Source organism: Haloferax sp. KTX1 (genome assembly GCF_902410085.1).
Classification (GTDB): domain Archaea; phylum Halobacteriota; class Halobacteria; order Halobacteriales; family Haloferacaceae; genus Haloferax; species Haloferax massiliensis.
The window spans coordinates 57,672-172,717 of the sequence record NZ_CABPRH010000008.1 but is presented as its reverse complement, the minus strand read 5'-3'; the positions used below and the strand labels follow the sequence as shown (position 1 = coordinate 172,717).

The window sequence follows — 115,046 nt, the reverse complement described above, 5'->3', positions numbered from 1 at the left end:
GGCCGCTTACTGTTCGTGGCGCTCGCAATCGCCGGACTCGCGTTCGCCGCCCCCGCGGTCAGCGCACACGGCGACGGACCGACCGCAGACGACGCACCCCCGGCCGACGGAACCGCCGCCGACTGGGCGGCGTGGATGGAGTCGCAGATGACAGAGCACATGGGTCCCGATAGCGTCGAGTGGATGGAGTCGCACATGGGCGTGACCGTCGACGAGATGGCACAGGACATGGCTGACGGCGACTACGACGGGAGGATGCACGGATGGGGTGGCGGGATGTACGGCGGCGCGTACACCCCGGGTAGCGGAATGTACGGCAGCGGAACGTACGGACCGGGCCACTGCTGACGCTCCTCCCCGGCTGAATCGCCCCGATAGAACACCGAAACACGCGGATTCGAGACAATGGCACGACACACCACACACATCGGACGCACCGCTCGCCGACTCGCGGTTCTCGCGGTCCCGCTTCTGGTCGCGGCGACCGACACGGCCGCCGCAATGGGCGGCGGATACGGCGGCGGCATGATGGGCGGCGGTGGCATGAGGGGCGGTAGTTGGGGGCTCTTCGGCGGCGGGATGGGCCTCTGGGGACTCCTCTGGATGGGGCTACTGCTCGCGGTTCCACTGTACCTCGTCTTCGCCTTCGGACGGCGGGGACGCGGGACCGACAGCGAGACCGACGAACGGCCGCTGTCGGTCCTTCGAACCCGCTACGCGCGCGGCGAACTCTCCGACGACGAGTTCGAACGGCGGCGCGAACGGTTGAAGCGCTCCGAATAGAGTCGTGGAGTCTGGGGGGAAGACTCCCTCTCGGAGCGGTCAGCATGGGGGATACAGGCCGACGGACGCGACCGCACAAGCTGTCGGTAGGTCAACGGGTTTTTGAATTCGTCAACTGAGATGTGAAGTATGGTTTACGAGACTGGGAACCCGACGGTCGACGACGCGGTGCGGCGAGTGCTCGACGGAGAGGAACTCGACCGGACCGACGGCGTGGCGCTCATCGCGCAGCCGGTCGAGCCCCTCGCGGCGGGGGCCGACTACGTCCGCTCGGTCCGCTCCGACGGGACCGTGGACGCCTGTTCCATCGTCAACGCGAAGGCCGGCGATTGCGCCGAGGACTGCGGCTTCTGCGCGCAGTCGGCGCACTTCGACACCGGTGTCGAGACGCACGGGTTTCTCGGGCCGGAAGCGGTGTTGGACGCCGCGCGCCGTGCCGAGCGCGACGGCGCACAGCGATTCGGCATCGTCGTCGCCGAGAAGGGCGTCTCGAAGGAGCGCCGGCCCGACGAGTGGGCGGAGGTGCTGGCGGCGATTCGACTCGTCCGCGACGAGACGAGCGTCGAAATCGACGCCTCGCTCGGCCTGCTCACCGAGGAGGAGGCGCGAATCCTCGCCGACGAGGGCGTGAACCACTACAACCACAACATCGAGACCTCGCCGCGGTACTTCGACGAGGTGGTCGGAACCCACGACTTCGAGGACCGACTGGTGACGCTCCGACGAGCCAAAGACGCCGGGATGGACCTCTGTGCCGGCGTCGTCCTCGGGATGGGCGAGACGCCGGCGGACCGCGTCGACGCCGCTATCGAACTCCAGAGAATCGGGGTCGAATCGCTCCCGGTGAACGTGCTCAACCCCGTCTCCGGGACGCCGCTCGGCGACGCCGACCACGCGGACATCACGACGACGGAACTCGTCAAGGCCGTCGCAGTCTACCGACTGCTCCACCCCGACGCGCGCGTCCGGCTGACCGGCGGCCGGGAGGCGAACCTCGCGCCCGACGAGCAACACCTGCCGTTCGAAGCCGGCGCGGACGGCGTCCTCACCGGCGATTACCTGACGACCGACGGCCAGTCGCCGGCGGCGGACATCGAAGTGGTCGAGCGGGCGGGGCTCGAACCGAACCGCGCGGTCAACGACTTCGACGTGGACGCGGTCAAGCGCCGGGGGTCCGGAGACGACTGAGCGGTACGGCCGAATCGGACCATCGCCGGCGGACGCGCCGCTCACCCAAGGGGGCTGTGCCGAGACAGGAGCGAGATGACCCGCCGGTGGAGCGCTCGGTTTGACGCGACGACGTCCGTATTTTATACAGCAATCAGAGCAGTATAGGGCACACCATAGAACAACATATGTCTAATTATCTTGCTTATAATAGTAAAATTTAAACTATATGTTCGGATACGTCCCGGTACATGCCTGAAAATGGCCCTGACGGCGAGCGAGCCGAAACGACGAACCGAGCTAACGGGCGCACAACCGGTCGACGCGGATTCCTCGCGACGGCGGGGGCGGTCGGCGTCGCGGGACTTGCGGGCTGTTCCGGCGGGAGCGACTCGCCGACCGGAACCGAGGGCGGGAGCACCGAACAGTCCGGGACGACGGCCGGCGCGTCCGGCGCGCAGGACGTGACGGTCTCGTTTTGGCACATCTTCGGCGGCGAACTCGGCCAGACGCTGGGAGACATGGCCGCCGAGTTCTCACAGCAGGCCGACGGAATCACCATCGAGGCGGTCAACAACGGCGGCTACAGGCAGAACCTCAACCAGTCGCTACAGGCGTCGCGGGCGGGAGACCCGCCGGGTATCGTCCAGATATTCGAGGTCGGAACGCGACTCGCGCTCGACAGCGGCTCGTTCACGCCGGTCGAGGAGATTCTGCCGGAAGAGGAAATCGACTTCGACGACTTCCTGCCGTCGGTCTTGAACTACTACCGCATCGACGGGACGCTGAACTCGATGCCGTTCAACTCCTCGAACACCATCATGCTCTACAACAAAAGCGCGTTCGAGGAGGCCGGCCTCGACCCCGAGAGCCCGCCGCGGAGCCTCGCGGAGGTCCGGCAGGCCGCACAGACAATCGTCGACCAGACCGACATGGAGAGCGGAATCAGTTGGCCGAACCACACGTGGATGCAGATCGAACAGCAGTTCGCGAAGCAGGACCAGGTGCTCGTGAATCAGGAGAACGGCCGCGACGGTCGGCCCGACCGGACGTTCTTCAACTCCGAGGCGGGCCGTCGCGTCTACTCTTGGTGGAAGCAGATGGCCCAAGACGGTCTCTATCTCAACCCCGGCATCGAGGCGTGGGGCGAAGCGCGGCAGGCGTTCCTCACCGGGAAGGTACCGATGCTGTGGGACTCCACGTCCAACATCGTCTCGATGCAGTCCGGCGCGAAGGAGAACGGCTTCGAACTCGGCTCCGGCTACCTGCCGACGCCCGACGGCGCGAACACCGGCGTCGTCATCGGCGGGGGGTCGCTGTGGGTGCCCGACGCCCTCTCCGACGAGAAGAAGCGGGCCGCTGGTGAGTTCATCGCCTACGTCACCCAGACCGAACAGCAGGCGCGGTGGCACCGCAACAGCGGCTACTTCCCGGTCCGACAGAGCTCCATCGACCGGCTCACGGACGACGGGTGGTTCGAGAACAACCCCAACTTCAGCACGGCGTTCGACCAGCTACAGGACACCGAGGACACGCCCGCGACGCGCGGCGCGGTGATGGGCGTGTTCCCCAAGACACGGTCGATTAACGAGGAGATATCCGTCAGCATCATCAACGACCAACTCGGCGTCGAAGAGGGGCTGTCGCGGATGGACACGCAGGTCGGCGAAGCGCTCTCCGGGTACAACGGCAACTACGACGGGAGCCAGTAGGCTCTCCCCGCCACGTCAGTTACATGTCTACTGCCACAAAACCGTACGACTCGACGCTTCAGGCGGCGCTGTTGTTACTCCCGACAGCGGCGGTACTCGTCGCGTTCCTGTACTACCCCGCGCTCGAAACGTTCCGTCTCAGCCTCTACGAGACGCTGTTTCTCGGACAGCGACAGACGTGGACCGGGCTCGGGAACTTCGTCACCCTGCTCACCTCGGGCACCTACCAGTACAGCTTCTTCATCACGGTCGCGTTCGCGGCGCTCGTCGTCGTCGGGACGCTCGGCGTCTCGCTGTTGATCGGCTACATGATATTCTCCGTCGACGTCCGGACGTCCGTCTATCTCGTCGCCGCGATTTGGCCGTACGCGCTCCCGCCGGCGGTCGCCGCGGTTCTCCTGAACTTCATCCTCCATCCGAACCTCGGCATCTTCACCCACTACCTCGAACTCCTGACGCCGCTCACCTTGGACTGGTTCAACGACGGCCCGCAGGCGTTCGCCATCCTCGCGGTCGTCGCCGTCTGGAAACAGCTCGGCTACAACATCATCTTCATCGTCGCCGCGCTGAACAACATCCCCGAGATACTGACGGAGAACGCGCGCATCGACGGCGTCGGCCGGTTCAGAATGCTGTACAAGGTGTACGTGCCGATGATTTCGCCGACGATGACGTTCCTCGTCGTCATGAACACGATATACGCGTTCTTCTCGACGTTCCCGCTCGTGGACCTGATGACGAGCGGCGGGCCGAGCGACGCCACGAACTTCCTGATATTCAAGCTCTACCGCGACGCCTTCCAGTTCAACAGCCTCGGGCTGGCGTCCGCGCAGTCCGTGATTCTGTTCGTCGTCGTCTCGGTGCTGATGTACGTCCAGCTTCGGTTCGCGTCGGGCTACGGGCGGTACGGAGGATAACGAGATGGCCACAGAGACAGACACCACGACGTTCGACGCGAGACAGCTCGCGCACCGACTCCCCGACGACGCGCTGCTACACGGCGGCATCGTCTTCGCAATCCTCCTGATGGCGTCGCCGCTGTTGCTCGCGATTATCATGAGCACGCAGTCGACGACGGAGGTGTATCAGGTGACGAACCTCGGCCTCGGGTCGAGAGGCCTCTCGAACTACTCGGACGCGCTCGTGAACTACGACTTCAGCACGTACATGCTGAACTCGTTCGTGATGAGCGTCACCGTCGTCGTCGGGAAGGTCACGCTCTCGCTTTTCGCGGCGCTCGCGCTCGTCTACTACCGCTTCCCGTACGAGCGGGCGGTGTTCATGTTCATCCTGCTGACGCTGTTGTTGCCGGTGCCGGTTCGAATCGTCCCGCTGTTCCAGTTGATGGCCGACCTCGGGTGGACGAACTCCCTGTTGGCGTTGACCGGGCCGTACATCGCGAGCGCGACGGCCGTGTTCCTCTTTCGCCAGCAGTTCATGGGGATTCCGGCCTCGCTCGTCGAGGTCGCGCGCCTCGACGGCGTCGGCCCGCTCACCTTCCTGTTCAGGGTGCTCGTGCCGATGTCGAGGGGGATGATAGCCGGGGTGTGCGTTATCACGTTCATCTACACGTGGAACCAGTTCCTCTGGCCGCTGGTCGTCGTGACCGACAAGAGCAGTCAGGTCGTCCAAGTCGGGATTCGGTACCTCCAGGGCTCCGCGCAGGCGGGGCTGACGCAGTGGGGGCTCATCATGGCCGGCGCGGTCCTCGCGTTGCTCCCGCCGCTCGCGGTGCTCGTCGTGCTACACCGACCGCTCCTGCGAACGCTCACCATCCAACAGAAATAGCGAACTCACCATGTCAGACATCACGATTCAGAACCTACGGAAGACGTACGACGACGTGCGCGCCGTGAAGGGTATCGACCTCGACATCGACGACGGGGAGTTCCTCGTCGTCGTCGGCCCCTCGGGGTGCGGGAAATCCACGACGCTCCGAATGCTCGCCGGCCTCGAATCGGTGACGGACGGCTCCATCGCCATCGGCGACCGCGTCGTCAACGAGGTGCCGCCGAAGGACCGAAGCATCGCGATGGTGTTTCAGAACTACGCGCTGTACCCACACATGACGGCGGCGGAGAACATGAAATTCGGCATGAAGTCGGCCAGCGAGTTCTCCGCCGACGAAATCGAGCGCCGCGTCGAACAGGCAACCGAGACGCTCGGCATCGCGCATCTCCGCGACCGGAAGCCGAAGGAGCTCTCCGGCGGGGAGCGGCAGCGAGTCGCCATCGGCCGGGCGCTCGTCCGCGAGCCGGACGTGTTCCTGATGGACGAGCCGCTTTCGAACCTCGACGCGAAGCTCCGGGTGCAGATGCGCGCCGAGTTGCTCAAGCTCCACCGCGACCTCGATACGACGACCGTCTACGTCACCCACGACCAAACCGAGGCGATGACGCTCGGCGACAGAGTCGCCGTGCTCGAAGACGGGAAACTCCAGCAGGTCGCGCCGCCCCAAGAGCTGTACGACTACCCGACGAACCGGTTCGTCGCGGGCTTCGTCGGCGAGCCCGCGATGAACTTCGTTCCGGTGGCGATCCGTCGGCAACGCGGTGAACACGTCGCCGAAGCGCCGGGACTCTCGCTCACGCTCCCCGCCGGTTCCGGACTGGACGACGTGGACGACGGTCTCACGCTCGGCGTCAGACCCGAAGACGTGTCTCTCGTCTCGAACACCGCCGGGGCGTCGGAGTCGTTCACCGCCGAGGTGACGGTCACCGAACCGCTCGGAGAGCTCCTGCTCTTGCACTGTCGCCTCGGCGACGAGGAGATTCGGGTCAAGGTCGAGCCGCGAAGCCGAATCACGGCCGGCGACACCGTCGAACTCGCCGTCGATACGGACCGTCTGCACCTGTTCGATTCGAGCGGCGACGCCGTCTACCACTCGTCGGTTCCCGAGCGGGGGACCGAGAGCGTCGCGGCCGATTGACGAGGCGAGCGGCGAAGCGAGCGCAGGGCGCGCCGCTACCTCCCGTCGAACGATTCGGGTGACAGGTCGAGGCCCGCCCGCTCCGCATCGGTGAGTTCTTCGAGAACGCTCGTCCCGGAGCCGGGCTTCGAGTCCCACGACCAGTCCTCGTGGAGGCGGAGGCGGCCGTCGCCCAGTCGCTCGATGCGGTCCGTGGAGTGGCCGGTCGCGGTCGTCCCGTCTTCGGTGACGTGAGAGTACCGGAAGTCGAGCGTGTCGCCGAGGTGGCGGCCGACGAGGTGGCCCAACCTGACGGTTCCGCCGCGGTACGTCGCGTGAAGCAGGTCGTCGGACTGGTCGAACCAGAAGTAGGTGTCGCCGCCGACGTCGCCGCTCTCGGCGTTGGCGACCGATTTGAAGACTCGTCCGTCGAGCGACGGCGCGTGAGATTCGGGCATAGTCCGTGTGCGAGGCCGAACGATATGAGTGGTCCGCCGAGACGCGCGAGATACCCGCTTGTCTCCCGACCGACCGTCACGACCCGTCACGACGCCGTCGGTCAGTGGCTCCCCCGGTCCCCCGAGCCGCCGTCAGAGCCGGTTTCGACCGCGTCAGTCGCCTTATCGATGCCTCTCTTGGCCTTCTCCTCGCTCACTTTCGTCCGCTTTCCGACTTGTTTGGCGACTTCGTCTTCGCGTCCCTCTACGAGGCCGAGCAGCCGTCGAAGCTTGCTCATCACGCCCATAGCGTCGGCGGTAACGACTCCTCGGAAGAAAAGGTGGCGGCCATCGAACGAACACGGCGGATTCCGAGAGCACACGCCGGTGAAATGTAAATAATCAGATATACATTTGAAAGTGGTATTTCATGGGAGACCACTTCGAATCTCGATTCGTGGTTCGGGGGTACGAGGGAACGACCAAGAGAGCGAACGGGCCGCAGCGACGGTTAGTTCGACGTTTACGGGGTCTTTTCGGGGGTGAACCGCAACGACCCGAACCAGCGTTGGTCGGTACCGGAAGCCGAGTCGAAAATCGGAGCGAACGGGATATACTGTGCTCTTCACCGTTTCAGCGTTCAAATAGTGACGTTTCTGATATCGTCGAACGCGAGTCGAGAGATAGCCTCTCAGAAACGAATTGTTACTGGATTCCGATAGTACAGAATACTAGTCTTGTATTCGATAGTATTGATACGCCGGCCGTAATCGAGAGCGTTCGGTCACTGCGTCCGAACGCCCGTTCAGGCGGGTGGAGCGGTACGAGAATATATTACAGGCGTACGAGCGTAATTTGTTGATTCGTAGTAATAATCCAGCGGAGAGGGCGGCTGTAACTATCGTGGGTATATAACGTTCGGCGGTTCCGAACGCCCGAGGACGCTCGACCGCGGAGAGGGACGCGGGGCGATTCCACCCGAGTCACGCGAGCGCGAGTTCCAGTTCGAACTCGCTGACGATGTCCTTAACCGTGTGTGCGAGTTCGGCTTTCCTGTCCTCGCCGGTCACCGAGTGAGCCGGTCCCGTGACGCTGAAACCGCCGATAACGTCGCCGGAGCGCCGCGTCGCGGCGACGCCGATGGCGTAGAGTTCGTTGAAGTTCTCGGCGCGGTTGACGGCGTAGCCCTGCTCGCGGACGCGCTCCAGTTCCCCGAACAGCGCCTCGCGGTCGGTGGTGGTGTTTTCCGTCTCCCGCGGGAGGCCCCACCGGTCGATTATCTGTTCGATGCGCGGCTCCGGGAGTTCCGCGAGAATCGCCTTCCCGACGGCGGTGTTGTGCAGGAACAACCGGTTGCCGAGTTGCTCGTGGGACCACCCCATCTTACTCCCCGACGCGGTGTGCAGGAAGACGGCCTTCCCCCCCATCTCGACGGTGAAAATCGACCGGAGGCGGGTCTCTTCGAACAGTCGCTCGGTGAACTGTCGCGCGAGGACGAACGCCGGCTCCCGCGTCCGGACCTGGTTCCCCAATCGGAGCAGTTCCGGACCGATAAAGTAGAAATCGCCCTCCTTGATGACGAACTGTTCCTGCTTGAGCGTCGCGAGGTGACCGTGAATCGTGCTCTTGGGCTTGTCCATCCGCTCGGCGATTTCGGAGACTCTCGCGCCGTCTATCGCTTCGAGTTGCTTCAGAATCGCTATCGAAGTGGCGGTCGTCCGAAGCGTCGTGGGCGAGTCATCCGTTGGCATACCTCGATATCTTCGGCCACCTATTTAAAGTTCAGGAAGGCCGAACGGCCGGTCGACGACGCGGCGCGGCGCGGCCCGCCGGGCACGGCGTCGGCGAACGCGTTCACCCCTCGACTTCGACCCAGCCGCCGCGCTCTCCGGACTCGTAGGCCGCGTCGAGGACGCGCAGCAGTTGCACGGCGTCGTCGACCGTCGCCGGTACGTCGCCGGTCTCGTAGCCCGCGAAGTAGTCCTCGAAGTAGTCCTGTACGAAGTCGCCCCACGCCGGGAACCGGTCGTAGGTGAACTCGAACTCGACGGTCCGTTTCGGCGCGGCGGTCCAGTCGGGGTGCTCCGAGGTGATGTCGAGCGGGACCGTGGGTTCGTGCTGCAGCGAGTCGTGGTGCAGCGGCGTCAGCGCCTGCGCGTCGGTGCCGTAGATGCCGAGGTGCGTGTCCTTGCCGCGGTCGCTCAGGTAGTAGCCGGTGTGATACGTGCCGAGCGTCCCGCTTTCGGTCTCGAACTGGAGGACCGCCCCGGCCTCCACGTCCGCCTCGACCGCGTCGTGGAACCGGGCGTTCACCCGCGCGATGGGGTCGTCGAGAATCCACGGCATCACGTCGACCCAGTGCGGACCGATCCACTGGAGCGCGCCGCCGCGACTCGTCTCCCGGTCGTAGAGATAGTGGTCGGTGTCCCGGTAGGAGAGCTGGCTGGCGTTGAAGCGCCCGTCGAGCGTCCACACGTCGCCGAAGAAGCCCTCCGAAACCCGGTCGCGAAGCGTCATCGCGACGGGGTTGCGACGGTAGTACATCGTCGGCGAGACGGTCACGCCGAGTTCGTTGGCCCGCTCGGCGATGGCTTCGAGGTCGGCGGCGGTCCGGGCGATGGGTTTCTCGCTGATGACGTGGACGCCGTTTTCGACGGCGCTCTCGACGATTGCCGGCGTCTCGTCGCTCCGGTGGGTTATCCACGCCACGTCGACGTCGGCGTCGGAGACGAGTTTGTGAGGGTCCTCGTACACCGCCGCGCCGCCGACGAGGTCCGCCATGTCCTGTCCCTCGGTCGTGATTTCGTCGGGTCGGTCGTTCATCGCCGCGATATTCGCCACGTCGACCCGTCGTCCCGGTTCGCAGACCGCGGTAATCGTCGCGTCCAACTCGCTCGCGACGGCGAAGTAAGGGTCCCGGTGGTGGTGGTCGATACCGATGTATCCGATGTTCGCACCCATACACGTAGTTCACAGAAAATGATTTAAAAATATGTGGGTGCGGGCAAGATAGCCGGCGGCGGACGGTGCGTCGGCCTCGTGCGGTCAGCGCCGCGGCGTCTCGACCCGCCGGGACCACGACCGGAGCCACGGGCGGGTTCCGCCGTTGGGGACGTTCAGGTCGTGGCTGTTGACCGGGAGGTCCGGGTAGCCGCCGACCCGCTTTTGGCTGTCGACGAGATAGCTCGCGCCGAGTTCGACGTGTTCGAGGATGCGCTCGTCGGTCGCGGTCCGGTCGGCGGGTCGCGCGCCGACGTTTTCGAGGTTGTGTTCGAACGTCCGGTCCGACGGCATCGCGGCCAGTCCGTCGGGCCAAAGCGGCCGCTCGTCGACCACGGTCACGTCGTCGTCGACCATCGCCACGTCGTCGTCGTCGGTGACGTTGTCTTCGAGGTACGCCACGGCCGTGTCCACGCCGTCCTCGGCGAAGACGTTCGCCTTCTCCGAGTTGGGCTGGAGGTAGGCGTTGCCGACGATGCTCGCCTCGGTGTCGGGGTCCAACCACGTTCCGTCCTCGAAGTCGTACATCACGTTGTTGACGACGACGCTCTCGGTTCCCTCCTTGAGTCTGGGGTGGCGGTCGGTGTTGAACGCCCAGACGTTCCCCAGCATGGCGACGTTCTTCGCGTCGTTGCCGATGAGCGAGCCGTAGCCGTGCTCGCCCTTCGGGTGGACCGAGTCGTCGAGCGCCTCGGCGACGAGGCAGTTCGAGACGGTCGTGTCCGCGGTCTCGTAGCCGACCGAGAGACACTCGTCGACGCTCCACGAGGCGGAGACGTGGTCGATGACGTTGTTCTCCGTCTCGTCGGCCGTGTTGACCGTGTCGAGCGCCCAGTCCTCCGTCGGTTCATCGATGCCCGCGTCGCCGAGTCGGACCCGAACGTGCTGGAGGACGCAGTCGCTCGCCGCGACGTTCACGCGTCCTTTGACCAGCGTGACGCCCGGGGAGGGCGCGGTCTGCCCGGCGATGTAGCACTTGTCGTACGGAATCGGGAGGTCGCGCACGCCGAGGTCGACCGTGCCGCTGGTCTCGAAGACGACCAGTCGCTCGCCGTCGACGGTGACCGCCTTCTCCAGTTGGCGGCGCGTCGGCTCGGTTATCACGATGACCGGCGTGTCGTCGTCGAGCCACGGGGCCGCATCGGCGAACCCGTCACTCGGTCCGAACTGCGACGCGCTGTCCGGGCCGGCGTGGGCCGGGACCTCGCCGTTCGACGGGTTCGGCGTGCTGAACGTGGAGACCGCGCCCCGTGCAGTATCGCCGTCTGCCGTGTCGGCCACCGCGCGCACCTCGTAGTAGCGACGCCGCGTCAGGTCGTCGGCCTCGACGTTGAACGCGCCCGACGAGGTGAGTTCCGTCGCGTCCGTGGCCTTCCACGACGCGGTGGGAACCTCCCGATACTCGAAGTAACAGTCCGCGGAATCGGCACCGCCGAGGTCGCCGAGGTCGCCGGTGAGCGTCGCGGAATTCGGGGCGAGGCCGGTCACGTCGCCGGTCGAGACGAGCGGGACGCCCGTCGTGTTCTCCACGCTCCCCGCGGCGTCTACGTCGCCGATATCGCGGTTCCGGTCGGGGTCGACCCCCGAGAGGTTCTGGAACGTCGCCGTGGCGAGCGTCCCCGAGAGGTGGCTGGTGACGGCCAGTCCGACGTAGACGCTGTCGCCCAGCGAGATGTCGTCGGCCCCGAGCGTGTTAATCGACGTCCACGTCTCGCCGTCCGTGGAGCGGTACGTCTCTATCGTGTCGCCGTGTCGCGTGAGGCGGAGCCAGTCGGCCGATGTGCCGCCGACGCTATCCGTCTCAGCGCCGTCTTCGGGCCGATACTGCATCGACGCCTCGCCGTTGGGTCGTCGGCGGACCATGACGTTCTTCGAGTCGGGGTCGAGCGACTCGCGGACCATCGGACCCGCCTTCGTCCAGCTTTCAACGTTGTCGATGCCGGTGTTCTGGACGGCGACGTCGAAGTCGCCGCTCAACGCCGTGTAGTGGTAGTGGAACGCGTCGGCCGTCCCCCAGATGTCGTCGCCGCCGCCTCGCATCGTAATCACGGTCGCGGCCGCAGCGCCGCCACTGAACAGGCCAGTCGTCGCGCCGATACTTCCGGCTCCGAGCACGCGGAGGAACGTCCGCCTATCGGGTCTCATGAGTTCATCACTCGAACAGAGAACATATTCAACGATTGTTATAATTTACGGCGGCCTCGAACCCCGACGGCCGGAGTATATAAAGTTCGAAGAAAACGAACAGATTCCGTCGGCTCGGGGACGATATAACGAGGAGGAGCCAAATATATTACAGACATAAGTTTGTAATACTTCGCTCGTTACTTATAAAGTTCGGAATGTACGAATCCATGTGTGAATCGCGCGCGGCGCGGGCAGGGACCCGCTCTCACGCGGAGTGCAATAAGCCAGATTCACGGCGAAGAGCCGTTCGAGCGCGCGAATCTCCGTCCATTGGAACCCGATTCATGCAAAAGGTTATTACGCTCCGACAAGCAGGTTGGTGCAACGAGTTAGCCCATGCAAGAGCTAGGTATCATTATGAACGGCGTGACCGGTCGGATGGGAACGAATCAGCATCTCATCCGCTCTATCGTCGCGCTGCGCGAGGAGGGCGGCGTGGAACTTCCCAGCGGGGAACGGGTGATGCCGGACCCGATTCTCGTCGGCCGCAACGAACGCAAACTCCGCGAACTGAGCGAGGAACACGGCATCGACCGCTGGACCGTCGACCCCGACCTCGAAACGTGTCTCGACGGCGACGACGAGGTGTACTTCGACTCGCAGATAACCCCCCGGCGACCCGACAGCGTGATGAAAGCCATCGACGCCGGAAAGCACGTCTACTGCGAGAAACCGCTGGCGAGCGACCTCAGCGCCGCGCTCGACGTGGCCGGGATGGCCGAAGACAGCGAGGTGAAACACGGCATCGTTCAGGACAAACTCTGGCTCCCGGGGCTGTTGAAGCTCCAGCGGCTCATCGAACAGGACTTCTTCGGCGATATCCTCTCCGTGCGCGTCGAGTTCGGCTACTGGGTGTTCACCGGGCACGGACAGGAGGCACAGCGCCCCTCGTGGAACTACCGGGCCGAGGACGGCGGCGGCATCGTCGACGACATGTTCTCCCACTGGAGCTACGTGCTGGAGACCCTCTTCGGCGAGGTGGAGTCCGTCCGCTGTCTCCAGAAGACCCACATCGACGAGCGAATCGACGAGGACGGCGAACCCTACGAGGCGACCGCCGACGACGCCGCCTACGCCATCATGGAACTGGAAGACGACGTCGTCGCCCAGCTCAACTCCTCGTGGACCGTCCGCGTCAACCGCGACGACCTCCTCGAAATTCAGGTCGACGGGACCGACGGCAGCGCGGTCGCCGGCCTGCGCGACTGCAAGACGCAGGGCCACGCAAACACGCCGAAACCGGAGTGGAACCCGGACACGCCGAAGGAACACGACTTCTACGAGGACTGGACGGGCGTCCCGAACAACCGGGTGTTCGAGAACGCGTTCAAGCTCCAGTGGGAGAAGTTCATCCGCCACGTCGTCGCCGACGAGCCGTTCCCGTGGGACTTCACCGCCGGGGCGCGCGGCGTCCAACTCACCGAGGCGAGCTATCGGTCCTCCGAGGAGGGCCGCCGCGTCGTTCTCGACGACCTCGACGCGTAGAAAAGCCCCCCGACGAACAGTTTTATGTCGAACTCGGCCGTCGAGTGGCGCATGCACACAGATGGCGACGAGAACCCCACAGACTGGCTCTCCGTGCCGGAGGACGTCATCCTCGAAGCGTGCGGAAACCCCCCGCTCCCCGAGTTAGGCGTCATCGAACAGCTCTGGGAGACGGATCCGATTCCGGAAGCCGAGGTCCCGGAGGCGGCCGCGAGCGCCGTCGCCGCGCTGTCGTTCGCGGACGTTCCCGACGGTGGCGAGGTCGCGCTCGGCGTCGGGAGCCGCGGTATCGCGAACATACCCGAAATCGTCGCGGGCGTCGTCGACGCCGTCTCCGAGGCGGGCTACGAGCCGTTCGTCTTCCCCGCGATGGGGAGCCACGGCGGCGCGACCGGCGAGGGACAGCGGGAGATGCTGAACGAACTCGGCGTCACCGAGGAACGAATCGGCTGCGAGATTCGGTCCAGCATGGAGGTCGTGGAGGTCGGGCGCACGCCGGACCGCGACGTGCCCGTCGTCGCCGACGCCAACGCGGCGGGCGCGGACGCCATCGTCCCCATCAACCGCGTCAAGCCCCACACCGACTTCGACGGCGAGGTCGAAAGCGGGCTGTCGAAGATGCTCGTCATCGGCATGGGCAAACAGCGCGGCGCGCAGATCGCCCACAAGTGGGCCGTCGACTGGTCGTTCCGGCGGATGATTCCCGAGATAACCGAGCAACTCTTGGACTCGCTTCCCATCGTGGGCGGCGTCGCCATCGTGGAAGACCAGCACGACGACACCACGCTGGTCGAGGGCGTCCCGCCGTCAGGGTTCCTCGACCGCGAGCGCGAACTGCTCGAAACCGCGTACGAACTGATGCCGAAGCTCCCGTTCGAGGAGCTCGATCTGGTCGTGTTCGACCGACAGGGCAAGGAGATCAGCGGGCAGGGGATGGACACGAACGTCATCGGCCGCCGGCCGTTCTCCATCAACGAGCCCGCCCCCGAGAAGCCGAACGTCAAGCGCATCTACACCCGCGGACTGACCGAGAAGACCCACGGCAACGCGATGGGCGTCGGGTCGGCGGACGTGATTCACGAGGACATCGTCGCCGAGTTGGACGCGGGGACGACGCTCATCAACGCGCTCACCGCGAGCACCATCCGCGGCGTGAAGCTCCCGCCCGTCGTCGAGACCGACCGCGCGGGCGTGGTCGCGGCGCTGTCGACCATCGGCGTCGTCGACCCCGACACGGTCCGGGTCGTCCGCGCGGCGGACACCATGCACCTCCACCGGCTGTACGCCTCGCCGGCGCTCGTCGAGGAGGCCCGCGACCGCGACGACCTGCGCGTGGTCGAGGAGGCGTCGCCGATAGCGTTCGAAGACGGCCAGTTCGCCGCGCCGTCGCTCCGGGACTGAAGCGCGGAAGCGTCTTTTTCGAAAAATCGAGTGCGTCGGGCGTCGCCTACCGCTCGACCGGTTCCGGCCGCACCGAGACGACGGCTTCGGCCATGTCGCCGTAGTTGCCGGCGAGGAGTACCGAAGACTCGCCGTCGCCCTCGTCGCGGACGTGAGCGAACGGTTCGCCGTCCTCGGGGGCGACACAGCCGCCGATTCGGAGGGTTTCGACGCCGTCCGCCTCGACTGCCGGCCCCTCGTCGGACTCGGCTTCGAAGCCGTCGAGGACCACGGTCGAACTCGCTTCCGCGGTCAGCGGGGTCCCGCTTCCGTCGGGGACCGTCACGCGAACGTCTTCGAACGAGACGCTGCCGAGCGACTTACAGAAGACGCCGTGTCGCTGGTCGTAGCCCTTCGCCATCGCCGGCGAGAGGTCCGAGGCGTCGAACGGGCGGGTCGCGTCGATGTCCACGTCGGTAAAGGAGATTCCCTCGAAGCGCCGTTCGGGGAGGCCGGCGAGGAACGCCGCCGACTCGACCTCCTCGGCGGTGATGTGGTGGAAGTCGACGTTGCGGACGTTCGGCGTCGCCTCGGTGACGGGCTCGGGCTCGCTGTCGATGTCCGTCTGGTAGTAGCCGTTGATGACGAACGGGCAGGCGACGCGGCGCATGACGATGGTGTCGAACCGGAGGTCCTCGACCGTCCCGCCGCGGCCGCGCTTGGACTTGATGCGGATGCCGCGGTCGGTGTCGGTGAAGGTGCAGTTCGTGACCGTGACGTGCCGCACGTCGCCGGCCGTCTCGCTGCCGATGACGACGCCGCCGTGGCCGTGTTCGACCGTGCAGTTGGTCACGACGACGTTCTCGGTCGGGCGTCCGACCTCGCGGCCCTGCTCGTCCTTGCCGGACTTCAGGCAGATTGCGTCGTCGCCGGCGTCGATGTGGGTGTCGCTGACCCTGACAAAGCGCGAGGAGTCGATGTCGATGCCGTCGCCGTTCGGGGCGTCCGGCGGGTTCTGAATCGAGACGTCGTGAATCGTCACGTCGTCGGAATAGACCACGTGCGTGTTCCAGAACGGGGAGTTCCGAAGCGTCACGCCGGAGACGGTCACGTTCTCACAGCCGTCTATCTGGAGCAGCGGCGGGCGCACCGTGAACGTGCTCACCTCGTCCTGCTGGTTGCCGCGCCGAATCTCTTCGAGTCGCTCGGCGAGTTCGGAGGGGTACTGTTCGGGCGGTAACGACACGAACTCCCACCAGTAGGAGCCGCCGCCGTCGATGACGCCCTCGCCGGTGATGGTGACGTTGGAGGCGTCGGCCACGTGGAGACACGGGTGGAAGCCGTCTTGGTCCCACCCCTCCCAGCGGCTCTCGACCGTCGGGAACTCGGTGAAGTCCTCGACGAACCGGAGTTCCGCGCCGTTCGCCAGCCTGAGAGTCGTGTCGTCGCCGACGCGGAGCGGGGCGCTTCGGTACGTCCCCGGCGGGAGATACACCTCGCCGCCCTCGCCGGCGCAGTCGTCGAGCGCCGCCTGAATCGCCGCCGTGTCGAGCGAACCGTCGTCGTCGATACCGTAGTCGCGCACGTTCCGCTGTTCGAGAGTCACGCCTGAAGCATCCGCGAGCGCGTTGATAAACGTTGTGCCGGGGTATCACGGCGCAGCACGGCCTGTCCCCGCGGGGAGGGGTACGGCGAGTCGGCTCAGAGTCGGTCGCGCAGGAAGGGCCACGCGCCGGCCTCGAAGAAGCGGTGGCCGCCGTCGCCGACGAACAGGCTACACTCGCCTGCCGCGTCGGCGGCGCAGTACCGCCCGCGAATGCGGTCGAACGCCCGTCTCGTCCCGGCTATCGGGAATATGGGGTCGGCTTCCCCCGCGACGACGCGGAGCGGCCGCGGGGCGACGAGGCCGGCGACGTCCCACACCTCGCCGAGGCGTCGGAGACCGGGGACGTAGTTGCACAGACAGTGGTCGATGGGGACGATAGAGTCCTCGAACGGGCAGACCGACGCGCAGGCGACGACGGCCCCGACTCGCTCATCGAGCGCGCCCGCGAGGAGCGCGACGGTCCCGCCGCCGGAGTGGCCGCAGACGGCCAGTCGGTCCGCGTCGAGGTCGGGGCGGTCCGCGACGAAGTCGACCAGGCGGCCCACGTCCCAGACGCGCTCGCCGACGAGCGACCGGCCGACGAGTTGGGCGCGCTTCTGCCAGTACGCACACGCGCTGACGGCGTCGGACGCGTTCGGTTCGTCGGCCGCGTCGGGACGTAGTTCGCCGAAGGCGCGCATGTCGGGAGCGACGACGGCGAAGCCACGGCGGGCGGCCTGCCGCGCGATGTCCCGTCGGTCGTCGGCGATGTGACGGCGGGCCGCCTCGTCGTCGGCGACGCCGGCGGCGAGGTCCTTTCCGTGTTCGGTGTGGCCGTGCAGCGCGACGACGACGGGATACGGCGGGTCCACCGAGTCGGGGACGAGCAGGTAGAACGGGACGCGGAACCCCCGTTCCGTGCGGACGCTCCACGTCTGTCGCTCGTACCGCCGGCGTCGAACCGTCGCTCCCGGGCGCTCCCGTCGCCTCGGGTCGATGTCCTCGACGGTGCGGTCACGCATCGTCGGAAACCCGAGCACGTCGCGCAGTTCCCCGCGGAACGACGCCTGCCACGCCGCGAACGCCCGGCCGGGTTCGCCCGCAGACGCGGCCGAACCGTCGCCGCTGTCGCTCGCTCGGAGGACGCCGTCGAACCAGTCGTCGTAGTCGAAGCCAGTCATTCGGTGTCGGTCCGACGGACGCGACGGGGTCACAAGTGCGTGTCGACGCCGCGAATTAGCGGCTACGTCAGCCCGTTCAGCGACGCCGAGTGGTCGAGCGGCGAAATCACGGGCGACATGATAGACTACAGCCTCGATTGGCACCGCTACCCGAACCAACAACAGCGGACCAAGGCGATGCAGGAAGGCGTCATCGACGTGAGCTATCCGCCGGAGTCGCAGTCCGCCCGAGACCAACTCAAAGAAAACGGCTGGGGGCCGGCCGACAGCCTCTCCGAGGACCAGATCACGCCGCAGATGCGCAGCGGGGCGATGGGCGTCCTGCTCAACTGTCAGAGCGACATCACCGGCGACCCGCGCGTTCGGAAGGCGATTCACCACATCGTCCCCCGGAAGCCGCTCGTCGAGTGGGTTCCTGACTACGGCACCTACTGGGTCGAAGACCGCATTCCGTCCGGCATCGGGCAGGACAAGGAAGTGCCGTGGTTCGGCGGGAACTCCAACTGGCCGAGCGGGGACCTCGCGAGTCTCGAACGGTACGCACACACGGAGAGCGACACGGACGAACAGCGGGCGACCGAACTCCTCGAAGCCGCCGGCTTCACGAAGCCGGGCAACCGCTGGAAGGACCCCAACGGCGAGAACGTCACCCTTCGGTTCTACACGGCGACCTCCGACGAGGAGCCGATGGCCCTGCGGTTCGCCCAAATCGCGAAGACCTACCTGGACGACTTCGGTCTCCAAACCGAAGTGACCGCACAGGAGGCGACCATCCGCGCCGGGAAGACGCTGGAGTCAGGCGACTGGGAGCTGCTGTTCGACAACTGGGGCGGGGCGAAGTCCGGTCCGCCGTTCCTCGGCTTCTCGAACTCGTTCAGAGTGCAGGAGTCGCTGTCCGGACAGCCGCTTCCGACCAACGACAACTGGGCGATGGACCGCGTGGTCGAGGTTCCGTACCCCATCGGCGACCCGAGCGGCGACCTCCAAGAGGTCGACGTCATCGACAAACTCAACGAGCTTCGGACGCAGATGTCGGACGAAGAGCGCAGACAGAAAGTCGCCGAAGTCTCGTGGATATTCAACCAGTCCCTACCGATGATGCTCATCAACGAGGAGGGCGGCACCGGCGGCTACTGGCTGAATCACGACAACTGGGAGACGAAGCCGCCGAACAACAACCGGAACCCCGCGTACCGCTACGAAATCGTCGAGATCGGCCAGTACTCGTACTGTCAGTACATGGCCAAGATGGGAACCGAGTACTTCCACTCGGCCGGAGGACAGTAAGCGCCGAGAGCGCCGCCATCTGAACCAGAACCCGTCGTCTCACCGAGTCAGTCAGAACGTATCAGCCATGCGGTGAACTCATCGTCCGGAGGCCGAGATACTCGCCTCCGGGCGCGACGACGGCGAGGTCGGTTCGGTCGAGTGCGGTCGAAAGTAGCCCTATTCATAATGATTAAGTACGCTCATGAGAGCTAACAACTAGCAAGGATGGTCGAGAAAAATTACTACGTGCGCCGGATAGCGCAGGCCCTGATAACGGTCTGGGCGGCGATTACGTTCTCGTTCGCGACGGTTCGGCTCATACCCGGTGGGCCGATGGACTACATCGCCGCGCAGATCAGACAGCGGTCCGGAGGGGCGGTTTCGACGACCCGCCTCAACCAGATGGTCGAGATGTACTCGAACGTCAATCCGGACAAGCCGATGCTGCAGGCGTACGTCGAATACATCGTATCGGTCGCACAGTTTGACTTCGGACGGTCTATCTTCTACGCGCAGCCGGTCTGGGACGTGCTCGGACCGGCGATTCCGTGGACGATGTTCGTCTCCCTTTTCGCCCTCGTCATCGGCACCATCATGGTGTTCCTCATCGGCGGCTTCCTCGCCGTCCACGAGGGCGACAGTTGGGACGTCGTGGGGAGCTACTTCGTCATCTTCTCCGACGCGGTCCCGTACTACATCGTCGGACTCGTGTTGCTGTTCACGCTCGGGTTCGGCACCGAGTTCTTCCCCAACGGCGGGCGGTACGACAACGCGCTCACGCCCGGCTTCAACGTCGAGTTCATGGCCAGCGTGCTGCGACACGCGGCGCTGCCCATCATGTCGTTCGCGCTGACCTCGTGGGGCGGCCTCGAATTCCGGGCGCACTGTACCCGCATCATCGGCGAGGACTACGTCGACGTGGCGGAACTCAGGGGACTGCCCGACAGCAGGATTCAACTGCGCTACATCGGCTGGAACTCGATGCTCCCGATGTACACGGGTCTCATGGCCGGTCTCGCCAGCCTCTTCGGCGGATCGGTCATCATGGAGCAGATATTCCGCTACCGCGGCATGGGCTTTTACTTCTACGAGGCCACGATGGCGCGGGACTACACGACGGTCATGGCGGCGGTCATCCTCTTTACCCTCGTCACCGTCATCGGCCTGCTCATCGCCGACTTCACCTACGGCTTCATCGACCCCCGCGCCGGACACACCCAGCGCGAGTCCTACTCGCGGTCGTACCGCGAAACGCTCCAGCGGTTCGTCAACCGCCTGCGGGGCGGCGGCGCGGACGAGACCGAAACCATCGACGACCGCATCGAAGGGAACCGCATCTCGTCCAGCGGCGCGATGAGCTTCGACGTCGATAGCTCCGACTTCTCGCGCGGCGAGTACATCAGAGAGCGAATCGACCAGAGCCTCCTGACTCCGTTCCGCATCATCTGGACCTCGCCGCGAGCGCGGGTCGGTGCGATAATCCTCGGCATCTTCGGGTTCCTCGGGCTGTTCGGGCCGTACATCGTCCGGCCCGTCGAACCGTTTCAGGGAGACATTCTCCTGCAACCGCTGGAGAACATGGCCTACCCGCTCGGCACCGACGACATCGGCCGCGACCTCCTCGCACAGCAGGTGCTCGCGACCCGTCCGATGCTCATCATGATGCTGTCGGGAGCCATGCTCACGCTGGGACTCGCCATCTTCTTCGGCGTCACGTCCGGCTACCTCGGCGGCGTCATCGACAAGGTGCTCATGACGGTGACCGACGTGATGATGAACATCCCCGGGCTGGCGCTCGTCATCGTCCTCGCCGTGATTCTCGAACCGAAGAGCCCGGTGTTCGTCGGGTTCGTGCTGGCAATCGACAACTGGCCACGGTTGGCCCGACAGCTCCGCTCGCAGGTGCTCACCATCCGCGGTGAGTCCCACGTCGAGGCCTCGCGAGTGCTCGGACTCCCCACGTCGAGCATCCTCTCGAAGAACGTCATGTCCCGGCTCATGCCGATGCTGACGATGGGAACGGTCGGGTCGATGCGGAACATCCTGATGGAGTCCGTCGGCCTGTACTTCATCGGCGTGCTGCCGTTCACGACGAGCAACTGGGGCGTCATCCTCAACGTCGCCCGCACCGGCGGGGCGCTGTCGGGGATGGACCGCTTCCACTGGCTGCTCGCGCCGATACTGTTCATCGTCACGATGACGTACGGCCTCCAGCTGTTCGCGCAGGGGACGGACCGACTGTTCAACCCCCGTCTTCGCGCCCGCCACGCGGCCACCGTCTCGACCGACGACATGGAGGGCGGTCGCGGTGGCTCGGAGGGCGGCGACGGTGCCGCGTCCGCCGCGGACTGACTAACACGACCCGGTCGGTCGGTTTCGCGTCGCTGTTTTTTCGGTCGTTTCGCGCCGGGAGCATCCGTGTCACTCGGTCGCAGGGAAAAGGTTAACACACGCGCTGTCGACCTACGAAACGGACTTCAGCCATGAAAGTGGAGAAAGAAGGAAATACGACGCGGTACCTGCTCGGCCTCGTGATACTCGTGATCCTGCTCGTGGGGGTGTACTACGGGTTCACCATGATGTGATCAGACCAGTCGGTACACCCACAAAAGCACCCGAAACGCGACGGCGACGAACACCAGCAATCCGCCGATTATTCCGAACATTCCCGCCCAGACGCCGGTCTGGAGGGCGGCACCCGTGAGAATCAACAGCGCGCCGATGAGAATCACCCCCGTCGTGATACCGCCGAGTTTGGAGCGAACTGTCCACAGCACGTTCTGTTGCAGTTGGGCTTGCGCCATGTCAGCACGGTCATCACGGACGGACTTATAGTTTGCCGGTATCGGCGGTCGAGCCGACCCGAGCGGCCGAAATCGAGTCGTCCCGACCGCGCCGGCGGAAAGTGTTAAGTAGGATTGAACATGATAGTTCCCTACTACGGTCACATGTTGACGATAGGCACGCGTAACGGGTGGGGACGCTCGCCCGGCGCACGAACCGACGAGAGGGACTGACCATGGCGACGCAACACACCAAACAGAAGATGCCAGACGAGCCATCTGCCGAGCACAACGTCTTAGAGATAACGAACGCGAGCGTCGCGTTCGCGATGGAACGGGGGGACGCGCGGGTCCTCGACGACGTGTCGATAAACGTCCGCCGCGGCGAGGTGCTCGGCGTCGTCGGCGAGTCCGGGTCCGGCAAGTCGATGCTGGCCGACTCCATGCTCGACGCCATCGACTCCCCCGGGACGCTCACCGGCGACGTGGTGTTCAACCCGCCGGAGGGCGGCGAGCCGATCAGGGTCAACGAACTGAGCAAAGAGGAGCTTCGTCGGTTCCGCTGGGAACGGGTCTCGATGGTCGTTCAGGGGGCGCTCGACTCCTTTAACCCGACGCTCAGTATCGGCGACCACTTCGTCGAGACGCTCCGCGCGCACGACTACGATATCCAAGAGGGGATGGAGCGCGCCCGACAGCTCATCTCCGACGTGCACCTCGAACCCGACCGCGTCCTCGACGCGTACCCCCACGAGCTCTCGGGCGGGATGAAACAGCGCGCGCTCATCGCGCTGAGCCTCATCCTCGACCCCGACGTGCTCGTGATGGACGAGCCGACCGCCGCGCTCGACCTCCTGATGCAGCAGTCGATTCTGAAGCTCCTCTCGGAGCTGAAAGCCGAGTACGACCTCACCATCGTCATCGTGACGCACGACCTGAGTCACGTCGCGCGCATCTCCGACCGCCTCGCGGTGATGTACGCCTTCGAACTGCTGGAGCTCGGCCCGGTCGAAGACATCGTCATGGACCCCGCCCACCCCTACACGCGGGAGCTCCTCAACTCGATACCCGACATCGACGCCGACCTCGACGAGATGGCGTCCATCGAGGGGACGAGCCCGGACCCGCTGAACGTCCCGAAGGGCTGTTCGTACCACACCCGATGCCCGCTCGCCGACGAGCAGTGCCGGGCGACGAACCCTGACCTCATGGAGGTGTCCGACGACCACGGGGCCGCGTGCTTCTACACGGACGAGGCCCGCGAGACGATTCCCCTCAAGAAGGAGGTCTCGAAATGAGCGCCGACCCCCTGCTCCGCGTCGACGACCTGAGCGTCCACTTCGGCGGCAACGAGGGCATCCTCGACCGCTTCCTCGGCGACGACAAGGGCGTCGTCCGCGCCGTCGACGACGTCTCGCTCGACATCGGCGAGAACGACGTGGTCGCGCTCGTCGGCGAGTCCGGCTGTGGCAAGACGACGCTCGGAAAGGCCATGATCGGCCTCCAACGGCCCACCTCGGGGACGGTCAGCTTCCGCGGGCAGGACATCTGGAAGTCCGACCTCGAAGCCGGCGACATCCCGTACAAGGAGATTCGGAAGTCGCTCCAGATGGTCCACCAGGACGCGGGGAACTCGCTTGACCCCAACCGGACGATATTCAAGAACCTCAACCCGGCGCTGAAGAAGTGGCGGCCGGAGCTCAACCTCGTCGAACGGCGAGAGCTCGTCCACCAGATGCTCGACACGGTCGGCCTCACCCCCGCGGACGACTACGCCTCGCGGTACCCCCACCAACTGAGCGGCGGGGAGGCCCAGCGGACCGTCATCGTCCGGTCGATGCTCCTCGAACCGGACCTCATCCTCGCCGACGAGGCCGTGAGCGCCCTCGACGTGTCGCTGCGGGTGAACCTGATGGACCTGCTCCTCGAACTGCAGGAGATGTTCAGCACCTCGTTCGTCTTCATCTCGCACAACATGGCGAACGCCCGCTATCTCGCCGGGCGCGCCGACGGCCGCATCGCCGTCATGTACCTCGGCCGCATCGTCGAAATCGGCCCGGCGGACGAGATTATCAAGAACCCCCAGCACCCGTACACCAAGAGTCTCCTGTGGGCGACTTCCGGCCTCTCGGAGATAAACGACCCCATCGAGACGCCGCCGGTCAGGAAAATCGACATCCCGGACCCGGAGAACCCGCCGAGCGGCTGTCGGTTCCACACCCGCTGTCCCGAGGCGCGGGAGTACTGTACGTCGAACACGCCGGACCTCTCGGGCATGAGCGGCCCGTCGGACCGCCACGAGGCGGCCTGCTTCGACGCCCACGACAGAGTCGACTACCGGAACAGCGAACCGCTCAGCGACGACCTCGACATCGACGTCGCGGACGAAGCGGAGCAACCGGCCGACTGAAAGAAAAGCCTCGATTGGAACCACCGTCCGCGCCGCGTCGACACCGCCGCCGGCACTGACGCCCGTTTTCGCTCCCGCACTGACGCCCGTTTTCGCTCCCGCACTGACGCCCGTTTTCGCTCCCGCACCGATTCCCTATCCGCTCCCGAGTTCACTCCGCGTCGGCCGCCGGGCCGACGTCAGTCGGGAAGCCGTCGGGGACCGACGGGGGGCGCTCGCACTGCGCCGAGAGTTCGACGTACGCGCCCTCTTCGGCGGACTCGCGGATGCCGTCCATCGCTTCGAGGACGTGGAACCCGAGGTCGCCGCTGGTCCGGTGGTCCCAGTCGGAATCGAGCGAGTACGCGAGGTCGACGAGGCCGAGGCCGCGCTGTTGACCGGGGTGGTCGCGCTCGACGGGAATCTCGCGCCACTCGCCGTCGTCGTCGTCGCCGAGGTGGACGCGGGGCGTCCCGTCGAACCGGTTGGGGTCGGTGACGCTCAGCGTCCCCTCGGTGCCGTAAATCTCGAACCCCGGCAGTTCGGACTCCCACACGTCGAAACTCGTGAGGAGCGTCCCCGTCGCGCCGTTCTCGAAGGTCACGACGGCCGTCTCGTGGGTCGGCACCGACACCGGAATCCGCTCGCCGCGGCGCGGTTCGCTCGTTATCTCGCGCTCTGCGAACGGCGTGTTCGCGGTGCCGGCGACCGACCGAATCGGGCCGAGAAGCGTCACGAGCGACGTGAGGTAGTACGGCCCCATGTCGAAAAGCGGACCGCCGCCGTCCTCGTAAAAACCGTCGGGGTCCGGGTGCCAGTGTTCGTGGCCGTGGTTCGACCAGAACGCCGTCGCGCCGACGGGGTCGCCGATGCGGCCCTCGTCGATGAGGTCGCGGCAGGTCTGGATGCCGGTTCCGAGGACGGTGTCGGGCGCGACGCCGACGGTCAGTCCGCGCTCGGCGGCGGTCTCCAGAATCGCCTCGCCTTCGGCCTTCGTCGCCGCGAGCGGCTTTTCGGTGTAGGTGTGTTTGCCCGCCTGAAGGGCGGCGGACACGAGGTCACCGTGGGTTCCCGCCGGCGTGAGCACGACCGCCACGTCGATTTCAGGGTCCGCGAGCAGGTCCTCGGTCGGGAGGACGCGGGGGACGCCGTACTCGTCCGCCTTCGACTCCGCGCGGTCCGCGTCGAGGTCGGCGCAGGCGGCGATGTCGAGGGCGTCGAAGCGGTTCCCCGCCTCGAAGTAGACGTCGCTGATGGCTCCACAACCGATGATACCGAGAGTCACGCGCTCCATACCGGGGCGACGCGGGAGAGGCCCAAATAGCTGTTGACGGGCGCGGGCGCGAGGCAGTCGTCGGGCGAGTCAGCGCGCTCAGTCGTCCGTGTCGCCGAGATCGCCGAGATCGCCGAGCGACGACACCGACACCCACTCGCCGCGGCTGTCCGAGCGCTCGGCGGCGAAGACGATGTCCAGCCCCGCCCTCGCCTCGTCCGGCGGCACCATCGGCGGTCGTCCCTCGGAGACGGCCGCGACGAAGTCGCGTATCTGGGCGACGTGCGGGCCATCGGGGTGCGGGTCGGGGAGTTCGACGGGCTGTTTCTCCCCGCTCACTTCGAACAGTTCGACGCCCGTCTCGGTGACGCGAAGCGTTCCCTCCGTCCCGTTGAATTCGAGACTGATGGGCTGTTGGGGTCGCGTCGCCGTCGTCGCCGACACCTGCCCGACCGCGCCGTCCTCGAACCGAAGCGAGAGCGCGGCCGTATCGGGCGCGTCGACGTCGTGGGACAGCGCGTCGCCGGTGCCCGCGACCCGCGTCACGTCGCCCGCGACCCACTGGAGCAGGTCGATGCCGTGGAGCGCCTGCGTGAACAGGACGCCGCCGTCGAGATCGGCGCTCCCGTGCCACGACGAGTCGTCGTAGTACGAGCGGTCGCGGTGCCACTTCACCCGCACGTCGGCAAAGACGAGCCGTCCGAGCCGGCCGTCGCGGACCGCCTCGCGGGCGAACTGCATCGTGGGGAACAGCCGCCGCTGGAGGATACAGGCGAGGGTGACGCCGGCGTCGCGGCAGGCGTCGACCATGTCGTCGACGCGGGCGGCGGTGATTTCCAGCGGCTTCTCGCAGAGCACGTCGATGCCGTCTGCCGCGGCGTCGACGACGATGTCGCGGTGGGCCCCGTTGGGCGTGCAGACGCAGACGGCGTCGAGCGCGGCGTCGGCGAACAGGTCGGCGTGGCCGGTGTACGACGGACAGCCGTGCGCCTCGCCGAACGAACGAGCGGTCTCCGGGGTGTGGTCGGCACAGCCGACGAGTGTCGCGTCGTCGATGTCGGCGAGCGCTTCGGCGTGAGAGTGACCCATGCTCGAACAGCCGACGATGCCGACCCGAACCGGCGTCTCGGTCATCGGCGCTCACCGTCGGGCGAAGGGGTGACTGTAGTCGTCATCGACTCGAACGTCAGCGGGCGGTGTGATAAGCGTTTTCGAGCGGTGGTCCGGGTCGCGTAGTTGTGCGGTCGTGCGGCCTCAGTCGGGCGAGAAGTTCTCGGTGAGCGTCCGCCCGACCAGCCCGGCGGCGACGAACGCGAGGACGCTGGTGCAGACGAACGCCGTCGCGTAGTCGAAGCGGGTTGCGAGCGCGCCGACGACGAGCGGCCCGAGGACGCCGCCGAGGCCGCGGGCGGTCGAGCGGAGGCCCATTAGCTCGGATTCGCGGTCGACGGGGGCCACGTCGGCGACGAAGGCGATGGTGCCCACGGTGAGCATGGAGAACGTGACCGCGTGGACGACGAAGGCGGTGCTGCTGATACCGATGCGGGCGAGTCGCCCGTCGGGGACGAGCGCGAGCACGATGACGAGCGCCTGCACGCCGCTGCCGGCGAGGCCGCCGACGATGAGCTTCTTTCGGCCGACGGCGTCGCTCAGGCGACCGAAGCCGTACATCGAGACCACACGGACCGCGGGGCTGACCGCGAGGACGGCACCCATCACGACGTTCGACAGACCCACGTCGGCGACGAGGAACACCGGAACGACCGAGATGAACCCCTTCTCGGTCATGTTCCGGAGGACGAGACCGACGTACAGCCAGCCGAGACCGGTCCGCTCGAACAGTTCGCGCCGCGTGCCGCCGGGGAGGAGTCGGCCGCGGACCTCCCGCAGGAGTCGGCCCGCGGTCAGCGTCGCCTCCGAGGGCGGCGTCGGGTCGCTGATGCGGAGCGTGAGGAGCGTCGCCACGAGGCCGAGCCCGACGACGACGAGATAGAGGTCCGTCGGGACGAGCAGACCGACGAGGTAGCCGACGAACAGCCGACCGCTGATGGCCCCCGAGGAGCGGGCGCTACTGTAAAAGCCGATGGAGCGCCCGCGGCCGGACTCGCCGCCCGACTCGCTCACGATGGTGAGAATGACCGACTGAAAGCCGGCGGTGAACACCGCAAAGAGGCCTCGGCAGACGATTTGGAGCGGGACCGACGCGGTGAGGGTCAGCGGGACGATAGCGAGCGTCGAGAGGAACGCGGTCCCGACGAGTATCGCCCGGCGGCGGCCCGTGATGTCGGCGATTGCGCCCCAGACCGGGGCGAACACGAACAGTCCGAACGAGAACGCCGCGTACGCGAGGCTCACGGCGAACGGCGACCCCTGTTCGCCGATGTAGAGCGCCATCGCCGTGCCGAAGAGCGACCCGCACGCGACGCGCGAGAGGCCGATGAGCGCGAGCGCGCTTCGCTGCCCTCGACCCGCTGGTCGAGCCTGCTGATTGACTACCACTACGACCGGGTGTGACGCTACCATCCAATAAAGATTGGCGAGGCGGAAGGCCGCGGGCGGAACGCTCTTGGGGCGGGTCGAGTGAGTGAGTCGTATGCGAACCTACGAGGTCAGCCGCACCGACGCGGCCAGAGCGGTCCCGCTGACCGGCGCGGTCGACGGCACGGTGTGGGAGCGGGCGAACGTCGCCCGACTGGACGAGTACGCGTGGGGCGACGAACCCGGCCCGGAGACGACGGTCAGGGCGCTGTACGACCCGACGGCGCTCTACCTCCAGTTCCACGTCGAGGACGGCGAGATAACCGCCGACGTGACGGAGCTGAACGGGCCGACGTTCGAGGACAGTTCCGTCGAGTGCTTCGCCACGCCGGAACCACCAGACGACGGCTCGACGGGACGGTACGTCAACTTCGAGGCGAACTGTTGCGGCGCGTTCAAACTCGCGTGGCAGGAGCCGGACTGGCGCGAGCGCGACGTCGGCCGCGACCTCGTCTCGCCGGCCGACGCGGCGGCAGTCGAGGTGGAGACGTCGGTTCCCGGCCCCACGAAAGACGCGTCCCCCGACGACGACTCGTGGTGGCTCGCGGCGCGGCTCCCGGTTTCGACGCTCCGGTCGCTGACCGGCCTTTCGCTCGAACTCGACTCGGGGACGGTCTGGCGCGGGAACTTCTACCGGAGCGGCCTCCCGGACGCGCAGAAGGGGACGTGGAACCGAATCGAACTGCCGGAGCCGACGTACCACTCCCCCGAGTTCTTCGGGCGCATCGAGTTCGAGTGAGCGGTCGCCCCGGTCGGGTTCACCGAGTGGACGATGGTCGCACCGAAACGGCTTTTCGCGCGGGTCGTGAACGGCAGACCATGCAACAGCCGTCAGCGCTAGTCATCGGAGAGACGACCTTCTCGTTCCACGATTTCGAGGAGATGCGACCGCACATCGAGTCCGCCATCGGCGACGCCGCCGCGGTGACCGCGACGACCGACAGGGACGCCCTCGCCGACCTCGCGGGCTACGACCTCGTCGTGGACTACCTGACGGACGCCACCCTGCCCCCCGAGCAGTTGGACGGCCTCCTCGGCTTCGTCCGCGACGGCGGGGCGTACCTCGGTCTCCACTGCGCCGCCGACCTGACGAACGTCCACGACGGAAACGGCGGCCTCGACAAGCGCGACGAGCCGTTTCCCGATTTCCGCGACCTCCTCGGCGGCCACTTCCTCACCCATCCCGAGCAGTCCACCTTCGGCGTCGAAATCGTCGCGGACCACGACGTGACCGACGGCGTCGACGACTTCGAGGTGTTCGACGAACCGTATCAGGTCGACGTTGACGACGACGTGACCGTGCTCGCGCGCATGGCCCACCCCGACCTCGCCGACTACCCGGTCGCGTGGGCCCGCGAGTACGGCGCGGGCCGGGTCTGTTACGCCTCGCTCGGCCACACCGCGGAGGCACTCGAAAACGACGACTACCGCCGACTGCTCCGCAACGCCGTCGGCTGGCTGGTCCGCGACTGAGCGGGGCGGCCGCGGCGTCGACGGCGGCGTGTGAACGTTTATCCCGGTCGATTCCGAACGTCGGGTCATGAACCTTCGAGCCGCTGACCTGACCGTGTTCGTGTTCGTCCTCGGCGTCCTGCTCTCGGGAATGTGGCTGGCACAGCAGTTCGGCATGGAGTGGTCGCCGACGCTGTTGGCCATCGTCGCCGCCGTGTCGGCCGTCTGGACGGCGTACTACCGGTTCGGCGTGGAGCCGCGAATCGACGCGGGCAGAGGAGACGACGACAACCGACGGGAATCCGGCGGGGTCGGCGACGGCGCACGGGAGTGACCGACTGAGCCGCCCGGTGGACCTCCGGGGAACATTGTTTCCGGTTCGTCCCGCCGCGCTACCGCTCACCGAAGTACGGAATAATCTCGTTCTCGTAGTGCCGCATCGTCTCCTCGAAGTCGCCGACGGGGATGAGAACGAGGTTGTCGACGCCCGCCTCGCGGAACGCCTCGATTCGCTCGATGGCGCGCTCGGGGTCGCCGGCGACGCAGACCTCGTCGACGGCCTCGTCCGGGATGCGCTCGGCCGCCGCCGACAGTTGCCGCTCCTGTTCCTCGTCGAACGCCATCTGCCACATGATTGGCGTCGATTCCGCGACGTCCTCGTAGCCCATATCGGCGAGGAGCGGCGGCCGGAGCGCGAGGTTCACGCGGTTGCGCTCGATGCCGGCCGCGCGGGCCTCGTCGCCGTCGCCGGAGACCGTCGTCGGAACCATGACCGCGCGGTCGATGGCGTCGGGGTCGCGGCCGCGGTCCGCGGCCACGTCGAGGACTTTCCGAAGGTCCGCCGCGTACTCGTCGGGCGAGTAAATCCACGGGAACCAGCCGTCCGCGACCGCGCCGGTCAGCCCGCGCATGCTCTCGCCGTAGCCGCCGATCCAGAGCGGCGGTCGCGGCTCCTGTGCCGGGTTCAGTCCCATGTGCGCGTCGTCGAGGTCGAAGTAGTCGCCCGCGAACGAAAACGGCTCGTCCGCCGTCGAGTCCCACAGCCCGTCGATGACGGCGACACACTCCCTGAACCGGGAGTACGGGTCGTCCCAGTCGATGTCCGAAATCGGCGCGAAGTTGAACGCCTCGCCGGCCCCGATGCCGAGACCGGCGCGGCCGTCCGTCATCCGGTCCAGCGTGGCCGTGACGTGCGCGAGTTCGGTCGGGTGGCGGCGCACCGAGTCCGCGACGCCGGGCATGAGCGTCACCTCCTCGGTGCGCTGGGCTATCGCCCCGAGGACGGAGAACGCCTCCCACGGCGGGTCCACCAGATACTCCTCGGAGCCGGTCGGGTGAAACAGGTGGTCCGGGACGGTGACGGCGTCGAATCCCGCCGACTCGGCTCGGACCGCCCGCTCGATAGTTTCCTCGACGTTTCCGTAGCTGACCACTTGACAGCCGAAGCTCAGGCCGCGGCTCGTTGCGCTCGACATCGCGTGTACCGACTGAACGGCGAGATAAATAGCTGGCCCCGGAAGCGGGGGGAGTGACGCGTTCGCGGGGGGTCCGGCTTACGCCCGCAAGACAGACGCGTTGAGGTCGTAGTCGGTGAAGTACTCCCGCTCCAGTTCGACGAGTTTCGCGAACAGCTCCTGTGCCTCGTCGCGCGAGACGGTGACGAGCGGTTCGTTGAGGAACGCCTGGAACGCGAGGTCGAGGTCGCCCTCGAAGCCCGCGCGCACCAGCGTCTCCTGATTCGTGACGTGGGTTTCGACCATGCTCTCGACCTCGTCGGGGAGGCCGCCCGCACAGAGGGGCGTCACGTCGTCGCCGGAGAGCAGCGCGTTCGTCTCGACGACCGCGCCCTCCGGAAGGCCGTCGACCTGCCCCTCGTTGGGGTAGTTGAGGTGCGTGACGAACGTCCCCTCGCCGGCGAGCGCCCGCATGATGTCGACCGCCTCCTCGCCCGACTCGCGGAACTCGAACTCCGCGTCGCCTTCGAGGTAGCGCTCCATCTCGTCGGGGCCCTCGTCGTCGGAGACGCGGGCCGAACTCGGCGTGGTCCGAATCCCGTAGCGCTGGACTTCCTCGGCGTCGTCGACGCTCAGATACCACGGGACGAACTCCACGAGGTGGCGGTCGCCCGCCGCGCCCAGCACGCCGAAGCGGTCGTAGAGGTCGAAGGCGACCTCGTCGTTGTTCACCCAGTAGGACTCGGCGTCGAGGTCGCCCGGCTCGCGGTCGAAAAGCGGCTTTCGGCGGTCGAGCTCCTCGTCGAGGTACCGGAACACGTCGCGGTCGCGCCACCGCGCCTCGTCGACCCACGTGAAGTGGTTGACGCCCTTGACGTTCACCCGAACCTCGTCGCGGGCGACGTCCTCGGCCTCGTCGATGTGGCGCTCCGCCAGCTCGGCGAACAGCTCCTGCGTCTTGAACACCTCGTGGCAGAGCCCGATGGCGTTGATGTCGGGGAACTCCTCGTAGAGCGCCCGCGTGCAGACCGTCATCGGGTTGGTGTAGTTGATGACCCACGCGTCCGGACAGCGCTCGCGGACCGTCGCGGCGATTTCGCGGTACTGCGGAATCGCTCGCAACGCTCGAATCGCCCCGCCGGGACCGACGGTGTCGGCGACCGTCTGATAGATACCGTACTCCTGTGGCACGTCGATGTCGTGGACGAACGTCTCACCGGGCGGGTCCTGAATCGAGCAGATGACGAAGTCGGCCCCGTCGAGCGCCTTGTCCATGCTCCGGGTCGCCTCGAACGACCAGTCGCCGACCGCCTCCTCGCGGTCCATCACGCGGTTTCCGAGGAGGGCGTTCTTCGACGCCATCTCGTAGTCCACGTCGTACAGCGTGACGCTCCCCGCGAGGTCAGGACACTGCGCGAGGTCGTTGATGAGCGTGTGCGCCCATCCCTGACTCCCCCCGCCGATGTAGCCGATGTCGATGGTTCGGGACGAACCCGACGGTACAGGCTCCGCTTGCTCCGACAGCTGATACATGTGATAACACGTGACGAATCGCGGTCGCAAATAGCTGTCGTTTCCGGGGGTCCGGTCGCTCCGTCACTCGGTCAGGATGGTGACCGGCCCGTCGAAGTTGAGGACAACGCGCTGTGCGGTGTCGCCGAACAGCGCCTTGCCGGTCGGCGAGCGCTGTCGCCCGGCGACGTAGACGTGGTCACAGCCGCGGTCGTCGGCGACGCGAATCACCTCCTCGGCGAACTCGCTCTCCTCGGCGACGACGCTGACGGCGTCGTACTCGACGGTCCCGTCGAGCGATTCGAACGCCTCGTCGGCGGCCTGCGACGCGAATCGGTTTGCGACCTCTCGGGCGGAGTTCGACTCCAGCGACGTGTTGGCGGCGTCGCTCATCGCCTGCAACGTCTCGGCGTTCTCGACGAGTTCGTCCTCGGTGACGCGCGTGAGGAGCACGAGCGGCGTGTCCGTGCCGGCCGCGATTTGTCCCGCCTCGGCGAGGAGGCGTTCGTTGGAGTCCGCACTGTCGACTACCACTAGCGATGACTGCATACCGGTGCAACGGTGCTCCGGCGCATAAAACTATCCCGCGAGACGGGGTGGAGGCGTCGATTCGGCGGCGCGGTGACCGAGGGGGACGAGCGAGGGAGACGAACGAGCGACCCGCGCTCAGCGGTCGGCTCGGTAGCGCTCGACCGCGTCCTCGTCGATTTCGACGCCCAGACCGGGGGCCTGCGGCACGTCCACCTCGCCGCCGATCGGGTCGAACGGGGTTCGCAGAATCTCGTCGCGGAGCGGGTTCTCGCTCCGGTCGAACTCGACCATCATCGGGTCCGGGACGTGTCGGGTGTGCGGGTAGTCCGAGACGGACGCCGCGAACTGGACCGCCGCGGCGAGGCCGACAGCGCTGTTCCAGATGTGGGGCCGGACCGCCACGTTCTCCGTGCTGGCGAGGTCGGCGATGCGGCTCGCCTCCGAGAGCCCGCCGCACCGCCCGAGATTGGGCTGGACCACGTCGACCGTCCGGTCGTCCACGAGGCGCTTGAACTCGAAGCGGCCGTAGTGCGCCTCGCCGGCCGCGAGGGGCACGTCAACGCCGCGTTTGACCTCGCGGTAGCCCGAGAGGTTCTCCGGCGGGACCGGCTCTTCCATCCACGTGATGTCGAACTCCTCGATTGCCTTCGCGGTTCGAATCGCCTGTCGGGGGCGGTAGTTCCCGTTGATGTCGACCATCAGCCGCGCGTCGTCGCCGAGGAGTTGGCGGGCGGTCCGGACCCGCTCCACGTCGGAGTCCGTGCCGTTGCCGATTTTTATCTTGGCCGCGGAGAAACCCTCGTCGACGGCGTCGCGAATCGGCTCGGCGATGTCACGGTCTTCCTCGGTGAAGTACATCGTCGAGGCGTAGGCGGTGAGCGTCTCGCGGGGCGTTCCGCCGAGGAGTCGGTGGACGGGTTTCCCGGTCGCCTTGCCGACGAGGTCCCACAGCGCCACGTCGATGCCGCTGAGGGCGCTCTGGACGAAGACGCTCCCGCCGAAGTGGTACGGGTCGGTGTACGACTCCTCGGCGAGGCGTCGCACGTCGAAGGGGTCCATGCCGACCACGTCGTCGCGGAAGAACTCGTCGACGACGGGCGCGACGACGCTCCCCGGCGCGAACGCCTCGCCCCAGCCGACCTCGCCGGTGTCGGTGTCGACGCGGATGAGCGTCGTCGCCCTGTCGTGGCCGAACCCGCGCGCGTCGCCGAGGCCCTGCCCGTCGGGCAGGCGGTGCGATATCGGGATGACGTCGATGTCTGTGATTTCCATGTCGGCTACACTGCGGACCGGTACAATATAGCTTGTGCCGAGCGGTCGAGCGGCGGCGCGGCGGCGACCCACCGACGGGACGGTGCCGAGTGGGGCGACCGAGGCGCTTGAGGCCGATTTCACTCGGTTTCGGGGTGTCCGGCCCGAGGAGCGCGAACCAACGATGTCAAATGGCCATAACTTTCATTAATTTTCACTTTGATTGACAATCGCTGGCAATCATGCCACACGTTAGCTACCATGAGACACAACAGACGGGAGTTTATGAGAGCGATTGGCGTCGGAACTATCGGGAGTTCGGCTCTGCTCGCGGCCGATTCGGCCGCGGCAGCGGACGGTTCCGAGCGTGCCGACTCGTCCACCGGGTCGTATTTCGACCCCGACGACGGGTTCGCCGATGCGGCCCCGTGGCTCGACGACGACACGCCGGTGTACACTGTGACCGAGCCCACGCGCGAGGCGTTCGAGGCCGCCGTCAACCGGAGCGGACCGCGCGTCGTCGCGTTCGAGACCAGCGGAACCATCGACCTCGGCGCGGAACGGCTCACTATCGACGAGGACGAGCTGTACCTCGCCGGACAGACCGCCCCGTCGCCGGGTATCACGCTCGTCCGAGGCGGGCTCTGGGTCGAAGCTGACGACTGCTTGCTCAGACACATCCGGGTTCGGCCGGGCGACGCCGGACAGGACGTCGGCTGGATTCCCGACGGGGTGCGGACGGCCGACGAGACGGAGAACAACGTCATCGACCACTGTTCGATTACCTGGGCGGTCGACGAGAACGGGTCGCCCGGGTACGACTCGCGGCGGACGACCTACTCGAACTGCATCATGGCCGAGGGACTGGCCGACGCCACGCACCCGAAGGGGACCCATTCCTATGGGTCGCTCGTCGGCGACGGTGCAGAGGAGGTCGCGCTGTACGGGAACGTCTGGGCCCACAACATCGGTCGCAATCCGCGACTAAAGGCCGAGACGCGCAGCGCGCTCGTGAACAACGTCATGTACCACTACAACGAGTCGGTCAATCTCGGCGACTCGACGGTCGCGAGCATCGTGGGGAACTCGTTCCTCCGGGTCGACGAGGGAGACTACAATATCGAGGGCGGCGGCGAGGTGTACGGCGACGCCAACACCACCGACCCGGAGACGCCGATGTACGGGCCCGACGTGACGCTCCTCGACGAACCGCCGCTGTGGCCCGACGGGCTTTCGCCGCTCTCGGCCGCCGACGCGACGCGACACAACCTCGCGTACGCCGGGGCGCGCCCGGGCGACCGAACGTATCAGGACCGGCGGGTCATCAACAACGTCCGAAACTTCGGTGGCGAGTACATCGACAGCCAGTCGGCGGTCGGCGGCTATCCGGACCTCGCCGAGAACAACCGGGAACTGCACGTCCCCGAGAGCGGCCTCCGGCAGTGGCTCGAATCGCACGCGGTCCGCGTCGAACAGCGCGACGCCGAATAGCGCTGACCCGTTCGACGACTCGAAAAGAAACGCGGCGTTGAGACGACGACCGCCACATCGCCGTCTGCGTCACTCGGCGTCGTCGTAGTGGAACTCGGTCCACGGCCCGTCGCGGAACGGGTAGTCGTCGAGCGCGTCGAGATTCACCTCGATTCCCAGCCCCGGGTCGTCGGTCAGCGAGAGGACGCCGTCCTCGACGGCCGGCCGTCCCTCGATGATGTCGAACGCGAGGTCGAAGGGGTACATGCCGGGGTCGGTGTCGGCGTCGAGGAGCGGGTCGCCCTCGAACACCGGATATTCGAGGAGCGACACCTCGGGCGCGGCCGCGACGAGGTGCGCGTTGGCGAGCAGGCCGACCCACGTGCCGAAGTTGTGCGGGACGAACTCCACGTCGCGGCCGACGCAGGACTCGACCGCGGGGCGACAACCGGTGTAGCCGCAGTGGTGTCGAACGTCGCCCTGCAGGAAGTCCACCGCGCCCGTCTCGCCGAGCGCGACGAGTCCCTCGGGCGTCGGTTCGCTCTCGCCGCCGGCCAGCGGCGCGCCCGTCTCCGCGAGGTCGACGTAGCCCGCGTGGTCGTCCGGCGAGACCGGCTCTTCGACCCAGTAGCAGTCCCGCTCGGCGGCGAAGGTGACGAGGTCTTCGACCGTCTCCCGGTCGTAGCCGTCGCGTATCTTCCACCACGTGTGCACGTCGAGCATCACTTCCATGTCGCCCGCGACATCCGAGAGGAGTTCGATGGTCCGTCGGTCCCCGTCGGGGCCGATGCCCGGTCGGTACTTGTAGCCGAAGAAGCCGAGGTCGCGGATGGTCGCCGCCTGTTCGGCGTAGCCCTCGGGTTCCATGTACATCCCGGCGCTCGCGTACAGGGGCATCTCCGTCGTCGGGTCGGTGCCGTACTCGTCGGCGAGCAGTTCGTAGATGGGCGCGCCGACCTCCTTCCCGCGGATGTCGTACAGCGCCACGTCGAGCGCCGAGATGGCCTCGCGGCGGAGTCGGTCGGGCAGGTCGGTGTCGCGGAGTATCGCGTGGGCGTCTTCGACGTCCTCGACGGTCTCGCCTTCGAGCGCGTCGGCGACCGCGCCGTTCACCACGTCCGCGAAGGTTCCCTGCGAGTCGCCCTCGAAGTACTCCCGCATGGCGGAACTGCTCGCGCCGGCGGTGGCGATGCCGCGGGTGCCGTCTGCCGATTCGACGACGACGAGCACCACGTCGCGTTTGAGGAGGCGTCGGACGCCGCCGTGGAAGGGGCGATCCTGCGGCGGTTCGATGGGTGACGAGAGAGCGTAGCCGCTGACAGTCGCGATTCGCATACCTCTACAGACTCGGCCACCACGATAAAACTCCGCTTCGGAACAGGAGACACGGGAAGGAGACGGCCGAGAGAAGCGGGAAAAACGAGCGCGCTACTGGAAGACGTCGGACGCGAACGGGTAGAGTTCGTCGAGGGCGACGCGCTCGTTGCGGCGGCCCGACTCGTAGGCGGCCATCGTGATGAGCACCGCCTTGAGTCCGTCGCGGGCGGTCGCGGGCGGCGTCTCGCCGGTCTCGATGGCGTCGAGGAACGCGGTGCCCTTGCTCAGCCACCGCTCGTAGCCGTCGTAGGGGTGGTGTTCGGTCCCCTCGTCGTCGATGACGTAGCCGGTTCGGTCGTCCCACTCGTGGCCTTCGAGGTATATCGCGCCCTCGTCGTCCCAGATGTGGACGTGCTCGCGGGTCCGCGCGACGACGCCCGTGTCCGAGACGTTCGCTATCGCGCCCTCCGCGAACTCGATGTTGATAGAGGACTGGCGGTCGAACACCTGCTCGTCGTCGTGGAAGTCGACGTAGGCGTTGACGTGGGTCGGCGTGAGGCCGGTCGTCCAGAGGATGGCGTCGATGACGTGTGTGCCGACGTTCAGGAGGTGGCCGCCGCCGCTCAACTCGGGGTTCATCCGCCAGTCGTCTTCCTGCTCGTAGTAGGACTGCCAGTCGTGGGTCACCTCGCCGGTGATAAACCGCGGGACGCGGTCGCCGTCGGCCCACTCGTCGCGGGCGCGCTTGTAGGCCGGGTTGAAGTGCCGCTGGTAGCCGACCATCACGGTCTGGTCGCTCGCCTCGGCGCGGGTCGTGAGCTCGTAGGCCTCCTCGGCGTCGGTCGCGAGCGGCTTCTCGCAGAGGACGTGCAGGCCGCGGTCCAACACGGCCGAGGTCTGCTCGTAGTGCAGGCCGTTCGGCGTCGCGACGGCGACGGCGTCCATCGGGGCCGAATCGAGGAACGCCTCGAACGACCGGTAGCGGTGCGCCTCGGGAACGTCGAAGGAGTCGCCGACCTCGGCGAGGCCGTCGGGGTCCACGTCGGAGACGGCGACGAGGTCCGACCGCGGGAGTTCGACGAACTGTTGACAGAGCCGACGACCGAGGCTTCCGAGGCCGACGACTCCGACGGCGATTGGAGACGAGTCTGTCTGACGCGGCATGGGTGCGACTACAGAGATGGGGCAGATAACTGTTGTGACGGTCCGCGGGCGCTCGGCATCGCGTGCGACCACCGTCCGAAGATTTATGCGCGAGTACCCGGTGGTTCGGGTATGCCACTCGCAGAGAGCGGTGTGCGCGAGCACCTGCGCGGCGTCGCCGCCGGGCTCCTCACCCCGTTCGACGACGACCTCGACATCGAACACGACGAACTGGCAGCGAACGCGACGACGCTCTACGACGGGGGAATCCGCACGTTCCTCGCGTCGGCGAACATCAGCGAGTACCACTCGCTGTCCCAGCAGGAGCGCGTCGACGTGACGGAGACGGCGGTCGACGCGCTCCCGTCCGACGTGTGCGTCCTCGCCGGCGTCGGCGGAAGTACGGCCGGCGCGACAGAGCTCATCGACGCCTACGACCGCATCGGCGTCGACGGGATGATGATAATGCCGCCGGACCACACCTACGTCCACGAGCGCGGCCTGCTTCGCTACTACGAGAAGCTCGCCGACGCCTCGTCGGCCCCGCTGGTGCCGTACGTCAAGGGGTTCGACCCGTCAATCAGCTACCTCCGCGACCTCGCGGGGCTCGACGGCGTGGTCGGCATCAAGTACGCCATCGAAGACGCCGTGAAACTCGGCGCGGCCGCCAGCGCCACCGGCGACGACGCGGTCTGGGTGGACGGCCTCGCGGAACCGTACGCCGTCTCGTTTTGGAACGAGGGCATCGAAGGGTTCTCCGCGGGCGTGAGCAACTTCCGGCCGGAAGTCGGCCTCGCGCTGTTCGAGGCGCTCTCCGAGGAGAACTGGGAGCGCGCCCGCGAGATTCGGAACATCTGTCTGCCCTACCAGAACTTCCGCGACCAGACCGGGCAGAACAACAGCCTCAACGGAGCCATCAGCGTCCCGGCGGTGAAGAAGGGCCTCGAACTGGCCGGACTGCGCGGCGGGTCGGTCCGCGAGCCGATTCGGTCGCTGTCGGCCGAAGACGAGCGCCGTGCCGAGGAGCTGTACGACCAACTCGACGACGACATCGAACGCCTCATCGACTGAGCGCGACCGACGGAAGACGCCGACCGCGACCGACAACGACCGACGACCGGACAGACCGAGGGCCGCGAGAGCGACTGCGATAGCCCGCAGTAGCGACGAGAGGCTACATCGCGTTGTCGGCGCGGAGAGTGACGACTGAAGGTTGTGGTTCGGCGACAGCGGTGCGGCAACAGCGCGACCGCTCGGAGCGCCGCGAACCGAGCCGCCTCGGCGTCCGCGACTCGCGCGACCCGAATATTCATCACCCGAGGCGCGGGGTATGTGGGCATGCGCGAGTTCGAAGCGACCGCCGAGGCGACGCGACCGCCGACGTGGGCGCGCAAACAGCGAGCACTGTTCGACCTGACGGCCGACGCGGTCGACCGGTTCGTCGACGACTACACCGGTCCCGACGGGGAGCCGTTCTGGCCGCCCGACGACCACGTGGGCGTCGACGGCTTCGACGACGTGGTCGAGGGGTTCTACAACTGGCCGCTGTTGTACGCGATGGGGGGCGACGAACGCCTGCTCGACCACGCCCGCCGCGCGTACGAGGCCGCGCTCGAACGCGGCGCGGCGACCGAAACGCCGTTCGGCCACCCGATGGTCGTCGACGAGTTCGAACAGTGCCGCGACTGGTTCCACCTCGGCGAGGGCAATCTCTACACGTACAACATGGGCCTCGCCGCGCCCGACGACGACGCGGTCATCGACCGGGCGACGAAGTTCGCGGAGTTCTACACCGCCGACTCGGAGACGGGGAACTACGACGCCGACGAGCGGGTGGTTCGCGGGCCGATGAACGGGAGCATGGGCCCGGAGTTCTGCGACTTCTCCGCCTACGAACACCACCCCTACGGCGCGGACTACCGCTGGGCCAGACACGGCCTCCCGTGGCGGGACTTGGAGTTCGACGAGGCCGCGGACCTCCTCGACCCGGCGAACGAGGAGCGCCTGTTCGAGGTGTTGAACGAGCGCTGCGCGAAGGGCGACATCCCGCTGAACCTCAACATCACGAGCCTGATGACGAACGCCTACCTCCACACGGGGGACGACCGCTACCGCGAGTGGGTGACCGACTACCTCGACGCGTGGCGGGAGCGGACGGCCGAAAACGGCGGCATCATCCCCGACAACGTCGGGCGCTCGGGCGAAATCGGCGAGTACACAGACGGGTCGTGGTACGGCGGCTACTACGGCTGGTCGTGGGGCGGGTGGCACTACATCGGTATCGGACCGACCGTCGCCGCCGAGAACGCGGTCCTGCTCGAAGGCGACCGGGAGTATCTCGACTTCCCGCGGTCCCAGCTCGACGTGCTCATCGAAAACGGCATCGAGGTGGCCGAAGACGGCGTACACAGCACCCTCCACATCCCGCACAAGTACGGCGGCGAGGGCGACTACCACTACGACGCCTCGGGCGTCCTCACGGAAGACGACGGCGAGGTGCTGTGGCGGGACGGCTGGTACGAGTTCCAGCCGCACACGGACGACCCCTACGCGGTCCACCTCTGGTACATGTCGATGCGCGAGGAGGACCGGAGGCGGGTCCGCCGACTCCGCGATTGGGGGAAACAGGACTGGCGGCGGGTCGACCCGCGCGCGAAGACGAAACACGGCGACGGCCACGAGTACGCGTGGCTCGCCTACCTCGACGGGGAGTTCCCTGACTACCCGGACCGAATTCTCGACGCGACGCGCGAGCACGTCGACGAGCGACTGCGCCTGTTCGACGCCGAGGGGAACGAACCGGCGACCGTCGACGAGGACTACCTCAGGGACCGGAACCCGGCGTTCCACAAGGCGCTGCTCCAACTCACGATGGGAGCGCCACAGCCCGTCTACTACGGCGGCCTCGTCATGGCGCAGGTGCGCCACTTCGACGCGCGAAGAGAGCGGCCGGGACTCCCGACCGGCGTTGCCGCGCTCGTCGAGTCGGTGACGAGCGACGGACTCGAACTGACGCTCGTCAACACCGGCGCGAGACGGGAGGAGGTCGTCGTTCAAGCCGGCGCGTACGGCGAACACCGCTTTACGACGGTCGAGACCGACGGGACGGAGCCCCGCGTCGGCGACGACGGCGATGGAGGCACCGACAGCGCGAGCGACGGCGACGAAGGCACGGACGCGCTCCGAGTTCGGCTCCCGGCTGGAAGCCGAATGTCGATTCGCGCCGGCCTCGACCGCTTCGTCGATGACCCGAGTTACGACCACCCGCGGTCGGCGACGGGGTCGTAAGCGGGGCTCCGGCCGCGTCGCGCGGAGTTCGGAAGACGCGTACGAGGATTCGAAAACCGCAGATTCGTTCCCATCAGGGGAACGTCAGTATTCGACGTGTGGAATCTCACGATTCGGGAGAGCGACTGAGAGGTCTCGAAACCGGCGATTAGCTATCAGACCGTCTCGAACCGGGAACTCCGAGCCGAATGCTGTTCCCGTGTCGGGAATTATTAATCAGGGAGTATCACGTGAGTGCGGGGCAAGGGCCGTGAGAGAATCCCACCAGACCGACATTACATGCTTACGCCTGTAACGCAAACGGGTCGAAAATATCGGGGCGACAGCTCGCAGTTCGTCAGCTATGATAGCTGAAATCCAATATTCGTCGTCTGTAGCCGTTCTTCTTTCTCATCACACGTTGTTCCCGTTTGGGGAACGTATTTTGCGAGTGAACGAGGACCGCCGTCACGCTCGGGGTGAGAGAATTTATCAACGGGGGCGAACAGTATGGCGCATGCCGACACGAGTCACCGTCTGGAACGAGAACGTCCACGAGCGAGAGGAACCGGAAGTCGCAGAGCGGTATCCGAAGGGAATCCACGGGACCGTCGCGGAGCATCTGGAGGCACCGGACCGCGAGGTGCGAACGGCGACGTTACAGGAGCCCGAACACGGGTTAGACGAGGAGACGCTGGACGCGACGGACGTACTGGTCTGGTGGTCTCACTGCGCCAACGACGAGGTGACAGACGCCGTCGCGGAGCGCGTCGTCGAGCGCGTCCACGAGGGGATGGGCTTCGTCCCGCTGCACTCGGGGAAGAACTCGAAGCCGTTCACGCGGCTGATGGGCACGACCTGCAACATCAAGTACCGCCACGGCGGCGAGCGCGAACGCGTCTGGGTCGCGGACCCCGGCCACCCCATCGCCGACGGCCTCGACGAGCAGTTCGTCATCCCGGCGACGGAGACCTACGGCGAGCCCTACGACATCCCCGAACCCGACAGGACCGTCTTCATCTCGTGGTTCGAAGGCGGCGACGTGTTCCGCTCGGGCGTCTGCTACCGCCGCGGCCGCGGGCGGATCTTCGCCTTCCGACCGGGCCACGAGGAGTACCCCATCTTCCACCAAGACGAGGTCAAACGGGTCATCGACAACGCCGTCGAGTGGGCGGCACCGACCGAGGGCGCGTCGGCGCGATGGGGGAAGACCGACCCCCTCGAACCCGTCGACGAGTGAGCGGAGCGGCGCGCGTCGCGGCGTGATCTGTTCCCCGTTGAGGAACGGGTGGCCCTATCGTTGCTGAACGAGTTCGCATTCTCGTCGCTGAGTGGTCCAAGGAGATGTTCGAACCCGAGAGCGAGCATCAATATCAGAGGATATATCATATTCAAATATATCTTTAAAATTTGGTAGTTCGGTGTGAGATGCCGCGATGAAGCTACGACGTATTCACGGGCAAGTTCCGCCGTGAGGCAATAGTTTGCACTACCCACCCACCGATTCGACCGCATCCCAGTCCAAAGAGCGGGGCGAGACACAGGATGGCTCCCCCGGCGACCGCGAAGAACGCGACTCTGGACAGCGGCCACGCCGCCGTCGGTGCCGTCGTCACGGTGAATATGAGTAGTTCGAGACCACCACCGAGAAAGCCAGCGCGGAGACCGGCGGCGTCCGAATCCACAGAGCGGACCGCGGCGACGGCCCCAGCGATGAACCCGCCGAACAGCATCATACCAGCGCCGACGGTCGCCTCCGAATCTGGGAGCCAGTTTACAAGCGTACTGACGGGTATCGATGCGATTGCCCCGACGAGCGCGGCGTTCCACGCCGGAGAAAGGGCCGAAAAGCGAGGAATTGAGACCATACTCGTGTATGTGAGACAGATAAGATATTATATATGTTGGCGGGGTTTGACTGCGGAGTTTGAACTGTACTCGACGTCCGGGGCCTTGGTGGTTCTGTTCGCGGACTGAGAGGTCGGCGACGACAGCTCCCGGCGATCAATAAATGTCTGAAGTAGTAGATGAATGGAGTTTGAAAAACATTCTTACATTTTTGTGACCGGGGTTTGGTACCGGCGCAAGAGATACTATCACGCCCGCTGAACGTGTTCTATGGCAGACAGTACAGAAGTCGACGAACTGGTCGTCACGGAGCTTTCCGACGCGAACCCGACGGCGCTCGAAGCCGGCCGCACGGAGTCCGTCGAACTGCACGGCGTGACGGTCACGCGGGCGACGCTGGAACCGGAATGGGGAACCGACGGCGACCGCGGGAGCGCGGAACCCGACTACTGTCAGAACGCACACGACATCTACGTCGTTTCGGGGACGCTCGGCCTCGAACTGGACGACGGGACGCGGACGGAGATTACCGCCGGCCGTACCGCGACCATCCCGCCGGGGCACCACGGCTGGACGGTCGGAGACGAGCGACTCGTCTATCTGGAGTTCGATCCGAGCGAGTAACCGTGACTACCATGTCGTCGGTCCGCGTAGTATTCCGACGAGATGTCCCGATTCGTGGCGGCCGCGTGCCAGCTAGACTCGCGAGACGACAAGGCGGCGAACGTGGAGCGGGCGCTCGGCCTCCTCGACGAGGCCGCGGCCGACGGCGCGGACTTCGTGGCGTTCCCGGAGATGACGACCTTCATCGGCCCGGAAGAGCGGTTCGCCGAGGTCGCGGAGTCGCTTGACGGACCAACGATTCGGCGCTTCTCGGAGAAGGCCCGCGAGCACGGCGTCTACGTCCACACGGGCAGTTTCTTCGAGCGGATTCCCGACGACGACCGGGTGTACAACACGTCGGCGCTCGTCGGCCCGAGCGGCGAGGTGCTCGACACCTACCGGAAGGTCCACCTGTTCGACATCGAACTCGACGGGAGCGTCGAACACCGCGAGTCCGACCACGTCGCCCCCGGCGATAGGCCGGTGACGGTCGACACCGACCTCGCATCGTTCGGCCTCTCTATCTGCTACGACCTCCGGTTTCCGGGGCTCTACCGCACGATGGCGCAGTCCGGCGCGAACGTCCTTCTCGTCCCCGCGGCGTTCACGATGCACACCGGCAAAGACCACTGGGAACCGCTCCTTCGCGCCCGAGCCATCGAGAATCAGGCGTACGTCATCGCGCCCGGCCAAATCGGCGACAAGCCGTCGTGGGTCGAGACCTACGGCCGCACGCTCGTCGTCGACCCCTGGGGGAACGTGATTTCGAAGGCGCAGGACCGCGAGGGGGTCGTCACCGCGACCATCGACCTGTCGCACCTGGACGATATCCGCCGCGATATGCAGACGCTCCAGCACGCGCGACCGGACGTGTACGAGCGGTCGGAGCAGTGAGGACGCGGGCGACCCGACCCGACGCGATTAGCTCCCGCCGAGCACGCGCTTGAACAGCGTGAACGTGAGCAGAGTGAAAAACAGCCCGTTCAACATCCCCTGACTCGCCGCGAGCACGCGCGCCGCCGGTCCGAGCGGGTTGATGTCGCCGTAACCGACCGTGCTGAAGCTGATGTAGCTGTAGTAGACGTTGTCGAAGAGGACCTCCATCGTCGTCTTGTCGACCGCGGCGGGGTCGAAGACGCTCCCCGCCTGGGTCAGAAACGGCCCGCCGAGGGCGTAACACAGTCCGAACAGCGCCGGGAGGAGGAACGTGAACGCCGCGATTCGCGGGAGTCGGTTGCCGTATCCGCAGGTGACCTGCATGAGCGTGTTCAGCCCCACGCTGGCGACCTTCTTGCCGCGGGCCCACGTGTTCAGCGAGTACTCGTTGAGGATGATGTCGAAGTTCTTCTGTCGGTTGTAGTAGTAGCGCTTGAACTCGAACTCGCGGCTCGCGGGGGTGTCGCCGACGGCGTTGGCGCTGTCCTGCGCCTTCCGGTAGGTTTCTTCGATGATGTCGGGCGTCAGTTCGACGGCGAACTGACCGGTCGCGCCGTTGCCGACGAAGTCGTGGATGGTCCAGTCGTTGCGTTCGAGATAGCCGTGGTGGTCGCTGAAGTCGAAGCGGTCGAACTCGGTGAGACAGAAGCGGAAGTGGTCCAGAAGCTGGTGTTCGTTGCCGTCGCCCTCCAGCGTCAGGTCGCCGATGGTCGCGCGAGTGAGGTCGTACGGCGTCGGCTCGCCGGAGCCCTGCGAAACTGTGCCGCCGGCGAGCGTCGCGTCGGTGAAGTCGAGGTAGGTGTCGCGGTCACCGACGAGCACGCGGAAACGCGCCGTCTCGAAGTCCGATTGCCGGAAGTCAGCCCGGTCGTGGAACGTCGTCTCCCAGAACGACGCGCTCGTGAAGTTCGCCGCCTCGAACTCCGCGCCGGCCTCGAAGGTCGCCTCGTTGAACGAGGCGTTCGCTTCGAGGTGTTGCAGTTCGCCCTCGAAGAAGGTCCCGCGGAACGAGGCCGGACCGTGGAACGTGGCGGTCTTGAACGTCACGTCCTCTTCGAACCGCGCCTCGCCGAACCGGGCGTTCGCTTGGAACTCGACCGCCTCGAAGGAGGTGTCGCAGCCGAACGTCGCCTCCTCGGCGACGACGGCGTCGCGGAACTCGCTCTCGTCGAAGCTGGCTTCCCCGCCGAACGACGCCAGCGAGAGGTCGAACGCGCCGTCGACCCGGAGGCGGTGGCAGTCGGTGCGGGCGGTGAACGTCGCGCGGTCGAAGTTGACCGCGTCCTTGAACACGGCGTCTTTGAAGTCCGAATAGCGGAAGCGCGCGAGTTTGTAATCGGCCTCGCCCTCGAACGTCGCGCCCTCGAACGTCACGTCGTCGTGAATCGTCCGGCTGCCGCCGTTGAACTCGACGCCGCGGAACTCGGCCAACTGCATGAACCGGGCGTCGGCGAAGCTCGCGTCGTCGTCGAACCGCGCCTCGTCGAAGTCGGCCATCTCGTCGAAGCGAACGCCGTCGAACCGCGCGTCACCCTCGAACGCGACGTGTTCGAAGTCCGAACCGGCGGCGAAGCGCGCGCCCTCGAACGTCACGTAGTCGAAGGTGGCCTGTCTGAAGCTCGCGTCGTCGCGGAACGTCGCGTCCGCGAAGGTGATGTGGTCTTCGAGGACGTGACTGCTCCCGCTGGTCTCGACGTCGCGGAAACGCGCCGTGCCGTGAAACGTCGCGTCCGCGAAGCTCGTGTCGCCCTGAAACGCCGTCTCGTCGCAGCAGACCTCGCCGCGGAAGGTCGCCCCCGAGAAGCGAACGTCCTGTTCGAACGTCGCCTCGTCGGTCGTCACCGTGCCGGTGACGGTCACGTCGCGGGCGTCCACGTCGCCGGTGACGACCGCCTCGTCGAGTTTGAGTCGGTCGACGGTCGCCTCGCGGAGAATCAACCCCTGATCGAGGCGGCCGTGGGTGAGGTCCAATCCGTCGATGTCGGCGTGCTGGAAGTTGAGTACGTGGTTCGTCGCGCCGTTGATGTCCTGATAGGTGAACGAGAGATGCGGGAGGTCCGCGCCGACGTACTCGTTGACGCGGGTGTCGGGCGACTGGAGGTTCGCTCGGAGTTCGTCGACGATATCGCCGCCCGTCACGTCGAGCGAGGCGCGCTCGTCGCGACTCATGTGGAACACGCAGAACTCGCTTTCGGGGTGGGCCTCGTGCGGACACTCCCACGTCGTCTGGAGGTGGGCGTCGGTCTGTACCGACGGGTCGAACGTGTACCGACACGACGAAGAGGACATCAGCGCCGGCGTGGATTCATTTCTCGACATGGCTGGGGAGGGGCGGACGGATACGCTGTGGACAGCGAGTGTGGCGGGAGCCGCGAGTGGGGCGGGCGAGTCGGGGTCGGAGTCGGCGAACGCGCTCGGGCCTCGGGGCGACGCCCGAACGCGCGGATAGTCGTACGTGCAACATTGTCCTGTGTTCTGATATATATCTTCGGACCGGGACCGGCGTCAGTCGAATATCTCGCGGCGCTCGGACGCCGAGAGTTCGGCGTGAATCGCGTTCGGCGAGCAGTGTTCGCACTCGCGGGCGGGGTTGGTGCTCTGCTCGAAGGTCCAAAGCGGCCACCCGAAGAGGAAAAACGCCTCCATCTGGTGGCGCTCGATGATGGCCTCGGCGGGCTTGCCGCAGTTCGGGCACCACTCGTCGCCGTCGGCCGGCTCTTGGAACGTCACCTTCCGACGGCCGAATCCGGCGTTCGAGTAGGCCTCGCTTCTGGACATCTCGACGAGGTCCTCGGCGGGGTAGGGGTCGGCGTCGACCGCGTTGTCGAAGCCGGTGTCGGTCTCGACGCTCGACGCGAGGTACGGCCCGACGCTGACGGTGTTATCGTAGCCGACGAAGTGAACCGAGACCGCCGCGCCCCGACCCTCGACTCGCACCTCGTGGCCGTGGCCGACGAGGTAGAGTTCCACGTCTTCGCCGACCTTCGTGAGGTCGATGTCGTGGGCCATGCCGACCGCGTAGACGCCGGTGTCGGGGTCGGTCGCGCTCCCCGACTGCTGCCAGCCGAAGGTGGACACGTCGTAGTCGTCGGGGGCGGCGGCGGGCGTCGCGTCGCCCGCGTAGACGTTCTCCGCGCCGGGCGCGGAGACCGCGCCGTCGGCCGCGTCAGCGGCGATGAACACGTCTTCGGCGTCGTCGAGGCGCACGTCGCCGTCGACCGACTGGACGTAGCCGTCTTCGAGACTGCCGCGGATTTCGGTCTCGACGGCCGCGTCGCCGGCCGTCTCGTCGCCGACGGCCGCGTCGTCGCTCACCGGGGCGTGGGTGAAGACGTACTCGGCGTTCCGCACCGCGAGGTCGCCGGCGACGCTCGCGCCGCCGACGAACACGTCCGCGGGGTCGCGGAGTTCGACCGGGGGTCGTTCGGAGCCGTTGAGCGTCACGTCGCCGTCGTAGGTGGTGGTGTTTCGGGTCATCGATGGATGTCTCGTTCGGGAGTCATTTCTGAGCCGCTCGCTCGGGAGTCATCGTCGTCTCGGTGTACAGCGCGAGGTCGTACTCCGGATAGGTGTGGTACGTCTCGTAGCCACCGTCGCCGACGCGGATGGTGGTCCACGCCTCCGGGTCGAACCGATAGGCGACGGTCGCGTCGTCCGGGCCGGGGAAGGCGTCGAGCGGCCGACCCTCGACGACCGTTCGGGCGTCGAGTCGGCCGCTCTCGAAGCGGAACTCCCGCTTTGCGCCGACGGAAAGCGGCGTCTCGTGGGTCCGTTCGTGCGGCAACGGCTTGCACGAACACAGCTCGTGGAAGTCGAGCGCCGGCAGTCCGACGTAGTGGGACGAACCGATGACGGTGAGGACCGCCGGCTCGCCCGCGAGTGTCGCCGGGACGACCGTCTTCACGTCGACGGTCGTCAGGTCCGGCGCGTCGGCGCTGTAGCCGAAGTACAGCTCCGTCGGTGTCTCGACCGGCGGAGACGGGTCGGTGCGGTCGGGGGGTTCGGTGCCAGCGGGCGGTTCGGTCGTCGGGGATGAGTGGGAGGGCATGGGTGGTCAGGTGTCGACGAGGATGTCGTAGTTCGGGTGGAAGATGGAGTTCTCGCGGACGCCGCGGTAGTGCGGGACGGCGTGCCACTCGACGGAGCCGTAGCGCTCCTCGCGGGCGCGGACGTACTCGGTCGCGCCGTCGCCGGTGAGCCGGGGGCGCTCGCCGGGCGCGAGCACGTAGAACTGCTCGACGCGCTCGGTCTCGCCGTCGTCGTCGAGGTCCTCGCGCACCCAGTAGGACAGCTCTCGGGTGAAGCCCGCGGCCCCGACGGTGTTGACGAACGCCTTGTGGTGTTCGGGGTAGGCGTCGGGCGAGTAGCCCCACGTCACCGCGACGCCGTCCTCGGAGAGATGCGTCCGGACGGAGCGGTAGAACTCCGTCGAGTAGAGCGTGAGCAGGTCGTCGTCGGTCGCGCCGGGAATGTCGAGCAACACGAGGTCGTACGTCTCGTTCGTCTCCTGAAGGTAGCGGTAGCCGTCGGCGACCGTCGTGTTCAGCCGGTCGTACTCGTAGGCGTCGTCGTGCCAGCGGCGGAAGAACGGGTCCGTCTTCGCGTCGCGCATGAACTCGCCGTCGAGGTCGACGTGGTCGACGGTGACGCCGTACTCCCGCAGGTGGTCGATGGCGATCCAGTCGCCGCCGCCGACGACGAGCACCTTCGTCTCGGGGCCGGGTTCGACGAGCGACATCGGCACGTCGACCAACCCCCGATGGTAGCTGTCGGCCCAGCTCTCGCAGAGTTGGACGGCCGCGCCGAGCCGGAGACACCGTTCCGTCCGCCCGTCGAAGTACGGGTTGGGGCCGGTTCCGGTCCACGTGCGGTCGTACCGGATGACGTGCTGGTAGGCGGTCGTCTCCTGCGAGGTGACCGTCGCGCGCATCGCGCCCGGCGAGTACTCGTTTTCGATCTGCTGTTCGAGGTAGAGCTGCGACAGTCGCTCGTCGGCGACGTCGTGTTTGGCGACGACGCCCGCGTAGGTCGCCGTCAGGAGGAGGCAGACGACGAGGAGCGTCTTCGAGACGCGGGCGGCCGAGAGCGAGCGGTCGGCCCGGGGGCTGTCGGACGGGGCGGGGCTCGCGGACGACGCGTCGCCGCCGAGGGGCCACCACGACCAGTCGCCGAAGTGGGCGACGAAGACGAGCGCGGCGACCCCGTTGAGGAGCGCCAGCACGAATATCGTCGGGATGAGGCCGAGGCCCGGGTAGAGGACGCGGGCGTAGACGACGGCACCGGCGAGGCCGCCGACGTAGTCCATCGCGAGGATGACGGACAGCCCGCTTCTGCGGCCCTCGGTCCGCTCGACGGTCCAGAGGGTGCCGACGGCGGCCACGACGAGGTCGTGGATTCGCGTGCCCGCAGTTCGGAGCCACGACGGCGTCGCCGACCCGTCGTCGTCGAGTTCGTCGAACATGCGGGTCAAAAGCGGGAGTTCGAACCCGGAGAGGAACCCGACGACGACGACCGGCAGGCGGGCGACGGTCCAGACGAGTTCCGCGGGCACGGCCTGCGGGATGCGGACGCTGTTGAGACCGACGATGAGCAGGAAGCCCGCGGGCGCGGCCGCGGCCAAGAGCACCTCGGTTCGGAAGAAGTTCCCGCCGAGGGTCGCGCCGTCGAGGTCGTCTGAGAGCGCCGCGCCGATGCCGAGGCTGAAGAAGTACAGGCCGACCGTGATGACGTACTGGGTCACCGTCCCGCCGTACATCACCGTCAACAGCTCCGAGTAGACGAACTCGTAGGCGAAGCTACAAAAGGACACCACGAAGGTGAGCGTCAGGAGCGTCGCCGTGTCGGTTCGTGTGTCAGACATCGATAGAGGGCGAATCGGTCGCGGCGGACGCGGCGGTGTCGCCGCCGCGGCCGCCGCCGTCGTCGTTCGTCCCGCTCAGATGCGCGGGGAGACTTTCCACTCTTCCTCGATGGAGTACCCCGCGTCGCCGATGCCGTCAGTGACTTCGAGGTCGTAACACTCCCAGCGGAAGTCGTGGTTCACGTCGTCGCCGACGACGTGCGCGCCGACGCGGTACCAGCCGTCCTGTCCGAGCTGGCTGCCGTCGTCGATGTCGTACTCGACGGTGTCGTTCGGGTCCTGAATCTCGCGGTCCCACGGCACCGGGCCGGCGTCGGGCGCGTCGTCCCGCATCGCCGCGGTCGACCCGAGGTAGGCGACGCCGAGCGCGGCGACACCGACCGGGAACCGACTCACTTTGCCGGCGTTGTTCTCGTACCAGTCGTCGGCGTAGTCGCCGCCGTGGTACCACGCGTGGCCGTGGACCGTCCGCGGGGCGGAGGCGTAGCCGCCCGTGCCGCGACCGGTCGCGCCGCGGCCGCCACCGCCGCCGCTCTTGCCTTTCGCGCTCGCGACCCCGACGGGGCTGAGCGCGGCCAGCGACTGCGGGTCGAACCCTGACAGCGACGACTGGTCGGCGGCTTCGTAGCGGGACATCACCCACGTCTGGTCGGCGAGGTCGACGACGAGCGAGCCGTCGGACACGTCGAAGTCGGAGACGACGCTCGACTTTCGCGGGGGAGGGGAGTTCGAACCGAGACAGCCGGCGAGTCCGCCGGCGGCCCCGAGACCGGTCAGTTGGAGGAACGTACGACGCTTCATGGGGACTCTCGTCTCTGTCAATCAGAAAACTAGGATAACAGTCTTGTGGTTCGATACGTCTCGCGCGACGGACAGTACGGTTCGCTGATCGGTCTAGGAGGGAACCACCCGGAACGCGGCTCTGACGCTCCCGACGACCAGCCTGTCGAGCGAGCGCGTCGCCGCGCCGAACGAGACGAAGAAGACGACCATCACGAGGAACTCGACGAGGGGGAACGCGCCGAACGGGAAGACGCCGAGACCGAGGTCCGCGACGAGTCGGATGAGCGCGATGCCCGCGTCGACGGCGCGGTCGAACGTGACCGCGGCGATGAACCCGCCGACGACGGCGACGACGGCGGACGATAGAAGTCGGGACGCGGAGGGGGCGGCCCGCACCGACCGCGCGCCGTCGGTTCGGCGGCCGCCGTCGGAGACGAGCCCGAGCGCCGCGAGTTGCCGGCGGAGTTGGTCGAGCGCCGTCACCGCGAAGACGAACCACAGCACCGCCGCGAGTCCGAAGCCGACCGCCGACGCAGAGAGCCCGGCGACGGCGCTCGTCAGGATATCGACGATAGTCGGCGTGGCGCGCTCGACGAACAGGTAGAAGACGACGAACCCGAGTGCCGCGTCCACGGGTCCGTACGCCGGGAAGGGCTCGCGTTCCCGGGTGCGGTCGGGGTCGGGTTCGGGTTCGGGGTCGGTCCCCGCATGCGCGTTCATGTGTGAGCAGACGTGCCCCGAGCCCATCAATCGGCCAGTCGATTTTGTCACGGCGCGGGAGCCGGCCCCCGAGCGTCGTCGGTGTCACCGACTTCGACCGGGGGCGGGCGCGACCGCACTGGGCTCGCGGCCGCGTCGAACGCACCCGATTCTCGACTCGCTACGCGGCCAATGGGATGATAATGACGAGCAGCTTCGCGTAGACGACCATGAACAGGAGCGCGAAGGGGTAGGTGTTACCGTAGCCCGCGGCGACCTCGTCGGCCCCGGTGGCGTCGACGGCGGCCGCGAGGCCCTTCGTGTCGGTGTGGCCGCCGGTGATGCCGCCGGCGGCGCTGATCCAGTCCATGCCCCAGACGTACCGCGTGAGCGCGAGCCCGGCGAGGATTGCGATGAAGCTCGTGAGCGCCGAGGCCGCCACGATTTGGAGGCCGTACTCGGCGATGGTTGCGAGGAAGCCGCCGCCAGCACCCACGCCGACGACCGCGAGGAACATCGCGAGCGTGAACGCCCGAATCTCCGAGAGGATGCCGGTGTCCATCCGCGTCGGCACGGGGCCGACCCGGCCGAAGTAGCCGAAGACGAGCGCGGCGACGAGCACGCCGCCGGTCGTTCCGAGCGACGGCGTGCCGAACGGTCCCATCGGAATCGGAATCGAGCCGACGACCGCGCCGGCGACGATGACGAGCGCGTAGCCCATCACGCTGAACGTCACCTCGGTGACCGACGAGCCCGATTCGTCGTCGTCGGTGCCGCCGATAGCCTCGTCGAAGCCGCGCTTTTCCTCGTCGAGGTCGAGGCGGGCGATGACGGGGTACAACTGCTGGAACACGACGATGACGAGGACGCCGACGACGTAGCCGACGGAGTGGCCGATTTGGTAGTCCTGCCGGGCGGCCGCGGGGAGCGCCTCGATGGCCGACCCCAGCCCCGGACTGCTCGTCAGCGCGCCCGAGAACGACCCCATGATGAGCGGCGTCGACGCGTTGGGGAAGACGAACTGCGTCCAGACGTAGGTGAGCGCCAGCGCGACGGTCGGCATCAGCACCGCAACGGCGACGAAGTTGAGGCCGTACGCCTTGACGGTCCCCTCGATTTCGTGGGCCGCGATGAGGCCGACCGCTGCGACGAACAGCGCCAGCGTGAGCCCGCTGTACGCGTCGGGGACGGTGAAGCCGAAGTGGCCGAGCACCAACCCCGCGAACAGCGGCCCCGCGACGCCGAACTTGACGCCGCGGACGCTGATTTTGCCGAGACCCATCCCGACGAGCACCGCGAGGAACAGGACGAACAACCCGTTTCCGACGAGTGAGTCGACTATCGCCACGGGAACTCACCTCCGGTACCGAGACGGTGCACGCGGGTCGTCGCGCCGGTCACAGCCGAGCGCCGTGAACGACAATGATAAATTTGATTTCTCGGTGACATACGAGTGAGAGTTCGAGGATTCGACCGATAAGGCTTGGTTCGATTCTCACGGGATGGTGACGTCGAGAAATCGCGATACAGTGTCGCCCAGTCAGCCGCGTGTGGCGGGAGTTATCTAACACCACTTCGAGTGAGGTGCGGCGCGAGCGCCGGTTTGTCAATCCTCAGATATATGGAACGATTCGCGGAGTTCGCTCGTGAATCGGTTCACGTCCAGTTGTTCCGGCAGGTCGTTCCGGCCGTCGTGGTCCGTGAGCGAGCCGGGTTCGAACGCGGGGTTGCGCTCTTCGACCGTCTCCAGCGGCACTTTGGTCGTGACGGTGAAGTGTTCGACCGGAGAGACGAACCCCCAGAGCGCGCCCGCGGTGTTCAGGACGACGAGAATCGGCGTCCACGGGACCGCGAGGAGCGCGAGTTTCGACTCGGTCCAGTAGCTGGCGACGCCGACGCCCGTCACGACGAACAGCGTGGCGAACTCGACGAGCGAGCCGATTCGGTAGAGCATCAGGTCGGGGAGCGCACCGGGGACGAGGAACGTGACGAGCGTTATCAGCGGGATGAGCGGCGAAAAGCCCCACGCGACGAGGCGGAACTGCAGGAACACCTGATAGTGAAGCGGGAGCAGGTCGGAGTCCTGCCGCGTCCCGGAGAACCACCGGCGGCGCTGTTTGAGCATCGTCGTCACCGACGGCGGGGCCTGATTGCGGAACTTGCAGTTCAACACGGTGAAATCGAGGTCGGCCGCGCTGGCGGCGCGCCACGCGAAGTCCGTGTCCTCGGTGATGGTCTTCGAGTCCCACGTGATTTCGTTTTCGAGACTCGACCGAATCGCGATGCCGCCGCCCCACGCGTACAGCGGGAAGCTGAATCGGCCGAACGCCCGCTGTTCGCGCTGGTAGCCGATGCGGAACACCTCCGAGAGATACGTCACCCACGACCCGGTGTACAGCGGGAGTTCCGTAATCTGGACGATGTCGCCCTCCGGCAACCCCGCGAAGTTCGCCATCAGCGTGTCCTCGTCGAGATAGAGGACGAACTCCTTGTCGCAGGGGACCTCGCGGCGCGCCCATTCGAGCGCCCGCCCCTTGTGGGTCGCCGTGCAGGTGAACTCATCCGGGACGACGTGGACCGACGCGCCGTCCACCGAAATCGGCTTCTCGGCGACGACCCGCACGTCCGTGAGGTCGTCGGGGACCGCGTTGACCGTCGATTGGACGATGTCCGCCGCGTCGATGGTGACGATACGGACTTGGATGTCGTCGTAGCCGTAGGCGGCGTCGCCGGCGGCGATAGTCTGTCGCCACGCGAGGACGAGCACCTCGACGAACCAGGTGAAGACCGACGCCGAGTAGAGCACGAAGACGGTCCAGACGAGCATCAGGAGGACGAAGATCGCCAGCTCTGACTGGACCTCGAACATATAATTCAGAAATGCTTTCTTAGAGTAATGAATGTGCGGACTGCGGAATCAACCGCCTCGATGCGGGCGGACGACCGTCGGGTCCCCGACGAGGCGGCGCGGTACCGAAACCTGAGAACCAGCATAACCCACTTCCCCGGTGTTGACCGACTGAACACGATGGCCGATTCCACGAGCGGCGTCGCGGAGGCGGAACACGATACGTCGCGAGAGCAACACATCCAGCTACTGCTGGAAATCGAGCCCGCGAAGCGCTGTTCGTGCCCGTTAGCCGGCCCCGATTCGGCGGTCGAGGACGTCCACACCCAGCTCGACGGCGACACCTGCCACGCCGAAGTAACCGTCGGCGACGGGGACGCCTCGAAGGTGGTTCACACGACGACGCACGTCGGCGACGACTGTCTTTGCCGGGCGTTCGGGGAGTTCGGATGCGTGCCGCGAATCCGACGCGCCGACGGGAAACGCATCGTCGTCGAGACGTATCTCTCGGACCGCGAGACGATTTCGAACCTCGTGGGGCGGCTCGACGAGGTGGCCGAGCGCGTCTGTCTCAGGCGGCTCACCTCCGACGGGCGCGGCGATTCGACCGAGTCGAAGACGGCGACCATCGACCTCTCGTCGCTCACGGCGAAACAGCGCGAGGCGGCGCTCATCGCCGTCCACCACGGCTACTACGAGACGCCGCGGCGGACGGAGTTGGCGACGCTCGCCGAGGCGCTCGGTATCTCGAAGTCGGCGCTCTCCCAGCGGCTGAACGCGGTGGAGGCCAAGCTCGCGACGGCGGTGTTCGACTCCGAGTGACGGCCGGAGTACCCGCCGGTCCAACCACGCGGAAATCGACAGACGGCCGACGTTCCAGACGGCTCGTCGCGTCGGCGAGTATATAAACTACTTCATTATCCAGCGGGCGGCCTACCGAGGCCGCCTCCCTCGGTACGTGTGTACCTATGAGCGACCCACAACAGCCGCGACTGACCCCGCTCGACGAGTGGGAGTCGGAAGCGGCGAACATCCTCGACGGGGGCGACTACGACGCCGAGTTGGGACTGCGGATGGCCCGCGACGCGCTTCGGGTCTCGAACGGCGAACTCTCCGACGAAGCGTTCCACGAGAAGTATCACGAGGCGGTCGTCGCGGAGTTCGGCGAGGACGCCCGCCCGACCGAGCCGGAGGGGTTCGATGAGTGACGACGGGAGCGACCCGAAGGGAGGTGACGGCGACGGCGTGTTCAGACGCGACGTGCTGAAGGCCAGCGGGGCCGCGGCCGTCGCGCTCGGACTCGGGGGCGGCGGCTACGCCTCCTCGCTGGCCGAGACCGGCGACGAGGCGGCGTCGAGACAGAACCCCGGCATCGAGAGCTACGTCGGACAGGACGAGATTATCAGGACGGCGTGCGCGCCGAACTGCCGCGGGAAATGTCCGCTCGAAGCGCACGTCCGCGACGGGCGCGTCCGGAAAATCGAGCCGCAGATTCCCGAAGACGAGCGGTACAAGCGCGCCTGCACCCTCGGGCTGTCGCACACCCAGCGCATCTACAACGCCACGCGGCTCAAGTACCCGATGAAGCGCGTCGGCTGGGAACCGGGGAGTCCGAACCCCGAGGGCCGCGGCGACGACGCCGAGTTCGAGCGCGTCACGTGGGACGAGGCGCTCGACTACATCGCCGCAGAGATGGAGCGCGTCCGCGACGACTACGGCCCCGAGAGCGTCTACTTCGAGACGGGGTCGGGGAACAACGGCGTCAGCGGCACCATCCAGAGCCGCCTGTCGTCGCTGTTCGGCGGGACCCAGAAGTCGTGGTCCATCGACATCAACGTCGGACTCGGCTTCAGCCGGCTCGCCGGGGCCGGCTTCTTCAACGTGCCGACCAACGAGGTGGTCGACTGGCGGAACGCGAACACCGTCATCGTCTGGGGGTCGGACATCTTCGCCAGCAACCTCCAACAGGACGCCTCGAAGCTCCTCGACGCGGTCGAAAACGGCGCGAAGCTCGTCTGCGTCGACCCCGTGTTCACGAACACCGCCGCGAAGGCCGACCTCTGGCTCCCCGTCAAGCCGGGCAAGGACACGCTCCTGACCCTGTCGATGATTAAGACGGTCCTCGACGACGGGAGCTACGACACCGAGTTCCTCCGGAAGCGGACGCTCGGGCCGGCGCTCGTCCGCGACGACACGGGCGAACTGCTCGACGCGAGCGACGTGTTCGACGACGTGACCGAGGACCTGCCGGTCGCGGTCGACGAGTCGACGGGCGAACCGGTCGCGCTCGAACCCGAGACGTACGGCGAGTACGCGCTGTTCGGCGAGTACACCGTCGCCGGCGTCGCCTGCCACACGGCGCTTTCGCTCCTCGAAGCCCACGTCGCCGACTACGACGCCGACGCCGTCGCGGCCGAGGTCGGCATCAACGCCGACAACATCCGGACCGCGGTCCGGTGGCTCGCCACGCGCGGGCCCGGCGGCATCGCCTCGGGCTACGGCGTCGACCGCTACAAGTACGGCCACACCTTCGGGCAGGCGTACGCCATCCTCCTCGGGCTGACCGGCGACTTCGGTCGCCACGGGAGCATTCAGGGGAGCCACCCGCTCGGCGGGTCGTACGACGACGGCGGCTACGGCTCACCCGAGGACGGGCCCGGAACGACGTCGCTCCCGCAGACTGACATCCTCACGGCGATGGAGTCCGGCGACCCCTATCAGCTGAAGGTGATGTACTCCCAGGAATCGAACTTCACCGCCAACCAGATGCCGGACAGACAGCGGTGGCTGGAGGCGGCGAAGAACCTCGACCTCATCGCCGTCGCCGACATGCACCACACGCCGTCGGTCCAGCACGCGGACATCATCCTGCCCGCGTCACACTGGTTCGAACGCGAGGACGTCGTCGACACGTGGGGCGGCCACCCCCACATCATGTACCGCCAGCCCGCCCACGACCCGCTGTGGGAGTCGAAGTCCGACCACTGGATGCTGGTCAGGCTGGCCGAGCGCCTCGGCTTCGGCGACTACTTCAACCGCGACAAGTCGGCGACGCTCCGGGAACTGCTCGCCCACGACGACGAGGTGGACTACGAGACGCTGAGAGAACAGGGGACGGTGAAGGTGAGCACGCCGGTCGTCAAGTTCACGGGGCCGTTCAACACCCCGTCGGGCCGGCTGGAACTGTACGACGAGGACGCGCCGACCGAAGCCGGCGTCAGCCTCGAACTGCCGGAGCACATAGAGAGCCGGACGGCCGACGACTGGGACACGGCGGCGGACTATCCGCTGATGTTCATCCAGAAGCACTCGAAGTGGCGCATCCACTCGCAGTACGAGTACCAAAACTGGCTCCGGGAGATAAACAACGAGCCGCAGTTGGACATCAACCCGAAGGACGCCGCCGCCCGCGGCATCGAGGACGGCGACTACGTCCGCGTCCACAACGAGCGCGGCGAGATGGTCGTGAAGGCGAAACTGAACGACGGCATGCAACCCGGACTGGTGAACACCGACCAGGGCTGGTGGGGACGCGACTACGTCCGCGGCCACCACAACGACCTGACGCACACGGACGTCTGTGAGGTGACCGGGAATTTCGCGTTCTACGACACCAGAGTCGAGGTCGAACCGGCACCGAGCGACGTCGACACGAGCAAGTACACGAGCGGCCAGCCGACCGGTTCGGGCGCGACAAGCGCCGGGGCGGGAGCGGGAGGTGACTGACCATGACTAACTACGGCTTAGTAATCGACCAGGAGCGGTGTATCGGCTGTCACGCCTGCGCCGTGACGTGTAAACAGGAGAACAACGTCGGCCTCGGCCAGTACTGGAACCGCGTGCTCACCGAGGGCGGCGACAAGATGGACACGCCGGCCGGGACGTACCCGGAGAACGGCGAGGACGGCACGCTGGAGATGTCCTACCAGCCGACGGCGTGCCAGCACTGCGAGAACGCGCCGTGCGTGAAAGTGTGTCCGGTCAACGCGACCTACACCCGCGAGGACGGCATCGTCGAAATCGACTACGACAAGTGTATCGGCTGTCGCTACTGCATGGCCGCCTGCCCGTACAACGCCCGCGTGTTCAACTGGGACGAACCGCAGACGGTCCCCGAGGACGGGACCGGCGACGTGCCGGCCCGCCCGCAGGGCGTCGTCGAGAAGTGTACGTTCTGTTCCCACCGCGTCGAAGAGGGGCTCGACCCCGCCTGCGTCGTGAACTGCCCGGCTGACGCCCGCATCTTCGGCGACCTCGACAACGAGGAAAGCACCGTCTCGAAGTACATCAGGAAGTACCAGACGACGCGACTGCTCGAAGACCGCGGCACCGACCCGAAGACGTACTACATCCGCGGCGAGATGAGTCCGGGTCGCCCGCAGACCTCCGACAAGATGGAGAGCGAACTCGACGACGTGTCGGTCTGGTCGGAGCCGAAGGACAACGGTCCGGTCGAGGAAACCGGCGGAAGCGGCGGCGGAGCCCACGGTTCGCTGTCGAACGACGCGCTTCCGCACGTCCCCGCGTTCGAGGGAGGTGACGACTGATGTCGAGAGAGACCGCCGCCTCGCGGTTCGTCGTCCCCGAGTTCGGGAGCGCCGGGAGGCTCTGGGTGGGCTTCCTCGCCGCGCTCGTCGTAGTCGGCGTCGCCGCGTGGGCCTACCAACTCGCCACCGGCCTCGTCGTCACGGGGATGCGCAACGTGTTCTCGTGGGGGCTGTACATCATGATGTTCGTCCTGTTCGTCGGGCTGTCGGCCGGCGGGCTCATCATCTCCAGCGCGCCGAAGTTCTTCCACTCGCACCGCTACGAGGGCTTCGCCCGCCTCGGCGTGCTGGTGAGCCTCGCGTGCATCACCGTCGCCGGGCTCCTCATCCTGCCCGACATCGGCCGCCCCGAGCGCCTCTACCAGTTTTTCACCTCGCCGGACTTCCGGTCGCCGATGGTGTGGGACTTCGGCATCGTCATCCTCTACGGCGCGCTGAACCTCTGGTATCTCTGGCTCCTGACCCGCCGCGACCTCGCGGCCCGCGGGTCGAGGCTGGCGCTCGGCGTCGAGGACACGGACGCCGGCCGCGAGCGCGACCGGACGCTCATGTTCTGGACCGCCGCCGTCGCGCTGCCGACCGCGGTCGCGCTCCACTCGGTCACCGGGTGGATTTTCGCGACGCAGATCGGCCGCGGCGACTGGTTCAGCCCGCTCGTCGCGCCGGTGTTCATCGCCAAGGCGCTCGTCTCCGGGCTCGGCCTGCTTCTGGTCGTGTCGGTCCTCGCCTCGCGGTTCACCCGCTTTACCGTCGACCGCGAGGAGCTGACGAGCCTCGGGAAGGTGCTCGGCATCTTCCTCGCGTTCCACGTCGTCTACCTGCTCGCGGCCGAACGGCTCCCGCACGCGTGGGCCGACCACTTCGGGTTCTGGGCCATCACGGGGAGCTTCCTCATCGGCGAGTCGGCGTACTTCTGGCTCTGGACGGTCGTCGGCGGGGCGGTCCCGCTGGCGATGCTCGCGCTCCCGTCGTTCCGCGAGCGCGTGTCGGTCATCTTCACCGCCAGCGCCCTCGCGGTGTTCGGGACGACGTTCGAGGGGGTTCGACTGGTCTTCACGGGCTACGAGGCGGCCAACATCGACGCCGCGCCCGGCATCTCCGTCGGCGGCGAGTACGCCGGGGTGACGACCGACATCTGGGCGAGCGCGGGGTCGTACACCCCCACGCTCGTCGAGCTTGCGGTCACCGCGGGGGTCGTCGCCATCGGCGCGCTCATCGTCACCTTCGGACTGCGGTACGTCCCGATTCAAGCGGAAACCGAATCGACCGCGGTGGCGACCGACGGCGGCGAGACGCGGGGGGAAGACAGATGAACGAACCCGCCGCGCGAAACGCGAGCGAGAGACGCGACGCGGCCGGCGGCGCGACCGGCGACGCACATGCGTCCGGTGACGCCCACCCGACTGGCGACGCCTTCGAGTCGGCCCGGACGGCGACGTACGCGGTCCTCGCGGCCTGCTGGCGCGAGCCGACCGAGCGACTGGTCGAGGCCGCAAACGACGGCGAGTTGACGGCGCTTTTCGGCCCGCTGGAATCGGTCGAACTCCACGCGCTTCGGAGCGAGTACGCCCGGCTGTTCATCGGCCCGGCCGGCCCGCCGTGTCCGCCCTACGAGAGCGTCTACCGCGACAGGGAGAGCGACGACGAGTTCGGCGAGGTACTGGGGCCGGCGACGATGGCAGTCGAGCGCTGGTATCGGGCGTTCGGCGTCGAGCACCGACCCGGACAGCGCGACCTGCCGGACCACGTGGCGACGGAACTGGAGTTCTGCGCGCACCTCGCCGAACGCGGCCGCGACGACCGCCTCGACCAGTTCCGCGACGAACATCTCACGCGGTGGGTCGGCGACCTCTGCGACCGGGTCGAAGCCGAGACGCGGTCGCCGTTCTACGCGGCGCTCGCCCGGACGACGCGAGAGGTGGTCGCCGACTGACGCGGAGCCGAACCGAGCCGTCGCACCGACCACCGCCGGACGTCCACCGCATCGAGTCGACTCGTGTTTCCGCCGCTTTTTAAAAGCCTTAATTATGAGAGGTTACATACACCGTTAGAGTCAACCAATATCGGACTAGTGAGTACGCATGCACGCACAACACGACCGGTCGCGGCCGGCGACCCCCCTCTCCGAGCCGATTCTCGTTCGCGGCGACAGCAGGCTATCGCTGTCCGGCTCGGAGCTACGCGGGTTGCCCGCCGAAGACCGAACGGTGACGGTCGCGTGCGCGTCGGGGGCGCGGCACACCGCGACGTGGACCGGGGTTCCGGTCTTCGACCTCTTTGCCGACGCCGGCCTCGACGACGAGACGACGCACCTCGTGGTCGAGAGCGCCGACGGCTATCGGGTCTGCATCGACGTGTACGCCGCCTTCGACGCCGTCGTCGCCTACGCCCGCGACGGGACGCCCATCGGCGAGGAACACGACTACGAGACGCGCTTTATCACGCCCGACGTCGACGGGTCGCGGACGGTGAAAGGCGTCCGCGCCGTCGAAGCGCGCGCGCTCGACCCCGCGACCGACCCCGAATCGCTCGAAGACATCTTCAAGAAGCCCTGACCAGATGACACGAGAGAGACGGAATCGACCGAGCCGAACGGACGCGGCGAGGGCGGCGACCCCGCCGAGTCCACGGACCGCGCCGGACGCGACGGCCGTCGTCCTCGCCGGCGGCGAGAGCAGTCGCTTCGGACCCGGAGAGAAGGCTCTCGCGACGCTCGACGGAGAGCCGATGCTTCGGCGCGTCGTCGGGACGCTCCGAACCGTGACGGGTCGCCCCCCGATAGTCGCGGTTCGGACCGCCGACCAGCGCGAGCGCCTCGCCGCGGCGCTCCCGGCGAACTGGGACGTGCGGTTCGTTCGCGACGCCGAGGGGCTGTCCGGCCCGCTCGCCGGCGTCACCGCGGCCGCCGAGACGGCCGCGACCCCGTGGCTGTTCGTCGCCGGCTGTGATATGCCGCTTCTCGAACCGCGCGCGGTGGCGGCGCTGTTCGAGCGCGCCGCCCGCCGCGACGGCGACGGCGAACGCCCCGAACCCTCGGGCGGCGACCGCGGCCGTCTCAGTCCACCCGCCATCGTCCCCGTCTCCGAACGGGGTCACGAACCGCTTCACGCCCTGTACCGTCGGTCTGCGGTCCGAGACCACGTCCCCGAACTCGCTCCCGACGACGGCCTCGGGGCGCTCTTGGACCGCGTCGACGGCGTCGAGTACGTCGGGTTCGACGCGCTTCCCGAGAGCGTCGGCCGGTCGGTGACGAACGTGAACACGCGCACGGAGTTGGCGCGGGTCGCCGCCGGATGCGAGGTGCGGCGATGAGTCGTGACGCGTCCGCGAACCGGTCGAGCAGACGGGCGTTCCTCGCGGCCGTCGGGGGGACCGCGGCGGCCGGTCTCACCGCGACGGCGGGCTGTCTCGGCCGGGGCGAAGCGACGCCGACCGTGTCGGTTCTCGCCGCCGGAAGCCTCCAGCGGGCGCTCACCACCGAGTTCGAAGCGCCGGAGGGAACCCGCGTCGAGGTCGAGGCACACGGCTCCGCGCGCGTGGCCCGGATGGTCGCCGACGGCCAGCGCGACCCCGACATCGTCGCTCTCGCGGACCCGACGCTGTTCGATGCGCCGCTTTCGGTGCCGTGGTACGCGACGTTCGCCAACAACGCCCTCGTCGTCGCGTACAACCCCCAGACCGACGGCGGAACGCGGGTCGCCGAAGCCGCGTCGTGGCCCGACGCCCTCCTCGATGACGCGGTCAGCCTCGGCCGAACCGACCCCGACCTCGACCCGCTGGGCTACCGGACGCGGTTCGCGCTCGCGCTCGCGGCCGACTACTACGACCGGCCGGCGCTCGCCGACGACCTGCTCCGGCGCGACCAGATATACCCCGAGACGCAACTGCTCGCGCAGTTCGACGCCGGCGGCGTCGACGCGGCGTTCGTCTACCGGAGCATGGCCGTCGAGCGCGGCTATCCGTCCCTCGAACTCCCGGCCGCAATCAACCTGAGCGACCCCGACCACGCGTCGGCGTACGAGACGGCTTCCTACACGCTTCCGGGGGGCGTCACCGTCCGCGGTGCGCCAATCCGGTACGCCGCGACGCGCCGCACCGACACGGCGGCGGCGAAGTCGGTGTTCGAGGCGCTCGTCGGGACCGCCGGCGACTTCCTCGAACCCTCCGGGTTCACCGTGCGCGCGAGCCACCCACACTACTTCGGAGATGTCCCACCGACAGCCTAATTGCCGCGAGCGCGGCGTCACGCGACTCCTGCCCGAGACGTGGCGAGGCCTGACGTTGCTTCTCGCTGGAGTGCTCCTCCTCTACTACCTGCTTCCCATCGGCGCGCTCGTCCTCGCGCAGTCGCCGGCGTCGCTGGCCGCCGACGTGACGAGCGAGGTCGTCCTGACCGCCGCCACCAACTCCGTCGTCGCGGCGACGCTCAGCACGCTGGTCGCCGTCGCCTTCGGCGTTCCGCTGGCCTACTGGCTCTCGCGCACGTCGTTTCGCGGCCGGGACGTGATTCTGGCGCTGGTGATGCTCCCGCTCGTGCTCCCGCCGGTCGTCAGCGGGATGTTACTGCTCAAGCTGGTCGGCCCCGCCGGGCTCGGCCAGCTGACGAGCGTCCCCCTCACGCGCTCGCTGGTCGGGGTCGTCCTCGCGCAAACCTACGTCGCCTCGCCGTTTCTGGTCGTGACCGCGAAGACGGCCTTCGACGGCGTGGACAGGCAACTCGAAGCGGCGGCCCGCTCGCTCGGCGAGGACCGCGTCGGGAGCGTCCGGCGCGTGACGCTCCCGCTGGCGAAACAGGGTATCCTCGCCGGCGTGACCCTGACGTTCGCGCGAGCCATGGGCGAGTTCGGCGCGACGCTCATGCTGGCGTACTACCCGCGGACGCTCCCGGTGCAGATCTGGGTGTCGTATCTCTCGACCGGCCTCGACGCCGCGTTCCCCGTCGCGCTCGTCCTCGTCGGCATCGCCGTCGGGGCGATTCTGTTGGTCCACGCGCTGGGGACGAACCCGTGGGAGTGAGAGCGAGCGAGATTTCGGCGTCACTCGGCGTCACGCCACACCCGAGGATTGAGTTCGGCGGCCGTCGAAGCACCCGTATGCCAGTCGCGACCGTCGGCGACCGCGCGGGAGCGGAGCGCGCAGTGACCGAAGAAACAATCGACCGGTTCGCCGAGGTGTCGGGCGACGAGAACCCGATTCACCTCGACGCGGAGTACGCCGCCGAGACGACGTTCGGCGGGCGCATCGCCCACGGGATGCTCGCCGCGTCGGTCGTCAGCGCCGCGCTCGCGCGGCTTCCGGGCGACATCGTTTACCTCTCGCAGGACCTCTCCTTCGAGCGGCCGGTCCGCCCCGGTGACACGGTGGTCGCCGAGGTCGCCGTGGTCGATGAGGTCCGCGGCGACAGACTCGCCGTCGAGACGACCGCGAACGTGGGCGACGAGACGGTCGTCTCCGGCGAGGCCGTCGTGTTGTCGCTGGCGCACGACGGGGCGTGAAAGGACGGAACGAAGGGAGGGGTCGGGCCACCGACCGCAGTTCTCACTCAGTTCGGCGTCGTCCGGCTTACAGCGGGTAGTCGCGCGGTTCGTGCTGGAGCGAAATCCACTTGTCCTCCGTGATTTCGTCGAGGAAGGCGTCGCTGTTGTAGGTGCCGACGCCGGAGGCCCCGATACCGCTGAACGGGACGTGCGCCTCGTCGTTGATGGGCTGGTCGTTGACGTGGACGTTGCCGGTCTCCATGCGGAGGGCGATTTCCTTGCCTGCGGCGAGGTCGCCGGCGTGGACCGACCCGGAGAGGCCGTACTCGGTCGCGTTGGCGAGTTCGACCGCCTCGTCAACGTCCGAGAACGGAATGACGGGCGCGATGGGACCGAAGTGCTCGTTGCAGGCCGCGGCCATGTCGTTCGTCACGCCCGAGAGGACGGTCGGTTCGACGACCAGCGAGTCGTCGACGCCGTCGAGGTCGGCCGTCGAGCCGCCGGTTTCCAGCGTCGCGCCGGCGTCGACCGTCTCCTCGACGTAGCCCAGCATCTCGTCGCGCTGGGACTCGTCGATGATGGGGCCGACGACCGTGTCGCCCTCGTGGGCGGAGCCGACGGGCAACTCCTCGGCTCGGGCGGTCAGCTTCTCGACGTACTCGTCGTACACCGACTCGTGGACGATGTGGCGGTTGATGGAGATACAGACCTGCCCCTGGTGGACGAAGCTCCCGAAGACCGCGGCGTCGACCGCGCGGTCGACGTCAGCGTCCTCGGTCACGACGTGGGCGTTGTTGCCGCCGAGTTCCATCGCTGGGACGGCGAGGTTCTCGCCGGCGATGCCCGAGACGCGCTTTCCGACCTCGGTCGACCCGGTGAACGCCACCACGTCGCTCTCGGGGTGACCGGCGACGCGGTCGCCGATTTCGGAGCCGCGGCCGGTGACGACGTTGACGACGCCGTCGGGGAGGTCGGTCTCCTCGAACAGCTTGGCGAACAGCAGCCCGCCCGTGATGGGGGAGTTGGTCGACGGCTTCAGGACGACCGCGTTGCCAGCGGCGACCGCGGGCGCGACCGCCCGCATCGACAGGTTCAGCGGGAAGTTCCACGGCGAGATGACCGTCACCACGCCCTTCGGGTTCTTCTGAACGATGTTCTCCTTCCCGGGGATGTTGGAGTCGACGTGCTCGCCCCGCATCCGGCGGGGAAGCGTCGCGGCCTCGCTCGCGTGATCGGTGGCGATTTGGACGGACGTCTCGCCCATGATGCGCGACCCGCCGACCTCGTGTGCGAGGAGGTCGATAATCTCCGCTTCGTACTCCCGCAGTTTCTGGAGGAACTGCTCGACGACCTCCTGACGTCGCGCGGGCGGCGCTTCGGCCCACGACTCCTGGGCTTCGGCGGCCGCTTCGTAGGCGGCGTCGACGTCGGCCTCCGTCCCGCGAGGGACGTGCGCGACCGTCTCGCGGGTCGACGGGTCCTCGACTGCGATGCTCTCGCCGCTCTCGCTTTCGGTCCACTCGCCGTCGATGTACAGGGCGTTCCAGTCGGCGTCGGTGGCGATGTCGTCGACCATGTGCGGTCGTTCGTTGGGGACTGCGGGATAAATGGGGCCGTAATGGGGAGAAGGGCTCGCGTTGCGACAGCCTCAAAAACGTCTGTCCCTACGACGCCGGCCGACGGTTCGAAGTCCCACGGTAACAGCAGGACGAGGCAGCACAGGACGAGGCAGCACAGGACAAGGCAGGACAAAACGGCACAGCACAGCTATCGGTTCACGCATCCGCGAACGGAGTGAGCGGTTCACCGCCGGCTGCGAGGCCGAAGCCCGAGGGGTCGGCCATTTTCGCCCGGGGGGTTCGGGGAGCGGTGTGCGACGAAGCGAGAACACCCGACGAAGAAGAACGGAGGGTATCGGAACATCCGAATCGACACCCACCTTCTTTACGGAGCGCTCCGTGGTTGCGAATAGAGGCTCGATGACACCGAACCAGGGTGGACACACGCCGCTTTCTCCTCGTGCGACGCGAGCGTTCGAGCATCTCCGACCCCTCGTCACCGACCGCGACGCGGGGATGCCCGTGGCGGACGCTCGCCGCCGGGTTCGCTCGGCGGGCGAAGACCCCGAGGCCGTCGACGAACTCCTGAACAAGGGGTATCTCTACGAAGTCGAAGGCGACGTGTACGTGACGTGACTGCCGTCGCGCCGGCCTGACCGGACCCCGATGGTGGGCCACCGAACCCGGTCCGGACGCGAAGCGGCGCGAGGCCGAACGCCGACCCGTGACCCGCTTTCGGGGGTCGGGGGTCGACGAACCCGTGACACGCGAAATTCTCGAACGATATACCGACCGGCCGGCTCGTGAGACTACGGATCCGTCACGAGAATCGGGAGGGGCCACGAGATACTTACACCGCGAGCGACACCTGCGGCGTGCATCATGAAGAAGGTCCTCGCACGAATCGGGATCGGCAACGCGACCGTCGATACCGTCCTCCCCTCCGACACCGTCCGCCCCGGCGAGACGGTCGACGCCGAGGTTCGCATCGAAGGAGGGTCGACGGAACAGGAAATCGGGGAGATTCGGTTCGAACTGGAGACCCGCTACCGGACCGAAGAGGGCTACCGAGAGATCGATATCGCGCAGTACACCCTCGCGGAGAGCCTCACGGTCCACCCCGACGAACAGGAGGTCCGGAACGTGTCGCTCGACATCCCTCACGGAGCCCCAGTCACCCTCGGGAACGTCGACGTGTGGGTCGAGACGGAACTCGACATCGAACTGGCAGTCGACCCCGAGGACAAAGACTACCTGAACGTCCAACCGACGCCGCGGCTGCAGTCCGTCTTCGACGCGCTCGACGACCTCGGCTTCTCGCTGCACAGCGCCGAGTGCGAGGCCGCCCCCCACGGCGTTTTCGCCTCGACGCGGCGGTTCGTTCAGGAGTTCGAGTTCCGACCCACGTCGGGGCCGTTCGCCGGTGAGTTGGACGAACTCGAAGTCGTCCCCCGACCGGGAGAAGACGCGCTCGAACTGTACCTCGAAGTCGACCGCCGCGGCGGCGTGCTGAGCGAACTCGGCGACTTCGACGAGCGGGCGGTTCAGACGACGGTTCGGACCATCGACGCGAGCGAGGTACGCGACGAACTGGCGTCGCTGATTCGCGCGAACGCCTGACTGGAACGCGGTCAACTCACCCCAATCGCCTTCCGGCTACCCAACGTTTTTGCGGTGATTCGGCGTATCTGCGCGGGCATGACGACACTCGAAGACATCGACCTGGATTTCGTTCCGTTCGGCGAGACGGGCCTCCGGACGAGCGAACTCCAGTTCGGGACCTGGCGGTTCGGCAAGGAGACCGAACGGGGGAACGTCGAAATCGACGAGGAGCGCGCGCACGAACTCCTCGACGCCTACGAAGCGGCCGGCGGTCGCTTCATCGACACCGCGGACATCTACGGCGGCGGGGCGAGCGAGCGCTGGATCGGCGACTGGCTCGAAGACCGAGACCGAGAGCGGTTCACCATCGCGTCCAAAATCTACTGGCAGATTCGAAGCGGCGACCCGAACAGCCTCGGGACGAACCGGAAGAACGTCCGCCACCGCATCGACGCCCTGCTCGACCGCCTCGACACCGACTACGTCGACGTGCTCTACATCCACCGCTGGGACGACGAAACCCCCACGCGCGAGATGATGAAGACGCTCAACGGCCTCGTCGAAGACGGGAAGGTCCACTACCTCGGGGCGTCGACGCTCCGACCGAACGCGTGGAAGGTGGCGAAGGCGAACGAGATCGCCCGCGCCGAGGGCTGGGAGCCGTTCACCGTCGCACAGCCGCGGTACAACCTCGTCGACCGCGAAATCGAGGGGGACTACTTAGAGATGGCCCGCTCGTACGGCATCGCGGTCTGTCCGTGGAGCCCGCTCGGACAGGGCTTTCTCACCGGGAAGTACACCCGCGACGACGGCCTCACCGGCGAGTCGCGCGCCGCGGAGTCCAGCCGGTTCGAGGAGTCGTACCTGACCGAGGAGAACTTCGACGTGCACGACGAACTCGACGCGGTCGCCGAGGAAGTCGACGCGACGCCCGCCCAGACGGCGCTCGCGTGGCTCATGCACCGCGACGGCGTGACCGCCCCCATCGTCGGCGCTCGCACGGTCGAACAGCTGACCGAGAACCTCGAAGCCGCGACTATCGACCTCACCGACGAGCAGGTCGACCGCCTGACCGAGGCGAAGCCCGACCCCTACGCGGGGCTCTAAGGGTCTTTCCGGGGAGTGTTACACGCCCTCGCGAATCGTCTTGTAGAGGTGCGCGAGCGTCTTCATCCCCGCCGCGTTCCGTTCGAGGCTGTAGAAGGGGTGGAGTTCGGGATTGAACTTCGCCTTGTACCGGTTGATGCGGCGGTTGTTCGCGCCGACGAGGTCGTAGGTCGTCCGCCCGCGGTCCATCGCGTCGCGCATGATGCGCCAGTCGAGCAGGTCGTTGATGGCGAGGTCGGAGTCGATGTCCGTCCGGACGCCGCCCTGCCACCGCGAGACCGTTTCCTTGTAGTCGACGACGAGAATCCCGCCCGCGAACTCGTCGTCGATTCGGAGGACGTAGGGTCGTATCTGTCCCTCGGGGAGGGTCGAATAGAGGTCTCTGACGAACTCCGGGGTCGACCGATAGGAGATACCCTGCGACTCGTAGCGCGAGGCGACCTGTTCGACGATTTGTTCGATTGCCTCGGGGCCGCCCTCCTCGATGGTGTACGCGTCGTCGGGCGCGTTCCGGATGTTCGACCGGGCGTCACTGCTGAAACTCATGAACACGTCGTCGACGCCGGGCGAGAGGTCGACGTGGTAGGTGTACTGCGGCGTTATCGCGTAGTCGTTCCACGAGAACGCTCTGAGGTCGTCGTACCGGCCGTCGAGGCGGATGTGAGTGTACCGCGGACGAATCTCCTCGCGGACCCAGTCGAGGCAGTCGTCGATGAACTCGTGGTGTCGGCCCTCGCGCTTTCGCTGTTTCATGTGGTCCATGTTCAGGAGGACCGGACCGAGGTACGCCACCCGAAGCTCCGGCGGCGGTGAGAACACCGTCGCTATCGGCCCCTTGTTGATGCGAAACAGCGGGAACAGCCCGACGACCTCATCGCCTTTTCGTCCGACGAGCGGGACCAACTCCGCGCCGGCGTGCGCCGCCTGAATCTCAAGCGCGTCGTACTGATGGAACGCGTTGCCGTGGGGAGACTGTTCGACGAACGTGTCCCAGTTGTGGACGTCGTCTTCAGTCGCCCGCCGAACCTCGATACTCATGAGTAAGCTGCCTGAACTGTCGCGTCCGACCCCTTTGTTATGCGCCCGTTATGCGGGGAGTTTCACCCGGTTCGGACGGGTCACAACCGCATCACGGCATCGGTTAACGGCAAATTTCTGATAAGAATCCGAAGACGGTGCGAGCGTTTCCCGGTCGGAAGTCGGCGAGTCGGGAGGCAACCGTCGAAGCAGGGACTACCCTCGCGTTTGTAAAACCGGGTCAAAGCCACCGTTTTACGCCGGGGGACAGATATCTAACCATGTCAGGCCTCTCCGAACGCGCCGCGGCGCTCGTGACGAGCGAACCGCTCATGGCGCACCTCGCGACCAGCGTCGACGACCGGCCTCACGTCGCCCCCGTCTGGTTCGACTACGCGGCCGACCGCGGGGTGTTCGAGGTGCTCACTTCGGGTCGAAAGCTCGAAAACATCCGCGAGAACCCGCGCGTCGCGCTCTCCATTCAGAAAGACGAGCGGGGACAGGCGCAATGGAAGGTGACGGTGCTCGGGACGGCCACCGTCGTCACCGACGAGGACGCCGTGCGAGACGCCACGCGGCGAATCAACCGGAAGTACGGGGCCGAGGAGTCGGCGTGGCCCGAAAACGAGTTGGTCCGAATCTCGGTGGGGACCGCGGCGGTCAGCGAGTACTGAGGCGGACAGCCGAAGGCCCCGCGTCAGTCGGACGACGGTCTCAGTCGGACGACCGCGCGTCGGTTCGGCCGTCGTCGAACCGCCGAATCTCCCGCGAGAGCCGGCCGAGGTCGAATCCGGCGTCCGTGAGTCGGGCGGCGACGAGCGCCGCCGCCGTCGACACCACGAACGCGCCGCCGAAGGAGGTGAGATACAGCGGGTCGGCGGCGGGGAGCAGGCCGCCGACGACCGGAATCGACGCGATGACGCCGCGGAGGTCGGGGAAGTACGCGAGGCCCACGGCGAGCCCGGTGAGACTGCTCGCGAGCGCGCCGGGACCGGTGATTCGCGTCGAGTACAAGCCGTAGACGAGCGGGAAGGCGACGGCCGCGCCGAGCAGATCGGCGAAGAAGAACAGCCGGAGGACGCTCTGTGCGCGGAGGCTGACGTAAATCGCGGCGACCGCGACGGCGATTGTGAGCGCCCGTGACCCGAGGGCGAGGCGGCGGTCGCTCGGCTCCGCGAGCAGGCGGGCGAGGTCGGCGGTCACGAGGCTCGAAAGCGCGTTGAACAGCGTGTCGATGGAGCTCATCACGAGCAGGAGCGCGAGGAGGACCGCCGCGAGGACGAGCCACTCGGGGAACGCCTCGCCGAGGAGGACGAAGAAGGCGGCGTCGGCGTTGTAGCCCGCGCTCGCGGGGTCGGTGACGACGGCGGCGTTGCCGACCGCGACGACGCCGAAGAAGGCGGTGACGAACACGATGGCTCCGTTGGCGAGCGCCGCGGTTTTGAAGCTCCGACCGACCGTCTCCGACGAGTCGGCCGCGTAGATGCGTTGCCACCACGTCTGGTTGATGAGTTCCGCGCCGAGGATGGCGAAGGCGAGCGCGAGACCGAACTGCAGACCGGCGACCGCCCCGAGGTCGAGAAGCGCGGGGCTCGTCGCCGTGATGCCGTCGATGGCGGCGGCGGGGCCGCCGAGCGCGACGAGCGCGCCGGCGAACGCAAGCAGGAGAAGCGGGATGACGATGACCGCTTGGACCGCGTCGGTCGCGATGCTTGCCCGGAGACCGCCGTAGCTCGTGTAGAGGAGGACGAAGCCGCCGACGAGGAGCGCGGTCTGCCACTGCGGGACGCCGGCGACGAGCGACAGCGCGCCCGCGATGCCGGTCAGTTCGGCGGCGAGGAAGATGAACATGTAGAGCGCGCTCACGAGGAGGACGAAGGCGTACATCGCCGTGCCGTAGCGGGCGTGGGCGTACTCGGTCAGCGAGTGGCCCTCGGGGATGAGCTTCCGGATTCGCGGCCCGAGGCGGGCGTACGCGAGCATCGGAACGGCCTCGCCGACCGCGTAGCCGACGACGGCCGCGATGCCGAAGCTCGCGCCCGCTTCGGGGGCCGAAAACAGTACCCAGACGCCCATCACGGACGCGACGAGCGTCGCCGTCGTTCGCCGGCTTCCCGCCGAGCCGCGGGCGGTGATGAGGTCCTCGACGGAGCCGACGCGACCCCGGGAGAACCACACGCCGACGGCCGTGAAGGCGACGAGCGTCGCGACGGTCAGGCCGAGCGCGACGGTCGAACTCACCATCGGCCGTCACCCGGTTGGGAAGAGCCATCGGTCGAGTCGGCGGACGGAGCCAGTTCGTACGCCTCGTCGAAGAAGGCGACTTCAAGTTCGACCGTGCGGCGGAACAGCTGTTCGAGCCGCCGTTGCCGACGCGGGGAGGCCGCTGCGCCCTCGCGGTCGAGTTCGGTTCGGAGCCACCCGACGAACGCCGCGAAGTCGTCGACCGCGTGGAGATCGATCCACTCGGAGAGGTAGAATCGCGAGGGAGAGTCGGCAGAGTCGGCCGCGTCGGTCGCCCACGACAGGTAGACCCACTCGGCGGGGACGAGCACCGCCAGCGTCTCGGCGTACCCGCCCTGCCCCCCGGCGCGTTCGAGGAGGTCGATAAAGGCGCGCGTCGTCGGCGTGGTTTTCGGGTCCGCGTAGACCGACTCGGGAACGTCGAGCGCGTCGAACGCCCGCAGGAAGTAGTCGTCCTCGTCGTCGGTCAGAACGCCGAGGAACGAGACGAGTTCGGACTTCGACTCCATGGTCGGTGCGGTGCCGACGGCGTGGCCGAAGACGCCGACGAGCGTCTCCACGAAGGCGTAGTCCTGCACGAGATACTGCCCGAACACGTCGTCTGCGAGTTCGTCGGCGGCGAGTTCCCGCGTCAATCGGTGTGCGGTCGCGTCGTCCCACGAGTCGCCCGCGCGCTCGCGAAGCCAGTCGGTAAAGCCCGGGTCCGACCGCGACGCGGCGAACTCGTCGTACGTCTCGGGGGCCGACGGGTCCGTGTCGGGGGAGCCGAATGGGTCCGCGTCGGTCATAACGGCCACTCCTCTTGCCGCCACGCGGCGTCCCAAAACAGGTACTCGTACCGCGCCGACGTGCGGAACAGGTCGCGGAAGCGCTCGCGGTCCGATTCGGTGGCGCTCGCGGCCACGTCGTCCATGAGCGACTTACACCAGTCGGTGAGTTCGGTGAACTCGTCGCCGGCGTACATCTCGACCCACGCGGCGTACTGGTCGTGGTCCGGAGCCCCCGCGTCGGCGAGTCGGCGTCCAGTCTCGTTGAACCCCCACATACAGGGGAGCAGGGCGGCGACGATGTCGCCGAACGAGCCGAGCGTCGCGGTTCGAACGAGGAAGTCCGTGTAGGCGCGGGTCGTCGGCGACGGCGTCGTGGCTTCGAGTTCGGCGGTGTCGATGCCGAACTCGGCGGCGTAGCTCCGGTGGAGGTCCATCTCCTCGTTGACGGTCGATTCGAGGAGGCTCGCGAACGTCCCCATCGAGTCGAGCGTCGGGGCCTTCGCGGCACCGAGCGCGAAGAGGCGGCTGTACTCGACGAGGTAGACGTAGTCCTGCCGCACCCAGTAGCGGAACGGCCCCTCGTCGAGGCTCCCCTCCCCGAGTCGGGTGACCATCGGATGGTCGAGGATGGCCGACCAGAACTCGTCGGCCTCGTCGTGAATCGTATCTGTGAACGCCATAGCGAGTAATCGGAGAAGACGCTGAAAAGAATTATGAAGAGATGATATTCGCCAGTTATCCGTCGCGTAAGAAACCCCGTTTCTCGGTTTTTGTCTCGTGGGTTAGCCATCGACTTCGTCGTACGTTTCGATTGTTGTCCAGTTGTCCGGTGATTAACGCGGGCCAACGACCCCGGTAGTTTAACACGACCGAGTGTCAACGAGTTCACAAGATGTCGCACGTGAACGCCGTCAGGTCCATCGAGATTCAGAACGTCGTCGCTTCGACGGAGGTCCCGGTCGAACTCGACCTCGAACGACTCTCGCTCGATATGGACGGAACCGACTACGACCCGGAGAACTTCCCCGGACTCGTGTATCGAACCCGCGACCCGAAGTCGGCGTGTCTCGTCTTTCGGTCGGGGAAAATCGTCTGTACCGGCGCGAACAGCGTCGACGACGTGAACACGGCCATCGAAACGCTGTTCGACGAGTTCACCGACTTCGGGATACCGATTCCCGACGAGCCGGACATCACGGTTCAAAACATCGTGTCGAGCGCCGACCTGGGTGCGGCGCTCAACCTGAACGCGCTGGCTATCGGCCTCGGTCTCGAAGCCGTCGAGTACGAACCCGAGCAGTTCCCCGGACTCGTCTACCGCCTCGACGGACCGAGCGTCGTCGTCCTCATGTTCGGGAGCGGGAAAGTCGTGATTACGGGAGCGAAGCGAGTCTCCGACGCTGAAACGGCTCTCGAAGTGGTCGACGAGGACGTCCGCGAACTCGGACTGCTCGGGTGAGCACTCGGCAGGTACTCGGTGGGCGTCGGGGGACGGGTATCGTACTGACGTGTTGGCATCGCTGGGGAGGCGGTGGACTGGAACCCGGTAGACTAGTCCCTGATTTGTTGTTTGTTGTTGTGTTGTGTCGTTTTGAGTAGTGGAACTAGTAGTGTAGCTAGACTACTAGTGTAGCTACGCTACTAGCCTAGCTACTAGTGATTGCTTGGTGTCGAGAATCGTGGCTGTTCTTCGAGAAACGGGTGTTGCTCACGATTTGCCCGTTTTGCCCGTCTGCGTCCGGGAACACACACACCACCCTCGCGTTTGTAACGGCTACGCCAGTCCCTAGGGGGATTCGACACACCCCCCTCGCGTTTGTAAATCTAGGGGCAAAATAAACCGATAACACCTCGCTCGACGACCCACCCCCCACACCGATTCGCGTTACAAACGCGAGGGTGGTGTGTCTGCACCACCGCTCCCAGCGCTCGGCGTTACAAACGCGACGGTACTCCCCCGCTCGATTACAAACGCGAGGGTGGTCTGTCGGGTCCCCGTGTTACAAACGCGAGTGTACCCCACTAACCGTGTCATCCACGTGACCGTCTCGCACGTTACAAACGCGAGGGTGGTGTCTGACGGGTCTTACTTGCGCGACACTACTCGTTGATCATCGAATCCAAAACCGGGTTCAAAGTACGGTTCAAACGGCCGTATTTGTCGCTGTTACAAACGCGAGACCACCCCTTCACCTTTATTAGGGGTGAGTATGAATACCGAACTCACATGACATCGGACGAGGGCGAGGGTGGGACTCGCGACCCGCTGTTCCGGTACGACCAACCCATCTTCGCGAACGAGGATATCCTCAAAATCTCTCATCTTCCCGGTCCCGACAAGATTGTCGGCCGCGACGAGCACATGTCGAAAGTCGCGCAGGCGCTCAACCCCGCCATCTTCGGCCGCGAACCGACCCACCTGTTCATCTTCGGGAAGACGGGGTCGGGCAAGACGCTCACCGCCCGACTCGTGAGCGAGCGACTCCAACAAGAGGCGGTCCGCGAGGACGTTGACGTCCGCATCGCCGTCATCGACTGCGGCGAACAACACACCGAGGCGTCGGTCATCAAGACGCTCGCCTCGCAGGTCAACGACCCGGCGAAAAGCGGGATGACGATTCCCGAGCGCGGGCTGTCGACCGGCGACTACTACAATCGACTGTGGCAGGTGCTCGACACCTGCTCCGACGTGACCATCGTCATCCTCGACGAGATCGACATGCTCCGCGACGACGAGGTGCTTCGAAAGCTCTCGCGTGCGGGCGAAAACCAGAAGATAGTGGACTCGCGCATCGGCATCATCGGCATCTCGAACAAAATCGACTACCCCGAGGAACTCACGGAGCGCGTCAAATCGAGTTTCGCCCACGACGAACTCGTCTTTCCGTCCTACGACGCGAACCAGCTCCGCGAAATCCTCGCAAACCGGAAGGACGCCTTCAAACCCGGCGTCCTCACCGACGACGTGATTCCCCTCGCGAGCGCGCTCGCCGCCCAGGAACACGGCGACGCCCGGAAAGCCATCGACATCCTCCGGAACGCCGGCCGCATCGCGCGCAACGAGAGCGCCGAGACCGTCACCGACGACCACGTGCGGGCGGCCAAGGAGAAAAGCGAGGCCGACCGCTTCAGCGAACTCCTCGAAGGGACCGCCACGCAGTCGAAGGCCGTCCTCTACTCGCTGGTCCTCCAGACCGGCGGCCGAAAGACCGCCGAAATCACGACGAACAAGATTTACCGGCAGTACCTCACCGTCGCCGACGACCTCGACATGGACCAGCTCTCCGAGCGTCGCGTGCAGGAACTCCTGCAGGAACTCGACTTCCTCAACGTCATCCAGTCCGAAGTCCGCGGGCGCGGGCGCGGTCAGGGCGTCCACGGGACCCACCGTCTTCTCGAAGACCCGGACATCGTCAAGCGGGTGCTCCTCCGAGACAGCCGTATCTCCACGCTGGAATAGCGACGCGCGGCGCGCGGCGTTCGAACAGACTCTCCGGCGCTGTCGGCCGCGTCGGAAAAAAGCTACCGCACGAACCATTATCCCGCGTCCGTCTCTGTCGATAGACGACCGAAACCATGGACGAGGAGTTACTATCGTTGCTCACGAGTCTCGTGGAAATCGAGACCGAGAACCCGCCGGGAGACGAGGCGGCGGCGGCGAACTTCGTGTACGACTGGCTCGAATCCCGGGGCGTCTCGGCGACGCTCGTCGGGGGACCGTATCCCGACCGACCGCAGGTCGCCGCCCGCGTCGGCGACGGCGAGCCCTCGGTCGTCCTCAACGGCCACCTCGACGTGGTCCCGGCCGGCGACCGAGACCAGTGGGACCACCCGCCGTACGAGCCGACCGTCAGCGACGGCAGGCTGTACGGCCGCGGGAGCGCGGACATGAAATGCGGCGTCGCCCTCGCGATGCTCGCGACGGTCGAGTTCGCCGACGCGCTCGATTCCGGAGAGCTCGACGGCTCGCTCGTGTTCCACGCGGCGGTCGGCGAGGAGACGGCCGAACCGGGGACGAAGACGCTCCTCGAACGCGGCTACGACGGTACTTACGGCGTCGTGCTCGAACCCACGTCGTTGCGGACCGCGACGAGCGCGAAGGGCCTCGGCTGGTACGAGATTTCCGTCGGTGGCGACCCGTCGCACGCGAGTCGGCCCGACGAGGGCGACAACGCGGTACAGAACGCCCGGCCGGTTCTCGACGCGCTCGAAGCGTACGACGAGGAGATTCGAGCGCGCTCCGACTCGCTCGTCGGTCACCCGACCGCGACGGTCACGCGGTTCGAGGCGGGGACGAAGGAGAACGTCGTCCCGGAGGGCGCGACGATAACGGTCGACAGGCGGTTCGTTCCATCGGAATCCGTCGAGGCGGTCGACGCCGAAATCGACGCGCTGCTGTCCGGCGTGGCGGCCGAACACGACCTGCGCGTCGAGTGGACGCGAACGCGGGTCTACGAGTCCGCGGCGGTTCCGACCGACAGCGAGGTCGCGGCGCGCTTTCGGGACGCGGCCGCCGAGCGGGCAGACGTCGACCCCGAGCCGTGGGGTATCCGGGCGGCGACCGACGTTCGGAACCTCGTCAACGACGCCGGGATGGACGCGATTACGTGGGGTCCGGGGTCGATGGCGCAGGCTCACGCCTACGACGAGTACATCGAGCTGTCGGAGGTCGAAGCGGGGTACGACATCCTCCGCACGGCGCTCCGCGGGCTGTTCGAAGACGGCGGGAACTGAGCACTCGCCCGTCGGACGGGCGGCTCGAAAAAAACGGTAGACGGTCAGGTCGGTTATTCGACGAGCTCTTCGAAGCGCTCGACCGCGGCGCTCGCGACCGCCATGTCTTCGGACACTTCGCCGCCGCTGACGCCGACGGTCCCGACGAGTTCGCCGTCGACTTCGAGCGGATAACCGCCGCCGAAGACGACGAGTCGGTTTTCGTCGGTCGTCTGGAGTCCCCACAGCGATTCGCCGGGCTGGCTCCCCTCGGCGAGTTCGTGGGTGGGCATCTGCAGCGCGGCCGCCGTGTACGCCTTGTTCCGAGAGATGTTAACGCTCGCCAGCCACGCGTCGTCCATCCGGTGCTGTGCGACGAGGTTACCCTCCGGGTTCGCGACCGTAATCACCATCCGCAGCCCCATCGACTCGGCCTCTGCTTCGGCCGCCTCGATGAGTACCTTCGCGGTTTCGAGATTGATTGCGTCGGACATATCGCTTCGTCGAAACCGGTCTCGACGACCGTACTTATACGTGTGCCGCCGCCCCGACTCGGCGACCGAATTCGCGTGTACACGTCGATTTCGGCCGTTTGAAGCTCCCCGAACGACGCTGCCGGCGAAACAATAGTAGTCGAAATTCCGACAACTCGTGTCGGCGACGACGGGAGCGACCCGGGGACCGGTCGGTTCGAGGTGAGTCGCTCGGACCGACTCAGTCGTACAGTGGGTACTCCTCGGTCAGTTCGTCGACCTTCTGGTCGACGAACCCCTTGACCGACTCGTCGTGCGGCGCCTCGACGATCTCGTAGATGAGGTCGGCGACGGTCCGGCAGGCCTCCTCGTCGAAACCGCGGGTCGTCAGCGCGGGCGTGCCGGCGCGAATCCCGCTGGGATTGAACGCCGAGCGACTCTCGCCGGGGACCGTGTTGGCGTTGAGGACGATGCCGACCTCTTCGAGGGCCGCTTCCACGTCCTTGCCGGTCGTGTCCGGGTGCGACGGCCGGAGGTCGACAAGGACTAAGTGCGTGTCAGTTCCGCCGGAGACGAGTTCGAGGCCGCGCTCCTGTAGCCGCTCACCGAGGGCGGCGGCGTTATCGACGACCTGCGAGGCGTACTCCTCGAACTCGGGGGAAAGCGCCTCGCCGAAGCCGACGGCCTTGCCGGCGACGTTGTGCAGTATCGGCCCGCCTTGGAGGCCGGGGAACACCGCGGAATCGACGTCGTCGGCGTGTTCTTCGTCGCACATGATGATACCGCCGCGACCCGAGCGAATCGTCTTGTGGGTCGAGCCGGTGACGAAGTCCGCGGTGCCGACGGGCGAGGAGTGTTCGCCCGCGGCGACGAGGCCCGTGATGTGGGCGATGTCGGCGAGGTGGTACGCGTCGACCGCCTCGGCCGCGGCCTGCACGCGCTCCCACTCGACTTCCCGCGGGTACGCGGAGTACCCCGAGATGACGATGTCCGGGTCGAACTCCTCGGCCTTTTCGGCCAACTGGTCGTAGTCGACGTAGCCGGTCTCGGCGTCGACCTCGTACTGTTCGACCTCGTACGTCTTCCCCGCGACGTTCACCGGGTGTCCGTGGCTCAGGTGGCCGCCGTGGGTCAAATCGAGCGAGAGAATCTTGTCGCCGGGGTCGAGCACCGCGAGGAACACTCCCATGTTCGCCTGCGACCCGGAGTGCGGTTGGACGTTCACGTGGTCGGCTCCCCAGAGTTCCTTCGCGCGGTCGATGGCGAGCTGTTCGACCTCGTCGGCGTACGCACAGCCGCCGTAGTACCGACTTCCCGGGTAGCCCTCGGCGTAGTTGTTCGTCAGCTCCGAGCTTTGGGCCTCCATGACCGCCTCGCTGACGTGGTTCTCGCTCGCGATCATCGCGAGGGTGTCGTTCTGTCGCCCGCGTTCGCCTTCCAGCGCGTCGGCGACGGCCGGGTCGGTCTCTCGAACGGTGTCGTAAGGCATCGTGGGTGCATCTCGACTCTGCGGTATAACGCTTCGCTGCGGCCGGACCTGAGGCGACGACGACCGACGAAAACCACAAACTGACAGAAAACGTATGGTACGTGGTCGCGTCGGTCGCCCCGATGAGAGGGTCCTTGATGGTTCCGAAGGAATCCCGAATATGAGGCCTCTAATCCCCTGAATCTACGTCTTCAGTGTTTCGTACGCCTCCCCGAAGTTCGTCGACCGGCGATAGCTCTATATTGGAACTTCGTCACGTTCGTCACACACCGTGCTAAGAACTATCACAGACCACCGGAAGTCCCGGGGCCGAGGCGACGGGCGTGCGTCGCCTCGCCGCGCAGGACGACCGACCCCCGGAGTGAGTCGCTCATGAACGAAACGCGGCCGTCTCCGGTACAGTACAGCGACATCGAGCGCGCGCGCGAGCGTCTCGAAAACGACCGCGTCGTCAAGCGGACGCCGATAGAGCGGAGCACCTCCCTCGGCGAGCTGGTCGGCGCGGACGTCTACCTGAAGATGGAACACCTCCAGTGGACGGGGTCGTTCAAGACGCGGGGCGCGTACAACAAGATTCGACAGGACACCGACCGCGGAATCGACGAGTTCGTGGCCGCGAGCGCCGGTAACCACGCGCAGGGCGTCGCGCTCGCCGCGACAGAATGTGGCGCGGACTCCACGGTTGCGATGCCGGAGAACGCCCCGCAGACGAAGATCGACGCGACGCGCGACTACGGCGCGGACGTCGAACTCGTCGGCGAGGACTTCCAGGAGACGATGGCGTACGCGCAGTCGCTCGCCGAGGGCTCGGACGCCGAGTTCGTCCACGCGTACGACGACCGCGACATCGTCGCCGGGCAGGGGACGCTCGGCGCGGAGATGTACCGCGACCTCCCCGAGATGGACACCGTGGTCGTCCCCATCGGCGGCGGCGGACTCATCTCGGGCATCGCGACCGCCATCAAACACCACGACCCCGAGATTCGCGTCGTCGGCGTGCAGGCCGCGGGCGCGGAGACGGTCCACGAGAGCCTCGACAAGGGCGTTCCCGTGACGCTCGACGACACGAACACCATCGCGGACGGCATCGCCACCGGCGGCATCTCCGAGTTGACCCTCCGAACCATCGAGGAACACGTCGACGAGGTCGTCACGGTCTCCGACGGGGAGATCGCGGAGGCGATTCTCCTCCTGCTCGAACGCGCCAAGCAGGTCGTCGAAGGGGCCGGTGCCGCCTCCGTCGCCGCCGTGCTGAGCGACGACCTCGACGTCGAGGGCGAGACCGTCATGCCGCTTCTCTGCGGGGGGAACCTCGACATGACGATGCTCCAGACGGTGCTCGTCCACGCGCTCACCGGCCGCCGCCAAACCCTCCGACTGCGAGTTCGGATACGCGATCGACCGGGCGAGATGGCGCGGCTCTCCCGACTCATCGCCGACCGCGACGCGAACATCCACGACGTTCGGCACGTCCGCGCCGTCGACGCCCTCGACGTCGGCGAGGCCCATCTCCTGTTCCGCATCGAGACCAAAGGAGCAGAGCACGCGGCCGCCGTCGTGGACACCATCGAAGACGCGGGCTACGCGGTCGACGACGTCTCGGAGGAGAGCTAGTTCCGACCGCCCGGCGTCCGTTCTCGTCGCAAACCACGAGCTGTCTCACTTCTAACAGGAGTCGCGGGCCGCGGCCGTCGAAGCCGTCGCCGCGGTCGAGTCGCGCAGCGCCGCTAGTTCTCGCCGGCCGACTGTCTGATACGTGCGACGACGTCGTTCCGACTCACGTCGGGGTCGTCGTCGGTCGTGAGACGCCCCATCACGAACTCCAGCAGGTCGAGCGTCTGGAGTAGTTCGAGCGCTTCGGTTCGGTCGAGGTCGATGGCTTTCCCGAACTCGCGAATCGTCTTCGCGTCGTTGGCGGCGTCGGCGAGTCGGTCTATCGTCACGGACTCGGGCAGGCCGATTCCGTCGGCGAGCGCCTCGGGCGACCCGCCGGAATCGTCCGCGGCCGTCGGTCCCGGAGTTTCCACCGGCGACTCGTCGGCGAGCGACGTCTCGTAGGAGTCCGGTTCGTGGACTCCCTGTGCGATCATGTACCGTCGGACCGTCTCGTCCGAGACGTCCATCTCGAACGCCGCCGCCATCCGGTCGAACGTCTCGTACCTCGCGTACACCGCTTCGAGATACGCCGTGTCCTCGAACGCCGGCACGTCCGGACTCCGCACGCTATCGAGCGATTCGGGAACGTCGGGCCCCGCGGAACCCTCCGCGGAGGGCGCGTCGGTTGTGACCGTCACGACGGCCGTCGGCTCGGCGTCGAGCGAGACTTCGGCCGCGTCGACGTCGACGTGTTCGTGGTCGCTCGGAACGACGTCGTCGATTTCGAGCGTGAGCCCGATGGTCCCGTCGGACTCGATTGCAGTCTCCCGGGTCCGGGTCCGCACGGGCGACTCGGCTTCGTCGCTCGGCGAGAGCGCGAACTCGATGTCCGCCGACGCTCCCGACTCCGTGACCGCCACGGACGAGTCCCGGACGCTCGCGGCTCCCGCCCGCTCGCACTCTTCGAGGAATTCACCCAGTCGCCGAAGCGATGTGCCCACGCTCATTGTACGGTTCCCCGGACGCGCCGAGGCCCCCTGAAAAGCGGTGTGGAATACTGAGTCGGTTTATATAACCCCACAGAATATGCGGCGAAAACTATAAACGAGAATCTGCTGTTCAAAATACTATACCGTGCCCATGAGACACGTTTCTATCGCGAACGTCGAAACGACTTCGCGTACTTCAACCGATTCGACACTCTGGTTTGGTCGGTGTCGAATCCATTGGGCCACGAGGTGAAGCCACAATGAGCTTGATAACTGTCGCCGACATCGCGCACGACGACCTCGCGCTGACGCCGACGATTCAGTCGGAAGCCGCGAGCGAGATAGACGTTGTCTCTCAATCCGGGACTGATCCCGAGACGGGCCAGTTCTTCTTCGCCGTGAAGAACGCGGACGTCGCCGCGTTCGAAGAGGCGTTGGAAGCCGACCACACCGTCCGCGACTGGTGGCTCGTCTCCGAGCGTGAGGACTCCGTCGTCTACCGCATCGGCCACACGAACGACGCGATACTGCTGTCGCCGATAGTCACGGAACTCGGCGGACTCATGCTCGACGCGTGCAGCAACGAGACGTCCGGGTGGCGGGTCCGCCTCCAGTTGTCGGACCGCGAGGCGCTCGCGGAGCTCTGGGAGTACTGCGAGGCCAAGGATATCTCCTTCGATCTGAATCGGATGTTCCAGCAGGACGGCTGGATGAACGGCGAGCCGAGTAAGCTGACCGACGCGCAGCGCGACGCGCTCGTGGCCGCCTACGAGCACGGCTACTTCGAGGAACCGCGAGAGGCGGCGTTAGACGACCTCTCGGACGTGCTCGACATCTCGCCGACCGCGGTTAGTGGGCGTATCAGGAGAGGGACCGCGGAGCTGGTCGAGTCGATTCTCGTAGACGAGTGACCGCCTCGGAAGGGGTTGGGGAGTCAGACCGCGAGAACGTGGTCGTCCCGCGGTTCGTAGATTTCCCCGCTCATTCGCAGGTCGTAGACGGCGTCGAGCGCGTCGCCGATGGCGACGCCGCTGTCCGTGAGCGCCGCGGCGAGCCGCCCGAGTTCGACGCCGTCCGGGTGACGTTCGCCGAGTTCGACGAGGGCTGTCTTCACGTCTTCGCCGTCGACTTCGGCGTCGAACGCGACGCGTTCCCACTCGACGTCGTGGCCGGTGACGTCCGCGTGTCGCCGGTACAGTTCGACGGCGTCGTTGGGCTCCGCAACCGCGACGTGGAGGTCGCACGACGGGCAGGTGACGACCCCGGCGCGGGGCTTTTCGGCCAGTTCGGCGTCTCCGTCGTCAGGCATTGTACGCGTCCTGCGCGAGCCGGTGGAGTTTGTGGACCGTGTGTTCGTTCGGCCCGAGCTGCGCCTGCCCGAGCGCGCCGGACGTGAGCCCCTCGTACTGCCGCTCGACGAGCTCGAAGTCCTCTTCCTGGAGCTGGCGGCTCGTCTGGACGAAGTTCTCTTCTTCGTCCGACAGGTCGGAATCGCGGAAGTAGTAGTCCGCGATGAGCTGGAAGCGCCCCTCGTCGATTGGGTCGATGATGTACGTGCCGTAGCCGTCGGCGGTGCCGTACATGTTGACCGTGAAGTTCGGCCAGAAGTAGTAGAACTTGGCCTCGTGTTCGGGGTGGATGCGCATCTCGTCGTCGACGTCCTCTCTGTGCTTGTAGTGGAGCACCCAGTGGTAGTCGTTGACTTCGAGTTCGGACTCCATGAGTTCGAGCCCCTGCACCCAGTCTTGGTGGTTCGCCTGACAGTGGTCGCACTCGGAGTAGTTCCCGCTGAACGTCTTCCAGTTGCATTCGACCTCGGAGACGTAGCGCCGGGCGTGTTCGTACTCGCCGAGCGGCAGATCTTCGAGCTCCGTCTTCATCGACCCGGCCTGTTCGGCGAGCGAGAGGCTCGGTTCGTCCTCGAAGTTGACGAACACGAGCGGCCCGATGGCGTCCGTGTTGACCTCCATGAGGCCGTTTTCATCGGGGTCGAGTTCGCCGACGGCGTCGTCGTCGAGGTCGGGGTTCAGACTCGCCTCCTCGAAGCTCTTCGGGGTGCTCTGGAGCGACCCGTCGAGTTCGTACGCCCAGAGGTGGTACGGGCAGGTGATTCGACTCAGGCTTCCGGGGTCGGTCATCGGCGTCTCGTCGAGCATCTTCGACCCGCGGTGGGCGCAGACGTTGTAGAACGCCCGAACGTCGCCGTCGCCGTCGCGGGTGACGATTATCTGCTTGTCGCCGATGGTCCGCGTGAAGTAGTCGCCCGCGTCCGGGATGTGGGTCTCGTGACCCGCGTAGACCCAGTACTGACCGAACACTTTCTCCTTTTCCATCTCGTGAACCTCCGGGTCGGTGAAGTACCTCGCCGGGAGCGCGTTCGTTTCCGCGGTGATGTCGGCACTTACTGCACCGATTTCGTCACGACCGTTGTTCCACCGTGTCATGGGAGGAAGAAACACACATCCGATGAAAAGGATTCGTCGGGAATAGTTGAGCCGTATAAGTGGCGGTGGATATCCGCGAGCGGTCGGCGTTCGGCCGCCAGCGCCCATATCGACGGCTCAGGCGTCGTCTCCCTGAAAAAGGGGCTCCGTGATACAGGTCAAGAGTGAAGGGGGGACGTTCCGAACCGCCGGACACCATGAGTGTCCATGACAACCGATACGACGTCGCCGTCGTCGGGGTCGGCGGGATGGGAAGCGCGACCGCGTACCACCTCGCCGACCGCGGTCTCGACGTCGTCGGTCTCGAACGCTACGACATCCCCCACTCGCAGGGGTCCTCGCACGGTATCACGCGCATCATCCGGCGCGCGTACTACGAACACCCCTCGTACGTCCCGCTCATCGAGCGGGCGTACGACCTCTGGGACGACCTCGCCGACGAGACCGGCCGCGAGGTCATCCACCGAACCGGCTCCATCGACGCCGGGCCGGTCGACAACGACGTGTTCGCGGGGTCGAAACGCTCCTGCGAGGAACACGACATCCCCCACGAGGTGCTGACCGGCGCGGAGGTCAACGAGCGGTTCCCCGGCTACGAACTCCCCGAGGAGTACCGCGCAGTCTACCAGGAAGACGGCGGGTTCGTCGTCCCCGAGCAGGCGATTATCGCGCACATCGAGGCCGCACAGGCCCGCGGTGCCGAGATTCGCGCCCGCGAGCGGGTCGAAGACTGGGCGGAGACGAACGACGGCGGGGTGCGCGTCCGCACCGACCGGGGGGTCTACGTCGCGGACGCGCTCGTGCTCGCCGCGGGCGCGTGGAACTACAAACTCGCCGACGCGCTGGACGGCCTCGCGGTCCCCGAGCGACAGGCGCTCGCGTGGTTCCAGCCCGAGTCGCCGGCGACGTTCGCGCCCGAGGAGTTCCCCGTCTGGAACCTCAGCGTCCCCGAGGGCCGGTTCTACGGGTTCCCGGTCCACGACGTGCCGGGCTTCAAACTCGGCAAGTACCACCACCGCGACGAGGATGTCGACCCCGACGACTTCGACCGCGAACCGAACCGCGCCGACGAGGCGATACTCCGAGACGTCACGGAGAAGTACTTCCCGGAGGCCGCGGGGCCGACGATGTCGCTCGCGACGTGCATGTTCACGAACTCGCCGGACGAACACTTCATCCTCGACACGCTGCCCGACCACCCGCAGGTCGCGGTGGGAGCCGGCTTCTCGGGACACGGCTTCAAGTTCGCGTCCGTCATCGGCGAGATTCTCGCCGACCTCGTCGTCGACGGCAAGAGCGACCTGCCGCTCGACATGTTCTCGCTCGACCGGTTCGAGTGACGACGGACGCGTTTCGATTGTCATCCGTAAACTGTTCATGCGATATTATCTTTGCACTATCTATTCATTTGCGTATAAATACCACTATTATCGAAGACCACTCGTTATGATGTGTAATACCGATGGGTTGGTTGAATCGTGAGGGGTGTGGACCCGCAACATGGGTCAACTTGACGTGCTGAACCTGACCATCGACCGTCTCTCGGCGGTCGCGGCGGGTGCCCCAAAGCGGGGAAAACGACATGATCGAACACGAACTCAAGTGGCGGTCGTCCACGGAGGGTGTGACGGATGACAGATAACAACGACTCGGCCGGTCGGTCGGCGAGCGGACTACAGGCGGACCTGTTCTATCCCGAGACGGAGCGGGAACCCGGCGACGGGAACATCCAGCGGTGGGGGTTCGACATCCACCCCGTCGTCTTTCCGGTCGCGCTCTTGATCATCGGCGTCTTCGTCGCGGTGACGCTCGTTCTCGGTGAACAGGCGGCGACTATCTACTCGGACGTCAGGGGCTTCTTTGAGGGCAATTTCGGTTGGTTCTACCTCCTGTCGGTGAACCTCTTTATCGTCGTCTTGGCGTACTTCGCGCTGAGTAAGTACGGCGAGATAACCCTCGGCGGCGTCGAGGCCGAAAAGGAGTTCAGCGACTTCTCCTGGATGGCGATGCTGTTCAGCGCGGGCATGGGTATCGGGCTCATGTTCTACAGCGTCTCGGAGCCGCTGTACTACTTCACCAACGTCCCCGGCTTCTTCGACGCCGAGGCCGGGACCGGTGGTGCGGGCATCGCGGCGATGACCCAGACGTTCTTCCATTGGGGGTTCCACCCGTGGGCCATCTACGGTCTCGTCGGACTGGGGCTCGCGTTCTTCTCGTTCAACAGGGGGCTCCCGCTCACCTTCCGGTCGATTTTCTGGCCGCTCCTCGGCGAGCGAATCTACGGCTGGCCGGGCCACCTCATCGACCTCGTCTCGGTGTTCGCGACGCTGTTCGGCCTCGCCACGTCGCTCGGTCTCGGGGTCGCACAGATAAACACGGGCGTGTCGTACATCCTCGGCGAGAACATGCTCGGCATTCTGAGCGTTCCGAACAACACCGGCATGCAAATCGCGCTCATCGCCGTGATAACTCTCATCGCCACCGCCTCCGTCGCGGCCGGACTCGAAGCCGGAGTGCGGCGGTTGAGCACGGTGAACGTCTTCTTTATGTTCGTGCTGTTGGCGTTCCTGCTCGTCGTCGGCCCGACGATGAGCATCTTCGGCGCGTGGGTGCAGGGTCTCGGGAACTACTTCAGCGACTTCCTCTCGCTCGCGTTCTTCACCGGGACGCTCGGCGACGGCGCGTCGACCGTCCACAGTTGGACGGTGTTCTACTGGGCGTGGTGGATCGCCTGGTCGCCGTTCGTCGGCATGTTCGTCGCGCGCATCTCCAAGGGGCGCACGGTCCGCGAGTTCGTCTTCGGCGTGTTCGTCCTGCCGTCGCTGTTCTCGACCGTTTGGCTCTCGGCGTTCGGCGGCAGCGCGCTGTTCAACTCGCTTCAGGGTAACGGCGCGGTTCTCGCGACCTACGGCGAGGCAGGACAGACGGTGGCGATGTTCGCGCTCCTCGAACAGTTCCCGTTCAGCGCCGTCTCGGGACTGCTCGCCGTGACGCTCGTGGTGACGTTCTTCGTGACCTCCTCGGACTCGGGGTCGCTCGTCGTCGACCACCTCACGTCGGGCGGCAAACACAACGTCCCGCGGAGGCAGCGTGTCTTCTGGGCGGTCACGGAGGGCCTCGTCGCGTCGCTTCTCCTCTACGGCGGCGGGCTCGGCGCGCTCCAGACCGCGGCCATCGCCACGGGATTCCCGTTCGCCGTCGTCCTCGTCGTCATGTGCTACACGGTGTATCTCGGCCTCGACAAGGAGTACGAACTCCTGCAGTCCGAGGAGTTCGCCGAGCGGATCGAGGACTTGGCCGACGAGGACATCGACTTCGCCGTCGGTCGCTCTCGGACGTCGGTCGTGACCAACGTCCGGGAGAACCCCGGCACGACGGACGATTGACGACCGAAGCACCAAACGATGACTCGACGCTATCGATGAACGCGCTCGCTGTCGCTTCGGCGGCGTTCGCGGTCTTCCTTTTCGCGGTTGCGCTGTTCGCCATGACGGTCGGCGAGCTACGGGGCGCGGGCCTCGCGTTCCTGAGCGCCAGTCTCGTCATCTACCTCAGAGAGAAGTACCTCGTCGGCGGGTGACACCCGCCGGCGACCGCTATTCGTCGGCGTGCGATTCTCGCCGGCGCACAATTCTTGCCGAGACCGACGTTCGTCCGCGACGAGACCCGGCTCTCGTCACCCCCCGGTACGTATACACCTCAGATAGTGGACCCGGAGAGATATCCGGGGGCCGCAGTCACTACTGTTTGGTACATGAACACATGGTCTACGTTTCCCGAACGCGCCGGAACGGTCGTTGTCGGGGCCGGCTGTGTCGGCTGTAGCGCGGCGTATCACCTCGCCGAGTCGGGCCGCGAAGACGTCGTCGTCCTCGACCGCGGGCCGCTGTTCGAGACCGGGGGGTCGACGTCTCACGCGCCCGGGCTCGTGTTCCAGACGGCCGGGAACAAGCTGATGACGGAGATGGCGTCGTACACGCGCGACCTCTACGACGGGTTCGGCGACTTCCGGACGTGCGGCGGCATCGAAGTCGCCTACTCCGAAGCGCGCTGGGACTTCCTCAAGCGCAAGCGCGAGTGGGGACAGTCCTACGGCATCGACGAGGGCGAACTGCTCACGCCCGAGGAGGTCGAAGCGCGCGTCCCGCAGATAAACTCCGACGTCATCTACGGCGGGTACTACGTCCCGTCGGACGGGAAGGCCGACGCCGTCAGCGCCGCCGAGTCGATGGCGGAGGAGGCGCGTGAGGTCGGCGTCGAGTTCTACGGCCACACCGAGGTCACGGACATCGACGTCTCCGACGGCAGTATCGACGCGGTCGACACCGAACACGGCCGCATCGAGGCCGACGAGGTGCTCGTCGCCACGAACATCTGGGGGCCGCTGTTCGGCGAGATGGTCGGCACGGACATCCCGCTCGTTCCCTGCGCGCACCAGTATCTCGTCTCCGATGAACTGGACGAACTCGAAGGCGCGGAGCGCGAAATCGAACAGCCGCTCCTCCGGCATCAGGACCATTCGCTGTACTACCGCCAGCACGGCGAGCGCTACGGTATCGGCTCGTACAACCACGAGTCGCTTCTGGTCGACCCGGCGGACATCTACGGTCCCGACAAGCTGGACGACCTCGGACTCGAATATCCATCGCTCCGCGAGTTCACGGAGGAGCACTTCTACGAGAACACCCACCCGGACCACGACCGGTCGGCGTTCGACGCCGCCAGCGAACTCGTCCCCGGCTTCGAGGACTGCGAGTGGACCTCCGCCATCAACGGGATGTTCTCGTTCACGCCCGACGGCATGCCCATCCTCGGACCGGACGAGGACACCGAGGGACTCTGGTGGGCGCTCGCCGTCTGGGTCACGCAGTCCGGCGGCGCGGGCGATATCGTCGCCAGCTGGATGGAAGACGGAACGCCGCGGCTCGACGGCTCCCGCGTCGATGCCTCCGGCGCGCACGTCTCCCGGTTCCAATCGCACGCGGGCAGTCGAGAGTACACCTACGGGCGCGGCGCACAGCAGTACCGCGAGGTGTACCAGCTCATCCATCCGCGCGAGCAACCGAGCGGGCAGCGCGCGCTCCGCCGGAGCCCGTTTTACGACCGGCAGGACGACCTCGGCGCGGAGTTCTACGACAGCGACGGCTGGGAGGTCCCGCAGTGGTACGAGTCCAACGAGACGCTGCTCGAAACGTACGACGTGCCGGACCGCCCCGACTGGCTCTCCCAGAACTGGTCGAAGGTCCACGGCGCGGAACACCAGCACCTCCGCGAGAAGGTCGGCATGGTCGACATGACGACGTTCACGCCCATCGAAGTGTCGGGCCCGGGCGCGCTGGAGTTCCTGCAGGGGCTCCTGACCAACGACATGGACGTCACGCCGGGCCGGATGCGCTACTCCGCGATGCTCAACGAAGACGGCGGCGTGCTCGCCGACCTGACGGTCGCCCGCCTCGGCGACGACCGCTTCGTGCTGTTCACCGGGGGCGGAAGCTCGGCGACGCTCCACTCGCGGTGGGTCGAAGAGCACGCGCCCGACGACGGCTCCGTCGACGTGACCGCACACGTCTCCAGTCGGACCGGCATCGGCGTCTTCGGACCCGACTCCCGGAAGGTGCTTTCGGACCTCGTCGAGGCCGACCTCTCGAACGACGAGTTCCCGTTCTATTCGGCACAGGAGACGTACCTCGGAAGCATCCCCGTGACGATGCTCCGACTCTCGTACGCCGGCGAACTCGGCTGGGAAATCTACGCCCCGACCGAGTACGGAAGCCAGCTCTGGGACGCGATTCGGGAGGCCGGCGAGGAGTACGACATCGCGCCGGTCGGCTGGGCCGCGCTCGACTCGACGAGCATGGAGAAGGGCTTCCGCCTCTGGGGGACGGACCTCACGCCCGAACACAATCCGTACGAGGCCGGAATCGGCTTCGCGGTCGACCTCGACACCGACTTCGTCGGGAAGGCGGCGCTCGTGGAAGCCAAAGCCGACGACAGCCCGAGCGACCGAATCGTCCCGATAACGCTCGACGAGGAGGAAGCCGTCGTCGACGCGGGCCATCCGGTGGTCGCCGACGGTGACGTCGTCGGCTACTGCTGTCGGGCGGACTACGGCTACACCATCGACGCCGGCATCGCGTACGCCTACCTCCCCGAGAAATACGCCAGTTCGGGGCAAGACGTCGAAATCCGGTACGAGGGCGACGCCCACCCCGCGACGGTCCGGTCCGGGCCGCTTTTCGACCCCGACCGAGACAAGATGATTCGGTGAGTGCCGGATTTCGCCGCGTCACCGCCTCCGCCTCGATTTATCGGCGCTGTCGAACTTCAGTCGCTGATAATCCGCCGCGGCCGTGTTGAACTCGGCAGATCTGTTGGGAACCGGGACTGTCTGGAGAATAACTGCCCTACCGCTGTCACTCGTCTCGGACGGCCTTCAGGTCGAGCCGCGGGGCAAACGACTCGTACGTCTCGTCGCTCGACACGATCGTGTCGCCATCGGACTCGACGAGATGGAGCGCGTCGAAGGGCGTGAACCCGTGGTCTTCGACGTAGGTCGCGGCCGTGAGAACCGTATCCACGTCCCCGCGCACTTCCAACAGCGCGGCGACGTTCGCGACGACCCGCTCCGTGTCCCGTTCTTCCCGGTACGCGACCATGAGGAGTTCGATGAGCGTGAACTGCGACGTCCACAGCTCGTCTCGGTGGTCTCGGTAGACCGCCTCTGCGGCGTCGCCGAGCCAGTCCTCGTCCTTGATGAGCGCCAGCAGGAAGTCCGTCTCGGCGTACATTCAGCGGCCGGCCTCGTCTATCGCCGCGTTCCGGGCTCCGCGGCGGAGTTCTTCGGCCGTCTTCTCGACGTCCGCGAACTCGGTGCGGAGCGCATCGAGCGGGTCGTCCTCGATTGGTATCAGCTTGATTCCGTCGTGCAGTTGGACGATGCGGTAGTGTTCGCCGTACCGCTCTCTGACCTCTTTGGGGAGCGTGAGGCGTCCGCGACCGTCCAGCGTCGCTTCGGACATACGTTCTACTACGATGGGTAGAAAGAAGAGTTTTCCCCATATATTGATTCACGACCCACTCGGATAGAACCCTCCCGCTCCCGAACGCTCCCGCTGTCGGTGTCACTCGACTTCTGTCCGGCGCTACGAGCTCGACGGTTTCGGATTATCTGAGTTATTTGGACTCCTCGTCGTCGACGCCGCGCTGTTCGAGGACGCGTTCGACGATTTCTTCGGGGTGTTCGGTCGCCACGGCGAGCGCGGCGTTGTGGAGTTCGCTCTTCGTGACGCCCTTGAGACCGTGGTCGCGGGTCAGTTCGCGCTCCACGTCGTAGGTGATGATGTCGTCGAACTCGTCGGCGACCGCTTCGAGGACGTACAGCGCCTTGTGGACGGTCTCGTCGAACTCGAACGCGGGGTACTCGCGGGGGTCGACGGGTTCGGCGGATGCCGATTCCGACTCCCCCTCCGATTCGACCGCGTCGTCGGTGCCGGCGTCTTCGGGTTCGGGTTCCGGCTCTGGCTCCGAGGCGGTTTCGCCGCTCCCCATCGCGGCGTCGAGGTCGCCGAAGGGGTCTTCGCTCATCGGGCCACCTCGCCCTCTTCGACGATTTGCGCGAGTTCGTCGTAGCACGCCAACTGGTCGCAGGTGCTGTCGTAGTCCCGCAGGGGCATGTGTTCGCGAATCGACGCGTCGATGGCCGACCGATGCCGAATCCCCGGCTTCGGCAGGTCGCCGTCCCACTCGCCGTCGTCGATGGCCTCGAACACTTCCGGGTCGGTGTACGCGAAGTTCGGGAGCTTCGAGGCGATGTTCGGCTTCGAGACGAGCGCCTCCACGAGCCGTCTCGTCGGGCGGTCGTGGTCGATTCGGTCACGCAGGTCGGTCGGCACGACCGCGAGGATTTCGAGGTCGAAGTGTTCGCGCGCGGGCGTGATGAGCCGCTTGACGGTCTTTTCGAGCCCCGAGAGCGCCCCCGACTCGGGGCGCATCGGCAAGACGAGGTTCTGCGTGGCGTACAGCGCGTTGTCGTTGAGCTTCCCGCGCGCCGCGGGGCAGTCAACGACGACGTAGTCGTAGTCGTCGCCGAGAAGCGGGTCGATGACGCGCTGTTTGAGGCGCGCCGACCCCATCATCACGCCGCCGAGGTCGGACTCGACCTGCTCGATGCGGTCGTTCGACGGGAGGAGGTCGATTTCGAAGCCGGTCTCCAAGATGAGCTCTCCCGGCTCCAACTCGGCGTCGTCGAGGAGCACGTCGCCGAGGTGCGCTTCCGAGTAGAACTCCTCGCCGAACCCGAGGCCCGTCGTGGTGTGTCCGTTCGGGTCGAGGTCCACGAGCAGCACGTCGCTTCCCCGGTGTGCGAGTTCGCGGGCGAGGTTGATGGAGGTCGTCGACTTGCCGATACCGCCTTTGAGGAGACAGACGCTGACTGCGCGTGACATGATGGGGATATCCGTGATAGCGTGATTCTCGGCGCAGTTGAAATAATTATGGTTACTCCAACTCTTTGAACAACTCAAATTATTCAGATAATCCATCTTCTTTACACTCGGCTGATTGCGCCGACGTGGTTCGCTCTTGGCCCGACTGGCGGCCCGAATTGTCACCGGCAGTAGCTATTTGGGTCCGTTGTGTGCAGGTAAATTCGTGACAGATTGGTTGCCCGACCGAGGGCTTCGCGTTCCCGAACTCTCGTCGCAGACGGTGACGCTCGCGGTCGCCGCCGCCCTGCTCCTCGCGGTCGTCGGCCTCCGTCCCGTCTCCGCCCTTCCGGTCCGGTCGCAGTACGCGCTTTCGGTTTTCGTCGTCGCGCTCCTGCTCTGGTTGACGAAGCCGGTCCCGTACGCGATTTCGAGTCTCGCCTGCGTCTCCCTGTTGTACGCCCTCGGCGTCGTGAACTCTTTCGAGGCCGCGGTGAGCGGCTTCACCTCCTCGCTCGTGTACTTCCTCCTCGTGTTGTTACTCCTCGGCAACGCGGTCCGGTCTGTGGGGCTGGACACCCGGTTAGCGAACCGACTGCTGTCCCCGGACAGCACGCCTCGCGGGACGTTTCGCTCCATCGCCCGAAACGTCCTCGTGCTGGCGCTTTTCATGCCGTCGGCGATGGCCCGTGCGGTCGCGTTCATCCCCATCGTCGAGGAGGTGACAGCGGAGTTCGACCTCTCAGCGGGAAGCGGGTTCGAACGGGCGGCGTTCCTCCTGTTGGGCCACGTTAACCCTATCGCGTCGATGGCGCTCATGACCGGCGGCGGGATGGCGCTCGTCACCTCGGGCATCCTCGCGACGAGCGTCCGACCGCTCTCGTGGGTCGAGTGGGCGGTCTTGATGATTCCGCCGACGGTGGTGCTCTACGCGCTCGCCACCGCGGCCGCCGGCCTCCTCAACGACGTCGACGCCGACGCGACCGTCGACCCCGCCCCGGCGGGGATTGCGGACCCGTCCGCCGACGGCGAGCTGACTCGCGAGCAGGGACTCGTCGCGGCGGTGATGGCCGGGACGGTCCTCGCGTGGGTCGTCGGGTCGTTCGTCGGGCTCCCCGAGATTCTCCCGGCGGTCGCCGCGGTTACGGTCCTCGCGCTTCCCGGCGTCGAAGTTATCGACGCCGACGACGTCAAGGGACTCAGTTGGGGCGTCCTCTTTCTCATCGGCGCGACGCTGTCGATTCTGGACGCGCTCGAAGCGACTCGGACCATCGCGCTCGTCGTCGACCTCCTCGCGCGGTTCGTCCCGTTTGCGGCGTTCAGCCACTGGCAACTCGTCGGACTGCTCCTCGGGTTCGCGGTCGCCGTCCGCGTGCTCTTTTCGACCGGGTCGGCCGCTATCGTCGTGATTCTCCCAATCGTCCTGCGGTTCGCGGAGACGTTCGGCGTGACGCGGCTCTACCTCGGCCTCGCGGTCCTCCTCGTGGTGGGGTCGACGACGATTCTCCCGTTCAACACGACCGCCGTCCTCGTCTCGCTGGACCGCGGACCGCTGACCAACCGAGACGTGACGCTGTTCGGACTCGTCACGATGGGTCTGTCGCTCGTCGTCGTGACTCTCTCGTGGCTCTTCTACTGGCCGCTCGTCGCCTGAGTCGGTGACCGGTCCACCGCCCATCCGCGCGAATCCATGCTTCGGCGACCGCACCCGTCGCGACAACCACCGGGCTATTTGTAGGTGAACGGTATCTGCCCGGTACGGGTGAGTTCGCATCTTACGTGTTGAGTTTACGACGGCCCCGACCGGCGTCATGTCGAAGATAGACCGCCGCCTGCGAGACGCCCGGAGCATCGAGTTGGACAACGCCTTTTACGTCGAGGACGGGACGTGGATCGAGTCGCTCACCGTCGCCTCGAACGGCCCCTTCGACGTGGAGTCGCTCCTCGCCGACATCTCGGGCGTGACCGTCTTCTACGACGAGGAGATTCCGACCGCCTCGACCGACGTGCAGATACGCCGAGTGACGATTCTCGCCAACGAGTCGTACCCGTTCATCCTCGGACTGGTTCTCAGACAGGAGACGATTCCGAACCGCATCGTCCTCCAAGACGGCGTCTTCGAAGTCGTCGCCACCGCGCAGGACTGGGACCACTTCCGGGAACTCGCCGACGAGATTCAGGAGACGCTCGGCGAGTTCGAACTCCGCTCCGTGACGCAGGACGAGGCCCCCGGTGAACCGCTCGACAGCGGGCGGTTAAAGGAGGTGTTAATCTCCAAGCTGACCGACGATCAACTCGCGGTCCTGGAGACGGCATTCAACCGCGGCTACTTCCACATCCCGCGGGAGACGTCGGAGACCGAACTCGCGGACGAGCTGGGCATCGCCCAGTCCACGCTGAGCGAACGACTCCGGACCGCGGAACGAAACCTGCTCGAACTCATCTACGGTCCGCGACAGGAGTAGCGCCGCACCCGCTGGAGAATGTTGCCGCATCTCGACGACCGAGTATATAAAGAACGATAGATATCGGGACGTATCGGGAACAGCACCATGGAAGATACTCCATAACAGGCTGTCGCAATGTCGGAGAAAAATCGTGATAGTTCAGGTGTCGAACGCGGAACTGGCCTCACGCGACGCGACTACGTGGCGGCGACTGCGACCGCCCTCGGCGCGACCGGACTCGCGGGGTGTACCGGTGGCGGGGGCAACGGGAGCGGCGGGAGCGACGGCGGGTCGAGTCTCACTCCCGATGTCCCCTCCGGGACCCCGGAGACGGTCGAGACGAAGTACTGGCGCGAGTGGGAGACCATCGACGCCGACGAACCGCCGCTCGACTACAGCGCGACCGCAGGCGCGGTGTTGGACCCCGTCCCGCTCGAATTTTCGAGCGAGGACGACCCGTGGATGCGGGAGCACGCGCTCATGGTCCAACGCGGGCTGGACGCGCTCGGCGTTCCGACGCAGCTCAACGACCGACCGCTGAACCAGCTGTACGCACAGAGCTGGGACACGAAGGGGCTCGAAGCCATCCTCTCGATGAGCACCCACGGTCCGGACCCACAGCGCGGGCTGGACCCGAACCCGCTTTTGATGCGGCGGAGCGAGACGAGCCTCTCGAACTACGACAACTACTACCACCCCGACCTGCAGGAGGTGCTGACCGAACAGAGCCGGACGACAGACCGAACCGAACGCGAGGAACTCGTCGCCGAGGCCCAGCGCATCTTCAGCGAGGACGTGGGCGCGCTCATCACGCTGTTCCCCGACGTCATCACCGCGGTCAACACCGACCGCTGGAGCGGCTACGTCCAGACGCCGGGCAACGGGCCGACGAAGGACTCGTTCGTCTGGTCGGAGGTGAACCTCCAGCCCCAGACCGACGACAGAACCTACATCAAGGGCGTGACCACCTCGATGAACTCGCTGAACCTCCCGTGGGCCGCCGGGGGCGCGGAGGCGAAGCGACTGACGTTCATCTACGACGGCCTCTTCGACGCCACGCCGGACCTCGAAGTCGTCCCCGCGCTGGCGACCGGCGGCGGCTTCGTCGACGACACCACCGTCGAACTCACCCTCCGCGAGGGCGTCGAGTGGCACGACGGCGAGCCGTTCACCGCCGAGGACGTGAAGTTCACCGTCGAACTGTACAAGGAACACTCCTCGACCAGTCAGACGCCGTTCTACGAGCCGGTCGAGTCGGTCGAGGTGCTCGGCGACCACGAGGTTCGGTTCAACCTGACGGGCCCCGACGCGGCGTTCATGACCCAGCGCGTCGTTCGCAGCGTCATCATCCCCAAGCACAAGTGGGAGGACGTGGAGAACCCGTCTCAGCACAACCCCGAGTCGCCGGTCGGCACGGGGCCGTTCGCGTACGAAAACTGGGAGCAGGGGACCCGGTTCGAGGTGTCGAAAAACGAGGGCCACTGGATGTTCGACGACGGCTGGCGGGCCGACGTGCTCGGCGACCAGGCCACGACCGGCGACGGCGTCGACCGCGTCATCTGGATCAACGTCGGCAACATCGACTCCATGATCGGCTCGCTGCAGGGCGGCGAAATCGACGCCATCGGCACGACGCTCTCGAACTCGCAGGCCGACCGCGCGGCGAGCACCGCCGGCGTCGAGAAGATGACCTCGGGCAACTTCGCGCCCCTCGACACGAAGCTGATGTTCTCCTGTCCGCTCGTTCGAGACAAGGAGTTCCGCGTCGCTCTCGCCAAGTCGGTCGACACCGAGGGCTTCGCCGCCGACGTGCTGCAGGACCGCGCGACCGTCCCGAGCGGGGAGAACCCGATTTCGGACCTCACGCCGTGGCACACGTCGGACACGACGCACTACGAGTTCGACATCGACGGGGCGGAATCGCTCCTCGAACGGGCCGGTTACACGTGGGACGGCGACGGGAACCTCCGGTTCCCCAACGGAGACGCGTGGGCCGCCTTCGTCGAGCGCATCCAGCCCGGAAACATGCACAAGCGCCGCGACGAACTCGGCCAGGCGGACTTCTCGTGAGGTGACGAGCATGTCGAACACTATCCACTCGCGGCGTCGGGGGGCCCGACCATGAGCGAGTTCCAGCGCTTCCTCGCGAAGCGGCTCGCCATCTCTATCGGGCTCACTCTCGTGGCCGTCTCGGTCATCTTCGTCGTCCTGCGGTTGCTCCCCGGCAGCCCGTTCGAGTCGCTCGTCACCGCGGGCAATCTGAGCCAGCAGCAGATCACCGAGATTCGGGCGATGTACGGCCTCGACCAGCCGATGTGGCGGCAGTACCTCAGCTACCTGCAGAGCATCCTGCTGTTCCAGTTCGGCTACTCCATCCTCCGGAGCCAACCCGTCTGGGAGGTGTTGGCCCCGCGGCTCGTCAACACGCTCATCCTGCTCGTCCCCGCGTTAGTGACGACGGCGGTCCTGAGTTCCCTGCTCGGGATGTACGTCGGCTGGAACCGCGGGAGCAAACTGGAGAAGCTCAGCATCGTCGCCACGACGTTCCTCCGGTCGACGCCGGTGTTCATCACGGGCATCCTCTTCGTCATCGTGTTCGCGTACAACCTCGAACTGGTGCCCGCCTTCGGGATGCGCTCTATCAGCGCCTCGCCGGAGGGCTACGTCGAGCGGTTCGCCTCGCTCGACTTCCTGCACCACTACATCCTGCCGTTTACCGTGTCCGTGCTGTACTACAGCGGCGATTTCCTGCTTTTGGCGCGCAACGGCGTCGTCGAAAAGCGGGGCTCCGAGTTCCTCAAGCTCCACCGCGCGAAGGGGCTCTCTGAGATGCAGCAGCTCGCGCGGGCGGGCCGGAACTCCATGCTGCCGATTCTGACCTACTTCGCGCTGCGTCTCGGGATGATATTCCAGGGGCTCATCCTGCTCGAAGTCGTCTTCGGCTGGCCCGGCATCGGCCGCGAACTCGTGCTCGCCATCCAACAGCAGGACTACCCGCTGGTGCAGGCGGCCGTGTTCATCATGGCGCTCGCGGTCATCGTGGCGAACCTCGTGGCCGACGTGCTGTACGCCTACTTCGATCCGACCGTCTCGACCAGCGGGGGTGGTGTCGCGTGAGCACCGAGACGAGGCCCGAAGCCGAACTGAAAAAGCGCGTCGAGGAGATCGCGGAGACGCTCCGCGACCAGTTCACGTTCCTGCGGCGCGACCGCCTCGCGTTCGCCGGCGTCGTCATCGTCGCGGCGTTCGTCTTCCTCGGCCTCCTCGGCCCCGCGCTCGCCCCGCACGACCCCATCGAGCACACCGTCCGAGACGACGCCGGGTCGATGCTGCGGCTGTCGGAACCGACCGGCGCGGCCCCCTTCGGGACGACCGCCTACGGGAAAGACGTCCTGAGCCAGTTCCTCGCCGGCGCGCAACCGACGTTCATCGTCGGGCTGTTCGGCGGCATCGGAACCGGCGTGCTCGGCTTCCTCGTGGGGCTCGTCAGCGGCTACTACGGCGGCTGGGTCGACGAGGTCCTCATGCGCCTCACGGACCTCACGTTCTCCCTGCCGTTCACGCCGATGGCGCTGTTGCTCCTGACGTTCGTGACGCCGAGCGTCTGGCTCATGACGGGTATCATCGTCGCGTTCCTCTGGAAGATGCCCGCGCGCGTCGTCCGCTCCGAGGTCCTCTCCGTCAGGGAGCGGACCTTCGTGAAGTCGGCGCGCGCCAGCGGCGCGAGCGACCTGCGGACGATGCTCTACCACGTCGCGCCGAACGTGCTTCCCATCGGCTTTCTCTACACGGCCTACGGCATCGCGTGGGCCATCGCCGCGCAGGCCAGCCTGGCGTTCCTCGGCTTCGGCGACCCGACCGTCACGAGTTGGGGCCGGATGCTCCGACAGGTGTTCGAATCGGGCAACATGCGCGTCGCCTGGTGGTGGGTGCTCCCCCCCGCGCTCGGCATCGCGGCCATCACCACCTCGGTGTTCCTCATCGGCCGCGCCTACGAAGAAGTCATCAACCCTGAAATTCAGACCGAACAATGAGCCTCCTCGACATCACGGACCTCACGGTCACGTACTCGACCGACAGCGGAACCGTCCACGCCGTCAACGACGTGTCGTTCAGCATCGACGAGGGCGTCAACTACGGCCTCGCCGGCGAGTCCGGCTCGGGGAAATCGACGCTGGCCGAGGCGGTTCTCGGCCTCCTCCCGAGCAACGGCTCCGTCGAATCCGGCAGCATCGAATTCCAGGGCCGCGACCTGACCGGCCTCAGCGAGCGCGAGCGCCGCGACGTGCTCTGGGAGGACATCGCCTACATCCCCCAGAGCGCGATGGACTCGCTCGACCCGGTGATGTCCACCGGCGCGCAGATTCGACAGGCGATTCAGACCCATCGGAACGTCACCGACGACAAGGCGCGTTCGCGGGTTCGAGAGCTGTTCGAAATCGTCGGGCTCGACCCCGACCGCATCGACGACTACCCCCACGAGTTCTCCGGGGGGATGCGCCAGCGCGTGACTATCGCCATGGCGCTCGCGCTCGAACCGGACCTCATCATCGCCGACGAGCCGACCACCGGGCTCGACGTCATCGTCCAAGACAAGATCATCGACAAGATTCTGGAGATACAGGACCGGATGGACAGTTCGCTGCTTCTCATCACCCACGAAATCGGCGTCATCGCCGAGACGTGCGACGAGTTGTCCATCCTCTACGGCGGGAAGGCGATGGAGCAGGGAAGCGTCGACAACGTCCTCGTCAACCCAACGAATCCGTACACGATGGGGCTGAAGAACTCCTTCCCCGAGATTGAGGAGGGCGACCAGGACCCCGTCTCGATTCCGGGGTCGCCGCCGAACCTGAGCGAGTCACCCAGCGCGTGCGTCTTCAAGGACAGGTGTCCGTTCGCGACCGAGGAATGCGAGGCGTCCCATCCGGACCTCGTCGACCTGCCGAACCGCAACCACCGCTCGGCGTGCCACCACGTCACCAAAGCCGCCCAGATGCGGCGCGACGCCACCGACCCGGAGACGTGGGGCATCCCCGACAGTCACGACGAGTCGGGCCGCGGCGAGGTGCTCCTCGAAACCGACGGCCTTGAGAAGTACTACGAGCAGAGCCAGTCGCTCTTGGAGAAACTCAGGGGCAACGATCCGAACTACGTCCGCGCCGTCGACGGCGTCTCCCTGCGGGTCCGGCGGTCCGAAATCCTCGGCGTCGCCGGCGAGTCCGGCTGTGGGAAGTCGACGCTCGGTGAGACCATCGCGCTTCTCAAACAGCCGACCGGCGGCGAGTTCGTCTTCGACGGCGAGTCCTACGAGCACTACGCCGACGGGAACATGCGCGAGTTCCGCCGGAAGGTGCAGATAATCTTCCAGGATCCCTTCGACTCGCTCAACCCGAGACAGACGGTTCGGCAGTTGGTCGGCGAACCGCTCACCATCCACGACTACCGGACCGACGAGCGCGAACGGGCCGTCGTCGAGACGCTGGAGAAAGTCGGGCTCACGCCCGCGCGGAAGTTCCTCGACCAGTACCCCCACCAGCTCTCGGGGGGCCAACGCCAGCGCGTCGCGGTGGCCAAAGCGCTCGTCCTCGACCCCGACTTCCTCATCTGCGACGAGCCGGCGTCGATGCTCGACGTGTCGCTGAAGGTGAACCTGCTGAACCTCCTTCGAGAACTCGCGGACACGGAGGACATCGGTATCGTCTACATCTCTCACGACCTCGCCAGTCTGGTGCAGGTGTCGGACCGGCTCGCGATTATGTACCTCGGGCGGGTCATCGAGGAGGGCGACGTCGAGTCCGTCGCGGCCGAGCCGAAACACCCGTACACCACCTCGCTCCTCGCGGCCGCCCCCGAGAAGGACCCGACGGTCGACCGCGACCGCGTCCTGCTCGACGGCGAGCCTCCGAACCCGGTCGACCTCCCGCCGGGGTGCGTCTTCGCCCCGCGGTGCCCGAAGGCCGAAGACGAATGCCGGGAGAGCGAACCCGGACTCGACACCGTCCGAAGCGGCGACCACCGCGCCGCGTGCTACTTCCCGGACGGGGAGATCCCCGCCGCGGACGACCCCGCCGACGACCGCTCCGGCACATACGGGGACCCCGAGTTCTCGTCGCCGGCTAGTGGCGATTCGGCGAGCGACTGACGCCCTCCTTCGATTCCGCTCCCGTCGCCTCTTTGCCGACCTCCCGGTAGCGCCGCGTCTCGATTCGGATTCGAGGCCTGGACCGCTGCAGTAGTATTGTGGAACATAAAAAATTCTATCGGAAAAAATAATAGGAAACTTCCCAACTTACTAGACGAATTTGTCCATTCCCAGCGATTTAAAGCGACTAAAACTGCATTAATCTACTGATTAATGGGGTGTAGTTGCCATTTTGTCCGAAATACTTAATTATGGATGATAGGGGTCAGCTTAAAAACCAAAAACACGGGATATTAGTGTTTATTCGGGTCTTTCCCTGATATCCCTCGTATATAGTATTGTGGACATTTTGGTTTTCTATCTCGGTTGGGGTTGCGACCGTTCGAGGGCTCGCTTACGCCAACTCCGAGACGTCGAACACCGGCTTGCACGTCCCGCCCTCGATGAACGTCTCGAAGGCCTCGTCGGCTTCGAGCAGCGAAAACCGGGTATCGACGAACGTCTCGCAGTCCACGTCGCCGTCGCGAATCAGTCGGAAGGAGCGCTCGAAGTCCTCGTACATCGAGGCGTACGAACACTGGAGGTCGATTTCGGCCCGGACGAGCGGGGAGTAGGGCATCGTGGTCTCGCCGGTCTGCCCGACGAGGACGATTTGGCCGCCCTTGCGGACCTCCTCGACGGCCGTCGTGAGCCCCGAGGGGTGGCCGGTCGTGTCGAACACCACGTCGTAGCCGACGCCGCCGGTGTGGCGCTCGCGTCGCGCCTCGGTGTCGTCGTCGGCGACGTTGACCGTCTCGAACCCGAGTTCCTCGGCGAGCGGGAGCCGATACTCGGCGTCCTGTCCCACGCCGGAGACGACGACGGTCCCGCCCTGCGCGGCCGCGATTTGGGCCGTGAGGAGGCCGATTGGCCCCGGTCCCTCGACCAGCACGCGGTCGCCCGCGCCGACCCGCGAGTTCTCGATGACGGCGCGGGCGGCGATGCTCGTCGGCTCCGCGACCGCGGCGTGCCGCTGTTCCACGTCATCCGGAATCGGGTGCAGGGCGCGTTCCGGGACGGCGATGAAGCGCTCGTACGCGCCGTCGTGGTCGACGCCGGTGATGACCGCGTCCTGGCAGACGTTCTCCTCGCCGATGCGACACTGGTAACACTCGCCGCAGCCCCGAATCGGCCGTTCGACCACGCGGTCGCCGACGCCGAACTCGGTCACGCCGTCGCCGACTTCGACCACGCGCCCGGCGTACTCGTGGCCGATGACGGTCGGGAGCTCCATCCGCTCGAAGGCGGATTCGAACTCGTAGATGCCCGCGTCACTCCCACAGAGGCCGGCGTAGTCGACCTCTACGAGCACTTCTCCCGTGCCCGGCTCCGGTTTCTGTCGCTCGACGAACTCCATAGCGCCGGAGCTACGCTCCACTTTGGCAAGTCCTCGCATGAGACCACATGTGGCACGGGTCCGTAAAAACGTATTGCATGCGGCACTCTCGTCGCGCGTTCCGCAACTATCATGTCGGCACCGTGCAGACTGGAACCCATGGTCGCATACGAGCACACGCCGGTCTCCGTCAGTGACAAGCGCGTCGTCGTCGTCGGCGGAACGAGCGGTATCGGACAGGCAATCGCCCTCGGATTCGCCAGCGAGGGCGCGGACGTCCTCGCAACCAGCCGACGCGAGTCGGCGGTCGACGAGACGGCCGACGCGATCGAGGACTTGGGGGCGAACGCGGTTCGAGAGACGTGCGACGTGACCGACCCGGCCTCGCTCGAACGCGTCCGCGAGCGCGCCGTCGAGGAGTTCGGGGGCATCGACGTGGTCGTCGCCTCGCAGGGCGCGATTTCGCGCGAGTCGGTCCGCGACATCGACGACGACGCGTGGGACCACGTCACCGACATCGCGCTCGGGGGCGTCCGCCGCGTGACGCAGGCGATGGCTCCCGCCGTCGCCGACGGCGGGTCGATAATCAACATCTCCTCTCTGGCCGCGCGGCTCTCGATGGCGAACCTCCCCGCCTACTCGGCGGCGAAGGGCGGCGTCGAGGCGTTCACCCGCGCGTCCGCGAAGGAACTCGCGCCCGAGATACGCGTCAACGCCATCGCGCCCGGGTTCGTCATCACGCCGCAGAACGCCGACACCTACGCCGAGGGGACCGAAAAGCGCGAGCGAATCGACGAGCGAACGCCGCTCGGCCGGGTCGCGGAGCGAGAGGAGATCGTCGGCGCGGCGGTCTTCCTCGCGAGCGACGCGTCTTCGTTCGTGACCGGTGAGGTCGTCACCGTCGACGGCGGCTTCGCGGACAGCGCGTTCTGACCGGCTGTTCTCCTTTCGCGTTGCGGATTCGTCGCTCGTCGACGTGCTCGCGCGTCGCCTCTCGGGTAGTCTCCGGCCTCTCCCCGCTCCCCGGCGGGTCGCTCCGTTTGATTCCGGTCACCGCAGGACGACGATTCTGTAATAGGGAACGACCCCGTCGAATCACACACCGCCTCGTCCGTGCCCGGTCGTCGCCGCGGTGACCCGGTAATATCGCGTCCGTTTCCCGTCACCAGGCGTTCTGAATTACAAGCGTACTCGTGTAATTCATTCGGTCATCTTCGACCGTAGAATGCACCAGTCGCGCGATCTCCCGTTCGAATACGGCGAGATTCTGTTCTGTAATAGAAAATATTCACTCATCGGTGACTCTCGACTCGGAAGACCCCGAATATCGACGTAGACGGTTCAAATCGGTCGAACTGCCTTCTATTCGAGACTCGTTTTCGGCAGTTCCTTCCTCAGTTCTCTATGGCGGTCTGATACGGTCATATCCGAGTTATTCGGTCGACAGTTCCCTGCATCCAACTCCGTTCTGTTTATAAGAACATTTGTGTCGGCCTTCAGCACGGTGGTCCCGAGTGCCCGTCGACCACGATGCTCCGGCCTGCCGGCGGTCGGGCGAGGTGAGGGCGGTCACTACCCGCGCTCGTCGGGGGTTCGAGACCGAACCCGCCGCCGTTTCGTGTTTCTGTGTCTCACCCCTCGCACCCCGCTCGCGTCGGGACGTACTTTTTTAACAATCGCTGGTAATGGGGTTACTGAATGCACTACCACCAGCTAGCGGTGTCGGGAGAGCGACACCTCACGGTGAGTCGTGACTCCACGACGTACGACCTCACGAGCGCCGACCCGGACCTTCGGACGTTCGGAGACTTGGCTCGGGTGGCGAGTATCGCCCGAACTTCCATCGACCGACTCGCGGCCGAACTGACCGAGGACGCGGACGTGGTCGACGACGCGTTCGTCGACCGACACGCGACTGTCCCGGTCGACGCGGAGGAGGTTTGGGCCGCGGGCGTCACCTACCAAATCAGCGAGCAGGCGCGCGAGGAGGAGAGTTCGATGCCGGACATGTACTTCGACGTGTACGACGCCGACCGGCCGGAGATCTTCTTCAAAGCGACACCGTCGCGAACGGTCGAACCGGGCGACGCCATCGGCGTCAGGGACGACTCAGAGTGGGACGTTCCCGAACCCGAACTCGGAATCGTCCTCCGCCGCGGCGAAATCGTCGGCTACACCGTCGGCAACGACGTGAGCAGTCGTTCCATCGAGGGCGAAAACCCGCTGTATCTGCCGCAAGCCAAGGTCTACGACCGCTGTTGCTCTATCGGTCCGTGCGTGGTCACGCCGGACGACGTCGACGACCCCCACGAGTTGGAGATGAGCATGACCATCGAACGCGACGGCGAGGTCGTCTACGACGACGCCACGAACACGAGCGAGATGGTCCGGAGCTGTGAGGAACTCGTGTCGTACTTCACGCGCCACAACACGGTCCCCGAACTGGCGGTCATCCTCACGGGCACGTCGCTCGTCCCGGACCACCCGTTCGACCTGCAGGCGGGCGACCGCGTCGACATCACCGTCGAGGGCATCGGCACGCTCTCGAACTCCGTCACCACCGTATGAGTCCACAGCCATCGACCTCGTCGAGGAGTTCACGCGCCGGGACTGGCGGGACGACGACGCGGCTGGCACCGACGGGGTCGCCGTGACCGGCCTCGGGTGGTGGACCCGCGACGAGGCGTCCGCACTCTGAGAGACCGCGGTCGTCGTTAGCTCGAAGGCGAACCCGACGGCGCGACGGCACACAGACCCGATTCGACGGGGTTTCTCCAGCAGTTTTATCACCGGAGTCGCCTGAATTCCTCTCATGAAATTCGGCATCGTCGGCACGGCGGGCATCGGCGTCAAATCGGTCATCCCGGCGGTTCAGGCGAGCGAGCACGCGGCGGCCGCCATCGCGTCCCGCGACGAGGCGCGGGCGAGCGCGGTCGCCGACGAACTCGGTATCCCCACCGCGTACGGGAGTTACGAGGCGCTTCTGGCCGACGACTCACTCGACGCGGTGTACGTTCCGCTCCCCAACAGCCTCCACGCCGACTGGGTTCGGGCGGCCACCGACCGCGGTCTCCACGTGCTCTGCGAGAAGCCGCTGACCGCCAGCGCCGACGAGACCGCCGCCGTCTTCGACTACTGCGAGGACGCGGGCGTCACGCTGATGGAGGGGTTCATGTACCGGTTCCACCCGCGGACCGAGCGGGCCGCGGAACTCGTCGCGTCGGAACTCGGCGAGGTCGTCTCGGTCACGTCGAACTTCTCGTTCCGCCTGCCCGAGGGAGCCGAGAACATCCGCATCGACCCCGATCTCGCCGGCGGGAGCGTCATGGACGTTGGCTGTTACGCCGTCAGCGCGGCGCGGCTCTTCCTCGGGACGCCCGACCGGGTGTACGCGACCACGACCGACACGCGCGACTGCGGCGTCGACACGCGGATGTCGGGCGTCTTGGAGTACGACGCCGGCGCGACCGCCCGCGTCGAGTCGTCGTTCGACACGCCCGAGACCCAGTACTACCGCGTCCAGACCACCGACGGCTGGCTGGAGGCGAAGACCGCGTTCAACGTCGATCCGACGGCCTCGGCCGAACTCACCTACGCCACCGACGGCCGCGTCGTCACGGAGACGTTCGACCCGACCGACAGCTACCGCCGCGAGGTCGAGGCGTTCGCCCGCGCCGTCGAGACCGGCGAGACGCCGCGAATCGACCGCGAGGAGTCCGTTGCGGTCATGCGGACCATCGACGCGATTTACGAGAGCGCCGAGACCGGGGCCGCGGTCGACCTGAACTGACCGCCCGCGGCCGCTGTCCGCTTCGGCTCAGTCCAGCCGAACGTCAGAGCGGAACTCGGGCCGTCCGGTCGCCGCCACGTCGAGGCGGAACAGCGCACCCGCGTCCTCGTCCTCGTCTGCTCCGCCGTCGGGGTCGCCGCCGGCGGTCGTCACGTAGAGCGAATCGAGGTCCGCCCCGCCGAAGGCGACGCTCGTCACTTTCTCCGTCGGCACGTCGAACCGGTCGAGTTCGGTCCCGTCGGCGTCGTACCTGACCACGCAGCTCCCCTCCCAGCGGGCCGACCAGATGTGGCCCGCCGAATCGACGGTCATGCCGTCCGGCAGCCCCGGCGTCTCCGGCGATTCGACGAACCGCTCGCGGTCCGAGACGGTCCCCGTCTCCTCGTCGTAGGCGTACCGATAGATAGTGTGGGCCTCGGTCTCCGTGAAGTAGAACCGCTCGCGGTCGCGGGTAAAGCCCATCCCGTTGGGGATTCCGACGCCGGTTTCGACCGTCGTCGCCGCCCCGTCCCTGTCGAGACGGAACAGCCGCCCGCCCGCGGACCCCGAGGGCATCGTCCCGCAGAACACCCGCCCCGCGGGGTCGGCGATGACGTCGTTGAAGCGGGTCGGCGAATCGACGATTTGCGTGACGCTCCCGAGTTCGCCGTCGACGACGCGCCCGACGCGGCCGCGGTCCATGAACGCGAGGAGCGACCCGTCGCGCTGCAACGTCACCCCGGCGATGACCGACGTTTCGACCGGACAGTCGTGCGCCCCGGTCTCGGGGTCGTAGCGGTGGAGTCGCCCGCCCTCGATGTCTACCCAGTACAGCCGCTTTTCGTCGGGGTGCCAGACCGGCCCCTCGCCGAGTCGGCACGACGTGTCGACCACTCGTGTGACAGTCATGGACGTTCGTTCGTAACCGACCGCAAAATACGCTTCCCCGTTCCGGCGTCGCCGTTTCCCTCGCCGCCGCTCAGAAGTGCGAGAGCTTGTCGCGCCGGTAGAGGTCGAGCGACAGCACCGTGTTCGGCGACCGCTGGCGGACCGCGTAGGCGATGGCGTCGGCGACCTCTATCGCCTCCGTCACCGATCCCTCCTCGAACGACTCTTCGAGCGTCTCGCCGCTCTCGGAGCCGAACTCGGTCCGGACCTCGGTCGGATTGACGCAGGTCACGCCGACGTTCTCCTCGCCGATGGACCCCTGCAGGCTCGACGCGAACCCGCGGACCCACCACTTCGTCGCGGCGTACACCGGGTTGTGGGGTCGGGGGTGGTTCCCGGACATGCTCCCGAGGAAGACGAGGTTCCCCTCGGACTCCACGAGGTGCGGAATCGCCTCTCTGGCCGTGTAGAACATCCCGTCGACGTTGACGCCGGTCATCAGGCGGTACTCCTCGTCGGTGAGCTCGGCGACCGACTTGTCGATGCCGAGGCCGGCGTTGCAGACGACGATGTCGAGCGAGCCGAAGCGCTCGACGGTCGCGTCGACGAGCGCCCGGACCGCGTCGGAGTCGGTCACGTCCGTCGGCACGACGCTCACGGCGGCGTCCGTCGTCTCGCGAATCTCCTCTGCGAGCGATTCCAGCCGCTCGACTCGGCGGGCGGCGAGACACACGTCCGCGCCGTCCTCGGCGAGCACGCGCGCGGTCGCCGCGCCGATTCCCGAACTCGCACCCGTGACGAGTGCTGTGCGTCCGTCGAGCGGATCATCCATGGCGGTTGGTCGGTCGACCATACGCCGTGATTAGCTCCCTGCCGCATACGTGTTTCCCCGTGACAACGTCGCGCCGAACGCTGAGACTCGCCGAACGCCGTCCGCGGACCGCGACGTGCGCGAGGGCCCCCTGCGAGGGGGTGTCGCGGCCGACGACGGCGGTTCCCGCACGGCGCTTCGCTCGGTTCTCGACCGCGCTCCCACGCTCGTCCAACGCAGTTTCGCTCGCAATTCTTGCGAAAGACGTCCACGATACCCTATGGATCTGTTACGTAACCATCATTCATTCACAACCTATATATGCGGGTAGCTAACATGGGTATAACATGGCTGAGAACGGCAGTAGCGATAAAAGTGTGAACCGTCGAAAGTATCTCACCGTCCTGTCCGCGGGTGTCGCAACCGGCATCGCTGGGTGTACCGGCGGTGGCGGCTCCGAGACGGATGGAACCGAAAGCGGAAGCGAAAGTGGAGGCGGCTCTGACGGTTCCTCCGACACCGAGACCGGTGGGAGCAGTTCGGGCAGCACGTGGGACTCTGAACTCGAAGTGCTTCACGGCTGGGCCGGCGGCGACGGCGAGGCGGCGGTCACCGCGCTCATCGAGGCGTTCGAGGAGGAGTATCCCGAGATGGATACGAACTTCCAGGCGGTCGGCGCGAGCGCGAACGTGAACCTCAACGCGACGATTCTCCGACGGCTCGCGAACAACAACCCGATGAGTTCGTTCGCCAACTGGCCGGGGAAGAACCTCGAACGGTACTCGGGCGCGCTGATGGACCTCGAAGCCGACGTGTGGGACGCCGAAGGATTCAAAGACACCATGCAGTCCCGCGCGGTCGAACTGTGTAAGTTCAACGACAAGATGCCGGCGGTCCCGATCGGCTCCCACCGGATGAACAACCTGTTTTACAACACCGCCGTGTTCGAGGAGGCCGGCATCGACGCGTCGAGCCTCGACAGCGTCGACGCGCTCCTCGACGCGCTCGAAGCTATCGACCAGAACACGGACGTGACGCCGATGGCGCAGGCGATGGTCGCGCCGTGGACGAACCTCCAACTCTGGGCGCAGATTCTGACGAGCCAGAGCGGCGTCGAGGCGTACACGAACTTCATCGAGGGCAACCCCGACAGGGCGGCCGTCGTCGAGGCGCTCGAAGCGCTGAAGACCATCAACGAGAACTACATCACCGCCGACGCCTCGTCCATCAGCTTCACGACGGCGGGGCAGAAGGTCATCTCGGGGAACGCGGCGACCATCCATCAGGGGAACTGGGTGTACGGAATGTTCCGCGCCGACGACAGCTTCAACTACAAAGAGCAGTGGGACTGGATACCGTTCCCGGGGACGGAAGGTATCTACTTCTACCACGTCGACTCCATCGTCGCGCCGAGCAACAACCCGAGCCGCGAGGAGACCATCGCGTGGCAGAAGTTCGTCGGCACGAAGAAGGCCCAAATCGCCTTCAACAACCCCAAGGGGTCGGTCCCGCTTCGCACCGACATCGACCCGAGCGAACTGACCGACTTCCTCGCGATGACGTACGAGGACCTCACCGACTCGGAGGCGTACCCGCCGACCATCGCCCACGGTCTCGCCGTCACGCCCAAGACGATGGGCGCGTGTAAGACCGCCTTCGGCGATAACTTCATGGGGCCGTTCAAGGTCGAAGCCACCGCCGACGCGCTCGTCGAAGCGGTCTCCGAGTAACGCCTCGGTCGAAATCACAGCCCCCTCATCAACAAATAACATATAGGTACATCGATGGCAACACACGATAACACGGAGCACGTCGCCGACGCGACCGACGAGGCGGTCGGGTGGGAGTCGAAGCTCCGGTATTTCCTCAACAGCGACTTCGTTCGCTCCTCGCCGTACTGGGGAATCCCGTTCGTCCTCATGAGCATCGCCGTCTACGGTGGCATCGGCTACAACTTCGCAATCTCGTTTACGGATTACGAGGGCCTCGGGACGCCCGATTACTCCACGCTCGACTTGGAGATGTACGCACAGGCGCTGTCGAGCGAGGCGTTCAGGGCCGCCGCGCAGAACAACTTAGTCCTCCTCGTGGGCTTTACGACCGTCTGTCTGGTGCTCGGGCTGTTCCTCGCGGTCCTCTTGGACCACGGCATCCGCTTCTCCGAGAAGTTCCAGACGGTCTATCTCCTCCCGATGAGTCTCTCGTTCGTCGTCACCGCGCAACTGTGGCTCTGGATGTTCAACGTCGAAAGCGGCATCCTCAACCTCGTCGTGACGACTCTCGGGTTCAACCCGGTGGACTGGCTCGGGAATCCATCAATCGCGCTCGGCGCGGTGATATTCGCCCTCATCTGGCAGTTCAGCGGGTACACGATGGTCGTCTACCTCGCGGGGCTCCAGTCGATACCCGACGACCAGTTCGAGGCGGCCCGCGTCGACGGCGCGAGCATCATCCGGACCTACCTCCGCATCATCGTCCCGCAACTCAAGGAAGCGTCCGTCAGCGCGGCCGTCGTGCTGATGGTGTTCGCGCTGAAGGCGTTCACGTTCCTGTACGCGCTCGTCGGCCGGTACCGTCCGCCGAACGGGACGGACATCCTGGCGACGCTCATGGTGCGCCGCGCGTTCAAGTTCGGTGAGTGGGCCTACTCGGCCGCCATCGCGACCATGCTCCTCATCATGGCGCTCGGCGTCATCGGACCGTACCTCTACTACCAGTACAAACAGGGGAGCCTCTGACCATGTCACAGCCGTCATCCACAGGCAGTTTCGACGTCGCATCGCTCGTCGAGGACGTGAACCTGCGGCGCGTCGCCCAGTACGCCCTCGTCGTCTTCTTCCTCGGGTTCTTCCTCGTCCCGCTGGAGACGGGAATCATGACCGCCATCAAGACGAACGAATCGGTCGCTCGCTCGCTTCCCTTCGCGCCGCCCGTCGGCGAGGGCTTCACCCTCGGGAACATCCAGTTCGCCCTCGAACAGCTCTCGGGGTCGTTCTTCAACTCGCTCGTCATGTCGATTCCGGCGACTATCGGGAGCGTCCTGTTCGGGAGCATGGCCGCCTACGGACTGACGATGGTCAACTGGCGGGCGCAGATGGGCATGCTGATGCTGTTCGTCATCGGCGTCTTCGTGCCCTATCAGGCCGTGTTGGTCCCGCTCGCGCGCTTCTGGAACAACATCTTCCCGCTCGCGCGGATGATAGAGCCGATGGTGGCGTCGATACCCTTCTTCCAGGGGTACCACGCCGACCTCGTGCCGCTCGTCATCACCCACATCGCTTACGGGATTCCCATCTGTACGATACTGTTCCGGTCGTACTACCAGAGCCTCCCGAACTCGCTCGTCGAGGCCGGGAAGATCGACGGCGCGAGCATCACGAAGATTTACCGGCGCGTCATCCTGCCCATCTCGAAGCCGATGTTCGGCGTCGTGTTCATCTACCAGTTCACGCAGATTTACAACGAGTTCCTCTTCGCGTTCACGCTGGTCACCGGGTCCGACGCCCCCGCGGCACCGGTCACGCTGGTGCTGCCCGCAATCGGGGCGTCGACCTCCGGCATCGACTTCGGTATCAGGATGTCCGCGGCGTTCCTTGCGGCGGTTCCGACGCTCATCCTGTACGTCGCGTTCGCCGAACAGTTCGCCAAGGGACTTCGGACGGAGGCCTAACCTATGGGAGAGATTCAACTCACCGACCTGACGAAGCGCTTCGGCGACACCGTCGCCGTCGACGACCTCTCGCTCGACATCGACGACGAGGAGTTCCTCGTGCTCGTCGGTCCCTCGGGGTGCGGGAAGTCGACGACGCTCCGGATGCTCGCCGGCTTGGAGACCCCGACCAGCGGCGACATCTACATCGGCGGGGACCACATGAACTACCGCGTCCCGCAGAACCGCGACATCGCGATGGTGTTCCAGGACTACGCGCTGTACCCGCACATGACCGTCCGGCAGAACATCCGGTTCGGGCTGGAAGAAGAGGAAGGGTACACGTCTGAAGAGCGCGACGAGCGCGTCGTCGAGGTCGCCGAGACGCTCGGCATCTCGGACCTGCTCGACCGGAAACCCGACGAACTCTCCGGCGGCCAGCAACAGCGTGTCGCCCTCGGTCGCGCCATCGTGCGTGACCCGGAGGTGTTCCTGATGGACGAGCCGCTGTCCAACTTGGACGCCAAACTGCGCGCGGAGATGCGAACCGAACTCCAGAACCTGCAGGACCAACTCGCGGTCACGACCGTCTACGTCACCCACAACCAGACCGAGGCGATGACGATGGCCGACCGAATCGCCGTCATGGACGACGGCGAACTCCAACAGGTGGCCTCTCCCTTCGAGTGCTACCACCGCCCGAACAACCTGTTCGTCGCGGAGTTCATCGGCGAGCCGATGATAAACCTCGTCCGCGGGACGCGCTCGGAGACGACGTTCGTCGGCGAGCACTTCTCGTACCCGCTCGACGAAGACGTGATGGAGTCCGTCGGCGCCCGCGAGGACCTCGTCTTGGGGATTCGCCCCGAAGACATCGCGGTCGTTGACGCGACGACCGACGACACCGCCGACGACACCGCACTCGGCGACCACGAACTCCGGATGGACGTGACCGTCGTGGAACCCCACGGCGACCAGAACGTCCTCCACCTCTCGCACCCGGACCAACCCTCCGCCGACGACGCCCTGCAGGCGGTCACGGCGGGGATGCACCTCGTCACGCGGGGCGACCGCGTCACGGTGACGATTCCGCCGGACAAGATTCACGTGTTCGACGCGGAGACCGGAACCGCGGTGCACAACCGCCGCTACGACCAGGAAGCCGACCGCACGCAACTCGAACAGTAGCCATGGCACGATTAACACTCGACGACGTGACGAAGGTGTACACCGACGACGACGGCGGCGACATCGTCGCCGTCGAAGACCTCTCGCTCGACATCGACGACGGGGAGTTCCTCGTGCTCGTCGGTCCCTCGGGGTGCGGGAAGTCGACGACGCTCCGGATGATGGCGGGCCTCGAAACCGTCACCGAGGGCGAGCTCAGACTCGAAGAGCGCGTCCTCAACGACGTGTCCGCGCAGGACCGGGACATCGCGATGGTGTTCCAGTCGTACGCGCTGTACCCGCACAAGAGCGTCCGCGGGAACATGTCGTTCGGCCTCGAAGAGTCGACCGACCTCCCTGACGACGAGATACGTCAGCGGGTCGAAGAGACGACCGATATGCTCGGCATCTCGGACCTGCTCGACCGCAAGCCCGGACAGCTTTCGGGCGGCCAGCAACAGCGGGTCGCGCTGGGGCGGGCCATCGTCCGTGACCCGGAAGTGTTCCTGATGGACGAGCCGCTGTCCAACTTGGACGCCAAACTCCGGGCGGAGATGCGGACCGAACTCCAGCGCCTGCAAGGGGAACTCGGCGTCACGACCGTCTACGTCACCCACGACCAGACCGAGGCGATGACGATGGGCGACCGCGTCGCCGTCCTCGACGACGGCGAACTCCAGCAGGTCGGCACGCCGCTGGACTGCTACCACCGCCCGAACAACCTGTTCGTCGCGGGCTTCATCGGCGAACCGTCGATGAACTTCTTCGACGGGTCACTGGAGGGCGATACCTTCGGCGGCGACGGCTTCGACTACCCGCTTTCGGGCGCGACCAGAGACCAACTCGGCGACGTGAGCGCCCTCACGCTCGGTATCCGGCCCGAGGACGTCGCGGTCGGAGACCGGCGGTCGAGCGACCGAACGTTCGACGCCGAGGTCGTCGTCGTCGAACCGCAGGGGAACGAGAACACCGTCCACCTGCGGTTCGTCGGCGGGGGCGAGGGGACTCAGTTCACCGCCACCACGACCGGCAAGTCGAGAGTCGAAGCGGGCGACCGCACGACCGTCTCGTTCCCCGAGGACGCGATTCACCTGTTCGACGGGGAGACCGGCGACGCGCTGAAGAACCGAGAGCTCCCGTCGAACCGCGCCATCGGCGCGTTCGTCTCGGACTGAGCGGTCACCTTTCTGCGCTTTCTGTTTCTCGCCCGCGGTTCGCGCGCCGTTCTCAGCCGTCAAGCTATCTGCGTCGGCGTAGCGACTATCTCCGCGAGTCGCGTCGCTCCGGTATCGAA

At 66.4% G+C, this 115,046-nt stretch carries 102 protein-coding genes and 1 pseudogene (1 of these 103 only partly in view); 60 read left to right on the top strand and 43 right to left on the bottom strand.

Features of this window, described 5'->3' with window-relative positions; genetic code table 11:
• From FY251_RS13860 to FY251_RS13830, 7 genes are all read left to right on the top strand, one after another.
• Positions 1-348: the 3' portion of a hypothetical protein gene (locus FY251_RS13860; protein WP_148415537.1), read on the top strand. It extends 18 nt beyond the left edge of the window; only the last 348 of its 366 coding nucleotides appear in the window; its start codon lies beyond the left edge, outside the window; its stop codon occupies positions 346-348.
• A 57-nt stretch (positions 349-405) separates the two neighbouring features.
• Complete coding sequence (locus tag FY251_RS13855; RefSeq protein WP_148415535.1) at positions 406-783, top strand: SHOCT domain-containing protein; 378 nt, start codon at positions 406-408, stop codon at positions 781-783.
• Positions 784-912: 129 nt separating this feature from the next.
• Positions 913-1,971 (top strand): biotin synthase BioB, encoded by a 1,059-nt coding sequence (bioB, locus tag FY251_RS13850; protein WP_148415533.1) that lies wholly within the window; start codon positions 913-915, stop codon positions 1,969-1,971.
• 230 nt (positions 1,972-2,201) lie between these two features.
• The gene (locus FY251_RS13845) at positions 2,202-3,662 is read left to right on the top strand and encodes an ABC transporter substrate-binding protein (protein WP_148415532.1); all 1,461 of its coding nucleotides are present in this window, start codon (positions 2,202-2,204) and stop codon (positions 3,660-3,662) included.
• 23 nt (positions 3,663-3,685) lie between these two features.
• Positions 3,686-4,579, top strand: a complete 894-nt coding sequence (locus FY251_RS13840; protein ID WP_148415530.1) for a carbohydrate ABC transporter permease — start codon at positions 3,686-3,688, stop codon at positions 4,577-4,579.
• 4 nt (positions 4,580-4,583) lie between these two features.
• Positions 4,584-5,450, top strand: a complete 867-nt coding sequence (locus tag FY251_RS13835) for a carbohydrate ABC transporter permease (protein ID WP_148415528.1) — start codon at positions 4,584-4,586, stop codon at positions 5,448-5,450.
• Between the two features lie 10 nt (positions 5,451-5,460).
• The gene (locus FY251_RS13830; RefSeq protein WP_148415526.1) at positions 5,461-6,591 is read left to right on the top strand and encodes an ABC transporter ATP-binding protein; all 1,131 of its coding nucleotides are present in this window, start codon (positions 5,461-5,463) and stop codon (positions 6,589-6,591) included.
• A 35-nt stretch (positions 6,592-6,626) separates the two neighbouring features.
• Here the strand turns inward: FY251_RS13830 and FY251_RS13825 are convergent, their stop codons facing one another.
• From FY251_RS13825 to FY251_RS13805, 5 genes are all read right to left on the bottom strand, one after another.
• Positions 6,627-7,028: a hypothetical protein gene (locus FY251_RS13825; protein ID WP_148415524.1), complete on the bottom strand. Its 402-nt coding sequence runs from the start codon at positions 7,026-7,028 to the stop codon at positions 6,627-6,629.
• Between the two features lie 101 nt (positions 7,029-7,129).
• On the bottom strand, positions 7,130-7,315 hold the full coding sequence (locus tag FY251_RS13820; RefSeq protein WP_089780443.1) for a hypothetical protein: 186 nt from the start codon (positions 7,313-7,315) through the stop codon (positions 7,130-7,132).
• Positions 7,316-7,990: 675 nt separating this feature from the next.
• The gene (locus FY251_RS13815; protein ID WP_148415522.1) at positions 7,991-8,758 is read right to left on the bottom strand and encodes an IclR family transcriptional regulator; all 768 of its coding nucleotides are present in this window, start codon (positions 8,756-8,758) and stop codon (positions 7,991-7,993) included.
• A 103-nt stretch (positions 8,759-8,861) separates the two neighbouring features.
• On the bottom strand, positions 8,862-9,968 hold the full coding sequence (locus FY251_RS13810; RefSeq protein ID WP_148415520.1) for a Gfo/Idh/MocA family protein: 1,107 nt from the start codon (positions 9,966-9,968) through the stop codon (positions 8,862-8,864).
• Between the two features lie 84 nt (positions 9,969-10,052).
• On the bottom strand, positions 10,053-12,152 hold the full coding sequence (locus FY251_RS13805; protein ID WP_187367415.1) for a pectate lyase: 2,100 nt from the start codon (positions 12,150-12,152) through the stop codon (positions 10,053-10,055).
• Between the two features lie 378 nt (positions 12,153-12,530).
• Between FY251_RS13805 and FY251_RS13800 the strand changes: the two genes are divergently transcribed.
• A complete protein-coding gene (locus FY251_RS13800) occupies positions 12,531-13,679 on the top strand; it encodes a Gfo/Idh/MocA family protein (RefSeq protein WP_148415518.1) in 1,149 nt (382 codons plus the stop codon).
• 24 nt (positions 13,680-13,703) lie between these two features.
• A complete protein-coding gene (locus FY251_RS13795) occupies positions 13,704-15,080 on the top strand; it encodes a DUF362 domain-containing protein (protein WP_148415516.1) in 1,377 nt (458 codons plus the stop codon).
• A gap of 46 nt (positions 15,081-15,126) precedes the next feature.
• On the opposite strand, the gene FY251_RS13790 is transcribed toward FY251_RS13795, so the two are convergent.
• Positions 15,127-16,665, bottom strand: coding sequence for a glycoside hydrolase family 28 protein (locus FY251_RS13790; RefSeq protein WP_148415514.1), 1,539 nt, complete (start codon positions 16,663-16,665; stop codon positions 15,127-15,129).
• 95 nt (positions 16,666-16,760) lie between these two features.
• Positions 16,761-17,825 carry a S9 family peptidase gene (locus FY251_RS13785; RefSeq protein WP_148415512.1) on the bottom strand — a complete coding sequence of 355 codons (1,065 nt, stop codon included), beginning with the start codon at positions 17,823-17,825 and terminating at the stop codon, positions 16,761-16,763.
• 63 nt (positions 17,826-17,888) lie between these two features.
• On the opposite strand from FY251_RS13785, the pseudogene FY251_RS13780 reads away from it, so the two are divergent.
• Positions 17,889-19,112 (top strand): annotated as a pseudogene (locus FY251_RS13780) (ABC transporter substrate-binding protein); the annotation flags it as partial.
• Positions 19,113-19,319: 207 nt separating this feature from the next.
• Positions 19,320-21,446: an ABC transporter permease subunit gene (locus FY251_RS13775; protein WP_089780462.1), complete on the top strand. Its 2,127-nt coding sequence runs from the start codon at positions 19,320-19,322 to the stop codon at positions 21,444-21,446.
• 233 nt (positions 21,447-21,679) lie between these two features.
• On the opposite strand, the gene FY251_RS13770 is transcribed toward FY251_RS13775, so the two are convergent.
• Complete coding sequence (locus FY251_RS13770) at positions 21,680-21,898, bottom strand: hypothetical protein (protein WP_148415510.1); 219 nt, start codon at positions 21,896-21,898, stop codon at positions 21,680-21,682.
• Between the two features lie 215 nt (positions 21,899-22,113).
• On the opposite strand from FY251_RS13770, the gene FY251_RS13765 reads away from it, so the two are divergent.
• Together FY251_RS13765 and FY251_RS13760 are read left to right on the top strand one after the other, a co-directional pair.
• Positions 22,114-23,175 carry an ABC transporter ATP-binding protein gene (locus tag FY251_RS13765; RefSeq protein WP_148415508.1) on the top strand — a complete coding sequence of 354 codons (1,062 nt, stop codon included), beginning with the start codon at positions 22,114-22,116 and terminating at the stop codon, positions 23,173-23,175.
• A complete protein-coding gene (locus tag FY251_RS13760) occupies positions 23,172-24,287 on the top strand; it encodes an ABC transporter ATP-binding protein (protein ID WP_148415506.1) in 1,116 nt (371 codons plus the stop codon). The genes FY251_RS13765 and FY251_RS13760 overlap by 4 nt, the downstream gene beginning before the upstream one ends.
• 151 nt (positions 24,288-24,438) lie before the next feature.
• Here FY251_RS13760 and FY251_RS13755 read toward each other — a convergent pair whose 3' ends face one another.
• From FY251_RS13755 to FY251_RS13745, 3 genes are all read right to left on the bottom strand, one after another.
• A complete protein-coding gene (locus tag FY251_RS13755; RefSeq protein WP_148415504.1) occupies positions 24,439-25,560 on the bottom strand; it encodes a Gfo/Idh/MocA family protein in 1,122 nt (373 codons plus the stop codon).
• A 78-nt stretch (positions 25,561-25,638) separates the two neighbouring features.
• On the bottom strand, positions 25,639-26,673 hold the full coding sequence (locus FY251_RS13750; protein ID WP_148415502.1) for a Gfo/Idh/MocA family protein: 1,035 nt from the start codon (positions 26,671-26,673) through the stop codon (positions 25,639-25,641).
• Positions 26,674-26,793: 120 nt separating this feature from the next.
• Positions 26,794-28,038, bottom strand: coding sequence for an MFS transporter (locus tag FY251_RS13745; RefSeq protein ID WP_148415500.1), 1,245 nt, complete (start codon positions 28,036-28,038; stop codon positions 26,794-26,796).
• Between the two features lie 94 nt (positions 28,039-28,132).
• Between FY251_RS13745 and FY251_RS13740 the strand changes: the two genes are divergently transcribed.
• The 3 genes from FY251_RS13740 to FY251_RS13730 all read left to right on the top strand — a co-directional run bounded on the left by FY251_RS13740 (position 28,133) and on the right by FY251_RS13730 (position 29,863).
• On the top strand, positions 28,133-28,816 hold the full coding sequence (locus FY251_RS13740; protein ID WP_148415498.1) for a carbohydrate-binding family 9-like protein: 684 nt from the start codon (positions 28,133-28,135) through the stop codon (positions 28,814-28,816).
• Between the two features lie 80 nt (positions 28,817-28,896).
• A complete protein-coding gene (locus FY251_RS13735) occupies positions 28,897-29,550 on the top strand; it encodes a ThuA domain-containing protein (protein ID WP_148415496.1) in 654 nt (217 codons plus the stop codon).
• 67 nt (positions 29,551-29,617) lie between these two features.
• Positions 29,618-29,863, top strand: a complete 246-nt coding sequence (locus FY251_RS13730) for a hypothetical protein (protein WP_148415494.1) — start codon at positions 29,618-29,620, stop codon at positions 29,861-29,863.
• A gap of 58 nt (positions 29,864-29,921) precedes the next feature.
• Here FY251_RS13730 and FY251_RS13725 read toward each other — a convergent pair whose 3' ends face one another.
• From FY251_RS13725 to FY251_RS13710, 4 genes are all read right to left on the bottom strand, one after another.
• Positions 29,922-31,004, bottom strand: coding sequence for an LLM class flavin-dependent oxidoreductase (locus FY251_RS13725; RefSeq protein ID WP_148415492.1), 1,083 nt, complete (start codon positions 31,002-31,004; stop codon positions 29,922-29,924).
• Positions 31,005-31,082: 78 nt separating this feature from the next.
• Positions 31,083-32,516 (bottom strand): glycoside hydrolase family 4, encoded by a 1,434-nt coding sequence (locus tag FY251_RS13720; RefSeq protein WP_148415490.1) that lies wholly within the window; start codon positions 32,514-32,516, stop codon positions 31,083-31,085.
• Between the two features lie 63 nt (positions 32,517-32,579).
• A complete protein-coding gene (locus tag FY251_RS13715) occupies positions 32,580-33,029 on the bottom strand; it encodes a universal stress protein (protein WP_148415592.1) in 450 nt (149 codons plus the stop codon).
• Positions 33,030-33,161: 132 nt separating this feature from the next.
• Positions 33,162-34,298 (bottom strand): mandelate racemase/muconate lactonizing enzyme family protein, encoded by a 1,137-nt coding sequence (locus FY251_RS13710; RefSeq protein WP_148415488.1) that lies wholly within the window; start codon positions 34,296-34,298, stop codon positions 33,162-33,164.
• 264 nt (positions 34,299-34,562) lie between these two features.
• Here FY251_RS13710 and FY251_RS13705 point away from each other — a divergent pair, with 264 nt between their 5' ends.
• The gene (locus tag FY251_RS13705; RefSeq protein ID WP_148415486.1) at positions 34,563-35,768 is read left to right on the top strand and encodes a hypothetical protein; all 1,206 of its coding nucleotides are present in this window, start codon (positions 34,563-34,565) and stop codon (positions 35,766-35,768) included.
• 69 nt (positions 35,769-35,837) lie between these two features.
• Here the strand turns inward: FY251_RS13705 and FY251_RS13700 are convergent, their stop codons facing one another.
• Both FY251_RS13700 and FY251_RS13695 read right to left on the bottom strand, forming a co-directional pair.
• The gene (locus tag FY251_RS13700; protein ID WP_148415484.1) at positions 35,838-37,082 is read right to left on the bottom strand and encodes a mandelate racemase/muconate lactonizing enzyme family protein; all 1,245 of its coding nucleotides are present in this window, start codon (positions 37,080-37,082) and stop codon (positions 35,838-35,840) included.
• A 93-nt stretch (positions 37,083-37,175) separates the two neighbouring features.
• A complete protein-coding gene (locus FY251_RS13695) occupies positions 37,176-38,228 on the bottom strand; it encodes a Gfo/Idh/MocA family protein (protein ID WP_148415482.1) in 1,053 nt (350 codons plus the stop codon).
• Positions 38,229-38,339: 111 nt separating this feature from the next.
• Between FY251_RS13695 and FY251_RS13690 the strand changes: the two genes are divergently transcribed.
• From FY251_RS13690 to FY251_RS13680, 3 genes are all read left to right on the top strand, one after another.
• Entirely contained in the window at positions 38,340-39,278 is a 939-nt protein-coding gene (locus FY251_RS13690; RefSeq protein ID WP_148415480.1) for a dihydrodipicolinate synthase family protein, read from the top strand.
• Positions 39,279-39,545: 267 nt separating this feature from the next.
• Complete coding sequence (locus tag FY251_RS13685) at positions 39,546-41,495, top strand: hypothetical protein (protein WP_148415478.1); 1,950 nt, start codon at positions 39,546-39,548, stop codon at positions 41,493-41,495.
• 496 nt (positions 41,496-41,991) lie between these two features.
• Positions 41,992-42,714 (top strand): ThuA domain-containing protein, encoded by a 723-nt coding sequence (locus FY251_RS13680; RefSeq protein WP_148415476.1) that lies wholly within the window; start codon positions 41,992-41,994, stop codon positions 42,712-42,714.
• A gap of 202 nt (positions 42,715-42,916) precedes the next feature.
• On the opposite strand, the gene FY251_RS13675 is transcribed toward FY251_RS13680, so the two are convergent.
• Complete coding sequence (locus tag FY251_RS13675) at positions 42,917-43,342, bottom strand: DUF5518 domain-containing protein (protein ID WP_148415474.1); 426 nt, start codon at positions 43,340-43,342, stop codon at positions 42,917-42,919.
• A gap of 250 nt (positions 43,343-43,592) precedes the next feature.
• Here FY251_RS13675 and FY251_RS13670 point away from each other — a divergent pair, with 250 nt between their 5' ends.
• Together FY251_RS13670 and FY251_RS13665 are read left to right on the top strand one after the other, a co-directional pair.
• Entirely contained in the window at positions 43,593-43,946 is a 354-nt protein-coding gene (locus FY251_RS13670; RefSeq protein ID WP_148415472.1) for a hypothetical protein, read from the top strand.
• A 42-nt stretch (positions 43,947-43,988) separates the two neighbouring features.
• Complete coding sequence (locus tag FY251_RS13665) at positions 43,989-44,819, top strand: carbon-nitrogen hydrolase family protein (RefSeq protein WP_148415470.1); 831 nt, start codon at positions 43,989-43,991, stop codon at positions 44,817-44,819.
• Between the two features lie 27 nt (positions 44,820-44,846).
• On the opposite strand, the gene FY251_RS13660 is transcribed toward FY251_RS13665, so the two are convergent.
• The 8 genes from FY251_RS13660 to FY251_RS13620 all read right to left on the bottom strand — a co-directional run bounded on the left by FY251_RS13660 (position 44,847) and on the right by FY251_RS13620 (position 55,072).
• Positions 44,847-47,150 (bottom strand): pentapeptide repeat-containing protein, encoded by a 2,304-nt coding sequence (locus FY251_RS13660; RefSeq protein ID WP_148415468.1) that lies wholly within the window; start codon positions 47,148-47,150, stop codon positions 44,847-44,849.
• Positions 47,151-47,366: 216 nt separating this feature from the next.
• Positions 47,367-48,338 (bottom strand): hypothetical protein, encoded by a 972-nt coding sequence (locus FY251_RS13650; protein ID WP_148415464.1) that lies wholly within the window; start codon positions 48,336-48,338, stop codon positions 47,367-47,369.
• A 22-nt stretch (positions 48,339-48,360) separates the two neighbouring features.
• Positions 48,361-48,909: a hypothetical protein gene (locus tag FY251_RS13645; protein ID WP_148415462.1), complete on the bottom strand. Its 549-nt coding sequence runs from the start codon at positions 48,907-48,909 to the stop codon at positions 48,361-48,363.
• 6 nt (positions 48,910-48,915) lie between these two features.
• Complete coding sequence (locus FY251_RS13640; protein ID WP_148415460.1) at positions 48,916-50,721, bottom strand: spermidine synthase; 1,806 nt, start codon at positions 50,719-50,721, stop codon at positions 48,916-48,918.
• Positions 50,722-50,796: 75 nt separating this feature from the next.
• Positions 50,797-51,522, bottom strand: a complete 726-nt coding sequence (locus tag FY251_RS13635; protein ID WP_148415458.1) for a hypothetical protein — start codon at positions 51,520-51,522, stop codon at positions 50,797-50,799.
• 93 nt (positions 51,523-51,615) lie between these two features.
• A complete protein-coding gene (locus FY251_RS13630) occupies positions 51,616-52,224 on the bottom strand; it encodes a hypothetical protein (RefSeq protein WP_255516701.1) in 609 nt (202 codons plus the stop codon).
• A 160-nt stretch (positions 52,225-52,384) separates the two neighbouring features.
• Entirely contained in the window at positions 52,385-53,551 is a 1,167-nt protein-coding gene (locus FY251_RS13625; RefSeq protein WP_148415454.1) for a hypothetical protein, read from the bottom strand.
• A gap of 258 nt (positions 53,552-53,809) precedes the next feature.
• Positions 53,810-55,072: a glycosyltransferase family 2 protein gene (locus FY251_RS13620; RefSeq protein ID WP_148415452.1), complete on the bottom strand. Its 1,263-nt coding sequence runs from the start codon at positions 55,070-55,072 to the stop codon at positions 53,810-53,812.
• Positions 55,073-55,231: 159 nt separating this feature from the next.
• Here FY251_RS13620 and FY251_RS13615 point away from each other — a divergent pair, with 159 nt between their 5' ends.
• The 11 genes from FY251_RS13615 to FY251_RS13565 all read left to right on the top strand — a co-directional run bounded on the left by FY251_RS13615 (position 55,232) and on the right by FY251_RS13565 (position 65,093).
• A complete protein-coding gene (locus tag FY251_RS13615; protein WP_148415450.1) occupies positions 55,232-55,873 on the top strand; it encodes a helix-turn-helix domain-containing protein in 642 nt (213 codons plus the stop codon).
• 146 nt (positions 55,874-56,019) lie between these two features.
• Positions 56,020-56,259: a 4Fe-4S ferredoxin N-terminal domain-containing protein gene (locus tag FY251_RS13610; protein WP_148415448.1), complete on the top strand. Its 240-nt coding sequence runs from the start codon at positions 56,020-56,022 to the stop codon at positions 56,257-56,259.
• A complete protein-coding gene (locus FY251_RS13605; protein ID WP_148415446.1) occupies positions 56,252-58,777 on the top strand; it encodes a molybdopterin-dependent oxidoreductase in 2,526 nt (841 codons plus the stop codon). Before FY251_RS13610 ends, FY251_RS13605 begins: the two co-directional genes overlap by 8 nt.
• A gap of 2 nt (positions 58,778-58,779) precedes the next feature.
• Complete coding sequence (dsrO, locus tag FY251_RS13600; RefSeq protein WP_148415444.1) at positions 58,780-59,598, top strand: sulfate reduction electron transfer complex DsrMKJOP subunit DsrO; 819 nt, start codon at positions 58,780-58,782, stop codon at positions 59,596-59,598.
• A complete protein-coding gene (nrfD, locus tag FY251_RS13595) occupies positions 59,598-60,911 on the top strand; it encodes an NrfD/PsrC family molybdoenzyme membrane anchor subunit (RefSeq protein WP_148415442.1) in 1,314 nt (437 codons plus the stop codon). Before dsrO ends, nrfD begins: the two co-directional genes overlap by 1 nt.
• Positions 60,908-61,531 carry a molecular chaperone gene (locus FY251_RS13590; protein ID WP_148415440.1) on the top strand — a complete coding sequence of 208 codons (624 nt, stop codon included), beginning with the start codon at positions 60,908-60,910 and terminating at the stop codon, positions 61,529-61,531. Before nrfD ends, FY251_RS13590 begins: the two co-directional genes overlap by 4 nt.
• A 148-nt stretch (positions 61,532-61,679) precedes the next feature.
• On the top strand, positions 61,680-62,153 hold the full coding sequence (locus FY251_RS13585) for a molybdopterin-dependent oxidoreductase (protein ID WP_148415438.1): 474 nt from the start codon (positions 61,680-61,682) through the stop codon (positions 62,151-62,153).
• A gap of 4 nt (positions 62,154-62,157) precedes the next feature.
• The gene (locus FY251_RS13580; RefSeq protein WP_148415436.1) at positions 62,158-62,910 is read left to right on the top strand and encodes a molybdenum cofactor guanylyltransferase; all 753 of its coding nucleotides are present in this window, start codon (positions 62,158-62,160) and stop codon (positions 62,908-62,910) included.
• A complete protein-coding gene (locus FY251_RS13575; protein WP_148415434.1) occupies positions 62,907-63,824 on the top strand; it encodes an extracellular solute-binding protein in 918 nt (305 codons plus the stop codon). The genes FY251_RS13580 and FY251_RS13575 overlap by 4 nt, the downstream gene beginning before the upstream one ends.
• Positions 63,805-64,614 carry a molybdenum ABC transporter permease gene (locus FY251_RS13570; protein WP_148415432.1) on the top strand — a complete coding sequence of 270 codons (810 nt, stop codon included), beginning with the start codon at positions 63,805-63,807 and terminating at the stop codon, positions 64,612-64,614. The genes FY251_RS13575 and FY251_RS13570 overlap by 20 nt, the downstream gene beginning before the upstream one ends.
• Before the next feature lie 77 nt (positions 64,615-64,691).
• Entirely contained in the window at positions 64,692-65,093 is a 402-nt protein-coding gene (locus FY251_RS13565) for a MaoC/PaaZ C-terminal domain-containing protein (RefSeq protein WP_148415430.1), read from the top strand.
• Positions 65,094-65,160: 67 nt separating this feature from the next.
• On the opposite strand, the gene FY251_RS13560 is transcribed toward FY251_RS13565, so the two are convergent.
• Entirely contained in the window at positions 65,161-66,651 is a 1,491-nt protein-coding gene (locus FY251_RS13560; protein WP_148415428.1) for an aldehyde dehydrogenase family protein, read from the bottom strand.
• A gap of 403 nt (positions 66,652-67,054) precedes the next feature.
• Here FY251_RS13560 and FY251_RS13555 point away from each other — a divergent pair, with 403 nt between their 5' ends.
• The 3 genes from FY251_RS13555 to FY251_RS13545 all read left to right on the top strand — a co-directional run bounded on the left by FY251_RS13555 (position 67,055) and on the right by FY251_RS13545 (position 69,343).
• On the top strand, positions 67,055-67,270 hold the full coding sequence (locus FY251_RS13555) for a hypothetical protein (protein ID WP_089779989.1): 216 nt from the start codon (positions 67,055-67,057) through the stop codon (positions 67,268-67,270).
• Positions 67,271-67,516: 246 nt separating this feature from the next.
• On the top strand, positions 67,517-68,254 hold the full coding sequence (locus FY251_RS13550) for a sporulation protein (protein ID WP_148415426.1): 738 nt from the start codon (positions 67,517-67,519) through the stop codon (positions 68,252-68,254).
• Between the two features lie 78 nt (positions 68,255-68,332).
• Positions 68,333-69,343, top strand: a complete 1,011-nt coding sequence (locus FY251_RS13545; RefSeq protein ID WP_148415424.1) for an aldo/keto reductase — start codon at positions 68,333-68,335, stop codon at positions 69,341-69,343.
• A gap of 18 nt (positions 69,344-69,361) precedes the next feature.
• On the opposite strand, the gene FY251_RS13540 is transcribed toward FY251_RS13545, so the two are convergent.
• Complete coding sequence (locus FY251_RS13540) at positions 69,362-70,381, bottom strand: GNAT family N-acetyltransferase (RefSeq protein ID WP_148415422.1); 1,020 nt, start codon at positions 70,379-70,381, stop codon at positions 69,362-69,364.
• A 260-nt stretch (positions 70,382-70,641) separates the two neighbouring features.
• On the opposite strand from FY251_RS13540, the gene FY251_RS13535 reads away from it, so the two are divergent.
• Positions 70,642-71,034: a pyridoxamine 5'-phosphate oxidase family protein gene (locus tag FY251_RS13535; protein ID WP_148415420.1), complete on the top strand. Its 393-nt coding sequence runs from the start codon at positions 70,642-70,644 to the stop codon at positions 71,032-71,034.
• Between the two features lie 40 nt (positions 71,035-71,074).
• Here the strand turns inward: FY251_RS13535 and FY251_RS13530 are convergent, their stop codons facing one another.
• The 3 genes from FY251_RS13530 to tenA are packed head-to-tail and all read right to left on the bottom strand — an operon-like array spanning position 71,075 to position 74,054.
• Entirely contained in the window at positions 71,075-72,604 is a 1,530-nt protein-coding gene (locus tag FY251_RS13530) for a sodium:proline symporter (RefSeq protein WP_148415419.1), read from the bottom strand.
• Positions 72,598-73,392: a TenA family protein gene (locus FY251_RS13525; protein WP_148415417.1), complete on the bottom strand. Its 795-nt coding sequence runs from the start codon at positions 73,390-73,392 to the stop codon at positions 72,598-72,600. The genes FY251_RS13530 and FY251_RS13525 overlap by 7 nt, the downstream gene beginning before the upstream one ends.
• Positions 73,389-74,054 carry a thiaminase II gene (gene tenA / locus FY251_RS13520; RefSeq protein ID WP_148415415.1) on the bottom strand — a complete coding sequence of 222 codons (666 nt, stop codon included), beginning with the start codon at positions 74,052-74,054 and terminating at the stop codon, positions 73,389-73,391. The genes FY251_RS13525 and tenA overlap by 4 nt, the downstream gene beginning before the upstream one ends.
• 212 nt (positions 74,055-74,266) lie before the next feature.
• Between tenA and FY251_RS13515 the strand changes: the two genes are divergently transcribed.
• The 3 genes from FY251_RS13515 (at position 74,267) to FY251_RS13505 (ending at position 78,108) form a co-directional block, all read left to right on the top strand.
• Entirely contained in the window at positions 74,267-74,833 is a 567-nt protein-coding gene (locus tag FY251_RS13515) for a TATA-box-binding protein (RefSeq protein ID WP_089780005.1), read from the top strand.
• A gap of 768 nt (positions 74,834-75,601) precedes the next feature.
• Positions 75,602-76,834 (top strand): Cdc6/Cdc18 family protein, encoded by a 1,233-nt coding sequence (locus tag FY251_RS13510; RefSeq protein ID WP_089780007.1) that lies wholly within the window; start codon positions 75,602-75,604, stop codon positions 76,832-76,834.
• Positions 76,835-76,950: 116 nt separating this feature from the next.
• Complete coding sequence (locus tag FY251_RS13505) at positions 76,951-78,108, top strand: M20 family metallopeptidase (RefSeq protein ID WP_148415413.1); 1,158 nt, start codon at positions 76,951-76,953, stop codon at positions 78,106-78,108.
• A gap of 53 nt (positions 78,109-78,161) precedes the next feature.
• Here the strand turns inward: FY251_RS13505 and FY251_RS13500 are convergent, their stop codons facing one another.
• Together FY251_RS13500 and glyA are read right to left on the bottom strand one after the other, a co-directional pair.
• Positions 78,162-78,581 (bottom strand): heme-binding protein, encoded by a 420-nt coding sequence (locus tag FY251_RS13500; RefSeq protein WP_089780011.1) that lies wholly within the window; start codon positions 78,579-78,581, stop codon positions 78,162-78,164.
• A gap of 220 nt (positions 78,582-78,801) precedes the next feature.
• On the bottom strand, positions 78,802-80,049 hold the full coding sequence (gene glyA / locus FY251_RS13495; protein ID WP_148415411.1) for a serine hydroxymethyltransferase: 1,248 nt from the start codon (positions 80,047-80,049) through the stop codon (positions 78,802-78,804).
• A 372-nt stretch (positions 80,050-80,421) separates the two neighbouring features.
• On the opposite strand from glyA, the gene ilvA reads away from it, so the two are divergent.
• A complete protein-coding gene (ilvA, locus tag FY251_RS13490; RefSeq protein WP_148415409.1) occupies positions 80,422-81,663 on the top strand; it encodes a threonine ammonia-lyase in 1,242 nt (413 codons plus the stop codon).
• 113 nt (positions 81,664-81,776) lie between these two features.
• Here ilvA and FY251_RS13485 read toward each other — a convergent pair whose 3' ends face one another.
• Positions 81,777-82,652 carry a hypothetical protein gene (locus tag FY251_RS13485; RefSeq protein ID WP_148415407.1) on the bottom strand — a complete coding sequence of 292 codons (876 nt, stop codon included), beginning with the start codon at positions 82,650-82,652 and terminating at the stop codon, positions 81,777-81,779.
• Between the two features lie 242 nt (positions 82,653-82,894).
• Between FY251_RS13485 and FY251_RS13480 the strand changes: the two genes are divergently transcribed.
• Positions 82,895-83,545, top strand: a complete 651-nt coding sequence (locus FY251_RS13480) for a helix-turn-helix domain-containing protein (RefSeq protein WP_148415405.1) — start codon at positions 82,895-82,897, stop codon at positions 83,543-83,545.
• Positions 83,546-83,568: 23 nt separating this feature from the next.
• On the opposite strand, the gene FY251_RS13475 is transcribed toward FY251_RS13480, so the two are convergent.
• Positions 83,569-83,943 carry a hypothetical protein gene (locus tag FY251_RS13475; protein ID WP_148415403.1) on the bottom strand — a complete coding sequence of 125 codons (375 nt, stop codon included), beginning with the start codon at positions 83,941-83,943 and terminating at the stop codon, positions 83,569-83,571.
• Positions 83,936-85,078 carry an aromatic ring-hydroxylating dioxygenase subunit alpha gene (locus FY251_RS13470; RefSeq protein WP_148415401.1) on the bottom strand — a complete coding sequence of 381 codons (1,143 nt, stop codon included), beginning with the start codon at positions 85,076-85,078 and terminating at the stop codon, positions 83,936-83,938. Before FY251_RS13470 ends, FY251_RS13475 begins: the two co-directional genes overlap by 8 nt.
• A 197-nt stretch (positions 85,079-85,275) precedes the next feature.
• Between FY251_RS13470 and solA the strand changes: the two genes are divergently transcribed.
• The 4 genes from solA to FY251_RS13450 all read left to right on the top strand — a co-directional run bounded on the left by solA (position 85,276) and on the right by FY251_RS13450 (position 91,346).
• On the top strand, positions 85,276-86,418 hold the full coding sequence (gene solA, locus FY251_RS13460; RefSeq protein WP_148415397.1) for an N-methyl-L-tryptophan oxidase: 1,143 nt from the start codon (positions 85,276-85,278) through the stop codon (positions 86,416-86,418).
• 291 nt (positions 86,419-86,709) lie between these two features.
• Complete coding sequence (locus FY251_RS13455) at positions 86,710-88,464, top strand: BCCT family transporter (RefSeq protein ID WP_148415395.1); 1,755 nt, start codon at positions 86,710-86,712, stop codon at positions 88,462-88,464.
• Between the two features lie 35 nt (positions 88,465-88,499).
• Positions 88,500-88,658, top strand: a complete 159-nt coding sequence (locus FY251_RS22595; protein ID WP_187367414.1) for a hypothetical protein — start codon at positions 88,500-88,502, stop codon at positions 88,656-88,658.
• A gap of 174 nt (positions 88,659-88,832) precedes the next feature.
• Complete coding sequence (locus FY251_RS13450) at positions 88,833-91,346, top strand: FAD-dependent oxidoreductase (RefSeq protein WP_148415393.1); 2,514 nt, start codon at positions 88,833-88,835, stop codon at positions 91,344-91,346.
• Between the two features lie 145 nt (positions 91,347-91,491).
• On the opposite strand, the gene FY251_RS13445 is transcribed toward FY251_RS13450, so the two are convergent.
• From FY251_RS13445 to FY251_RS13430, 4 genes are all read right to left on the bottom strand, one after another.
• Positions 91,492-91,866 (bottom strand): PIN domain-containing protein, encoded by a 375-nt coding sequence (locus tag FY251_RS13445; protein WP_148415391.1) that lies wholly within the window; start codon positions 91,864-91,866, stop codon positions 91,492-91,494.
• Entirely contained in the window at positions 91,867-92,097 is a 231-nt protein-coding gene (locus FY251_RS13440; protein WP_148415389.1) for an AbrB/MazE/SpoVT family DNA-binding domain-containing protein, read from the bottom strand. It abuts the gene before it with no gap.
• Positions 92,098-92,251: 154 nt separating this feature from the next.
• On the bottom strand, positions 92,252-92,662 hold the full coding sequence (locus tag FY251_RS13435) for a hypothetical protein (protein WP_148415387.1): 411 nt from the start codon (positions 92,660-92,662) through the stop codon (positions 92,252-92,254).
• Entirely contained in the window at positions 92,659-93,522 is an 864-nt protein-coding gene (locus FY251_RS13430) for a ParA family protein (protein WP_148415385.1), read from the bottom strand. Before FY251_RS13430 ends, FY251_RS13435 begins: the two co-directional genes overlap by 4 nt.
• Before the next feature lie 262 nt (positions 93,523-93,784).
• On the opposite strand from FY251_RS13430, the gene FY251_RS13425 reads away from it, so the two are divergent.
• The 6 genes from FY251_RS13425 (at position 93,785) to FY251_RS13400 (ending at position 102,093) form a co-directional block, all read left to right on the top strand.
• Positions 93,785-95,155 carry an SLC13 family permease gene (locus FY251_RS13425; RefSeq protein ID WP_148415590.1) on the top strand — a complete coding sequence of 457 codons (1,371 nt, stop codon included), beginning with the start codon at positions 93,785-93,787 and terminating at the stop codon, positions 95,153-95,155.
• Between the two features lie 157 nt (positions 95,156-95,312).
• The gene (locus FY251_RS13420) at positions 95,313-95,966 is read left to right on the top strand and encodes a helix-turn-helix domain-containing protein (protein WP_148415383.1); all 654 of its coding nucleotides are present in this window, start codon (positions 95,313-95,315) and stop codon (positions 95,964-95,966) included.
• A 183-nt stretch (positions 95,967-96,149) separates the two neighbouring features.
• On the top strand, positions 96,150-98,018 hold the full coding sequence (locus tag FY251_RS13415; RefSeq protein WP_148415380.1) for an ABC transporter substrate-binding protein: 1,869 nt from the start codon (positions 96,150-96,152) through the stop codon (positions 98,016-98,018).
• Positions 98,019-98,069: 51 nt separating this feature from the next.
• Complete coding sequence (locus FY251_RS13410; RefSeq protein WP_148415378.1) at positions 98,070-99,065, top strand: ABC transporter permease; 996 nt, start codon at positions 98,070-98,072, stop codon at positions 99,063-99,065.
• A complete protein-coding gene (locus FY251_RS13405; RefSeq protein WP_148415376.1) occupies positions 99,062-99,982 on the top strand; it encodes an ABC transporter permease in 921 nt (306 codons plus the stop codon). The genes FY251_RS13410 and FY251_RS13405 overlap by 4 nt, the downstream gene beginning before the upstream one ends.
• Positions 99,979-102,093 (top strand): ABC transporter ATP-binding protein, encoded by a 2,115-nt coding sequence (locus FY251_RS13400; protein ID WP_148415374.1) that lies wholly within the window; start codon positions 99,979-99,981, stop codon positions 102,091-102,093. Before FY251_RS13405 ends, FY251_RS13400 begins: the two co-directional genes overlap by 4 nt.
• A 394-nt stretch (positions 102,094-102,487) precedes the next feature.
• Here FY251_RS13400 and FY251_RS13395 read toward each other — a convergent pair whose 3' ends face one another.
• Positions 102,488-103,528 carry a zinc-binding dehydrogenase gene (locus FY251_RS13395; protein WP_042662228.1) on the bottom strand — a complete coding sequence of 347 codons (1,041 nt, stop codon included), beginning with the start codon at positions 103,526-103,528 and terminating at the stop codon, positions 102,488-102,490.
• 99 nt (positions 103,529-103,627) lie between these two features.
• On the opposite strand from FY251_RS13395, the gene FY251_RS13390 reads away from it, so the two are divergent.
• From FY251_RS13390 to FY251_RS13380, 3 genes are all read left to right on the top strand, one after another.
• On the top strand, positions 103,628-104,401 hold the full coding sequence (locus FY251_RS13390; RefSeq protein ID WP_148415372.1) for an SDR family NAD(P)-dependent oxidoreductase: 774 nt from the start codon (positions 103,628-103,630) through the stop codon (positions 104,399-104,401).
• Between the two features lie 765 nt (positions 104,402-105,166).
• Positions 105,167-106,036 carry a fumarylacetoacetate hydrolase family protein gene (locus FY251_RS13385; RefSeq protein ID WP_089780045.1) on the top strand — a complete coding sequence of 290 codons (870 nt, stop codon included), beginning with the start codon at positions 105,167-105,169 and terminating at the stop codon, positions 106,034-106,036.
• Between the two features lie 244 nt (positions 106,037-106,280).
• Positions 106,281-107,258 carry a D-xylose 1-dehydrogenase gene (locus FY251_RS13380; RefSeq protein WP_148415370.1) on the top strand — a complete coding sequence of 326 codons (978 nt, stop codon included), beginning with the start codon at positions 106,281-106,283 and terminating at the stop codon, positions 107,256-107,258.
• 27 nt (positions 107,259-107,285) lie between these two features.
• On the opposite strand, the gene xacC is transcribed toward FY251_RS13380, so the two are convergent.
• Positions 107,286-108,146, bottom strand: a complete 861-nt coding sequence (gene xacC, locus FY251_RS13375; RefSeq protein WP_148415368.1) for a pentonolactonase XacC — start codon at positions 108,144-108,146, stop codon at positions 107,286-107,288.
• A 70-nt stretch (positions 108,147-108,216) separates the two neighbouring features.
• Complete coding sequence (locus FY251_RS13370; RefSeq protein ID WP_148415588.1) at positions 108,217-108,957, bottom strand: SDR family oxidoreductase; 741 nt, start codon at positions 108,955-108,957, stop codon at positions 108,217-108,219.
• A gap of 326 nt (positions 108,958-109,283) precedes the next feature.
• On the opposite strand from FY251_RS13370, the gene FY251_RS13365 reads away from it, so the two are divergent.
• Genes FY251_RS13365 through xacK form a run of 5 tightly spaced genes read left to right on the top strand, consistent with a single transcriptional unit; the run spans position 109,284 to position 114,927 of the window.
• On the top strand, positions 109,284-110,666 hold the full coding sequence (locus FY251_RS13365; RefSeq protein WP_255516699.1) for an ABC transporter substrate-binding protein: 1,383 nt from the start codon (positions 109,284-109,286) through the stop codon (positions 110,664-110,666).
• A 54-nt stretch (positions 110,667-110,720) separates the two neighbouring features.
• Positions 110,721-111,674, top strand: coding sequence for a xylose/arabinose ABC transporter permease XacH (gene xacH, locus FY251_RS13360; RefSeq protein ID WP_148415366.1), 954 nt, complete (start codon positions 110,721-110,723; stop codon positions 111,672-111,674).
• A 2-nt stretch (positions 111,675-111,676) separates the two neighbouring features.
• A complete protein-coding gene (gene xacI / locus FY251_RS13355) occupies positions 111,677-112,606 on the top strand; it encodes a xylose/arabinose ABC transporter permease XacI (RefSeq protein WP_148415364.1) in 930 nt (309 codons plus the stop codon).
• Positions 112,607-112,609: 3 nt separating this feature from the next.
• The gene (locus tag FY251_RS13350; RefSeq protein WP_148415362.1) at positions 112,610-113,773 is read left to right on the top strand and encodes an ABC transporter ATP-binding protein; all 1,164 of its coding nucleotides are present in this window, start codon (positions 112,610-112,612) and stop codon (positions 113,771-113,773) included.
• 2 nt (positions 113,774-113,775) lie between these two features.
• Positions 113,776-114,927 carry a xylose/arabinose ABC transporter ATP-binding protein XacK gene (gene xacK / locus FY251_RS13345; RefSeq protein WP_148415360.1) on the top strand — a complete coding sequence of 384 codons (1,152 nt, stop codon included), beginning with the start codon at positions 113,776-113,778 and terminating at the stop codon, positions 114,925-114,927.
• Positions 114,928-115,046: the final 119 nt, after the last annotated feature.

Coding starts and splice junctions, on each gene's coding strand:
- FY251_RS13855 (WP_148415535.1), top strand. CDS start 406: ATGGCACGACACACCACACACATCGGACGCACCGCTCGCCGACTCGCG.
- bioB (WP_148415533.1), top strand. CDS start 913: ATGGTTTACGAGACTGGGAACCCGACGGTCGACGACGCGGTGCGGCGA.
- FY251_RS13845 (WP_148415532.1), top strand. CDS start 2,202: ATGCCTGAAAATGGCCCTGACGGCGAGCGAGCCGAAACGACGAACCGA.
- FY251_RS13840 (WP_148415530.1), top strand. CDS start 3,686: ATGTCTACTGCCACAAAACCGTACGACTCGACGCTTCAGGCGGCGCTG.
- FY251_RS13835 (WP_148415528.1), top strand. CDS start 4,584: ATGGCCACAGAGACAGACACCACGACGTTCGACGCGAGACAGCTCGCG.
- FY251_RS13830 (WP_148415526.1), top strand. CDS start 5,461: ATGTCAGACATCACGATTCAGAACCTACGGAAGACGTACGACGACGTG.
- FY251_RS13825 (WP_148415524.1), bottom strand. CDS start 7,028: ATGCCCGAATCTCACGCGCCGTCGCTCGACGGACGAGTCTTCAAATCG.
- FY251_RS13820 (WP_089780443.1), bottom strand. CDS start 7,315: ATGGGCGTGATGAGCAAGCTTCGACGGCTGCTCGGCCTCGTAGAGGGA.
- FY251_RS13815 (WP_148415522.1), bottom strand. CDS start 8,758: ATGCCAACGGATGACTCGCCCACGACGCTTCGGACGACCGCCACTTCG.
- FY251_RS13810 (WP_148415520.1), bottom strand. CDS start 9,968: ATGGGTGCGAACATCGGATACATCGGTATCGACCACCACCACCGGGAC.
- FY251_RS13805 (WP_187367415.1), bottom strand. CDS start 12,152: ATGAGACCCGATAGGCGGACGTTCCTCCGCGTGCTCGGAGCCGGAAGT.
- FY251_RS13800 (WP_148415518.1), top strand. CDS start 12,531: ATGCAAGAGCTAGGTATCATTATGAACGGCGTGACCGGTCGGATGGGA.
- FY251_RS13795 (WP_148415516.1), top strand. CDS start 13,704: ATGTCGAACTCGGCCGTCGAGTGGCGCATGCACACAGATGGCGACGAG.
- FY251_RS13785 (WP_148415512.1), bottom strand. CDS start 17,825: ATGACTGGCTTCGACTACGACGACTGGTTCGACGGCGTCCTCCGAGCG.
- FY251_RS13775 (WP_089780462.1), top strand. CDS start 19,320: ATGGTCGAGAAAAATTACTACGTGCGCCGGATAGCGCAGGCCCTGATA.
- FY251_RS13770 (WP_148415510.1), bottom strand. CDS start 21,898: ATGGCGCAAGCCCAACTGCAACAGAACGTGCTGTGGACAGTTCGCTCC.
- FY251_RS13765 (WP_148415508.1), top strand. CDS start 22,114: ATGGCGACGCAACACACCAAACAGAAGATGCCAGACGAGCCATCTGCC.
- FY251_RS13760 (WP_148415506.1), top strand. CDS start 23,172: ATGAGCGCCGACCCCCTGCTCCGCGTCGACGACCTGAGCGTCCACTTC.
- FY251_RS13755 (WP_148415504.1), bottom strand. CDS start 25,560: ATGGAGCGCGTGACTCTCGGTATCATCGGTTGTGGAGCCATCAGCGAC.
- FY251_RS13750 (WP_148415502.1), bottom strand. CDS start 26,673: ATGACCGAGACGCCGGTTCGGGTCGGCATCGTCGGCTGTTCGAGCATG.
- FY251_RS13740 (WP_148415498.1), top strand. CDS start 28,133: ATGCGAACCTACGAGGTCAGCCGCACCGACGCGGCCAGAGCGGTCCCG.
- FY251_RS13735 (WP_148415496.1), top strand. CDS start 28,897: ATGCAACAGCCGTCAGCGCTAGTCATCGGAGAGACGACCTTCTCGTTC.
- FY251_RS13730 (WP_148415494.1), top strand. CDS start 29,618: ATGAACCTTCGAGCCGCTGACCTGACCGTGTTCGTGTTCGTCCTCGGC.
- FY251_RS13725 (WP_148415492.1), bottom strand. CDS start 31,004: ATGTCGAGCGCAACGAGCCGCGGCCTGAGCTTCGGCTGTCAAGTGGTC.
- FY251_RS13720 (WP_148415490.1), bottom strand. CDS start 32,516: ATGTATCAGCTGTCGGAGCAAGCGGAGCCTGTACCGTCGGGTTCGTCC.
- FY251_RS13710 (WP_148415488.1), bottom strand. CDS start 34,298: ATGGAAATCACAGACATCGACGTCATCCCGATATCGCACCGCCTGCCC.
- FY251_RS13705 (WP_148415486.1), top strand. CDS start 34,563: ATGAGAGCGATTGGCGTCGGAACTATCGGGAGTTCGGCTCTGCTCGCG.
- FY251_RS13700 (WP_148415484.1), bottom strand. CDS start 37,082: ATGCGAATCGCGACTGTCAGCGGCTACGCTCTCTCGTCACCCATCGAA.
- FY251_RS13695 (WP_148415482.1), bottom strand. CDS start 38,228: ATGCCGCGTCAGACAGACTCGTCTCCAATCGCCGTCGGAGTCGTCGGC.
- FY251_RS13690 (WP_148415480.1), top strand. CDS start 38,340: ATGCCACTCGCAGAGAGCGGTGTGCGCGAGCACCTGCGCGGCGTCGCC.
- FY251_RS13685 (WP_148415478.1), top strand. CDS start 39,546: ATGCGCGAGTTCGAAGCGACCGCCGAGGCGACGCGACCGCCGACGTGG.
- FY251_RS13680 (WP_148415476.1), top strand. CDS start 41,992: ATGCCGACACGAGTCACCGTCTGGAACGAGAACGTCCACGAGCGAGAG.
- FY251_RS13675 (WP_148415474.1), bottom strand. CDS start 43,342: ATGGTCTCAATTCCTCGCTTTTCGGCCCTTTCTCCGGCGTGGAACGCC.
- FY251_RS13670 (WP_148415472.1), top strand. CDS start 43,593: ATGGCAGACAGTACAGAAGTCGACGAACTGGTCGTCACGGAGCTTTCC.
- FY251_RS13665 (WP_148415470.1), top strand. CDS start 43,989: ATGTCCCGATTCGTGGCGGCCGCGTGCCAGCTAGACTCGCGAGACGAC.
- FY251_RS13660 (WP_148415468.1), bottom strand. CDS start 47,150: ATGTCCTCTTCGTCGTGTCGGTACACGTTCGACCCGTCGGTACAGACC.
- FY251_RS13650 (WP_148415464.1), bottom strand. CDS start 48,338: ATGACCCGAAACACCACCACCTACGACGGCGACGTGACGCTCAACGGC.
- FY251_RS13645 (WP_148415462.1), bottom strand. CDS start 48,909: ATGCCCTCCCACTCATCCCCGACGACCGAACCGCCCGCTGGCACCGAA.
- FY251_RS13640 (WP_148415460.1), bottom strand. CDS start 50,721: ATGTCTGACACACGAACCGACACGGCGACGCTCCTGACGCTCACCTTC.
- FY251_RS13635 (WP_148415458.1), bottom strand. CDS start 51,522: ATGAAGCGTCGTACGTTCCTCCAACTGACCGGTCTCGGGGCCGCCGGC.
- FY251_RS13630 (WP_255516701.1), bottom strand. CDS start 52,224: ATGAACGCGCATGCGGGGACCGACCCCGAACCCGAACCCGACCCCGAC.
- FY251_RS13620 (WP_148415452.1), bottom strand. CDS start 55,072: ATGTTCGAGGTCCAGTCAGAGCTGGCGATCTTCGTCCTCCTGATGCTC.
- FY251_RS13615 (WP_148415450.1), top strand. CDS start 55,232: ATGGCCGATTCCACGAGCGGCGTCGCGGAGGCGGAACACGATACGTCG.
- FY251_RS13610 (WP_148415448.1), top strand. CDS start 56,020: ATGAGCGACCCACAACAGCCGCGACTGACCCCGCTCGACGAGTGGGAG.
- FY251_RS13605 (WP_148415446.1), top strand. CDS start 56,252: ATGAGTGACGACGGGAGCGACCCGAAGGGAGGTGACGGCGACGGCGTG.
- dsrO (WP_148415444.1), top strand. CDS start 58,780: ATGACTAACTACGGCTTAGTAATCGACCAGGAGCGGTGTATCGGCTGT.
- nrfD (WP_148415442.1), top strand. CDS start 59,598: ATGTCGAGAGAGACCGCCGCCTCGCGGTTCGTCGTCCCCGAGTTCGGG.
- FY251_RS13590 (WP_148415440.1), top strand. CDS start 60,908: ATGAACGAACCCGCCGCGCGAAACGCGAGCGAGAGACGCGACGCGGCC.
- FY251_RS13585 (WP_148415438.1), top strand. CDS start 61,680: ATGCACGCACAACACGACCGGTCGCGGCCGGCGACCCCCCTCTCCGAG.
- FY251_RS13580 (WP_148415436.1), top strand. CDS start 62,158: ATGACACGAGAGAGACGGAATCGACCGAGCCGAACGGACGCGGCGAGG.
- FY251_RS13575 (WP_148415434.1), top strand. CDS start 62,907: ATGAGTCGTGACGCGTCCGCGAACCGGTCGAGCAGACGGGCGTTCCTC.
- FY251_RS13570 (WP_148415432.1), top strand. CDS start 63,805: ATGTCCCACCGACAGCCTAATTGCCGCGAGCGCGGCGTCACGCGACTC.
- FY251_RS13565 (WP_148415430.1), top strand. CDS start 64,692: ATGCCAGTCGCGACCGTCGGCGACCGCGCGGGAGCGGAGCGCGCAGTG.
- FY251_RS13560 (WP_148415428.1), bottom strand. CDS start 66,651: ATGGTCGACGACATCGCCACCGACGCCGACTGGAACGCCCTGTACATC.
- FY251_RS13555 (WP_089779989.1), top strand. CDS start 67,055: ATGACACCGAACCAGGGTGGACACACGCCGCTTTCTCCTCGTGCGACG.
- FY251_RS13550 (WP_148415426.1), top strand. CDS start 67,517: ATGAAGAAGGTCCTCGCACGAATCGGGATCGGCAACGCGACCGTCGAT.
- FY251_RS13545 (WP_148415424.1), top strand. CDS start 68,333: ATGACGACACTCGAAGACATCGACCTGGATTTCGTTCCGTTCGGCGAG.
- FY251_RS13540 (WP_148415422.1), bottom strand. CDS start 70,381: ATGAGTATCGAGGTTCGGCGGGCGACTGAAGACGACGTCCACAACTGG.
- FY251_RS13535 (WP_148415420.1), top strand. CDS start 70,642: ATGTCAGGCCTCTCCGAACGCGCCGCGGCGCTCGTGACGAGCGAACCG.
- FY251_RS13530 (WP_148415419.1), bottom strand. CDS start 72,604: ATGGTGAGTTCGACCGTCGCGCTCGGCCTGACCGTCGCGACGCTCGTC.
- FY251_RS13525 (WP_148415417.1), bottom strand. CDS start 73,392: ATGACCGACGCGGACCCATTCGGCTCCCCCGACACGGACCCGTCGGCC.
- tenA (WP_148415415.1), bottom strand. CDS start 74,054: ATGGCGTTCACAGATACGATTCACGACGAGGCCGACGAGTTCTGGTCG.
- FY251_RS13515 (WP_089780005.1), top strand. CDS start 74,267: ATGTCGCACGTGAACGCCGTCAGGTCCATCGAGATTCAGAACGTCGTC.
- FY251_RS13510 (WP_089780007.1), top strand. CDS start 75,602: ATGACATCGGACGAGGGCGAGGGTGGGACTCGCGACCCGCTGTTCCGG.
- FY251_RS13505 (WP_148415413.1), top strand. CDS start 76,951: ATGGACGAGGAGTTACTATCGTTGCTCACGAGTCTCGTGGAAATCGAG.
- FY251_RS13500 (WP_089780011.1), bottom strand. CDS start 78,581: ATGTCCGACGCAATCAATCTCGAAACCGCGAAGGTACTCATCGAGGCG.
- glyA (WP_148415411.1), bottom strand. CDS start 80,049: ATGCCTTACGACACCGTTCGAGAGACCGACCCGGCCGTCGCCGACGCG.
- ilvA (WP_148415409.1), top strand. CDS start 80,422: ATGAACGAAACGCGGCCGTCTCCGGTACAGTACAGCGACATCGAGCGC.
- FY251_RS13485 (WP_148415407.1), bottom strand. CDS start 82,652: ATGAGCGTGGGCACATCGCTTCGGCGACTGGGTGAATTCCTCGAAGAG.
- FY251_RS13480 (WP_148415405.1), top strand. CDS start 82,895: ATGAGCTTGATAACTGTCGCCGACATCGCGCACGACGACCTCGCGCTG.
- FY251_RS13475 (WP_148415403.1), bottom strand. CDS start 83,943: ATGCCTGACGACGGAGACGCCGAACTGGCCGAAAAGCCCCGCGCCGGG.
- FY251_RS13470 (WP_148415401.1), bottom strand. CDS start 85,078: ATGACACGGTGGAACAACGGTCGTGACGAAATCGGTGCAGTAAGTGCC.
- solA (WP_148415397.1), top strand. CDS start 85,276: ATGAGTGTCCATGACAACCGATACGACGTCGCCGTCGTCGGGGTCGGC.
- FY251_RS13455 (WP_148415395.1), top strand. CDS start 86,710: ATGACAGATAACAACGACTCGGCCGGTCGGTCGGCGAGCGGACTACAG.
- FY251_RS22595 (WP_187367414.1), top strand. CDS start 88,500: ATGAACGCGCTCGCTGTCGCTTCGGCGGCGTTCGCGGTCTTCCTTTTC.
- FY251_RS13450 (WP_148415393.1), top strand. CDS start 88,833: ATGAACACATGGTCTACGTTTCCCGAACGCGCCGGAACGGTCGTTGTC.
- FY251_RS13445 (WP_148415391.1), bottom strand. CDS start 91,866: ATGTACGCCGAGACGGACTTCCTGCTGGCGCTCATCAAGGACGAGGAC.
- FY251_RS13440 (WP_148415389.1), bottom strand. CDS start 92,097: ATGTCCGAAGCGACGCTGGACGGTCGCGGACGCCTCACGCTCCCCAAA.
- FY251_RS13435 (WP_148415387.1), bottom strand. CDS start 92,662: ATGAGCGAAGACCCCTTCGGCGACCTCGACGCCGCGATGGGGAGCGGC.
- FY251_RS13430 (WP_148415385.1), bottom strand. CDS start 93,522: ATGTCACGCGCAGTCAGCGTCTGTCTCCTCAAAGGCGGTATCGGCAAG.
- FY251_RS13420 (WP_148415383.1), top strand. CDS start 95,313: ATGTCGAAGATAGACCGCCGCCTGCGAGACGCCCGGAGCATCGAGTTG.
- FY251_RS13410 (WP_148415378.1), top strand. CDS start 98,070: ATGAGCGAGTTCCAGCGCTTCCTCGCGAAGCGGCTCGCCATCTCTATC.
- FY251_RS13400 (WP_148415374.1), top strand. CDS start 99,979: ATGAGCCTCCTCGACATCACGGACCTCACGGTCACGTACTCGACCGAC.
- FY251_RS13395 (WP_042662228.1), bottom strand. CDS start 103,528: ATGCGAGGACTTGCCAAAGTGGAGCGTAGCTCCGGCGCTATGGAGTTC.
- FY251_RS13390 (WP_148415372.1), top strand. CDS start 103,628: ATGGTCGCATACGAGCACACGCCGGTCTCCGTCAGTGACAAGCGCGTC.
- FY251_RS13385 (WP_089780045.1), top strand. CDS start 105,167: ATGCACTACCACCAGCTAGCGGTGTCGGGAGAGCGACACCTCACGGTG.
- FY251_RS13380 (WP_148415370.1), top strand. CDS start 106,281: ATGAAATTCGGCATCGTCGGCACGGCGGGCATCGGCGTCAAATCGGTC.
- xacC (WP_148415368.1), bottom strand. CDS start 108,146: ATGACTGTCACACGAGTGGTCGACACGTCGTGCCGACTCGGCGAGGGG.
- FY251_RS13370 (WP_148415588.1), bottom strand. CDS start 108,957: ATGGATGATCCGCTCGACGGACGCACAGCACTCGTCACGGGTGCGAGT.
- FY251_RS13365 (WP_255516699.1), top strand. CDS start 109,284: ATGGCTGAGAACGGCAGTAGCGATAAAAGTGTGAACCGTCGAAAGTAT.
- xacH (WP_148415366.1), top strand. CDS start 110,721: ATGGCAACACACGATAACACGGAGCACGTCGCCGACGCGACCGACGAG.
- xacI (WP_148415364.1), top strand. CDS start 111,677: ATGTCACAGCCGTCATCCACAGGCAGTTTCGACGTCGCATCGCTCGTC.
- FY251_RS13350 (WP_148415362.1), top strand. CDS start 112,610: ATGGGAGAGATTCAACTCACCGACCTGACGAAGCGCTTCGGCGACACC.
- xacK (WP_148415360.1), top strand. CDS start 113,776: ATGGCACGATTAACACTCGACGACGTGACGAAGGTGTACACCGACGAC.